Source organism: Streptomyces sp. NPDC012888, assembly GCF_042900645.1.
Classification (GTDB): domain Bacteria; phylum Actinomycetota; class Actinomycetes; order Streptomycetales; family Streptomycetaceae; genus Streptomyces.
Genome location: NZ_JBIBBM010000006.1, coordinates 112,030 through 223,809 on the forward strand (window position 1 = coordinate 112,030; position 111,780 = coordinate 223,809).

Here is a 111,780-nt window from a genome sequence, read left to right on the forward strand (position 1 = left end):
TCGGCCTCGCCTTCCAGCTGGCCGACGACGTCCTCGACGTCGCCTCCGACAGCCACGAGTCGGGCAAGACCCCGGGCACCGACCTGCGCGAGGGCATCCCGACGCTGCCGGTGCTGCGGCTGCGCGAGATGGCGGCCCGCGACGGGGATCCCGCGGACCTCGACCTCGTCCGCCTGCTCGACAGCGACCTGACGGACGACGCCAGGCACGCGGAGGCCCTCGCCCGGCTGCGCGTGCACCCGGCCCTGGAGCAGGCGCGGCGGGACACCGTCCGGTACGCGGAGGAGGCGCGGGCCACGCTGGCCCCGCTGCCGGAGTGCTTCGCGAAGTCGGCGCTGCAGGAGCTCTGCGACGCGGTGGTCCACCGGGCCGGCTAGCCGACCGGCCGACAGGCTGACAGGCCGACTGGACGGACTGGACGGACCGACCCGGACCGAACGGACCGAACGGGCCCTTCCGACCCCTACGGGATGGGGGAGGAAGGGCCTTTCCGTGTCATCCCACGGTCGTACGCGGAGTTGGCTCCCGGGACTGACGCGCGCGACGGGCCCGGTTTGGTCAGATGGGTGCATCAACCCCCACCGGATCGGGTGAGCGCGGCGACACGGGGGCGCCGCCGTGGACACAGAGGGCAGGCACTGAGATGGCACCGAACACCAAGACTTCCCGCAAGGCAGCCCGGTACGCCGTACCGGTGGCCGTGCTCGGCGTGGTCGGCGCGACCGTCGCGCTGGTACCGGCCTTCGCCAACGCGGGTGGTCCGGATCTGCCGAAGGTGACGGCACAGGAGCTGGTCGAGAAGATCGCCGCCTCGGACGTGGAGCAGCTCTCCGGCACCGCCAAGATCAGCACGGACCTGGGGCTGCCCAAGCTGGCGAGCGGCCTGCTGGGCGGCGGCGGCATGTCGGGCGGCTCCGCCGACCCCGAGGACAAGCTGGCCCAGCTGGCGGCCGGCACGCACACGGTGAAGGTCGCGGCCGACGGCCCGGACCGCCAGAAGCTGACCTTCCTGGACGGCAAGGACGAGTACAGCCTCGTCCACAACGGCAAGGACGTGTGGGGCTACGACTCCAAGTCCGGCGAGGTCTTCCACGAGACGACAGAGGAGGCCGGCCCGGCCGCCAAGGACCGCAAGACCGCGGACCGGCTGCCGGCCACGCCCAAGCAGCTGGCCGAGGAGGCCCTGGCGGCCGCCGGGACGACCACCGAGGTCAGCGTGGGCGGCACCGCGCAGGTCGCCGGCCGGGACGCCTACCAACTGGTCCTCAAGCCCAAGCAGTCCGGCTCCACCGTCGGTTCGGTGCAGATCGCGGTCGACGCGAAGAACGGCGTGCCGCTGCGCTTCCAGCTGCTGTCCGGCCAGGGCGGCAAGCCGATCGTCGAAGCCGGCTTCACCCAGGTCGACTTCGGCAAGCCCGCTGCCGGCACCTTCGACTTCACCCCGCCCAAGGGCGCCAAGGTGACCGAGGGCGGCCGGGACCACGGCAAGGACGCCGGCAAGGGCGACGAGGGCTTCAAGGGCCTGGAGGCCATCCCCGGCCTGGAGGGGCTGACCGGCGGGGCGAACGGCGGCGAGGTGAAGGTCCTCGGCGAGGGCTGGGCCTCGGTCGCCCGCATCGACTCCGGCGCCGGCCTGAAGGAGCTGGAGAACGACAAGAACGCGCCGAAGGAGGCCAAGCAGTTCCTGGACTCCCTCGGCGACAAGGTCAGCGGCTCCTTCGGTGAGGGCCGGGTGTTCTTCACGCGCCTGGTCAACGCCCTGGTCACCGACGACGGCAAGGTGTACGTCGGTGCCGTGACCAGGGACCAGCTGGTCAGGACGGCCGGCGCCGACAAGTAGGCGGAGCGGACGCGCCGATGACCGGGGTGGCCGGGGACCTGTGTCCCCGGCCACCCTTTCGCCGTTCCCGTTCTGCGTACAGCGCCCCCGCTGTACGGTGAACGACATGTCGAGACACGTCACCATCCGCCTGGACGAAGAGTTCCACGAACGCCTCAAGGCGCGCGCGGCGGCGCTGGGTACGACGGTCACCGCGATGATCACCGAGGTCACCGAGCGCGAACTGGACGAGGACCGGCAGGACTTCCTCTCCGGTATCGAGGAGTTCGCCGTGCACTGGGGCTACTTCCAGGAGCGGTTCGGCAATTGAAGATCACCATGGAGTGGGCCTGGACGGCGCTGGCCCACCATCTGCCCTCCGACCCGGCGGTGTGGGACCCCTCCGGGGTGGCCGCCGCCGTCGCCCGGCACCAGAACGACCTGGTGCTGGTCCCGGAGCAGCCGGCCCCCGACACCGCCTGGCGCGCCGCCGCCTTCCTGCACACCCTCGCGGTGTGCCCGGCGCTCGAGTCCCCGATGAACGAGTTCTACGCGGCCGCGGCCACCCGCTCGTACCTGCGTGTGGCCGGGGCCAGGCAACTGCCGTCGCCGGAGGTGCTGGGCGATCTGGTGGAGGCCGCGAAGAAGGGCCGTGCGGACGTCGCCGCGGTCGCCGAGGAACTCCGCGCCCAGATCCAGGAGCCGCCGCCGGTGCTGCACGGCGACGGCTCCGACGAGGGCGGGACCGGGATCAGAAGGTGATCTTCCAGCTGTTGATGTAGCCGACGTCCTGCGCGGCCGTGTCCTTCACCTGGAGCTTCCAGGTGCCGTTGGCCACCTCGGAGGAGGCGTTGACGGTGTAGGACTGGACGAGGTTGTCGGCGCTGCCACCGCTGCGGTTGTGCAGGTTGTAGACCGTGCCGTCGGGCGCGACCAGGTCGACCACCAGGTCACCGCGGTAGGTGTGGACGATGTTCACGTCCACCTTGGTGGTGGCCGGCGCGTTGCCCGGGACCCCCGAGGCGGTGATCGGCGAGGTCACCGCGGCACCCGGGGAGTCGGGGATGGTCACGTCCGTGGTGTTCTCGAACGACGGGCCCGGCGGGACCGGGGTGGCCGCGCCCAGGTTCCAGACCGCGTAGGCGATGGCGTCGCTGTTGCGGTCCAGTGCGGTGTCGTTGATGTTCGCCGTGGTGTCGCAGGAGGAGTGGTAGCAGCGGTCGAAGGCCTGCCCGGCCGTACCGCCCCACTTCTGCGCCTGGGCCGAGGTCTTGGTGCGGCTGGCCCCGGTGAACAGACCGCCGACCGGGATGCCCACGTTCTTGAAGGAGGCGTGGTCGGAGCGGCCGTCGCCCTCGGTCTCGATCTCGGTCGGGACGCCGATCCCGGTGAAGTAGTCCTTGAAGGTCTGCTCGATCGCCGGGTCGTCGTCGTAGACGAAGTAGCCCGGGTTCGGCGAGCCGATCATGTCGAAGTTCAGGTACCCGGAGATCTTCGACCGCTCCGCGGCGGGCAGGTTGTTCACGTAGTGCTTCGACCCGACCAGGCCCAGCTCCTCCGCACCCCACCAGCCGAAACGCAGGTGCTTGGTGGGCTGCAGCTGCGCCCTGGAGACGGCGAGAGCGGTCTCCAGGACGGCCGCCGAACCGGAGCCGTTGTCGTTGATGCCGGGGCCCGAGCTGACACCGTCCAGGTGCGAGCCGGCCATCAGGACCGAGTTCGGGCCGCCGCCGGGCCAGTCCGCGATCAGGTTGTAGCCGGTCGAACCGTTGTACGTGAACGTCTGCAGGGTGGTGGTGTACCCGGCCGCGTCCAGCTTCGCCTTCACGTAGTCGATCGAGGCCTTGTAGCCGGCCCGGCCGTGGGCGCGGTTGCCCCCGTTGTTGGTGGCGATGGTCTGCAGCTGGGTGAGGTGCGCCTTGACGTTGGCGACCGGGATGTCCGGCGGTGTGGGGGCGGCGGCCGCGGCCGTGGGCGCGGCGAGCGCGGAGGGGGCGGTGGCGGCGATCAGGCCACCGACGGCGAGGGCGGCGACAGCCGCGAGACGCCGGGGAACGGACAGGCTCATGTGGGGGCTCCGGGATTCCGAACGGGGATGGAACGGAACGTGCGGGGATAGAGCGCTTGTGCGAGCCCGATGTTCAGCGAGAGTATGACTATCCGTCAAGAGCGCAATCCGGTCAGGGTTGTTCGCTCAACGGACGATCGCCCGTACGTGTGGTACGTACGGGCGATCGTGGGACAGAAGGGGCGGCGGCCGGCGCCCGCCGCGCGGGGCGTTACGCCGGCTCGCGCTCCGGAGCCGCGGCGCGGGCGGCGGTGCCACCGCCGGAGCCGGAGCCGGAGCCGGCGCGGGCGCCGGGGGCGGCCGGGACGGCCAGGGCGCGGGTCCGCCGGGCGGTCCGCAGGGCGTCCCACGTGAGCAGGGTCAGGGCCACCCACACCAGACCGAAGCCGGCCCACCGCTCGGCCGGCATGGCCTCGTGGAAGTAGAGGACGCCCAGCGAGAACTGGAACACGGGGGCGAGGTACTGGAGCAGGCCCAGGGTGGACAGCGGCACCCGGATCGCGGCGGCGCCGAAGCAGACCAGGGGCAGCGCGGTGACCAGGCCGGTGGCCGCGAGCAGGGCCGCGTGCCCGGCGCCCTGGTTGCCGAAGGGCAGCTCGCCCTGGCCGGACAGCCACAGCAGGTAGGCGAGGGCGGGCAGGAACTGGACGGCCGTCTCGGCGGCCAGCGACTCCACCCCGCCCATGTTGATCTTCTTCTTGATCAGCCCGTAGACGGCGAAGGAGAACGCCAGGACGAGCGAGATCCACGGCGGGCGTCCGTACCCGAAGGCGAGCACCAGCACGGCGGCGGCGCCGATGCCGACCGCGGCCCACTGGACCGGCCGCAGCCGCTCACCCAGCAGCAGCACCCCGAAGCCGATCGTGACCAGCGGGTTGATGAAGTAGCCCAGGCTCGCCTCGACCACGTGGCCGGCGTTGACGGCCCAGATGTACACGCCCCAGTTGACCGTGATCACCGTGGCCGCGAGCGCCGTGAGGGCGAGCTTGCGCGGCTGCCGCAGCAGCTCCCGTATCCAGCCCCAGCGGCGCATCGCCACCAGGAGCAGGGCCACCACCGCCAGGGACCACACCATCCGGTGGGCCAGGATCTCCAGGGCCTGGGACGGCTTCAGCAGCGGCCAGAACAGGGGCACCAGCCCCCACATGCCGTACGCGCCGAACCCGAAGAGCAGACCCGCGCGCTGTTCGTTCCCTGCCTTCACGCGGCCTCCCTGACGATTTCCAGCCAACCTCTCGACGGTAGCGCCGCGGCCGCCGGATGTCATGCCCAATAAATGGTGACAGTCATGACACTACAGAGGGGCGGGGGCGACGCGAAGGGCCCGGAGCCAGAAGCTCCGGGCCCTTCGCGCGACCGTGCGGCCCGCGATCAGCCGACCACGGTCCAGGTGTCGTTGCCGGCCAGCAGCCGGCCCAGGTCGCCCTTGCCGTTCCGCTCGACCGCGGTGTCCAGCTGGTCGGCCATCTGCGTGTCGTACACCGGCCGCTCCACGCTGCGGAAGACGCCGATCGGCGTGCGGTGCAGGGTGTCCGGGTCGGCCAGCCGGGAGAGCGCGAACGCGGTGGTCGGCGAGGCGCTGTGCGCGTCGTGCACCAGGATCCGCGACTCGTTCTCCCCGGTGACCTCGACGACCTCGAGGTCGCCGGTGGCCGGGTCCCGGACCACGCCCTTGTGGCCGTCGGCGCCGAACCGGATCGGCTGCCCCTGCTCCAGCCGGATCACGGCCTCCTGGGCCTGCGCGTTGTCCTTGAGCACCTCGAACGCGCCGTCGTTGAAGATGTTGCAGTTCTGGTAGATCTCCACCAGCGCCGTACCGTCGTGGTCGGCCGCCGCGCGGAGCACCTCGGTGAGGTGCTTGCGGTCGGAGTCGACGGTGCGGGCGACGAACGAGGCCTCGGCGCCGATCGCCAGCGACACCGGGTTGAAGGGCGAGTCCAGCGAACCCATCGGCGTGGACTTGGTGATCTTGCCGACCTCGGAGGTCGGCGAGTACTGGCCCTTGGTCAGACCGTAGATCCGGTTGTTGAACAGCAGGATCTTGAGGTTGACGTTCCGCCGCAGCGCGTGGATCAGGTGGTTGCCGCCGATGGACAGCGCGTCGCCGTCACCGGTGACCACCCAGACGCTCAGGTCGCGGCGCGAGGAGGCCAGGCCGGTGGCGATGGCCGGGGCGCGGCCGTGGATGGAGTGCATCCCGTACGTGTTCATGTAGTACGGGAACCGGGAGGAGCAGCCGATGCCGGAGACGAAGACGATGTTCTCCTTGGCCAGCCCCAGCTCGGGCATGAAGCCCTGCACCGCGGCCAGCACGGCGTAGTCGCCGCACCCGGGGCACCAGCGGACCTCCTGGTCCGACTTGAAGTCCTTCATGGACTGCCTGGCCTCGGCCTTGGGGACCAGGGACAGCAGGGTCTCAGCCATGGATGGCCTCCTTGAGGGCCGTGGCGAGCTGCTCCGCCTTGAACGGCATTCCGTTGACCTGGTTGTACGACTGGGCGTCGACCAGGTACTTCGCCCGGACCAGGGTGGCCAGCTGGCCGAGGTTCATCTCCGGGACCACGACCTTGTCGTACCGCTTCAGCACCTCTCCCAGATTGGCCGGGAAGGGGTTGAGGTGACGCAGGTGGGCCTGCGCGATCGGCACGCCGGCGACGCGCAGCCGGCGGACCGCCGCCGTGATCGGCCCGTAGGTGGAGCCCCAGCCCAGGACGAGCGTGCGGGCCCCGTCCGGGTCGTCGACGTCCACGTCCGGGACGGCGATCCCGTCGATCTTGGCCTGGCGGGTGCGGACCATGAAGTCGTGGTTGGCCGGGTCGTACGAGATGTTGCCCGTGCCGTCCTGCTTCTCGATGCCGCCGATCCGGTGTTCCAGGCCCGGGGTGCCGGGGACCGCCCAGGGGCGCGCCAGGGTCTGCGGGTCGCGCTTGTACGGCCAGAAGACCTCGGTGCCGTCCGACAGCTCGTGGTTGGGGCCGGAGGCGAACCGGACCCGCAGGTCGGGCAGGTCGTCGACGTCCGGGATCCGCCAGGGCTCGGAGCCGTTGGCCAGGTAGCCGTCGGAGAGCAGGAAGACCGGGGTCCGGTACGTCAGCGCGATCCGGGCGGCGTCCAGTACCGCGTCGAAGCAGTCCGCCGGGGTCCGCGGGGCCACGACCGGGACCGGGGCCTCGCCGTTGCGCCCGTACATGGCCTGCAGCAGGTCGGCCTGCTCGGTCTTGGTGGGCAGGCCGGTGGACGGGCCGCCGCGCTGGATGTCGACGATCAGCAGCGGCAGCTCCAGGGAGACCGCGAGGCCGATGGTCTCCGACTTCAGGGCCACGCCGGGGCCCGAGGTGGTGGTCACCGCCAGGGAACCTCCGAAGGCGGCGCCCAGGGCGGCCCCGATGCCGGCGATCTCGTCCTCGGCCTGGAAGGTCCGCACGCCGAAGTTCTTGTGCTTCGACAGCTCGTGCAGGATGTCCGAGGCCGGGGTGATCGGGTACGAGCCCAGGTAGAGCGGCAGGTCGGCCTGCTGGGCGGCGGCGATGAGGCCGTACGAGAGGGCGAGGTTCCCGGAGATGTTGCGGTAGGTGCCGGTCGGGAACGCCCGGGTGGCCGGGGCCACCTCGTAGGAGACGGCGAAGTCCTCGGTGGTCTCGCCGAAGTTCCAGCCCGCGCGGAAGGCGGCCACGTTCGCCTCGGCGATCTCCGGCTTCTTGGCGAACTTCTGCCGCAGGAAGTTCTCGGTGCCCTCGGTGGGCCGGTGGTACATCCAGGAGAGCAGGCCCAGCGCGAACATGTTCTTGCTGCGCTCGGCCTCCTTCCGGGTGAGCCCGAACTCCTTCAGCGCCTCGACGGTGAGCGTGGTCAGCGGGACGGGGTGGACGTTGTAGGCGTCCAGGGAGCCGTCCTCCAGCGGGGAGCTCTCGTACCCGACCTTGGCCATGGGGCGCTTGGTGAACTCGTCGGTGTTGACGATGATCTCCGCGCCGCGCGGGACGTCGCCGATGTTGGCCTTGAGGGCCGCCGGGTTCATCGCCACCAGGACGTTCGGGGCGTCGCCCGGGGTCAGGATGTCGTGGTCGGCGAAGTGCAGCTGGAACGAGGACACGCCCGGGAGGGTCCCGGCGGGCGCCCGGATCTCGGCCGGGAAGTTCGGCAGCGTGGAGAGGTCGTTCCCGAAGGAGGCCGTCTCCGAGGTGAAGCGGTCACCGGTGAGCTGCATGCCGTCACCGGAGTCACCCGCGAAGCGGATGATCACACGGTCCAGACGGCGGATCTCCTTCGCGCCGGGGGGTGCGGACGTCCGCTGGCCACCGACTACAGCCCCATCGGCCCCGTCGGCCTGATCGGCTGGGCTACTGACCTGGCTGGTCACTGAACTGGACCTCCTTCGAGGCGGCGTTCCCAAGGCCAACCCTACGTCCGTGAGGGTGTCCTTCCTCGGGCCGCTCATATTCTGGACGGCCTTGTGAGACGGCCGATGCACTTGCTCGCTTGCCGTTACCTGACAGAGTGTCAGTCGATCAGGAGTTGAGATAGGTGAGGACCGCCAGCACCCTGCGGTGATCCCCGTCACTCGGCGACAGGCCGAGCTTCATGAAGATGTTGCTGACGTGCTTCTCCACCGCGCCGTCGCTGACCACCAGCTGCCTGGCGACCGCCGAATTCGTCCGGCCCTCCGCCATCAGCCCCAGGACCTCCCGCTCGCGCGGGGTCAGCCCGGCCAGTACGTCCTGCTTGCGGCTGCGCCCCAGCAGCTGGGCGACGACCTCGGGGTCCAGGGCGGTACCGCCCCGGGCCACCCGCACCACGGCCTCCGTGAACTCGCGGACCTCGGCCACCCGGTCCTTCAGCAGGTAGCCCACGCCCGTGCTGGATCCGGCCAGCAGTTCGGTGGCGTACTGCTCCTCCACGTACTGCGACAGCACCAGCACGCCTATGCCCGGGTGCGCCCGGCGCAGCTGCACGGCCGCCCGCACCCCCTCGTCGGTGTGCGTCGGCGGCATCCGCACGTCGGCCACCACCACGTCGGGCAGGGCCCCCTCCGAGGCCAGGTCCGAGACCGTCTTGAGCAGGGCCTCCCCGTCGCCCACACCGGCCACGACCTCATGACCCCGGTCGGTCAGCAGCCGGGTCAGGCCCTCCCGCAGCAGCACCGAATCCTCGGCGATGACCACCCTCACCCTGTCGTCCACGACTCACGCGCTCCTGCGTCCACTCGTACTGCGCACTTCGCAGTGCCTGGCAAGCCAAGCATCCCAGCCTCGTGCGGGGATCCAGGCGAGCCCGAGCCAACGAGTACGGGACGGGGCGCGGCACCCGGGTGTACGGGAGGGCGGTCTCAGCGCGCGGACGGCGCACGGTCGCGCCACGGCAGCTCGGCGGTCACGGTCGTCCCGCCGCCGGCGGGGGAGTCCACGACCAGGACGCCGTCCACGGCGTCGAGCCGCGCGCCGAGCCCGGCCAGACCACCGCCGACGACGGCCACCGCCCCGCCGCGGCCGTCGTCGGCGACCTGGAGCATCAGCCGGCCGCCGGACTTCCACACGTCCACCGTGACGGACCCGGCCCCCGCATGCCTGCCGGCGTTCCGCAGCAGCTCGCAGACCGTGGAGTACGCGAGCCCCTCGATCGCGGCGGCCGGCCGCGCGGGGAGCTCCACCGAGACCCGCACCGGGACCGGGCAGCCGGCGGCCACCGCGGACAGCGCCGCGTCCAGGCCGCGGTCGGTCAGTACCGCGGGGTGGACGCCCCGGGCCAGGTCCCGCAGCTCGCGCAGCGCGGTCTTCACCTCGCCGTGCGCCTCCTCCACCATGCGGGCCGCGGCCCGCGGGTCCTGGGCCAGCTTCTCCTTGGCCAGGCCCAGGTCCAGGGCCACCGCGGCCAGCCGGGCCTGGGCGCCCTCGTGCAGGTCGCGCTCGATCCGCCGCAGGTCGGCGGCCGCCGCGTCGGCCGCCACCCCGCGGCCGGCCTCCAGCTCCGTGACCCGCGCGGCCAGCGGGGACGGGCCGAGCAGCCCCCGGACGAGCAGTCCGTCCACCGCGGTCAGGCCCCGGAAGACCCAGGGAGCCGTGAGGGTGACGGCCAGGCCCAGCAGCGCGGCACCGGCGACCCCCAGCGGGCCCTGGAAGTGGAAGCTGTGGTCGCCGTTCTGGAACAGCTGGAGGCCCGGCTGGTCGGTGAAGGCGGGGAACACCCAGAACCAGAGGGGGTACAGCAGCAACCCCCACCCCAGCGGCCAGAGCACCAGCGCCACCGTGGACCCGAACACCGCCCACGGGAAGTGCACGAGCGAGTACAGCAGGTGCCGCCAGGCGCTGCCGCTCCTGAGGAGGGCGGCGGTGAGGGCGAGCACCCCGGGCCGGGCCGGCCGGAGCGGCTCCGGGGAGCCGGCGTCCAGCCCGAGCAGCGCGCGGGCGCGGGCCCGCTCCAGGACGCCGATGCCCCGGCACATGGCGAGCACCGCGGCAAGGACCGGGACGCCGACGAAGGTCACCAGCAGGCCGGCGCCGAGGCTCGCACCGGTGACGGCCAGCACGAAGTACACCGTGCCGAGCGGCAGGCCGAGCACGAGGTAGCCGAACTCGCGCCAGGCCCGCCCCGAGACGGGTGCGGTCAGCGCCCGCGGCCCCCGCAGCCCCCGCGCCGCCCCCGTCGTGCGCGGCGCGTGCCGCCGTTCCACCGTGCCGCCGTAGCCCATGCCCCGCCTCCCGCGCCGTCCAAGTCCGTACCCCTCAACCCTCGCGATCCGCGGCTCCCGGGACCATCCGGCGGGTCGGCGTCCTCGCCGGGGGGTTAACCCCACCCCCGGCGACGCGCGGGCCGGCCGGGGCGGGCCATGGCAGAGCCGGGCCGCGCGTGCGAGCCCGAGCTGGGGGGGCACCTCCCGGCGGTAGCTGGGGGACGCTTGAGCGGGCGCCCCCGGCGGAGCCGCGCCTGCGCGGCCAGTGCTCCGCCCGGGCACACGGAGCTCCACCCGTACCGCGCCTCAATCGCCGGGCCGGGGCCGCCTCAGCGCGGCGCGGGCGCCCGGTCGCGCCACGGCAGCTCCGCCGTGACCGTCGTCCCGCCGCCCTCCGGGGAGTCCACCAGGAACACCCCGTCGACCGCGCCGAGCCGTTCCGCCAGCCCGGCCAGCCCGCCGCCGGGGGTGTCGTCCGCCCCGCCGCGGCCGTCGTCCGAGACCCGGACCAGCAGCCGGGGACCGGACCGCCACACCTCCACGGACGCGCCGCGCGCCCCGGAGTGCTTGCTGACGTTCTGGAGCAGCTCGGACACCGTGAAGTACGCGATCCCCTCGATCGCCTCCGCCGGCCGGGCCGGCAGGTCCACCGACACCTTCACCGGCACCGTGCACCGCGCGGCCACCGAGGACAGCGCCGCGTCCAGCCCGCGGTCCGTCAGCACCGCCGGGTGGATCCCCCTCGCCAGGTCCCGCAGCTCCTGGAGCGCCAGCTTCACCTCGCCGTGCGCCTCGTCGACCATGGCCGCGGCCGCGTCCGGGTCCTCCAGCAGCTTCTCCTTGGCCAGCCCCAGCCCCATCGCCAGCGCGACCAGCCGGGCCTGGGCGCCGTCGTGCAGGTCCCGTTCGATCCGCCGCAGGTCGGCCGCCGCGGTGTCCACGACCACGCCCCGGCCCGTCTCGAGCTCCGCGATCCGGCGCTCGAGATCGTCCGAGGGCGACAGCAGCCCGCGCACCATGGCCCGGTCCACGTTGGCCAGCCCCCGCACCACGTACGGCAGCACCGGCCACAGCACGAACAGCCCGACCAGCACCACCGTGAAGGTCAGGACGCCCCACGGCAGCCGCACCAGCTCGTACAGCACGGCCCGCCAGGCCACCGGGTCCTTGATGCCGTTCCACAGCCAGGGGAAGAAGCCGCCCGACCGCCCCGGGCCGGGCAGCGGCGTCGGCTCCTCCACGCGGGTGCCCAGCAGCAGCCGGGCCCGGCCGCGCTCGATCCGCCCCAGCTGGCGGGAGAGGAAGAGCCCGCACACGAGCAACGGAAGTCCGATCGCGGTCACGGACAGACCACCGGCCGTGCCAATCATGAATACCGTGTAAACAAATCCGATAATCGAAGCAGGGAGATTCGCCAAAAGGTGGGCGATCTCCTTCCAGGTGTCCCCACTGAAAGCAGGACGGACTGGAGCCGGCCGGTCGTTCTCCGGCACCCCCGGGGTGAAGCTCTGCGCGGTCATGTGCCCCAGCCTGCCAACCCCGGCCGCGGGCCTGCCATGGGGTGCCCCCGTCTCACGGATCGGGGGGTAACCCCACCCTTTGTGAGGCAGGCCCTAGACTCCCGTCCGTAACGGAACCCCGACAGTGGCAAGAGGAGCGAGGAACGGACGTGCCCGACCCATCGGTTTCGACCGCGGCATCGACCGTAACCGTGCTCGCGGCGGACTACTTCCGCGGATATTCGGTCGTCGGTCTGCTCGCCCTGCTCGGCGTGCTCTTCGTGGCCGTGGCCTTCGGTGCGAGCCGGCTCCTGCGGCCCGACGTCCCCACCGCGGAGAAACTGCTCACGTACGAGTGCGGGGTGGACCCCGTCGGCGAGGGCTGGGCGCACACCCAGGTCCGCTACTACGTGTACTCCTTCCTCTACGTCATCTTCGCCGTCGACTCGATCTTCCTCTTCCCGTGGGCCACGGTGTTCGCCGCCGACGGCTACGGCGCCGTGACCCTGGTCGAGATGTTCGTCTTCCTCGGCTTCCTGGCCGTCGGCCTGCTCTACGCGTACAAGAAGGGCGTCCTCACATGGACGTGACACCCCAGGCCCCGGCGCCCCAGCCGCTGCCGGAGCCCAAGCGCCTCGGAGTCCTCTCCCGGCTCGCCCCCGAGCCGATGAAGGTGGTCCTGAACTGGGGCCGCCGTTACAGCCTGTGGGTCTTCAACTTCGGCCTCGCCTGCTGCGCGATCGAGTTCATCGCCGCGTCCATGGCCCGGCACGACTTCATCCGGCTCGGAGTGATCCCGTTCGCGCCCGGCCCGCGCCAGGCCGACCTGATGATCGTCTCCGGCACCGTCACGGACAAGATGGCCCCGGCGGTCAAGCGGCTCTACGAGCAGATGCCGGAGCCGAAGTACGTCATCTCCTTCGGCGCCTGCTCCAACTGCGGCGGCCCCTACTGGGACTCCTACTCCGTCACCAAGGGCGTCGACCAGATCATCCCGGTCGACGTCTACGTGCCCGGCTGCCCGCCCCGGCCGGAGGCCCTGCTCCAGGGCATCCTCAAGCTCCAGGAGAAGATCGCCCGGGAGTCGCTCGCAAGCCGCTACTCCCGTGCCGCCGCACCGAGCGCCGCCCAGCTGACCAGCGGCCTGGTCCAGCCGCCCGCCACGGGGGAGGCCCGGCAGTGAACGCGTACGACTCCCTCCCCGACGGCGTGACCCAGATCTTCGGCGAGGAAGCCGTCGCCGACCTCTCCTACGACGTCCTCACCGTCGACGTGCCGGTCGGTTCCTGGATCCCCGCGCTGGAGACCGCCCGGGACAAGCTGGGCTGCACCTACTTCGACTGGCTGAGCGCCGTCGACGAGCCCGGCACCGGCTTCCGGGTGTGCGCGCACGTGGTCGCCCTGGAGGGCCACCGCGTGCGCCGCCTGCTGCTGCGCACCACCGTCCCGCACGCCGCCCCCAGCCTCCCGTCGGCGGTCACCGTCTACGCGGGCGCCTCCTGGCACGAGCGGGAGACCCACGAGATGTTCGGCGTGGTCTTCACCGACCACCCGCACCTGGTCCCGCTGCTCCTGCCGGAGAACTTCGAGGGCCACCCGCTGCGCAAGGACTTCGTCCTCGCCGCCCGGGTCGCCAAGGCCTGGCCGGGCGCGAAGGAGCCGGGCGAGGGCCACGACGCCGGCGGACCGAAGCGGCGCACCATGCTGCCCCCGGGCGTGCCCGACCCCAACGACTGGGGCCCGCTCAAGGGACAGCTCCCGCCGGCCCCCGCCCGCCCCGCCCGCACCCCGCGGGCCGCGGGCGACCGTCCGGCCCGCACCCCGCGCGAGGGCGCCCCGGCCCGCCGCACCCGCACGGTCGCGGAAGGCTCCGCCAGCCAGACCCCCGAGCCCCTCACCGCCGAGGGCACCCCGCCCGAGGGCACCCCGACCGGGGGTGCCCCGGCCGCCGGCCCCGCCCGCCCGGCCCGCCGTACCCGCACGGCCGCGGAGGGCTCCGCCAGCCAGACCGCCGAGCCCGCCCCGGCGGAGGGCACCCCGACCGGGGGTGCCCCGGCCGCCGGGCCCGCCCGCCCGGCCCGCCGCACCCGCACGGCCGCGGAGGGCTCCGCCAGCCAGACCGCCGAGCCCGCCCCGGCGGAGGGCGCCCCGGCCGCCGGCCCCGCCCGCCCGGCCCGCCGTACCCGCACGGCCGCGGAGGGCTCCGCCAGCCAGACCGGCGGTGCAGCCCAGGCCGGCCAGACGCCCCCGGCCGACACGGCCAGGCCCCAGCAGGCCCGCCGCAGCACCGACGCGCCCTGGCACAACCCGAAGCCCGCCTTCGGGGAACCCCCGCCAGCCGAACCGCGCCGGCCGGCACCGGCTCAGACGGAGCCCGCCCAGGCCGAGCCCACTCAAGCCGAACCGCAGGCCGAGCCAGCCAAGGCGGAGCCCACCCCGGCCGACACCGACACCGACACCGACAACGGAGGCGACGCGTGAACGACGTACTCGACGTCGCGCTGAGGCTCATCCTCGTCTTCGCGGTCTTCCTCGTGCTCCCCCTCGTCGTCGGCCAGACGGAGCACAAGGTCATGGCCCACATGCAGGGCCGCCTCGGCCCCATGTACGCCGGCGGCTTCCACGGCTGGGCCCAGCTCGTCGCGGACGGCGTGAAGTTCGCGCAGAAGGAAGACGTCGTCCCGGCCAACGCCGACCGGCGGATCTTCCAGCTCGCGCCCGCCGTCGCCCTGCTCCCCTACCTCCTCGTCCTGGTCGCCATCCCGATCGGCCCCGGCGAGGGCGCGGTCGGCCAGGTCATCGACGCCGGCCTGTTCTTCGTGCTCGCCGTCATGGGCGTCGGAGTCCTCGGCAGCCTCATGGCCGGCTGGGCCTCCGCCAACAAGTTCTCCCTCCTCGGAGGCCTGCGCACCGCCGCCCAGCTGCTCGCCTACGAGCTGCCGATGCTGCTGGCCGCGGCCTCCGTCGCCATGGCCGCCGGCACCGTCTCCCTCCCCGGCATCGTCGGGGCCTTCGAGTGGTGGTGGCTGCCCTGGCAGATCGTCGGCGCCCTCGTGTTCTTCACCGCGGGCCTCGCCGAGCTCCAGCGACCCCCCTTCGACATGCCCGTCGCCGACTCCGAGATCATCTTCGGCGCGTACACCGAGTACACCGGGCTCCGCTTCGCCCTGTTCCTGCTCGCCGAGTACGCCGGCATCGTCGTCCTCTGCGCCCTGACCACCGTCCTGTTCCTGGGCGGCTGGCACGGCCCGTTCGGCGCCGACGGCCTCGGCTGGGTCTGGACCCTGCTGAAGACCACCGTCCTCGCCTTCGTCGTGATCTGGCTCCGCGTCAGCTACCCGCGGCTGCGCGAGGACCAGCTCCAGAAGCTCGCCTGGACGACCCTCATCCCGCTCGCGCTCGCCCAGATCGCGCTCACCGGCATCGTGAAGGTGGCGATCCAGTAATGCCCATCCCCGGATCCGGCCTGGCCAAGGGCCTGGCCGTCACCCTGCGCACGATGACGAAGCGCTCGCACACCGCGCAGTACCCCGAGGTGCAGCCCGAACTCCCGCCCCGCACCCGCGGTGTCATCGGCCTGTTCGAGGAGAACTGCACGGTCTGCATGCTGTGCGCCCGCGAGTGCCCCGACTGGTGCATCTACATCGACTCCCACAAGGAGACGATCCCCGCCGCCACCCCCGGCGGCCGCGAGCGCAGCCGCAACGTCCTCGACCGTTTCGCCATCGACTTCTCCCTCTGCATGTACTGCGGTATCTGCATCGAGGTGTGCCCCTTCGACGCCCTGTTCTGGTCGCCTGAGTTCGAGTACGCGGAGACGGACATCCGCGACCTCACCCACGAGCGCGACAAGCTGCGCGAGTGGATGTGGACCGTGCCCGCCCCGCCCGCACTCGACCCCGCCGCCGAGGAGCCCAAGGAACTCGCCGCCGCCCGCAAGGCCGCGGAGAAGGCCGAGGCCGCCGCCGCGGCAGCGGCCGCCGCTCCCAGCGAGCCCGACGCTCCCGCCGACCCCGCCGGCCCCGACGCGCCGGCCGGAGGTGCCGCATGACGCACACCGCCGTCCTCGCCGCCGCCCAGGGCAACGGCTTCCTCTCCCCGACCGGCGTCGAGATCGCCTTCCTCCTGGTCGGCATCGCCACCTTCGGCGCGGCCCTGGTCACCGTCACCACCAGGCAGCTGGTGCACGCCGCCCTCTGGCTGGTGGTGACCCTGGGCGGGATCGCCGTCGAGTACCTCCTGCTCACCGCCGAGTTCATCGCCTGGGTCCAGGTGCTGATCTACCTCGGTTCCGTGGTGGTCCTCCTCCTCTTCGGTCTCATGCTCACGAAGGCACCCATCGGCCGCTCCCCGGACGCCGACTCCGGGAACCGCTGGGTCGCCCTCACGGTCGCCGTCGCCTCCGCGGCCACCCTCGTCTGGGTGGTCGTCGACGCCTTCCGCACCACCTGGATCGACCTCGACGGGCCCGTCCAGGGCTCCACCGAGGTGTCCGGGCAGATCCTCTTCCAGCACTGGGTGCTGCCCTTCGAGGCGCTCTCCGTCCTCCTGCTGGCCGCTCTGATCGGAGCCATCGTGCTGTCCCGCAAGAACGGCACCGCCACCGGCGAAGACACCGCGAAGGGGAACCGTTGATGCACCTCGCCTACCCGGCCGTGCTCGCGGCGCTCCTCTTCTGCACGGGCCTGTACGGGGTACTGGCCCGCCGCAACGCCATCCTCGTCCTGATGTCCGTCGAGCTGATGCTCAACGCCGTCAACCTCAACCTGGTGGCCTTCGACGTCTGGCTGCGCGACACCCTGCACGCCGGCCAGGCCCTCACCCTCTTCACCATCGCCATCGCCGCCGCCGAGATCGGCATCGGTCTGGCCATCGTGCTGATGGTGTACCGCAACCGCGGCACCTCCGACGTCGACCGGCTGCGCGACACCGCCGAGGGCAACGAGCCCGCCCCGACCGCCGAGCCCGCCCCCACCGAGGTCGCCGCGTGACCACCACGACCCTCGCCGTCCTCGTCCCCCTGCTGCCCTTCCTGGGAGCCGTGGCCGGGCTGCTGCTCGGCCGTACCGCGCCCGGATTCGTCCGGCCGCTCGCCGTCCTCCCCGTGCTGGCCGCCGCCGTGCTGGCCGTCCTCGTCGCCGTCCGCCAGGGCGGGGGCGAGCCGATCGACTCCGCGACGGAGCTGACCCCGACCGGCTCCGTGCCGATCGAGCTCGCCTTCCATCTGGACGGCTTCGCCGTGCTCGTGGCCGTCCTGGTCGGGGTCGTCGCCACCTGTGTCCAGCTCTACTCGACGGCCTACCTGCGCGAGGACCCGCGCTACCCGTCGTACGCCGCTCTGGTCTCACTGTTCACCTCCGCCATGCTGCTCGTCGTCTACTCCGGCGACCTGATGGTGCTGCTGGTCGGCTGGGAGATCATGGGCATCTGCTCGTACTTCCTCGTCGGCCACTACTGGGAGACCGAAGCGGCCCGCTCCGCCTCCCTGAAGGCCTTCCTGGTCACCAAGCTCGGCGACGTCCCCTTCCTCATCGGCCTGTTCGCGCTCGCCGCCGACGCCGGCTCGTTCCGGATCACCCGGATCCTCGACACCGTCGCCGCCGGCGGGCTCGACCACCCGACGCTGATCGCGCTGCTGCTGCTGGCCGGTGTCGCCGGCAAGTCCGCACAGTTCCCGCTGCACACCTGGCTTCCGGACGCCATGGCGGGCCCCACCCCGGTCTCCGCGCTGATCCACGCCGCGACGATGGTCGCCGCCGGTGTCTACTTCATCGCCCGCCTCCTCCCGGTCTTCGCGGCCTCCCGGGCCGCACTGGTGGTCATGGCCGCCATGGCGGCCGTCACGATGGTCGGTTCGGCGCTCGCCGCCCTCGCCCAGGACGACATCAAGCGCGTGCTCGCGTACTCCACGGTCGGCCAGCTGGGCTACATGACCGGCGCGCTCGCCGTCGGCGACCGCGGGGCCGCCGTCTTCCACCTCCTGTCCCACGGCGCCTTCAAGGCGCTCCTCTTCCTCGGCGCCGGCGTGATCATCCACGCCGCCGGGACCAACTCCCTGGCCGCCATGGCCCGGATGGACGGCCTGGCCAAGCGGATCCCGGACGCCTTCTGGACCATGACCATCGGGCTCCTCGCGCTCGCCGCCATCCCGCCCTTCGCCGGCTTCTTCTCCAAGGAAGCCGTCCTGGTGGCCGCCGAGCACACCGCAGTCGGCGACTCGGACTTCGCCCCGGCCTCCGCCGGCTGGCTGGTACTCGTCTCCGGCGTGCTCACCGCCCTGCTCACCGCCGCCTACGCCACCCGGCTCTGGCTCATGGCCTTCCGCGGCCGCGGGGCGGCCGCCCCCGACCACGGCAAGGAGCCGCTCGCCATGACCGGCGTGCTGTGGCTGCTCGCCGTCCCCTCGGTCGCCTTCGGCCTCGCCGCCGGACCGCTCGCCGACTGGTTCGACGGCCACGAGCTGTCCCCGACGCTGACCACCTCCGTGCTGGGCACCGGCGCGGCCGTCATCGGCGCCATGCTCAGCTACGCCCTCTGGCAGCGCGCCTCGTCCCGTCCCGTGCCCGCGACCGGCGTCCCCGCCGCCGCTGCCGCGGCCGAGTCCGCCGCCGAGACCCCCGAGGTGGACGAGGTCACCCACGACCACCCGGCCGTCCCGGCCGGACCCGCCCCGGACCCCGGCAAGGCCCTCCTCGGTCCGCTGTACCCGCACGCCGCCGTGGGCTTCCACCTCGACGCCGTCTACGACGCGCTGTTCGTACGCCCCGTACGGGCCGCCGCCGGCCTGGTCCGCTTCCTGGACCGGGAGGTCGTCGACACCTACGTCCGCGGTGCGGGCAGCGGCGCCAAACTGCTCGGCACCCTGGTCCGCCGGGCCCAGACCGGCAACGTGCAGAGCTACCTGAGCGCCCTGCTCGCCGGTGCCGTGGTCCTGGCGATCGCCACCGCCGTCCTCGCCAACGTCAACGCCGGATCGTGAGCCGTGAGTCAGCCGTGATTGATATCAGCGCATCCGTGATGCAGTTCCTTCTGGCGTTCATCGTGGCCGCACCGCTCCTCGGCGCGCTCGCGGCGCTCCTGCCGGCTCCGCCCGGACTCAAGGGCCGCGGCCCCGAACAGGCGGTGCTCCGCCACGGCGTGACCCTCACCGGAGTCGTCCTCGCCGCGGCGATCGCCCTCACCCTGGGCTTCGACCACGACAACCCGTCCCGCTTCCAGGCGACGACGGACATCAGCTGGATCCCGGCGCTGGACGTCCGGATCCACCTCGGTGTCGACGGCATCTCGCTCCCCCTCCTCCTGATGACCGCGCTGCTGTTCTTCCTCTGCGCGCTCTACAGCTACTTCAAGCTCCCCGCGGGCCCCTCCCCGAAGGCCTTCGTGGCGCTGCTCCTGGTCCTGGAGTCCGGCACGCTCGCCACCTTCGCGGTCCTCGACCTGCTCCTGTTCTTCCTCGCCTTCGAGATGGTCCTCATCCCGATGTACTTCCTCATCGCCCGCTGGGGCGGTGACCAGCGGCGCGCCGCCGCCTGGAAGTTCATCCTCTACACGCTGCTCGGCTCCGTGGTCATGCTGCTCGGCCTCCTCCTCATCGGTGTGACGGCGGGCACATTCGACATGGTGGCACTCGCCACTGACAACGGCCGCGGACTCACCCACACCACCCAGCTCCTGGCGGTCCTCGCCATCGGCACCGGCCTCGCCGTGAAGACCCCGATGTGGCCGCTGCACAGCTGGCTGCCCGACGCCCACACCGCCGCCCCCACCGTGGGCTCGGTGCTCCTGGCCGGCGTCCTGCTGAAGATGGGCACCTACGGGTTCGTACGGATCCTGCTCCCCGTCACCCCCGACGGGATGCACACCTTCGCGCCCTACCTGGCCGCCTTCGCCGCCGTCGGCATCGTCTACGGGTCCCTCGCCTGCCTCGCCCTGGCCCGCAAGGGGGCGCGCGGCGACCTCAAGCGCCTCATCGCGTACTCCTCCGTCGGCCACATGGGGTTCGTCCTGCTCGGCATCGCCACCATGACCCCCACCGGCGTCAACGGCGCGCTGTTCGCGAACATCGCCCACGGTCTGATCACCGGCCTGCTCTTCTTCCTCGTCGGCGCCCTGAAGGACCGCTACGGCAGCACCGACCTCGACACCCTCGCGGGAGCCACCGGCGCGGCCCTCTACGGCCGCGCCCCCCGCTTCGGCGCCCTCCTCGCGTTCGCCGCCGTGGCCTCCCTCGGCCTGCCCGGCCTGGCCGGCTTCTGGGGCGAGATGCTCGCGCTGTTCGGCGCCTTCGAGCCCGCGGAGGGCCTGTCCCGGCCCGCCTTCCTCACCTTCATGGCGATCGGCGCGTTCGGCACCCTGCTGACCGCCGCCTACCTGCTGATCGTCGTCCGCAGGGTGTGCATGGGCGATCCGCAGGCCCGGTCCGCGGGCCCCGCCCCGGCCGTACTCGCCGACGTCCGCGGCTACGAGTTCGCGGCCTGGACCCCGCTCGTCGCCCTCACCGTCCTCGCCGGCCTCTGGCCCGCGGTCCTCCTCGGCCTGACCGACCCGGCCGTCCAGAAGCTCCTCGCAGGAGGCAAAGCATGACGGCCCTGACGGCCCTGTCCGCCGCTCCCGCCGCCCCCGCCGCGAGCCTCGTCCAGAGCGTCGACTGGCTCGCCCTCGCCCCCGCGGTGATCCCCGCCGCGGTCGCCCTGGTCGTCCTCGTCGCCGACCTCTTCACCGGCGAGAAGCACAAGACCGCCCTCGGCTGGGTGTCGGTGGCCGGTCTGGCGGCCGCCACGGCCACCCTGCTGCCGCTGCGCGGCGACGACCGCTCCACCTTCTGCCTCACCGCCGACCCGGTCACCTGCAGCTACACCGCCGACCGGTTCACCCTCGTCATCCAGTTCATGGTGCTCGCCGGTGCCCTGGTCACCGCCCTGCTGTCGGTCACCGCCGTCCGCGACACCCGGCTGCCCGCCGGCGAGTACTGGTTCCTGCTGCTGTCCTCGGCCGCCGGTGCCGCCCTGCTGCCCGCCTCGCGGGACCTGGCCACCCTCATCGTCGCGCTCGAAGTGGCCTCGCTCCCCGCGTTCGCCCTGGTCGGACTGCGCCGCGGCGACCGCATGTCCTCCGAGGCCGCGCTCAAGTTCTTCCTCTCCTCGGTCACCGCGACCGCCGTCTCCCTGCTCGGCGTGAGCTTCGTCTACGCCGCCACCGGCACCCTGCACCTCACCCGGGTCGCCGACCGCCTGGAGGACGTCCCCGCCCAGCTCGACACCCTCGCCATGGCCGGGGTCGCGCTCACCCTCGTCGGCTTCGCCTTCAAGACGGCCGCCGTCCCCTTCCACTTCTGGGTACCGGACACCTACGTCGGGGCCCCGCTGCCCATCGCCGGCTACCTGTCGGTCATCGGCAAGGCCGTCGGTTTCACCGGCCTGATCCTCGTCACCGTGATCGCCTTCCCGGCGTACTCCGACATCTGGGGCCCCGCCCTCGCCGTCCTCGCCGCGCTGACCATGACCCTCGGCAACGCAGCCGCTCTGCGCCAGTCCCCGGACCGCCCGCACAGCGCCGTACGGCTGCTCGCCTGGTCCTCCGTGGGCCAGGCCGGCTACCTGCTGGTGCCCGTCGCCGCGGCCGCGTACTCCGACCGGGACCAGATCGGCTCCACCGTCGCGTACGCCCTGATGTACGCCGCGGTGAACCTGGGCGCCTTCTCGGTCGCCGCGCTGGTTGCCCGCACCAGCCCGCTGAACCGGATCAGCGACTACCGGGGCCTGTACGCGCGCCGCCCGGCCGCCGCCCTGTCCCTGGCCTTCTTCCTGCTCTGCCTGGCCGGACTGCCGCCGGGCATCATCGGCCTCTTCGCCAAGGTCACCGTCTTCGAGTCCGCGGTCGACGCGGGCCTGGGCTGGCTGGCCGTGGTCATGGCGGTCAACGTGGTCATCGCCCTGTACTACTACCTCCAGTGGACGGCGATCCTCTTCCGCGCCCCGGAGACGGCCCCGGAAGCAGCCCCCGAGGCAGCCGGCGGGGAAGCGGCCCGGCAGGCCCCGGCCCGTACCCCGTTCCCCGTCACCGCGGCGATCGCCCTCACCGGCGTGGTCGCGGTCGTCCTCTCCGGCGCCCCCCAGATGGTCCTGCGGTACGCGGCCACCAGCCTGTTCCCGCACTGAGCCTCACCCGTACGGAGCAACGCCCGGGCGGCGCCCGGCCCGGGCGTGCGGCCCGGCCCGCGGGAACCCGGCGGCCCCGCCTGGCGTTGACCAGGCAGGGAGGGTCCACTGGACCGTAGCCCCGCACACCCGCGACGGGGCCCCTGCCGCACCACTTGGAGGGCGTACCGTGCACCGCCGGCACAACGGGCTGAAGACCGCCGTACTCCTCGGCGGTCTGTCCGCACTCATCATCGTCATCGGCAGCTTCTTCGGGCGTACCGGCCTGATCGTCGCGCTGTTCGTCGCGCTGGGCACCAACGCGTACGCGTACTGGAACAGCGACAAGCTGGCTCTACGCGCGATGCGCGCCCGTCCCGTCAGCGAGTTCGAGGCACCGGAGCTCTACCGCATGGTGCGCGAGCTCTCCACCTCCGCGCGCCAGCCCATGCCCCGCCTGTACATCTCCCCGACCGAGGCGCCCAACGCGTTCGCGACCGGCCGCAACCCGCGCAACGCCGCCGTCTGCTGCACCGAGGGCATCCTGCGGATCCTCGACGAGCGCGAACTGCGCGGGGTCATCGGCCACGAGCTGAGCCACGTCTACAACCGCGACATCCTGATCTCCTCGGTGGCCGGAGCACTGGCCTCCGTGATCATGTTCCTGGTCAACTTCGCCTGGCTGATCCCGGTCGGCCGGTCCGACGACGACGAGGGCCCCGGCCTCCTCGGCATGCTGCTGATCATGATCCTGGGGCCGCTGGCCGCGTCCGTCATCCAGCTGGCCATCAGCCGCTCCCGCGAGTACGAGGCGGACGCCTCCGGGGCCCAGCTCACCGGCGACCCGCTGGCCCTCGCCAGCGCGCTGCGCAAGCTGGACGCCGGCACCAAGCAGCTCCCGCTGCCGCCCGAGCCCCGCCTGGAGACGGCGAGCCACATGATGATCGCCAACCCCTTCCGGCCGGGCCAGGGACTCTCGAAGATGTTCTCCACCCACCCGCCCATGGCCGAGCGGATCGCCCGGCTCGAACAGATGGCAGGCCACCGACCGTGAAGACCCTCCTGAACCTCATCTGGCTCGTACTCAGCGGATTCTGGCTCTTCCTGGGCTACTGCCTGGCGGGCCTGATCCTCTGCGTCACCATCATCGGGATCCCCTTCGGCATAGCCTCCTTCCGCATAGCCCTCTACGCGCTCTGGCCCTTCGGCTACACCACGGTCGAACGCCGCGACGCCGGAGCCCCGTCCTGCGTGGGCAACGTCCTGTGGCTGGTCCTCGCGGGCTGGTGGCTGGCCCTCGGCCACATCGTCACCGGCATCGCCCTGTGCGTCACCATCATCGGAATCCCGTTCGGCATCGCGAACTTCAAGATGATCCCGATCTCGCTGCTCCCGCTCGGCCGCGAAATCGTGCCCACCGACGCGCCGTTCGCCGCACGCTGACGGCGGGCGGGCCGCACCGCCCACGCGGGGCGACGGGGGTTTTCCACAGGGCCGGCGCGCTGCCGGCGAGATGGTCCACCATGAACACGTGAACGAGAACGCGAAGTTGCCGCAGCAAGCCCACACGCCGGCCCGGGCCCGGGCCCACCGTCAGGGGCTCATACCCCAGGCCTGAGCCGCCCCACGACCACGTACGCCAGCACCCCGGCCGCCAGCACCGCCGCGCCCGCCACCACCGAGGCGGCCGGCAGCGCACACGCGACCACCACACAGCCGGCCAGCCCCACCACTGCCACGGCCCGCCCCTTGACAGCTGAATCGAGAGTCCACGCCGAAGCGTTCGCGATCGCGTAGTACACCAGCACGCCGAAGGACGAGAAACCGATCGCGCCCCGCAGGTCCGCGGTGGCGGCCAGCACCGCCACCACCGCACCCACCGCGAGCTCCGCGTGGTGCGGCACCCGATGGCGGGGGTGCACGGCCGCCAGCGTCCTCGGCAGATGCCCGTCCCGCGCCATCGCCAGGGCCGTCCGGGAGACCCCCAGGACCAGCGACAGCAGGGCGCCCAGGGCGGCCAGCGCCGCGCCCGCCCGTACCACCGGGGCGAGCCCGGGCACGCCGGCGGCGCGCACGGCGTCGGCCAGGGGGGCCGCCGACGCCGCCAGCCCGTCCGCGCCCAGCACCGACAGCACGGCCACTGCCACCACCGCGTACACCACCAGCACGATCCCCAGCGCCACCGGCACCGCCCGCGGGATCGTCCGTTCCGGATCCCGCACCTCCTCGCCCAGGGTGGTGATCCGGGCGTAGCCGGCGAACGCGAAGAACAGCAGTCCGGCGGCCTGCAGCAGTCCGCCGGCGCCGGCACCGCCGCCGTCCGACCACAACCGGTCCGCCTCGGCCGCCCCGGAGCCCAGGCACACCACCACGACCCCGGCCAGCACGGCCAGCACCACGGCCACGATCACACGGGCGATCCGGGCCGACTTCTGCACGCCCCCGTAGTTCGCGGCGGTCAGCGCCACCACCGCCGCCACCGCGACCGCGTGCGCCTGACCCGGCCACAGGTAGGCGCCCACGGTCAGCGCCATCGCCGCACAGGACGCGGTCTTGCCCACCACGAAGGCCCAGCCCGCCAGATAGCCCCAGAACGGGCCCAGCCGTTCCCGGCCGTACACGTAGGTGCCGCCGGAGGAGGGATAGCGCGCGGCCAACCGCGCCGAGGAGTGCGCGTTGCAGTACGCCACCACCGCCGCCACCCCCAGCGCCGCCAGCAGACCGGCGCCCGAACCCACCGCTGCCGCCGCCGGCCCGAACGCGGCGAACACCCCCGCGCCGACCATGGCACCCACCCCGACGACCACAGCGTCGGACACACCAAGACCACGCCTCAGCTCACGCTCCACGGAGCGGACACTAGCCGGGCCAGGTGACGACGCCCCGGCCGGGTGCGCGCGCGGCGCGCTGCCTCTCCCTGCCCTCCAGGACCACGCCGACGGCAGGATGCGGCTCTGCCGGAGCTCTCGACGGCAGGCCGGAGGAATGAGGGCGGGGCGGCCGGATTCGAACCGGCGTCCTCCTCCATGCTGTGTAGGCGCACTACCTCTGTGCTACGACCCCGCTTGCGGTGATCATAGGAAGCCCGCCCGCCGCGGTGCCAGGGCTTTTCCCGGCGCCACAGGACACAACGCGGGCAGCCGTCGAGGCGGACCTCGGCGACGTGCCCCCGTTGCGCCCTGCCGAGCGCGCCGGGACCTGACTACCGGTAGTTCACGAACTGGATGGCGAAGTCCAGGTCCTTGCCCTTGAGGAGCTGCTGCACGGCCTGGAGGTCGTCGCGGCTCTTGGAGCTGACCCGCAGCTCGTCGCCCTGCACCTGCGGCTTGACGCCCTTGGGGCCCTCATCGCGGATGATCTTCGCGACCTTCTTGGCGTTCTCCTGGGAGATGCCCTCCTGGATGGTGGCGAAGATCTTGTACTCCTTGCCGGACAGCTGCGGCTCACCGGCGTCCAGTGCCTTCAGCGAGATCCCGCGCTTCACCAGCTTGGTCTCGAAGACGTCGAGGACGGCCTTGACCCGCTCCTCGGAGTTCGCCTCCATCAGGATCTTCTCGCCGGACCAGGCGATCGTGGCGCCGGTCCCCTTGAAGTCGTACCGCTGGGAGAGCTCCTTGGCGGCCTGGTTGAGGGCGTTGTCGACCTCCTGCCGCTCGACCTTCGAGACGATGTCGAAACTGGAGTCGGCCATGTGCTGTGGCTCCTTGATGTCGGCTGCGATGTGCTCTTGGAGAGCGGACCGGACGTCCCCGACCCGCTCGGCAAAGCCTAGCCACCGCGCCGTCCTCAGGCGCTGATCAATCCGGTGGCGAAGCACCCCCGAGCATCGGGTATCGTTTACGTCGTTGCCAGGGAGCACCGCCGAAAAGCGGCCTCCGGGGCGACATCCCATGGCGGTGTGCCCGAGTGGCCAATGGGAGCGGACTGTAAATCCGTCGGCTTAGCCTACCCAGGTTCGAATCCTGGCGCCGCCACACTGGAAGAACGGCCCCTGATCTGCGGAAACGCGATTAGGGGCCGTTCTGCTTGGTGTGCCGGCCCGGTCTGCCGCGACGAGTCACGCGCGAGTGCCGCGCGAGTCGGGGTCCGGCCGTGGGCCGTCGGAGTGGGGGGCCGCATCGTCGGGCCGGACGTGTCGTTGTCCGTGCGTGAAATGGACTACAGAGGCACGTGGCAAGGTCGGCGGCGGGGTGCTCGCCGCCCTGATCGTGGCCGGGGTGCCGGCGCTGGTGGGCGCCGCCCTGGAGCACGACACCGGTGAGCCGTACGTCGAGACCCGGCTCTACTTCGGGGCCCAGCGGGACGGGGGCGGCACGGTCGGCAAGGCCGAGTTCATGCGCTTCCTCGACCGCGAGGTGACCCCCGGCTTCCCGGAGGGGCTCACCCTCCAGGAGGGCTACGGCCAGTGGCGCGGGGCGGACGGCAAAGTGGTCCGCGAGGCCTCGTACGAGCTGATCCTGCTGTACCCGGAGAAGGAATCCGACGCGCGCGACGTACGCATCGAACGCATCCGGCGCGCCTACCAGGACCAGTTCCTGCAGGACTCGGTCGGACGCTCCGACGACGACGTGCAGGTGGACTTCTGACAGGCGCATCGTGAAGTCCGGCCCGGGCAAGACTAGTTGCCCGCGACGTCCTTGACCGCGACGTCCACCGGGACCGTGCCCGAGACCAGCTCCAGGGTGAGGCCGGCCGTGGCCGGGGTCTCCAGCAGCTCGGCCAGCACCGCCGCCACGTCCTCGCGCGGCACCGGCCCCCGCCCGGTGGAGGCCTCCAGCCGCACCCGGCCGGTGCCGGGCTCGTCCGTCAGGGCGCCCGGCCGCAGGACCGTCCACTCCAGCCCCAGCCGGGTCCGCAGGTGGTCGTCCGCCTCGCCCTTGGCGCGCAGGTAGGCGTCGAAGACCTCGTCGCCGGTGTGACGGGCGTCCGCGCCCATCGAAGACACCATCAGGAACCGCCGCACCCGAGCCCGTTCGGCCGCATCGGCGAACAGCACGGCCGCACCCCGGTCCACCGTGTCCTTGCGGGCCGCGCCGCTGCCAGGTCCGGCTCCCGCCGCGAACACCGCCGCGTCCGCGCCCTGGAGGACCGCCGCGACCCCTTCCACCGAGGCCGACTCCAGGTCGCACAGCACCGGTTCGGCCCCGGCCTCCCTCAGGTCGTCACCCTGGGTCCGGTCCCGGATGATGCCCGCGACCTCGTAGCCGCGCGTCGAGAGCAGCCGCTCCAGCCGCAGCGCGATCCGACCGTGTCCACCCGCGATGACGATCCGCATGCCCCGACCGTACGACGAGACGCGCGGCCGCGCCCGGGAAGACTCAGGGCCCTGGCTCCATACGGCCCTGCCGGGGCAGGTCCAGGGCCACCGCCACCGCCGAGTCGCAGTACTCCCGCACCGCGCTGGTCCGCGCCACCACCCGCCCGCGGTGGATCACGATCCGGCTGTAGGCCAGCGACAGCACCCCGGCGATCGCCTCCCCGCGCACGGCGAGCAGCTCCGCCGGGAACCCGGCCTCCACCTTGATCTCCGGCAGGCCCATCGCCGACCGGGCCGCCGCGCTGACCGCGTCGTAGGCCTCGGCGGGCCGCAGCCCGCTCTGCGAGGCGAGCAGGTACGCCGCCTCCAGCGGGTCCCCGCGGCCCACCGGGTTGCCGGCGTCCCGCAGCGCGCCGCTGCCCGCCGCCACCCGCACCCCCGCGGCGCGCAGCAGCCGGACCGGGGCGGTGCGCAGGCCCCGGCGTTCCAGGGCCGCGCAGTCGCCCTGCGGCAGGCAGGTCACCTGCACCCCGGCCGCCGCCAGCCGGTCGGCGGCCCGGGTGGCGACGTCCAGGGGGAGGCGGGACAGCCCTCCGCACGGCCCGATGGTGACGCCGGGGCGCAGGCCGCCGGCCATCGCCGCCAGCCGGGCGAGCCGGGCGGGGTCGTCGCCGTCGGTGTGCAGGTCCACCGGGCAGCCGTGCTCGGCCGCGAGCTCCAGCACGGCCTCGGTGAAACCGGTGGGGTCGGGGTCGAGGTCGGGGCAGCCGCCGACCACGGAGGCGCCCATCTTGACGGCGTCCCGGAGCATGGCCAGCCCGTCGGCCCCGGCCGCGCCGGTCAGCAGCCGGGGCACGGCCACGGCGGTGAGGTCGGCCAGCCCGCGCAGCGAGCGGCGGGCCTGGAGCACCGCCTCGATCGGGGCCAGCCCGTGCACGTCGCCGATCCGGACGTGCGAGCGGACGGCGGTCGCGCCGTGGCCGAGCTGGAGCAGGGCCGCTTCGGTGGCCCGGCGCTGCACCTCGTCGGCGGTGTAGGAGACCGGCCCCGGGGCCTCGGCGGTCAGCGCGGTGTCGCCGTGGGCGTGCGGTTCGGCGGGTGCGGGCAGCAGGAGGTAGCCGCTGAGGTCGATCCGGGAGGGGGCCGGGGACGGCAGGCTGCCGGCGGTGCCCACGGCCTGGATCCGGCCTCCGCTGAGCCGGACGTCCACGGTCCGGCCGTCGGTGAGCCGGGCCCCGGCGAGGAGCAGAGCCTGGGACTCGGCGGCCGATCCGTGCGCGGCGCCGTGGCCGTGTGGGTGGCTGTCGGGCATGGCGCTCCTGCGGTGGCTCGGGCGGTCCTGGGTGCGGCCACCGGCCGGGGAACCGCCCGTGCCACGGCCAAGATCACCCAGCGTGCTCAGAGCCTAGGGCGCGAGCCTGCCAGCTTCACGGAAGAGGGCAATAGTCGTACCGGTGTGGCCCCGTGGTCGGCGGCCGAGGCCGGGCCCGGGGCGGGCCCGGGGCGGGTCCGGCGCGTGCACGGCTCGCGCCCCTGGAGGCCCCGCGATAACGGATTTGGGCGATCGGCGGGAGGCCGTGTAATGTCTTCCCTGCTCGCCCCAATAGCTCAGTCGGTAGAGCGTCTCCATGGTAAGGAGAAGGTCTACGGTTCGATTCCGTATTGGGGCTCTGGTGTGAGAGGCTCCCCGCCCTCGGGTGGGGAGTGGATCACATCAAAGCGGCGTAGCTCAGTCGGTAGAGCAAGCGGCTCATAATCGCTGTGTCACCGGTTCAAGTCCGGTCGCCGCTACACACAGTAGCCGATTGTGGGGTCGGTCTCCCGGTCGGCTACTCTTTATGCGTTCATCCGTCCATCCGTCCGTCAAGGAGCACTCACGTGGCTGCCACCGACGTCCGCCCGAAGATCACGCTGGCCTGCGTGGAGTGCAAGGAGCGGAACTACATCACCAAGAAGAACCGGCGCAACAACCCGGACCGTCTTGAGATGAAGAAGCACTGCCCGCGCTGCAACTCGCACACCGCGCACCGCGAGACCCGCTAGTCACTAGCGCGGTCCCGCACCAAGGCAACGTCATGAGGTCGTCCCCTTTCCGGGGGGCGGCCTCGTGTCGTTTCCGCCGAATCGCACGCCTTCCCAGCGTTCCCAGCGTTCCCCGCGTCGTTGCCGACGTTCTCAACTGGAGGTAGTGAGCCATGGCGCTCGACCAGTCCTTCGTGGGGCGGACCTATCCGCCCACCGACCCGTACGAGGTCGGGCGGGAGAAGATCCGTGAATTCGCCGAAGCCGTCGGCGACGCCAACCCCGCGTACACGGACCCCGACGCCGCCAAGGCCCTCGGCCACCTCGACGTGATCGCCCCGCCGACCTTCGTGTTCGCCATCACCTTCAAGGCCGCCGGCCAGGTCATCGCGGACCCGCAGCTGGGCCTGGACTACAGCCGCGTCGTCCACGGCGACCAGAAGTTCGCCTACTCGCGCCCGGTCCGCGCCGGCGACCGGCTGTCCGTCACCTCCACCATCGAGGCGATCAAGTCCCTCGCGGGCAACGACATCCTCGACATCCGTGGCGAAGTGCACGACGAGACCGGTGAGCACGTGGTGACGGCGTGGACGAAGCTCGTCGCCCGCGCCGCCGAGGAGGCCTGAGATGACCGCACAGATCCGTTTCGCGGACGTCGAGGTCGGCACCGAGCTGCCGGCCCAGTCCTTCCCCGTGACGCGCGCCACCCTCGTCCAGTACGCCGGCGCCTCCGGGGACTTCAACCCGATCCACTGGAACGAGCGGTTCGCCAAGGAGGTCGGGCTGCCGGACGTCATCGCACACGGCATGTTCACCATGGCCGAGGCCGTCCGCGTGGTCACCGACTGGGCCGGCGACCCCGGCGCGGTCGTCGAGTACGGCGTCCGCTTCACCAAGCCGGTCGTGGTCCCGAACGACGACCAGGGCGCGCTCATCGAGGTCAGCGCCAAGGTCGCGGCCCTGCTCGACGACAACCGGGTGCGCGTCGACCTGACGGCGACCAGCGCCGGACAGAAGGTCCTCGGCATGTCCCGGGCCGTCGTGCAGCTCGCCTGACGACCCGCGACGACCCGCGACGACCCGCGGTCCGTGGCCCCACCGGGATGCCGGGGCCACGGACCGTACTCTTGTCCACGTGCAGGAACTCCACGACGCCCCCCTCGCCCCGCTGACCACCTTCCGTCTCGGCGGCCCGGCCACCCGCCTGGTCACCGCGACCACCGACGCCGAGGTCGTCGCCGCCGTCCGCGCCGCGGACGAGTCCGGCACCCCCCTCCTCGTCATCGGAGGCGGCAGCAACCTGGTCATCGGCGACCGCGGCTTCGACGGCACCGCCCTGCGCATCGCCACCACCGGCTTCACCCTCGACGGCGGCACCCTGGAGCTCGCCGCCGGCGAGAACTGGAGCGACGCCGTCGCCCGCACCGTCGAAGCGGGCCTCGCCGGCATCGAATGCCTCGCCGGAATCCCCGGCTCCGCCGGCGCCACCCCCATCCAGAACGTCGGCGCGTACGGCCAGGAGGTCTCCAGCACCATCACCGAGGTCGTGGCCTACGACCGCCACCTCGGCGAAACGGTCACCCTCACCAACGCCGAGTGCGCCTTCTCCTACCGCCACAGCACCTTCAAGGACCAGCCCGACCGGTACGTCGTCCTCCGCGTCCGCTTCGCCCTCGAGGACGCCGGCGGCCTCTCCGCACCCATCCGGTACGCCGAGACCGCCCGGGCCCTCGGCGTCGGCCCCGGCGACCGCGTCCCCGCCGCCAAGGCCCGCGAGACCGTCCTGGCCCTCCGCGCCGGCAAGGGCATGGTCCTCGACCCCGCCGACCACGACACCTGGTCCGCCGGCTCCTTCTTCACCAACCCGATCCTGACCGACGAGGACTACGCCGCCTTCCTCGCCCGCGTCCAGGAACGCCTCGGCGCCGACACCGTCCCGCCCGCCTACCCCGCCGGCGACGGCCGTACGAAGACCAGCGCGGCCTGGCTGATCGACAAGGCCGGCTTCACCAAGGGCTACGGCACCGGCCCCGCCAGGATCTCCACCAAGCACACCCTCGCCCTCACCAACCGCGGCGCCGCCACCACCGAGGACCTGGTCGCCCTGGCCCGCGAGGTCGTCGCGGGCGTCCACGCCGCCTTCGGCGTCACCCTCGTCAACGAGCCCGTGACGGTCGGCGTCACCATCTGAGGGACCCCCGACGGATGCACTGCCCCCTGCACGGGGCCGGTACGGACCCCACCCGTCTGGTGGGACGCTCGATCAGCAGAATCGTCGCGTCCTGGCACGTCCACGACGGCGAACGCTCCGAGGCCCCCCTCGACGTCTGGCTCATCGACAGCGAGGGCGACTCCACCCGGATCAGCACCGGCTCCGACTGGTGCCTGATCGTCGAGTGCGCCGACCCCCACCAGCCGTACGACATGGGGGAGTGGGGCCGCATCGAGGTCGGCGAGGACCTCGGCGAGCACCCCTTCCTGCGCCACCTCGGCGACACCGTCGCCACGGTCGCCGAATTCGCCGACCCGCTCACCGGCCGCACCCTCCTGGAGGTCGGCTTCACCGACGGCGACCGGGTACGGGCCGACTGCTGGGAGGGCGACCTGCGGCTCACCCGCTGAGCCAGTGGTCGATCCCGGTCAGCAGCTTCGCCTGCACCTCCTCCGGCGCGGCCGAACCCCGCACCGACTGCCGGGCCAGCTCCGCCAGCTCCGCGTCCGTGAACCCGTGGTACCTGCGGGCGATCTCGTACTGGTCCGCCAGCCGCGCCCCGAACAGCAGCGGGTCGTCCGCGCCCAGCGCCATCGGCACCCCCGCCTCGAACAGGGTCCGCAGCGGCACGTCCTCCGGCCGCTCGTAGACCCCCAGCGCCACGTTGGACGCCGGGCACACCTCGCAGGTCACCTGCCGGTCGGCGAGCCGCTCGAGCAGCCGCGGGTCCTCGGCCGCCCGCACCCCGTGCCCGATCCGGGACGCGTGCAGGTCGTCCAGGCAGTCCCGGACGGAGGACGGGCCGGTCAGCTCGCCGCCGTGCGGAGCGGCCAGCAGACCGCCCTCACGGGCGATGGCGAAGGCCCGGTCGAAGTCACGGGCCATACCGCGGCGCTCGTCGTTGGAGAGCCCGAACCCGACGATCCCGCGGCCGGCGTACCGCACCGCCAGCCGGGCCAGGGTGCGGGCGTCCAGGGGGTGCTTCATCCGGTTGGCGGCGATCAGGACCCGGATCCCGAGGCCGGTGTCCCGGGAAGCGGAATCCACCGCGTCGAGGATCACCTCGACCGCCGGGATCAGACCGCCCAGGTGGGGCGCGTAGGAGGTGGGGTCGACCTGGATCTCCAGCCAGCCGCCGCCGTCCCGGACATCCTCCTCCGCGGCCTCGCGGACCAGCCTCCGGATGTCGTCCGGCTCCCGCAGACAGGACCGCGCCGCGTCGTACAGCCGCTGGAAGCGGAACCACCCGCGCTCGTCGGTGGCGCGGAGCTTCGGCGGTTCGACGCCGGTCAGCGCGTCGGGCAGGCGCACGCCGTACTTGTCGGCGAGCTCCAGCAGGGTCGACGGCCGCATCGACCCGGTGAAGTGCAGGTGCAGGTGGGCTTTCGGCAGAAGCGTGAGATCGCGTACGTGCTCCATCCGGTGATCCTGCCGCATCCTCACCCGTTCGGCAGCCCGATTCCCTGAACGGGAGCTTGCCCGAACACGAATTCCAGACCCCCCGGACGGCGCCGCCGCACAACGCCGAAGCGGCGCCACCCCGCCGGGGTGGCGCCGCTTCGCGGGAACACCGTTACGCCTTGGCCTCGGCCAGCAGCTTCTGGATCCGGGAGACGCCCTCCACCAGGTCCTCGTCGCCCAGGGCGTACGAGAGGCGCAGGTAGCCCGGGGTGCCGAAGGCCTCACCCGGGACGACGGCCACCTCGGCCTCGTCCAGGATCAGCGAGGCGAGCTCCGCGGAGCTCTGCGGGCGCTTGCCACGGATCTCCTTGCCCAGCAGGCCCTTGACCGACGGGTACGCGTAGAACGCGCCCTCGGGGGTCGGGCAGACCACGCCGTCGATCTCGTTGAGCATCCGCACCATGGTCTGGCGGCGGCGGTCGAAGGCCTTCCGCATCTCCGCGACCGCGTCCAGGTCACCCGAGACCGCCGCGATGGCGGCCACCTGGGCCACGTTGGACACGTTGGACGTGGCGTGCGACTGCAGGTTGGTCGCGGCCTTGATCACGTCCTGCGGGCCGATGACCCACCCGACGCGCCAGCCGGTCATGGCGTACGTCTTGGCCACGCCGTTGACGATGACGCACTTGTCGGCGAGCGCCGGCACCAGCACCGGCAGCGAGGTGAACTTCGCGTCGCCGTAGACCAGGTGCTCGTAGATCTCGTCGGTCAGCACCCACAGGCCGTGCTCGGCGGCCCACTCGCCGATCGCCTTCGCGTCCTCCTCGCTGTAGACCGCGCCCGTCGGGTTGGACGGGGAGACGAACAGGACGACCTTGGTGCGCTCGGTGCGCGCGGCCTCCAGCTGCTCGACGGACACCCGGTAGCCCGTGGTCTCGTCGGCCACGACCTCGACCGGGACGCCGCCCGCGAGGCGGATCGACTCCGGGTAGGTGGTCCAGTACGGGGCCGGGACGATGACCTCGTCACCCGGGTCCAGGATCGCCGCGAAGGCGTTGTAGATCGCCTGCTTGCCGCCGTTGGTCACCAGCACCTGCGACGGGTCGACGCGGTAACCGGAGTCGCGCAGCGTCTTCTCGGCGATGGCCTTCTTCAGCTCCGGCAGGCCGCCGGCCGGCGTGTAGCGGTGGAACTTCGGGTCGCGGCAGGCCTCGACCGCCGCCTCGACGATGTAGCCGGGCGTCGGGAAGTCGGGCTCGCCGGCACCGAAGCCGATGACCGGGCGTCCGGCGGCCTTGAGGGCCTTGGCCTTGGCGTCCACGGCGAGGGTGGCGGACTCGGAGATGGCGCCGATACGGGCGGAGACGCGGCGCTCGGAGGAAGGCGTTGCAGAGGTCATGCGGCCCATCGTCCCAGACACAAAACCGGCCCCGCACGCGGTTCCAGGGACCGGACGCGGCGGGGCCGGAAAGCGTCCGGATCAATGCTGTTCGACGTCACGCCTCGGAACACGTACACTCACCTGTCGTTGGACCTCACCAGCCGCCCGGAACGCGTGCACACCCTGCACCCGCTCGGATGCGGTAGGTTGGGGGACGCAAAGGGTCGTAGCTCAATTGGTAGAGCACTGGTCTCCAAAACCAGCGGTTGGGGGTTCGAGTCCCTCCGGCCCTGCTCCACACTCCCTCGCCGGATGTGTGCGCAGGTACGTACTTCGATGCACCGCCGTGCGGCTCAACCGGGCGCGGCACGGCCATGACCCGGATTCAGGTGAGAGACGTGACGGACGCCCTGGGCTCCATCGACATGCCTGATGCCGAGGATGAGACCCGCGAGAAGAAGGCCCGTAAGGGCGGCAAGCGCGGAAAGAAGGGCCCCCTCGGCCGCCTCGCGCTTTTCTACCGCCAGGTCGTGGCGGAGCTCCGCAAGGTCGTGTGGCCGACTCGCAGCCAGCTGACGACGTACACCACCGTGGTGATTGTCTTCGTGCTCATCATGATCGGTCTGGTGACCGTGATTGACTATGGGTTCCAGGAAGCCATCAAGTTCGTCTTCGGCTGATCCCCGCGGAGGGCGGCGCCTTGATGGGTGCCGCCCGTTTTCGCATGTTCCGCCCATTTTTGTATCCAGGAAGAAGCCGCACCCGTGTCTGACCCGAACCTGAACGCGAGCAACGACTCCGTCGAGTCCGTCGAGGACCAGCTCGACATCGTCGAGGCGGCGGATGCTGTGGACCCCGACGAGGTCGAGGCCGCCGACATCGAGGCCGGCGAGCCCGCCGAGGAAGCCGCCCTGCACGTCGAGGACGAGGCGGACGTGGACGCCGACGCCGACGCCGACGATGTCGACGCCGATGAGGACGTCGACGCCGACGCCGACGACGAGGACGCCGACGAGGCGGAGGAGACCGAGGCCCCCGAGGCCGAGGCCCCCGAGGCCGAGGCCGCCGAGGAAGCCCCCGAGGAGCCGGCCGAGCCGGCCGAGCCGGTCGACCCGGTCGAGGCCCTGCGCGAGGAGCTCCGCCTCCTCCCCGGCGAGTGGTACGTGATCCACACCTACGCGGGCTACGAGAAGCGCGTGAAGGCCAACCTGGAGCAGCGCGCCGTCTCGCTCAACGTCGAGGAGTTCATCTACCAGGCCGAAGTGCCCGAGGAAGAGATCGTCCAGATCAAGAACGGCGAGCGGAAGAACGTCCGGCAGAACAAGCTGCCCGGCTACGTGCTCGTCCGGATGGACCTGACGAACGAGTCCTGGGGCGTCGTCCGCAACACCCCCGGTGTCACCGGCTTCGTCGGCAACGCGTACGACCCGTACCCGCTGACCCTCGACGAGATCGTCAAGATGCTCGCCCCCGAGGCCAAGGAGAAGGCCGCCAAGGCCGCCGCGGAGGAGGCCGGCCTGCCCGCCCCCGCCGTCAAGCGCGAGATCCAGGTGCTGGACTTCGAGGTCGGCGACTCGGTCACCGTCACCGACGGCCCGTTCGCGACGCTGCAGGCGACCATCAACGAGATCAACCCGGACTCGAAGAAGGTCAAGGGCCTCGTCGAGATCTTCGGCCGCGAGACCCCGGTCGAGCTCAGCTTCGACCAGATCCAGAAGAACTGATCTTCTGGCCCACAGCTCTCCGAACAGGTCGGACCGCCCCACTGGGGGCGGTCTGACCTGCTCGGTTTTAAGCCCCGCACCCATACCCGCTATCGTGGTGCGGTATGCCTCCATCCGGATGACCGGCTGGAGGCTGGAAAACTCTCACTAGGACCCGGAGAGAGCAATGCCTCCCAAGAAGAAGAAGGTCACGGGGCTTATCAAGCTCCAGATCAATGCCGGTGCGGCCAACCCGGCCCCGCCGGTCGGCCCCGCGCTGGGTCAGCACGGCGTCAACATCATGGAGTTCTGCAAGGCCTACAACGCCGCGACCGAGTCGCAGCGTGGCATGGTCGTGCCGGTGGAGATCACGGTCTACGAGGACCGTTCCTTCACCTTCGTCACCAAGACTCCGCCGGCCGCCAAGCTGATCCTCAAGGCCGCGGGTGTGGACAAGGGCTCCGGCGAGCCCCACAAGACCAAGGTCGCCAAGCTGACGCGCGACCAGGTCCGGGACATCGCCACCACCAAGATGCCCGACCTGAACGCCAACGACCTCGACGCCGCCGAGAAGATCATCGCCGGCACCGCCCGCTCCATGGGCATCACCGTCGAGGGCTGAGTTCAGCCCCCCAGCAGTACCAGTGGTAGGGCCAAGCGCTGGCCCGCACCACGACTCCACACCTGAAGCAGAGAACAACAGGAGCAGAAGTGAAGCGCAGCAAGACTCTCCGCGCTGCGGACGCCAAGATCGACCGGGAGAAGCTGTACGCCCCGCTCGAGGCCGTCCGTCTCGCCAAGGAGACCTCGTCCGTCAAGTTCGACGCGACCGTCGAGGTTGCCTTCCGCCTGGGTGTCGACCCGCGCAAGGCCGACCAGATGGTCCGTGGCACCGTGAACCTCCCGCACGGCACCGGTAAGACCGCCCGGGTCCTGGTCTTCGCGACCGGTGACCGTGCTGCGGCCGCGGAAGCCGCCGGCGCCGACATCGTCGGCAACGACGAGCTGATCGACGAGATCGCCAAGGGCAACCGCCTGAACGAGTTCGACGCGGTTGTCGCCACCCCGGACCTCATGGGCAAGGTCGGCCGCCTCGGCCGCGTGCTCGGTCCGCGTGGTCTGATGCCGAACCCGAAGACCGGCACCGTGACGATGGACGTGGCCAAGGCCGTCACCGACATCAAGGGCGGCAAGATCGAGTTCCGCGTCGACAAGCACTCGAACCTGCACTTCATCATCGGCAAGGTCTCCTTCTCCGATGAGCAGCTGGTCGAGAACTACGGCGCGGCCCTGGAGGAGATCCTCCGTCTGAAGCCGTCCGCCGCGAAGGGCCGCTACCTGAAGAAGGCCGCCCTGGCCACCACCATGGGCCCCGGCATCCAGCTGGACCCGAACCGCACCCGCAACCTCCTCGTCGAGGAGGACCCGGCCGCGGTCTGAGCCCCAACGGCTCGCTGAGTGGCACGTACGGGCCCCGCAGCTCCCTCCGGGAGGTGCGGGGCCCGCTGCATTCCCGGCCGGCCCCCGCGGGCCCCCTGGGCCGTTCCGGCGGGATTTGCTTTCGCGGAGGGCCCTCACGTACAGTTCCACAGAAGCCAAAGACCGCTGGTCGTTGCCGTGCCCGCAAGGGGCGGTGGCCGAAGGATCCGCTGAAAGCGGGCGACCCGCGCAGGTGACTGTGGAAAGTTCCCGGGATTCCCTTCCCGGTAGAGCTACGCCCCGTGCGCCTGCGCCGGGGCGCTTTGTTTTGTTCGGCCCCTTCTGAGCGGTCCTCATCACCCGGAAGGAGGCTGACGCATTATGCCGACGCCCAACAAGGCTGCATCGGTGGCCGAGCTCACGGACGCGTTCCAGAGCTCCAACGCCGCCGTGCTGACCGAGTACCGGGGTCTCACCGTGGCGCAGCTCAAGACGCTGCGCCGTTCCCTCGGTGAGAACGCCCAGTACGCCGTGGTGAAGAACACGCTGACCAAGATTGCGGCCAACGAGGCTGGGATCACCGCGCTCGACGACCACTTCAACGGTCCGACGGCGGTCGCCTTCGTCACCGGTGACCCGGTGGAGTCGGCGAAGGCTCTGCGTGACTTCGCCAAGGAGAACCCGAACCTGATCATCAAGGCCGGTGTCCTTGATGGTAAGGCTCTCTCCGCTGACGACATCAAGAAGCTTGCGGACCTCGAGTCCCGCGAGGTTCTGCTCAGCAAGCTGGCCGGCGCGCTCAAGGGCAAGCAGTCTCAGGCTGCCTCGCTCTTCCAGGCGCTGCCGACGAAGCTCGTCCGCACCGTGGACGCGCTGCGCGCCAAGCAGGCCGAGCAGGGCGGTGCCGAGTAATTCGGCTCGCGCATTGATCCGCGCCACCTAGTGCGCGGGTCGTAGCGGGCCGTTACGCCCGCCTTTCGATACATCTCGGCACCAGCCGAATTAGTGGAAGGATCGCCCATCATGGCGAAGCTGTCTCAGGACGACCTGCTGGCCCAGTTCGAGGAGATGACCCTCATCGAGCTCGCCGAGTTCGTGAAGGCCTTCGAGGAGAAGTTCGACGTCACCGCTGCCGCGGCCGCCCCGGTCGTCGTCGCCGGTGGTGCCGCCGGCGGTGCCGCCGAGGCCGTCGAGGAGAAGGACGAGTTCGACGTCATCCTCACCGGCGCCGGCGACAAGAAGATCCAGGTCATCAAGGTCGTGCGTGAGCTGACCTCCCTGGGCCTGAAGGAGGCCAAGGACCTCGTCGACGGCACCCCGAAGCCGGTCCTCGAGAAGGTCAACAAGGAGGCCGCTGACAAGGCCGCCGAGGCCCTCAAGGCTGCCGGTGCGGCCGTCGAGGTCAAGTAACACCTCCGAGGCCGCCTGACGGCCTCTGACGAAGGGCGATCACCCACAAGGGTGGTCGCCCTTCGGCGCACCCGAAGTGCCTGACTTGCCCTGTCGTCGTTGAGGAGTATGGTGATCTTCGTTGCCCTGCCGCCGGGCGCGGTGATGATCCGCACGGAGCAGGGGGCCTTGACGAACGGCACGCGGCGCGCAATTCTCAGACCCGTCGTGAGGTCAGCCAGGTCGATCCGGATCCCGAGGCATGGATCGACTACGAAGAGGGCATTATCGGTACGCGCTCTGTGCACGAGGGCCGCAGCGTTGAACAACAAAGGGAAGGGCCTGTTGCCGGACTCGAAAGACCCGGTCTGGACATCAGTGAGCCAAGTGGCTACACTGACCCTTTGCGCTGCCTGTTAGCTGCCCCCTGCCCGTCGCCAGGGGCATGCCCACGCTCGAGCACACCTGACAAACACTTCTGACCTGGCCTTTCGTCCAGTGGGAAAGTGTCCGTCTTCTGTGTCGGCTGGGACCGGTACGCGCGTAGTGAGTCCGAGCCCTCGGAAGGACCCCCTCTTGGCCGCCTCGCGCAACGCCTCGACCAATACGAACAACGGCGCCAGCACCGCCCCGCTGCGCATCTCCTTTGCAAAGATCAAGGAGCCCCTCGAGGTTCCGAACCTCCTGGCGCTGCAGACCGAGAGCTTTGACTGGCTGCTCGGCAATGCCGCCTGGAAGTCTCGCGTCGAGTCGGCGCTGGAGAGTGGACAGGACGTCCCCACGAAGTCAGGTCTGGAGGAGATCTTCGAGGAGATCTCCCCGATCGAGGACTTCTCCGGGTCGATGTCGCTGACCTTCCGCGACCACCGGTTCGAGCCGGCGAAGAACTCCGTCGACGAGTGCAAGGAGCGCGACTTCACGTACGCGGCCCCGCTCTTCGTCACGGCCGAGTTCACCAACAACGAGACCGGTGAGATCAAGTCCCAGACGGTCTTCATGGGCGACTTCCCGCTCATGACCAACAAGGGCACCTTCGTGATCAACGGCACCGAGCGTGTCGTGGTGTCCCAGCTGGTTCGTTCGCCCGGTGTCTACTTCGACTCCTCCATCGACAAGACGTCCGACAAGGACATCTTCTCCGCCAAGATCATCCCGTCCCGGGGTGCCTGGCTGGAGATGGAGGTCGACAAGCGCGACATGGTCGGCGTGCGCATCGACCGCAAGCGCAAGCAGTCCGTCACCGTCCTCCTGAAGGCGCTCGGCTGGACCACCGAGCAGATCCTCGAGGAGTTCGGCGAGTACGAGTCCATGCGCGCCACCCTGGAGAAGGACCACACCCAGGGCCAGGACGACGCGCTGCTCGACATCTACCGCAAGCTGCGTCCGGGCGAGCCGCCGACCCGCGAGGCCGCGCAGACGCTGCTCGAGAACCTCTACTTCAACCCGAAGCGCTACGACCTCGCCAAGGTCGGCCGCTACAAGGTCAACAAGAAGCTCGGTGCGGACGAGCCGCTGGACGCCGGCGTGCTCACCACCGACGACATCATCGCCACGATCAAGTACCTGGTGAAGCTCCACGCGGGCGAGACCGAGACGATCGGCGAGAACGGCAACGAGATCGTCGTCGAGACCGACGACATCGACCACTTCGGCAACCGTCGTCTGCGCAACGTCGGCGAGCTCATCCAGAACCAGGTCCGCACGGGTCTGGCCCGCATGGAGCGCGTCGTCCGCGAGCGGATGACCACCCAGGACGTCGAGGCGATCACGCCGCAGACCCTGATCAACATCCGGCCGGTCGTCGCCTCCATCAAGGAGTTCTTCGGCACCAGCCAGCTGTCGCAGTTCATGGACCAGAACAACCCGCTGTCGGGTCTGACCCACAAGCGGCGTCTCTCCGCGCTCGGCCCCGGTGGTCTGAGCCGTGAGCGGGCGGGCTTCGAGGTCCGTGACGTCCACCCGTCGCACTACGGCCGCATGTGCCCGATCGAGACCCCCGAAGGCCCGAACATCGGTCTGATCGGCTCGCTCGCGTCCTACGGCCGCGTGAACGCGTTCGGCTTCGTCGAGACCCCGTACCGCAAGGTCGTCGACGGCCAGGTCACCGACGAGGTCGACTACGTCACCGCCGACGAGGAAGACCGCTTCGTCATCGCCCAGGCCAACGCCAAGCTGACGGACGACCTGCGCTTCGCGGAGCCCCGCGTCCTGGTCCGCCGCCGCGGCGGCGAGGTCGACTACGTGCAGCCGTCCGACGTGGACTACATGGACGTCTCGCCGCGCCAGATGGTGTCGGTCGCGACCGCCATGATCCCGTTCCTCGAGCACGACGACGCCAACCGTGCCCTCATGGGCGCGAACATGATGCGCCAGGCCGTTCCGCTCATCAAGGCGGAGGCCCCGCTCGTCGGCACCGGCATGGAGTACCGCTGCGCCGTCGACGCCGGCGACTCCATCAAGGCGGAGAAGGACGGTGTCGTCCAGGAGGTCTCGGCCGACTACATCACCGTCGCCAACGACGACGGCACGTACACCACGTACCGCGTCGCCAAGTTCTCCCGCTCGAACCAGGGCACCTCGGTCAACCAGAAGGTCATCGTCAACGAGGGTGACCGGATCATCGAGGGCCAGGTCCTCGCCGACGGTCCGGCGACCGAAGAGGGCGAGATGGCCCTCGGCAAGAACCTGCTCGTGGCGTTCATGCCGTGGGAGGGCCACAACTACGAGGACGCGATCATCCTGTCGCAGCGCCTCGTGCAGGACGACGTCCTCTCCTCGATCCACATCGAGGAGCACGAGGTCGACGCCCGTGACACCAAGCTGGGCCCCGAGGAGATCACCCGGGACATCCCGAACGTCTCCGAGGAGGTCCTCGCCGACCTCGACGAGCGCGGCATCATCCGCATCGGCGCGGACGTCGTCGCCGGCGACATCCTGGTCGGCAAGGTCACTCCGAAGGGTGAGACCGAGCTGACCCCCGAGGAGCGCCTGCTCCGCGCGATCTTCGGTGAGAAGGCCCGCGAGGTCCGTGACACCTCCCTGAAGGTGCCGCACGGTGAGATCGGCAAGGTCATCGGCGTCCGCGTCTTCGACCGCGAGGAGGGGGACGAGCTTCCCCCGGGCGTGAACCAGCTGGTCCGCGTCTACGTCGCCCAGAAGCGCAAGATCACCGACGGTGACAAGCTCGCCGGCCGCCACGGCAACAAGGGTGTCATCTCCAAGATCCTCCCGATCGAGGACATGCCCTTCCTCGAGGACGGCACCCCGGTCGACATCATCCTCAACCCGCTCGGCGTCCCGTCCCGAATGAACCCGGGACAGGTCCTGGAGATCCACCTCGGCTGGCTCGCCAGCCGCGGCTGGGACGTCTCCGGCCTCGCGGACGACTGGGCCCAGCGTCTGCAGGCCATCGGCGCCGACCAGGTCGCCCCCGGCACCAACGTCGCCACCCCGGTGTTCGACGGCGCCCGTGAGGACGAGCTCGCCGGCCTCCTGCAGCACACCATCCCGAACCGCGACGGCGAGCGCATGGTGCTCCCGTCCGGCAAGGCGCGCCTGTTCGACGGCCGCTCCGGCGAGCCGTTCCCGGACCCGATCTCGGTCGGGTACATGTACATCCTCAAGCTCCACCACCTGGTCGACGACAAGCTCCACGCCCGTTCGACCGGTCCGTACTCGATGATCACGCAGCAGCCGCTGGGTGGTAAGGCGCAGTTCGGTGGTCAGCGCTTCGGTGAGATGGAGGTGTGGGCGCTCGAGGCTTACGGCGCCGCGTACGCCCTCCAGGAGCTGCTGACCATCAAGTCCGACGACGTCACCGGCCGAGTGAAGGTCTACGAGGCCATCGTCAAGGGCGAGAACATCCCCGAGCCGGGCATTCCCGAGTCCTTCAAGGTGCTCATCAAGGAAATGCAGTCGCTCTGCCTCAACGTGGAGGTGCTGTCCTCGGACGGCATGTCCATCGAGATGCGCGACACCGACGAGGACGTCTTCCGCGCGGCGGAGGAGCTCGGTATCGACCTGTCCCGGCGCGAGCCGAGCAGCGTCGAAGAGGTCTGACGGGCCCGGCGGGGGCTCCACAAGAGCCCCCGCCGTCCCCGGGACCGTTTCAGACCACTGATCAAGAGACACGACCCCGAAAGAGGGATTGACGCACAGTGCTCGACGTCAACTTCTTCGACGAGCTGCGGATCGGCCTTGCCACCGCGGACGACATCCGTACCTGGTCGCACGGCGAGGTAAAGAAGCCGGAGACCATCAACTACCGCACCCTCAAGCCCGAGAAGGACGGACTCTTCTGCGAGAAGATCTTCGGTCCGACCCGGGACTGGGAGTGCTACTGCGGCAAGTACAAGCGTGTCCGCTTCAAGGGCATCATCTGTGAGCGGTGTGGCGTCGAGGTCACCCGCGCCAAGGTGCGCCGTGAGCGGATGGGCCACATCGAGCTCGCCGCTCCCGTTACCCACATCTGGTACTTCAAGGGCGTCCCGTCGCGCCTGGGCTACCTGCTGGACCTCGCGCCGAAGGACCTCGAGAAGGTCATCTACTTCGCCGCGTACATGATCACGTTCGTCGACGACGAGCGCCGTCAGCGCGACCTGCCGTCGCTGGAGGCCCACGTCTCCGTCGAGCGCCAGCAGATCGAGAACCGCCGCGACGCCGACCTCGAGGCCCGCGCCAAGAAGCTCGAGACCGACCTGGCCGAGCTCGAGGCCGAGGGCGCCAAGGCCGACGTGCGCCGCAAGGTCCGCGAGGGCGCCGAGCGCGAGATGAAGCAGCTCCGCGACCGCTCCCAGCGCGAGATCGACCGCCTGGACGAGGTCTGGAACCGCTTCAAGAACCTCAAGGTCCAGGACCTCGAGGGCGACGAGCTCCTCTACCGCGAGCTGCGTGACCGCTTCGGCACGTACTTCGACGGCTCGATGGGTGCCGCGGCGCTGCAGAAGCGCCTCGAGTCCTTCGACCTGGAGGAGGAGGCCGAGCGCCTCCGCGAGATCATCCGTACTGGCAAGGGCCAGAAGAAGACCCGTGCGCTCAAGCGCCTCAAGGTCGTCTCCGCGTTCCTGCAGACCAGCAACAGCCCCAAGGGCATGGTCCTGGACTGCGTCCCGGTCATCCCGCCGGACCTGCGTCCGATGGTGCAGCTGGACGGTGGCCGCTTCGCGACCTCCGACCTGAACGACCTGTACCGCCGTGTGATCAACCGCAACAACCGTCTGAAGCGTCTGCTCGACCTCGGTGCCCCCGAGATCATCGTGAACAACGAGAAGCGGATGCTCCAGGAGGCGGTCGACGCCCTCTTCGACAACGGCCGTCGTGGTCGCCCGGTCACGGGCCCCGGCAACCGTCCGCTGAAGTCCCTCAGCGACATGCTGAAGGGCAAGCAGGGTCGTTTCCGTCAGAACCTGCTCGGCAAGCGTGTCGACTACTCGGCGCGTTCCGTCATCGTCGTCGGCCCGCAGCTGAAGCTGCACCAGTGCGGTCTGCCGAAGGCCATGGCGCTGGAGCTCTTCAAGCCGTTCGTGATGAAGCGCCTGGTCGACCTGAACCACGCGCAGAACATCAAGTCGGCCAAGCGCATGGTCGAGCGCGGCCGCACCGTCGTGTACGACGTCCTCGAAGAGGTCATCGCCGAGCACCCGGTGCTGCTGAACCGTGCGCCCACGCTGCACCGCCTCGGCATCCAGGCCTTCGAGCCGCAGCTGGTCGAGGGCAAGGCCATCCAGATCCACCCGCTCGTCTGCACCGCCTTCAACGCGGACTTCGACGGTGACCAGATGGCCGTGCACCTGCCGCTGTCCGCGGAGGCGCAGGCCGAGGCCCGCATCCTGATGCTGTCCTCGAACAACATCCTCAAGCCGGCCGACGGCCGCCCGGTGACGATGCCGACGCAGGACATGGTCCTGGGTCTGTTCTTCCTCACCACCGACGGCGAGCTGCGTGACGTCAAGGGCGAGGGCCGTTCCTTCGGCTCCACCGCCGAGGCGATCATGGCCTTCGATGCCGGCGAGCTCTCGCTGCAGTCCGCGGTCGACATCCGCTTCCCGGTGGGCACCATCCCGCCGCGCGGCTGGGTCCCCCCGGTCGCCGAGGAGGGCGAGCAGGAGTTCCAGCCGGGTGACAGCTTCCGTCTGAAGACCACGCTGGGTCGTGCGCTGTTCAACGAGCTGCTGCCGGAGGACTACCCGTTCGTCGACTACTCGGTGGGCAAGAAGCAGCTCTCCGAGATCGTCAACGACCTGGCCGAGCGCTACCCCAAGGTCATCGTGGCGGCGACGCTCGACAACCTGAAGGCGGCCGGCTTCCACTGGGCGACCCGTTCCGGCGTCACCGTGGCCATCTCCGACGTCGTCGTTCCCGAGGCGAAGAAGGAGATCGTCGCGGGCTACGAGGCGCAGGACGAGAAGGTCCAGAAGCAGTACGAGCGCGGTCTGATCACCAAGGACGAGCGCACGCAGGAGCTCATCGCGATCTGGACCAAGGCGACCAACGAGGTCGCCGAGGCGATGAACGCGAACTTCCCCAAGACCAACCCCATCTTCATGATGGTTGACTCGGGTGCCCGAGGAAACATGATGCAGATGCGGCAGATCGCCGGTATGCGTGGTCTGGTGTCGAACGCGAAGAACGAGACCATCCCGCGTCCGATCAAGGCCTCGTTCCGTGAGGGCCTGTCCGTGCTGGAGTACTTCATCTCCACCCACGGTGCCCGTAAGGGTCTGGCCGACACCGCCCTGCGTACCGCCGACTCGGGTTACCTCACCCGTCGTCTGGTGGACGTCTCGCAGGACGTCATCATCCGCGAGGAGGACTGCGGCACCGAGCGCGGTCTGAAGCTGAAGATCGCCGTCCGCGGCGAGGACGGCGTCCTGCGGAAGGCCGACGACGTCGAGACCTCCGTGTACGCCCGCATGCTGGCCGAGGACGTCGTCATCGACGGCAAGGTCATCGCGCCGGCCAACGTGGACCTCGGTGACGTCCTCATCGACGCCCTGGTCGCCAACGGCGTGGAGGAGGTCAAGACCCGCTCGGTCCTGACCTGTGAGTCCGCGGTCGGTACCTGTGCCTTCTGCTACGGCCGCTCGCTGGCCACCGGCAAGCTGGTCGACATCGGTGAGGCGGTCGGCATCATCGCCGCCCAGTCCATCGGTGAGCCCGGCACCCAGCTGACGATGCGTACCTTCCACACCGGTGGTGTGGCCGGTGACGACATCACCCAGGGTCTGCCGCGTGTCGTCGAGCTCTTCGAGGCCCGTACCCCGAAGGGTGTCGCCCCGATCTCCGAGGCCGCCGGCCGCGTGCGGATCGAGGAGACCGAGAAGACGAAGAAGATCGTCATCACGCCGGACGACGGCTCCGACGAGACCGCGTACCCGATCTCCAAGCGTGCGCGCCTGGAGGTCGGCGAGGGCGACCACGTCGAGGTGGGCCAGAAGCTCACCGCGGGTGCCACCAACCCGCACGACGTGCTGCGCATCCTCGGCCAGCGCGCCGTCCAGGTCCACCTGGTCGGCGAAGTCCAGAAGGTGTACAACTCGCAGGGCGTGTCGATCCACGACAAGCACATCGAGATCATCATCCGGCAGATGCTCCGCCGCGTGACGATCATCGAGTCCGGCGACGCCGAGCTGCTCCCGGGCGAGCTCGTCGAGCGGTCGAAGTTCGAGACCGAGAACCGTCGTGTGGTCACCGAGGGCGGTCACCCCGCCTCCGGCCGTCCGCAGCTGATGGGTATCACCAAGGCCTCGCTCGCGACGGAGTCCTGGCTGTCGGCCGCCTCCTTCCAGGAGACGACCCGAGTCCTGACGGACGCGGCGATCAACGCCAAGTCCGACAGCCTCATCGGCCTCAAGGAGAACGTCATCATCGGTAAGCTCATCCCGGCCGGTACGGGTCTGTCCCGCTACCGCAACATCCGGGTGGAGCCCACCGAGGAGGCGAAGGCCGCGATGTACTCGGCCGTCGGCTACGACGACATCGACTACTCGCCCTTCGGCACCGGCTCCGGCCAGGCGGTCCCGCTGGAGGACTACGACTACGGCCCGTACAACGGCTAAGGGTCGGCAGGAAGCCCCCGCACGCTCCGTGAAGGAGCCTGCGGGGGCTTCCTCGTGTTTCACGATCGCCCGAGCCGGTGGAGCCGGGTCCGTGCATCCGGCATCGGGGCCAGTAACCGCCGAAGTGCGCCGGCCCTGCCGTCACGGTCTTCCCTTCTTCTGTTTCGCTTCTCGTTCCTCCGGAGCTTCTCGCGGTCGTCGGAGCGGCCGTCGTTGCTGGACTGCGCCTGAAGGAGGTCGCCGAGGGCCGGGCCGAACCCCAGGGCGACTGCACGGCGGTCGGCCCGGAATTCCGAACGCCTGGCCGCTGCCGCCACCAGAAGGGGCAGCGGCACCAGGAGCAATGGCAGGCCGTACGTCAGGTGCGCCAGCCGGTACGTTCCCCAGAGCGATACGGCGAACAGCAGCAGGGCCGCCGGTACGGAGAGCCGCTTCGCGGCCCTGAGAGCCGACCCGGCCAGTCGGCGGACGCAACGCCATGCCAGCCGTCCGGGGAGGGCGTACCACCAGCCCAGCAGGATGGCCCAGGTATGTCCTGCGGTGTGGTGGCTGAGCTGCCGGGCGAGGACCGCCGCCAGCTGTGAGGTCGGCAACGTGTCCAGAGCCCGGCGGGTGACGACCACCAGATGTGTGCCGACGGCTGCCGCGTCCAAGCGCTCGCTGTCCTCGATCCACAGCCGGTAGCGACCCGGTTCGACCCCTGCGCGGGCCGTGACCTCACGCCAGACTGGGACCAGCACGGCCAGTTCTCCTGGGGTCGGGTGGTGTAGCCGTAGCAGGTAGCGGGCGACCAGGTCTTCGGTCCGCCGGTGGAAGGCGAGAAGCCCGGCCGCCAGCCACAGCCCGGCAGGCACGGCGTACGGCAGGCCGGTCTCGTCGAGCAGCAGGCGGTACGGCACCAGGACGAGGCCGAGCCCAAGTGCCACGGAAGGCAGCTGGAGGAGCAGGAGTCCGACGGTGGTGAGGTCGGCGCTCCGCTGGCGCGCCGTGTAGTGGACGCGCGTGCCCGGGGCATGCCGGTAGACCAGGTCGTCCGCAGGACCGACGGGGTCGGGTACCGGGAGGGGTGACGGTGCCATCGGCTCACCCGTTCTCCGGCGCCGAAGGCCGCCGGCCATAGCCCGGTGGAGGCTTCCACAAAGGCTCCTCCGTGGCCGGCCCGCTCGAGTCCTCCGAGGCACTTCCGGGCAGCGGCTGGGCGAGGACCTTGTTGAGGGCCTGGATGGCGTGCTGCCGGGGCTCGGCGAGCTCGTGGTTCTCGGCGGTCTCCGTATCGAACAGCTTGGTGACCAGCTCCAGCTGCTTCTGCACCAGCTGGACCTGGTCCTGCCGCATCCCTTGGACGACGGTCTCCACCTTGTCCGGGTGCTGGCTGAGGTACCAGGCGAGGGCGCGGAGCGTGCCCTGCCCCAAAAAGGCCTCGTAAAGCTTTACGTTCTCCGCCTGCAGGCGCAGCAGCGCCGACCTGCGGCTGTCCCTGGCTTCGTCCGTTTGCTCACCCCGGTATTCGGTGAGGACTTGCTCGTCGGCAGTGTGGTGGATTTGCTGGAGCCGGAGCTGGTGTCGGATCTCCTCCTCGTTGCGGCGCAATCGCAGGGTCCACGTGCAGGTCAGACCGGCATCCGTGCCGGGAGGCAGCCAGTCGGCCGCGGCGGCCCGCACCCGCGCCTCCGCCAAAGCGCTGTCCGTGATGGGGAACGCGCGGGTGCCGGTGCGCGCCTGCTTCTCGAGTTCGTCGATCAGCAGACGCGGAACGTCCCGGCACCCGCTGCGGATGAACCAGACCGGATCGCGCACCTGCCAGCGGAAGTCCACCGTCGCCTGGAACTCCAGGGCGTCGTTCTTGCTGGGCAGCCGCAACTCGGCTCGGACGGGGTGGACGCCGGTGTCGATTTCGTAGACGGCGGTGTAGCGAGTCGTAGCCCTGGGACGGTGGGGCGGTTGGAAGACTTCGTAATCGTGGTCCTTCGTCGCGTAGACCAGGCAGTGGTCGAACCGGGTCAGCCGCCTCCGGCGCACGTCCACGAAGGAGAGCTGGCGGACGCTGATCACAGGATCGATCAGCTCCGTGTGGCGGTCGGCAGGCTGTAACCAGTCGAAGGTCCGAGACGACATGTATGCGTCTCCTTCCGGATCAAGGGCGGGCAATGGCGGAGAGCAGCCGGCTCGCGACAGCTGGGCGGTCACCGCCGTCGTCACCGCGAACGGTCTGGAGCAGGAACGCAATGCGGTGGTGATCGGTAGAGGTCTCCACGAGGGCACCCAGCAGGGCGGCGAGGGCCCATTCGGCGGCTTCATCGGCGTCGGCGGCCAGCACCCAGGAACTCAGGACGCCGAGTGCCGCTTCGCTGAAGGACCGGTCGCCCAGGGCACGGCGCCACAGCAATGGGATCCCCCGGGCCGGCGGTGTGCCAGCAGGGGCTGTGGCGTACCAGCGCAGAACCAAGGGCTGCCCCGTGGCGTCGTCGGAATGTCGGCAGGCCCCGAGGAAGCCCAACAGGGACAGCCGGAATGCGGATCTGTGGTCGTCGAGGGTGCGGAGGATCTCCGCCATCACGCGGTCGCCTGCGTCTTCGCTCAGCAGGAGCAGTTCCACGGACTGGGCCAGCTCGCCCTCCACCTCCTGATCGGTAGCCGAGTCGTCACGCACCTGCCTGGCGCGCACCCGCAAGGCGAACAGGGCTTTCTCGGGTCGCTCGCTCCCCAGCAGGCCCTGGGCCCGGATGCCCACCCAGCTGCGGCGGGCGTCTTCGTCCGAGGTCCAGTCGTCCACGACCCGGAAGATGTTCGGCGCTCCGGAAGCGTGGGCCAGTGACAGCGCGCTGACCGCTCCGACCCTCCTGCGGGCGTCTTTGGCCAGCGCCCACGGCTCGATGACCAGCGCCATCGCCGACGGCAGGTCGGTCGCAGCCAGCGCCGCGACCGTGGCCGCCGCCCGGGTGCGGACGAAGGGGCGCCGGTCCTCCACCAATCGCCCAAGCCACGCCACCAGTGCCGGTCGCGCGGATGGGTGTCCCGTCCAGACCTCCCGGATCACCACCGGCGCGGTCCTCGGATCCACGAACTTCGCCTTCACCTGGAGGACGGGTCCCCACTCGGTGGGCTCCTCCTCCGGATAGGGGTGTGCACGGGCGAGGCGGAGCCGCTTGCCGATGTGGGTGCCGAAGACCGGTACGGCGTCCGGAACGCGGGCGTTGGCCGTCCGCTGCAGTTCGCTGAACAATCGATCGCTCAGTTCCGCGGTGAGGGCGTACGGCCCCGAGTCGAAGACGGCGAGGGCGATGAGGAACGCCTTTTCACGGAGGTGCAGCGTGTCCTCGTCCGTCTCGAACCACTCCTGAACCTGGTGTACGAGCGCGTCGAGGGAGGCGCGGCGGATGTCCGCTTCCGGATCGCCCCGGATATGGCGGGCCACTGCGGTCGCGTGCGCGATCACCTCACGCGGTTGGTGCCCTCGGGGCAGGAACTCGATGACCTCGGGGAGGTCCATCGCGCGGGCTGCCGTCTCCGGCCCGAGGTCGCGTTCCAGGAAGGAGCGCAGGAGAACTTCGGAATGGGGCGGCTCCCAGAGGGCGGTGCGAACGTCGTCCTCTACCCAGGGGCGGAGCCCCGTGGTGATGACCAGGTGGCCGCCCTGGGCGTGGAGGTGGTCTCGGAGCGCCAGTACGTGGGTTTCGCGCAGGGGTGCGTCGGAGGAAACGGCCAGGTCGCAGATGATGTAGCCCGATCCACGCGCGCCGTTCAGCGCGGGCACCAGCGAATCGGGCGGCGTCTCGCGGTCCACCGCGTTGACGGGTCGGGCGCCGAGCGCGTGCAGCAGCATCAGGGCCGCGGTCCGTCGCCCGCTGAAAGGGGCACCGGTGAGGATCAGGACGCGGTCCTCGCGGAGCCGTTCCCTAAGTGCCGAGAATCCGGGGCCCGTGGTGACGAAGCGCTCGGCGAGGGCGTCCAGTTCGGCGGCCGCGATCTCACCCGAGGCGTGCGTCGGGCCGCGGGACCCGAACTGGTAGATGACGTCGCCCATGATGCGGTCGGCTACCACACCGTGGTTGATGCCGTCGAAGCGGAGTGAGCGGTGCCGGTGCCGGTGCAAGTCGCGCTGTGTGTCCCACGCGGTCTGGGCCTTGGGGGAGTCCTCCGGTGGGCTCTCCTCTCCCTTTTCACCGTCCTTGGCCGGGTCGCGGTCCTCGGCGGCCGGCTGGCCGGGCTGGTTCGCCGGGCTCCGTTCCTCGGCTGTTGGCCGGGCGGTACCGGTCGTCACCGGCTCTCACCGCCGTGGAAGGACACACCCCCGTTGATCGTCCCGCCCTGGACCACCGGTCCGTTGATCGTCTGGGCGACAACGCCGTTGTTGGTGCCGCGGAAGTCGAACGTGGCCGGAGGAGCGGACACCGGTTCAGGTGCCGCCGTCTTCGGTGGCGGGACGGATCCGGAAGGTGTCGTCAGGACGGGTGGGGCCCCGTGCAGCCAGGCCTTCAAAGCTCCGTTCTTGCTGGCCACCGTGATTTCGTGAAAGGCATCCACAGGAATCCCCGGGTGGTCGTGGCGCACGATGCCTGCATGTACGGACTCCGACACGCACAGTGCGATGTCCTCCGTGCGCTCTCGCAGGGCGGCCCGCAACGCGTCGGCGTCCAGCAGCCGGCATGCGTGGTTGAGGTCCGAGCCGACCCACCCGTCCACCGCGTCGACCGTGACGAAGCCCGTCGCCACCACGGCGCGCAGCCGGATCTGGGCGGATCGGGATGCCATCCGATTCACCGCGCGGAGCTGTGTTGGGGCGTCAGTGAGCATGGCTCGGAGCAGCGAGGTCAGGGGCACGTTCGCGTCGATCATCACCAGTACGCCGTCGCCGCGGTCCGCACGAGCATGCAGGGTCTGATCGATGCCTGCCTTCTCGAGGACGCGTTCCACGACGTCGTACAGCATGCGGCGCAGGTAGGCCTGCTCGACGTCGTCGCGATCGCTGAACTTCTCGATGTCGAGTAGGAGCAGGCTGCGGTTGAGTGGATCGGTCATGTCTGCCTCTCGCCGGTGGGGTTGGCGTGCTGGAGACAGCCTGCGGGCGGGCAGCGGTGCGCCGTGAGGGCGGATGACGCACTCGGAGTGTGACGGTGTGCACGGAACGCTCAGCGGATCGTGGCGCAGATCCGGTGCAGGACGTCCGGGCGATTGATCACGAGCCGGCAGCGTCCCGTTGTGACGACTCCCCGGTCGCGAAACTCCTTCAGCTGGCGCTGCACCATCTCGCGGGAGGCGCTGACAGCACCCGCCAGCTCCTGCTTGGTGAGCCGCACCGTTATCTCCACCCCGGCATCGGCCGGACGGCCATGGGTGCGAGCCAGGTCGAGCAGCAGGGTGGCGAGCCGTTCTCGGACGCCCATGGCGGCGAACAGCAGCTGGCGGCGGTCGGCCGCGCGGACCCGGTCGGCGCCCAGCCCTATCAGCGTGAGGGCGACGGCCGGGGAACGGGCGAGGAAGGAAGTGAACCCCAGGTGGTCGATGGCCACCGCACGGACGGGCTCGAGAGCGGTGACGGTGGCCGATCGAGGCTGCCCGGTGACTGCGGCCGACTCGCCGACTACGTCACCGGGGCCACGGAGGGCGAGGAGGGCCTGGTATCCGTTGGGCGCGGTGCTGGTGACCTTGGTCCAGCCGGTCAGGATGAGCAACACGTGAGTGGTGGGCTCGTCCTGCTGCATTAACGGAGCCCGGGCGGCGAACTTCAGCTCGCGCCCGAGCCCGCGTAACGCCGAGGCGTCCGCGGCCTCCAGGCGTGCCAGGAACGGCACCCGATCGCCGAGTCCGCCGTCACCAGGGAGAAACGCGGAATCCATGGCAATGCCCCCCGATCATCCGGGTGGTCAATGTACTGATTCGAGGGCTTTCTCGGGTGTGGTTCCGGCAGGAACGGTCCCGCCGGCCCGCAGGCGGCGGCGGGAGGTGAAGGTGACCGTGAGGAGGGCGATGAGGGCCAGTGCCGCTGCGGCGAGGCCCGGGACGAGGCCCCTGGGGGTGAAGGTGCAGGAGAGCTTCGTGGTGTCCGCGGGGAGGTCGACGGCGAGGAGGCCGTGGAACGGCTTCAGCGGGGCCGAGCACTGCCAGCCGGGGACGGCGGTCGTGGCGAGCACCACGGTGCCGCGGGTGCCCTGGGGGAGGGTGGCTTCCAGGGAGTGGCCGCCGACGGTCACCCCGGTGGCTCCGGTGGTGGTCAGGGCGGCCACCGCCGACCGTACGGCGCCGGGCTTGAGGCAGCCGACCGGGTGCTCGGGGGCCTCGCCCCGGCTCCTGGTGCGGACGGTGAGGTCCAGGCGGCCGTCGGCGGGGACGGGGCCCAGGCGGAGGACGCCGGTCTGCCTGTCCTCCAGGCGGTGGTCGGTGCCGCCGGCCGTGAGGACGCCGTTCAGCGCGGGGGAGTACCAGTAGGCCTCGGAGCCGGGGGCGCACCGGGCGGCGTACCGCTGTTCCGTGGCGGTGCCGGAGCGGGTGGTCGGCGGGACCTGGTAGACCGTGCTGCCCAGCACGGTCTCCTGGTTCGCCCAGACGCTGCCGGCCGAGTTCGGCGAGGTGTACGCGCCGTCCCGGACGGTCACCAGCGGCGGGGCCGGGAACCTCGTGCCCTTCCAGGCGTTCTTCTCGCCCGGGACCGGGGAGACCCGGGCGCCGACCGAGAAGATGGCGTCGAGGACGGGGTTGTCGGCGCCGAAGACGGTCCGGCCGTCGTTCTTGTAGCCGTAGCCGAGCGGTTCGAGTGCCCGGAACGTCACCTCGGGCAGGTAGCTGCTGTAGTACTGCGGGCCCTCCGCGCGGAGGGCGAGGGCGTCGTTGTACGCGGTCTGCGGCCGGCCGGAATCGGTCCGGTATGCGGGCCAGCCGTCCACACCGCGGACGGCCTCGAAGTGGTTCGTGATGGACCGGTTCGAGGTCGCGGCCGGTTTGGCCCAGCGCTCGCGGGCCCGCTTCTCGTCGGCGTTGTACGCGGACAGGGCGGACTCGGCGAGGACCACGCCGGCCATCAGCACCGCCGCCACCGGCACCAGCGCCCGCCGCCGGCCGCCCAGGTGCAGCAGGAACAGTGCGAGCAGGGAGAGCGCGCCGCCACCGAGGACCGCGTACCAGGTCTCGACGGAGAAGTCGTCGGTGTTCCGGAGCAGGAAGGTGGCCACCACGAGCAGCCCGGCCGTGAGCGCCAGGTGCAGCGGCCGGGGCCGGGCGGCCAGCGCCATCCAGGCCAGGACCACCAGCATCCCGCTGAAGACGAAGGCCTCGCGGTACGGGTTGCCGTTCGGCACCGCCAGGCCGTGCCAGACGTACTGGGTGGGCGGGAACTGGAACGAGGCGGCGACCAGCACCACGGCCAGGCCCCACACCAGGCGCGTCCTCCTGGCGATGCCCGTGTTGAGGAGGAAGGACCCGGCCAGGATCAGCCCCAGCGAGGCGACGTAGAGCCGGGGCCGGCCGCCCCACAGGTGGGTGGCGGGCAGCATCCCGGTCAGGAAGACGTCCAGCCGCTGCGGGACGAACTCGGCGACCTCGGTGGGCTGGGCGGCACCACTGGAGAGGAAGGCGGGCAGCAGCAGCGGCAGGGTCAGGGTGATGCCGGTGGCGGCCGCGGTGGCGGCCCGGCCCAGGGCGCGGAGCCTCTGGGCGCCGGTCATGTCCCGAGTGATGAGACGGATGACCAGAATGACGCTGACGGCCATCGTCGCCATCATCGCCGTGTAGAAGTTGCCCAGCCAGGCGAGGGCCACCAGCCCGGCCGCGGCCGGCCAGCGCCGCTGCTCCAGGCACCACTCGACCGCGATGCCCAGCATCGGCAGGGCCACCAGGCCCCACAGCCACATCGGGATGTACGAGGCGTCGCTGAGCGCCCAGCCGCACAGCCCGTACGCCGCGCCCAGCACCCCGCGCTGCCACCACGGCCCCGGCACCAGCCGGCCCAGGTACACGGCCATCAGCGCGGCCGCGAACCCCATGGTCAGCGGCGTGATCAGGAAGACCGCGAGGTCCACGTGGGCCCGGGGGACCAGCACCGCCAGCCAGGAGAACGGATTGCCGAGGTAGGTGTAGTAGTCGGACAGGAACTGCTGTCCGAATCCGCCCCGCCAGGTGAACAGCAGGTCGCCCGCGGCCTCGCCGTGCACCAGGTCCCACAGCGCCCGGTGGAAGGGCACGTACTGGTTGGCCTGGTCGTTGATGGCACGCCCGGTGTTCCCGAAGGGGAAGCTGCCGCGCGCCACCCAGGCCGAGCAGAACGCTGCCGAGGTGATCGCGAAGGCGAGCAGGGGGGCGTACGGCCGCTTGGTCCGGCTCGCCAATGCAGTACTCCCTGATGATCGCTATAATGGCCTGTTCGGTAGTTTATGCGGCCGTTCGGCGGGCAGACCGGGCGGTTCGGGGGTCCGGGGCATTTGTTTTGACCGGAGTCAGTGCGGTAGGTACGCTCAGACCTTGTGCCTGGGGTGTGCCTGGGGTCCCGTGCGTGTCGATCAACCGCATGCGAGCCGAAGCAGCCACCGCGATCCGCGTACGTTTTCCGCTTCTGCGGAGGTCTGCCGGATCCGACACACCCGACCGCGTGGGTCGGAGAAGTTCCAGGTTAGTTTCACCAACGGCACACAGAAACCGGAGAAGTAGTGCCTACGATCCAGCAGCTGGTCCGTAAGGGCCGGCAGGACAAGGTCGAGAAGACGAAGACGCCCGCGCTTGAGGCTTCGCCCCAGCGTCGTGGCGTCTGCACGCGTGTGTTCACGACCACCCCGAAGAAGCCGAACTCGGCGCTCCGTAAGGTCGCGCGTGTGCGTCTGACCTCCGGCATCGAGGTCACCGCTTACATTCCGGGTGAGGGACACAACCTGCAGGAGCACTCCATCGTGCTCGTGCGTGGTGGCCGTGTGAAGGACCTGCCGGGTGTTCGTTACAAGATCATCCGCGGTGCGCTTGACACCCAGGCTGTCAAGAACCGCAAGCAGGCCCGCAGCCGCTACGGCGCCAAGAAGGAGAAGTAAGAATGCCTCGTAAGGGCCCCGCCCCGAAGCGCCCGGTCATCATCGACCCGGTCTACAGCTCTCCTCTGGTCACCTCGCTGATCAACAAGATCCTCCTGGACGGCAAGCGCTCCACCGCCGAGCGCATCGTCTACGGCGCCATGGAAGGCCTCCGCGAGAAGACCGGCAACGACCCGGTCATCACGCTGAAGCGCGCGCTGGAGAACGTCAAGCCGTCCCTCGAGGTCAAGTCCCGCCGTGTCGGTGGCGCGACCTACCAGGTTCCGGTCGAGGTCAAGCCGGGTCGCCAGTCGACCCTCGCGCTGCGCTGGCTCGTGGGTTACTCCCGCGCCCGCCGCGAGAAGACCATGACCGAGCGCCTCATGAACGAGCTCCTCGACGCCTCGAACGGCCTCGGTGCGGCCGTCAAGAAGCGTGAGGACACGCACAAGATGGCCGAGTCCAACAAGGCCTTCGCGCACTACCGCTGGTAGTCGCAGTCCACATCGAGACCGAGAGAAGACTGAAGCCTTATGGCTACCACTTCGCTTGACCTGGCCAAGGTGCGCAACATCGGCATCATGGCCCACATCGACGCGGGCAAGACGACCACCACCGAGCGCATCCTGTTCTACACCGGTGTCTCTTACAAGATCGGTGAGGTCCACGACGGCGCTGCCACGATGGACTGGATGGAGCAGGAGCAGGAGCGCGGCATCACCATCACGTCCGCCGCGACGACCTGCCACTGGCCGCTCGAGGACGTCGACCACACCATCAACATCATCGACACCCCGGGTCACGTGGACTTCACGGTCGAGGTGGAGCGTTCGCTCCGCGTCCTCGACGGTGCCGTCACCGTGTTCGACGGCGTCGCCGGTGTGGAGCCGCAGTCCGAGACGGTGTGGCGTCAGGCCGACCGTTACGGCGTCCCGCGCATCTGCTTCGTCAACAAGCTCGACCGCACCGGTGCCGAGTTCATGCGCTGCGTCGACATGATCAAGGACCGCCTCGGCGCGGTCCCGATCGTCATGCAGCTGCCGATCGGCGCCGAGGCCGACTTCAAGGGTGTCGTCGACCTCGTCACCATGAAGGCGTTCGTCTGGTCCGCCGAGGCGACCAAGGGCGAGATGTACGACATCGTCGACATCCCGGCCACGCACACCGAGCTCGCCGAGGAATGGCGCGGCAAGCTGGTCGAGACCGTCGCCGAGAACGACGACGAGATCATGGAGCTGTACCTGGGCGGCGAGGAGCCGACCGTGGAGCAGCTGCACGCGGCCGTCCGTCGCATCATCCTCAGCTCCGGCAAGGGTGGCGGCTCGACCGTCACCGCGGTGTTCTGTGGCACGGCGTTCAAGAACAAGGGTGTTCAGCCCCTGCTCGACGCCGTCGTCCGCTACCTGCCGTCGCCCCTGGACATCGAGGCCATCGAGGGCCACGACGTCAAGGACGCCGAGGTCGTCGTGAAGCGCAAGCCGTCCGACGAGGAGCCCCTCGCGGCGCTGGCGTTCAAGATCATGAGCGACCCGCACCTCGGCAAGCTCACCTTCGTCCGGGTCTACTCGGGCCGCCTGGAGGCCGGCACCTCGGTGCTGAACTCCGTCAAGGGCAAGAAGGAGCGCATCGGCAAGATCTACCGCATGCACGCGAACAAGCGTGAGGAGATCGACGCCGTGGGCGCCGGCGACATCGTCGCCGTCATGGGCCTGAAGCAGACCACCACCGGTGAGACGCTGTGCGACGAGAAGCAGCCGGTCATCCTGGAGTCCATGGACTTCCCGGCCCCGGTCATCCAGGTCGCCATCGAGCCCAAGTCCAAGGGTGACCAGGAGAAGCTGGGTGTCGCCATCCAGCGTCTCGCGGAGGAGGACCCCTCCTTCCACGTTCACTCGGACGAGGAGACGGGCCAGACCATCCTCGGCGGTATGGGCGAGCTGCACCTCGAGGTGCTGGTCGACCGTATGAAGCGCGAGTTCAAGGTCGAGGCCAACGTCGGCAAGCCGCAGGTCGCGTACCGCGAGACGATCCGCAAGGCCGTCGAGCGCATCGACTTCACCCACAAGAAGCAGACCGGTGGTACCGGTCAGTTCGCCAAGGTGCAGATCGCGATCGAGCCGATCACGGACGCCGATGGTCCGGCGTACGAGTTCGTGAACAAGGTCACCGGTGGCCGCATCCCGAAGGAGTACATCCCTTCGGTCGACGCGGGTGCGCAGGAGGCCATGCAGTTCGGCATCCTGGCCGGCTACGAGATGACGGGCGTCCGCGTCACGCTTCTCGACGGTGGCTACCACGAGGTCGACTCCTCCGAGCTCGCCTTCAAGATCGCCGGTTCGCAGGCGTTCAAGGAGGGTGCGCGCAAGGCCAGCCCCGTGCTGCTCGAGCCGATGATGGCCGTCGAGGTCACCACGCCCGAGGACTACATGGGTGAGGTCATCGGCGACATCAACTCCCGCCGTGGCCAGATCCAGGCCATGGAGGAGCGTCACGGCGCTCGCGTCGTGAAGGGCCTCGTGCCGCTTTCGGAGATGTTCGGCTACGTCGGCGACCTCCGCAGCAAGACCTCGGGTCGCGCAAGCTACTCGATGCAGTTCGACTCCTACGCCGAGGTTCCCCGGAACGTCGCCGAGGAGATCATCGCGAAGGCCAAGGGCGAGTAACTCTCCCGAGTACACGCTTTAGGCTTGTCACCGGAACCTCTGGGGCAACGGGCGCAACAGCACCTGTTGCCCCGGGGGGCCGGCATTCCAGCAAAGATCACCTGGCGCCGATGAGTAAGGCGTACAGAACCACTCCACAGGAGGACCCCAGTGGCGAAGGCGAAGTTCGAGCGGACTAAGCCGCACGTCAACATCGGCACCATCGGTCACATCGACCACGGTAAGACGACCCTCACGGCCGCCATTACCAAGGTGCTGCACGACGCGTACCCGGACCTGAACGAGGCCTCGGCCTTCGACCAGATCGACAAGGCTCCTGAGGAGCGCCAGCGCGGTATCACCATCTCCATCGCGCACGTCGAGTACCAGACCGAGGCGCGTCACTACGCCCACGTCGACTGCCCCGGTCACGCGGACTACATCAAGAACATGATCACCGGTGCCGCGCAGATGGACGGCGCGATCCTCGTGGTCGCCGCCACCGACGGCCCGATGCCGCAGACCAAGGAGCACGTGCTCCTGGCCCGCCAGGTCGGCGTCCCCTCCATCGTTGTCGCCCTGAACAAGGCCGACATGGTGGACGACGAGGAGATCCTGGAGCTCGTCGAGCTCGAGGTCCGTGAGCTCCTGTCCGAGTACGACTTCCCGGGCGACGACGTCCCGGTCGTCCAGGTCTCGGCGCTCAAGGCCCTCGAGGGTGACAAGGAGTGGGGCGAGAAGCTCCTCGGCCTCATGTCGGCCGTGGATGACTTCATCCCGACCCCTCCGCGTGACACCGACAAGCCCTTCCTGATGCCGGTCGAGGACGTCTTCACGATCACCGGTCGCGGTACGGTCGTCACCGGCCGTATCGAGCGTGGTGTCCTGAAGGTCAACGAGACCGTCGACATCATCGGTATCAAGGAAGAGAAGACCACCACCACGGTCACCGGTATCGAGATGTTCCGCAAGCTGCTCGACGAGGGCCAGGCCGGTGAGAACGTCGGTCTGCTCCTCCGTGGCATCAAGCGCGAGGACGTCGAGCGCGGCCAGGTCATCATCAAGCCCGGTTCGGTCACCCCGCACACCGAGTTCGAGGCCCAGGCCTACATCCTGTCGAAGGACGAGGGTGGCCGTCACACCCCGTTCTTCAACAACTACCGCCCGCAGTTCTACTTCCGTACCACGGACGTGACCGGCGTCGTGACCCTCCCCGAGGGCACCGAGATGGTCATGCCGGGCGACAACACCGAGATGACGGTCGCGCTGATCCAGCCGGTCGCCATGGAGGAGGGCCTGAAGTTCGCCATCCGTGAGGGTGGCCGGACCGTCGGCGCCGGCCAGGTCACCAAGATCACGAAGTAATTCGTGTTCTGACCTGGTAGCTCGCTCCGCCGAGCACCATGTTTGACCGAAGGGCCCCGGGACTTCCGTCCCGGGGCCCTTCGCGTTCGCCGGCCGCCGGCGGAGGCGGCCGGTCAGCCCGGACGCGCGGCCGGCTCCGATCCCCCGCTTCGCGGCCCGGACGCGCCCATGAGGCGGATGACCGGGCCGTCGTCGGTGTCGGCTACGGAGCCGTCGTCCTGGCGCCGGAACGCGGCGGCCACTGCCGGGTGGCGGAGATGGCCGGTGGTGGCGGGCGCCGGGGCCGCGGGGCGGTACTCCGTCGGGGGTGGGGCGGTTTGACGCGTACGCGCTGGGGGGTATTCTCTTGGGCCCCGATTGGCGCATTACGGGTCTCGTATGGCAGACTGTCGGGGTTGCTCGGTTGAGTGCCGATGCTGCGCGCCTCCCGCCGGGAGGACCGGAAGCGAGTCCCACAGTACTCGTCGCCTTCACCTGCCCCCCGGGGCAGCAATGGGGCGGACGTACGGGAATCTTCCGGGAAGCGTGGGCGGGGCCCTCACCAGGCACTCGGTGGGTGTTCCTCCCCCGAAGCGCGGTCCGGAAAGGATCGCAGACCCTCAAGGCAGGGAATTTCCGTATGGGAATTTTCTGTGGCGGGACTGCGACACGCCCGACCGCGTGGGTCGGAGAGAAGCGGCGTGGAAGCGCAGCGCACCGAGTACCAGAGCGTTTCACTAGACAAAGGACTACTGAGTAGCCATGGCGGGACAGAAGATCCGCATCCGGCTCAAGGCCTACGACCACGAGGTCATCGACTCCTCGGCGAAGAAGATCGTCGAGACGGTGACCCGCACTGGTGCGTCGGTCGCGGGCCCGGTGCCGCTGCCCACTGAGAAGAACGTGTACTGCGTCATCAAGTCGCCGCACAAGTACAAGGACTCGCGCGAGCACTTCGAGATGCGCACGCACAAGCGCCTGATCGACATCCTCGACCCGACGCCCAAGACCGTTGACTCGCTGATGCGCCTGGACCTTCCGGCCGGCGTTGACATCGAGATCAAGCTCTGAGAGGCACGGAGAAGATGGCAAAGCAGATCAAGGGCGTCCTGGGCGAGAAGCTCGGCATGACCCAGGTCTGGGACGAGAACAACCGTGTCGTCCCGGTCACCGTGGTCAAGGCCGGGCCCTGTGTTGTCACCCAGGTCCGTACCAACGACGTCGACGGCTACGAGTCGGTCCAGATCGCCTTCGGCGAGATCGACCCGCGCAAGGTGAACAAGCCCCTCAAGGGCCACTTCGCCAAGGCCGACGTGACCCCGCGCCGCCACCTGGTGGAGATCCGGACCTCCGACGCTGCCGAGTACACGCTCGGCCAGGAGATCACCGCCGCTGTGTTCGAGTCCGGCGTCAAGGTTGACGTCACGGGCAAGAGCAAGGGCAAGGGCTTCGCCGGTGTCATGAAGCGCCACAACTTCCGTGGTCTGGGTGCCGGTCACGGTACGCAGCGCAAGCACCGCTCTCCCGGTTCCATCGGTGGCTGCGCCACCCCGGGCCGTGTGTTCAAGGGCCTCCGCATGGCTGGCCGCATGGGCAACGAGCGGGTCACCACCCAGAACCTGACCGTTCACGCCGTTGACGCGGAGAAGGGCCTGCTGCTCATCAAGGGCGCGGTTCCTGGTCCGAACGGCGGCCTCGTCCTGGTCCGCACTGCGGCCAAGGGGGCCTGAGGACTATGAGCACCATTGACATTCTGTCGCCCGCAGGCGACAAGACCGGGACCGTCGAGCTTCCGGCCGAGATCTTCGACGCCAAGGTCAGCGTTCCGCTGATCCACCAGGTCGTCGTCGCGCAGCTTGCGGCTGCCCGCCAGGGCACCCACAAGACCAAGACGCGTGGCGAGGTCCGCGGTGGTGGCAAGAAGCCGTACCGCCAGAAGGGCACCGGCCGCGCCCGCCAGGGTTCGACCCGTGCGCCGCAGTTCGCCGGCGGTGGCGTCGTGCACGGCCCCGTGCCGCGTGACTACTCGCAGCGGACCCCGAAGAAGATGAAGGCCGCCGCCCTGCGTGGCGCCCTCACCGACCGGGCCCGTCACTCCCGTATCCACGTCGTCTCCGGCGTGGTCGAGGGTGCCGCTTCCACCAAGGCCGCCAAGACGCTGTTCGGCAAGATCTCGGAGCGCAAGAACCTGCTCCTGGTCGTCGACCGTGCCGACGAGGCCGCGTGGCTGTCCGCCCGCAACCTGCCCCAGGTGCACATCCTGGAGCCGGGCCAGCTGAACACGTACGACGTGCTCGTTTCGGACGACGTGGTCTTCACCCAGGCCGCTTTCGAGTCCTTCGTGTCTGGCCCCAAGGCCGCTGAGACCGAAGGGAACGAGGGCTGATGTCTGAGGCCACGATCACCAGCAAGACCTTCACGGACCCGCGCGACATCCTTGTCCGCCCGGTTGTCTCCGAGAAGAGCTACGCGCTGCTGGACGAGAACAAGTACACGTTCATCGTTCTGCCCGGCGCCAACAAGACCCAGATCAAGCAGGCCGTCGAGGCGGTCTTCTCGGTCAAGGTCACCGGGGTCAACACGATCAACCGGCAGGGTAAGCGCAAGCGCACCAAGACCGGTTTCGGCAAGCGCGCCGACACGAAGCGCGCCATCGTGACCCTCGCTGAGGGCGACCGTATCGACATCTTCGGCCAGGCCTCCTAACGGAGCGCCCTGGTCCGAATATCGGACGAGGACTGAGAAATGGGTATCCGCAAGTACAAGCCGACGACTCCGGGCCGTCGTGGCTCCAGCGTCGCCGACTTTGTCGAGATCACGCGGTCCACGCCGGAGAAGTCGCTGGTCCGCCCGCTGCACAGCAAGGGCGGCCGTAACAACGCCGGTCGTGTGACCGTTCGCCACCAGGGTGGCGGACACAAGCGCGCCTACCGCGTGATCGACTTCCGTCGTCACGACAAGGACGGCGTGCCGGCCAAGGTCGCGCACATCGAGTACGACCCCAACCGCACCGCTCGCATCGCCCTCCTGCACTACGCGGACGGCGAGAAGCGCTACATCATCGCTCCGCGCGGCCTGAACCAGGGCGACCGGATCGAGAACGGCCCGACGGCCGACATCAAGCCCGGTAACAACCTGGCGCTCCGCAACATCCCGGTCGGTACCACGATCCACGCGATCGAGCTCCGTCCCGGTGGCGGTGCCAAGTTCGCCCGTTCCGCGGGTGCCTCCGTGCAGCTGCTGGCGAAGGAAGGTGCCATGGCGCACCTCCGTATGCCGTCCGGTGAGATCCGCCTGGTCGACGTGCGCTGCCGCGCCACCGTCGGCGAGGTCGGCAACGCCGAGCAGTCGAACATCAACTGGGGCAAGGCCGGCCGCATGCGCTGGAAGGGCGTCCGCCCGACCGTCCGCGGTGTCGCGATGAACCCGGTTGACCACCCGCACGGTGGTGGTGAGGGCAAGACCTCCGGTGGTCGCCACCCGGTCTCCCCGTGGGGTCAGAAGGAGGGTCGTACTCGTTCGCCGAAGAAGGCTTCGAACAAGTACATCGTCCGCCGCCGCAAGACGAACAAGAAGCGCTAGGAGCGGGTTTAGATGCCGCGCAGTCTCAAGAAGGGGCCCTTCGTCGACGACCACCTCGTAAAGAAGGTGGACGCCCAGAACGAAGCCGGCACCAAGAACGTCATCAAGACCTGGTCCCGTCGCTCGATGATCATTCCCAGCATGCTGGGTCACACCATCGCGGTGCACAACGGCAAGACCCATGTCCCGGTGTTCGTCACCGAGTCCATGGTCGGCCACAAGCTCGGCGAGTTCTCGCCGACTCGCACCTTCCGCGGCCACGTCAAGGACGACCGGAAGTCGAAGCGCCGCTAATCGCGGGGTGGGAACGACTATGACTTACACCGAAGGGACAACCATGGAAGCCAGGGCCCAGGCGCGGTACATCCGCGTCACGCCCATGAAGGCCCGCCGTGTGGTGGACCTCATCCGTGGCATGGACGCCACGGAGGCCCAGGCGGTCCTGCGTTTCGCCCCGCAGGCCGCGTCTGTGCCGGTCGGCAAGGTGCTTGACAGCGCCATTGCCAACGCCGCGCACAACTACAACCACACGGATGCCTCCTCGCTCTTCATCAGCGAGGCGTTCGTTGACGAGGGTCCGACCCTGAAGCGGTTCCGTCCGCGTGCTCAGGGCCGTGCCTACCGGATCCGCAAGCGGACCTCCCACATCACCGTGGTCGTCAGCAGCAAGGAAGGAACCCGGTAATGGGCCAGAAGGTAAACCCGCACGGGTTCCGGCTCGGTATCACCACGGACTTCAAGTCCCGCTGGTACGCCGACAAGCTGTACAAGGACTACGTCAAGGAAGACGTCGCCATCCGTCGGATGATGACGTCCGGCATGGAGCGCGCCGGCATCTCGAAGGTTGAGATCGAGCGCACCCGTGACCGTGTCCGCGTGGACATCCACACCGCCCGTCCGGGCATCGTCATCGGCCGCCGTGGCGCCGAGGCCGACCGCATCCGCGGCGACCTCGAGAAGCTCACCGGCAAGCAGGTCCAGCTGAACATCCTCGAGGTCAAGAACCCCGAGGTCGACGCTCAGCTCGTGGCCCAGGCCGTTGCCGAGCAGCTGTCCTCCCGCGTCTCCTTCCGTCGGGCCATGCGCAAGAGCATGCAGTCCGCCATGAAGGCCGGCGCCAAGGGCATCAAGATCCAGTGTGGCGGCCGTCTCGGCGGCGCCGAGATGTCCCGCTCGGAGTTCTACCGCGAGGGTCGTGTGCCGCTGCACACGCTGCGCGCGAACGTCGAGTACGGCTTCTTCGAGGCCAAGACCACCTTCGGCCGCATCGGCGTGAAGGTCTGGATCTACAAGGGCGACGTCAAGAACATCGCCGAGGTCCGCGCCGAGAACGCTGCGGCCCGTGCGGGTAACCGCCCGGCCCGTGGTGGCGCTGACCGCCCCGCCGGCCGTGGTGGCCGCGGTGGCGAGCGTGGCGGCCGTGGCGGCCGCAAGCCGCAGCAGGCTGCTGCTGCCGAGGCCCCCAAGGCCGAGGCCGCTGCCGCCGCTCCGGCTGAGAGCACCGGAACGGAGGCCTGACCGACATGCTGATCCCTCGTAGGGTCAAGCACCGCAAGCAGCACCACCCCAAGCGCCGCGGCATGGCCAAGGGTGGCACTGAGGTGGCATTCGGCGAGTACGGCATCCAGGCGCTGACCCCGGCGTACGTGACCAACCGCCAGATCGAGTCCGCTCGTATCGCCATGACCCGCCACATCAAGCGTGGCGGCAAGGTCTGGATCAACATCTACCCGGACCGCCCGCTCACGAAGAAGCCGGCCGAGACCCGCATGGGTTCCGGTAAGGGTTCCCCGGAGTGGTGGATCGCGAACGTGCACCCGGGTCGGGTCATGTTCGAGCTGTCCTACCCGAACGAGAAGATTGCGCGTGAGGCTCTGACTCGTGCGGCCCACAAGCTGCCGATGAAGTGCCGGATCGTCAAGCGCGAGGCAGGTGAGTCGTGATGGCGGCCGGTACCAAGGCGTCGGAGCTGCGCGAGCTGGGCAACGAGGAGCTCGTTGCCAAGCTGCGTGAGGCCAAGGAAGAACTGTTCAAGCTCCGCTTCCAGGCGGCGACCGGACAGCTCGAGAACAACGGCCGGCTCAAGGCCGTCCGCAAGGACATCGCCCGGATCTACACCCTGATGCACGAGCGCGAGCTCGGCATCGAAACGGTGGAGAACGCCTGATGAGCGAGAAGAACGTGACTGAGAAGACCGAGCGCGGATTCCGCAAGACCCGTGAGGGTCTCGTCGTCAGCGACAAGATGGACAAGACCGTCGTCGTCGCCGTCGAGGACCGTGTCAAGCACGCGCTGTACGGCAAGGTCATCCGCCGTACGAACAAGCTCAAGGCCCACGACGAGCAGAACGCCGCCGGTGTCGGCGACCGCGTCCTCCTGATGGAGACCCGGCCGCTGTCCGCCACCAAGCGGTGGCGCGTCGTCGAGATCCTCGAGAAGGCCAAGTAATCCGTCGAGTTCTCCCGTAAAGGGACCGACTCGGCATTCGTTCCGCCAGGCTCGGTCGGGGCGCCCTGAGAGGGGTGTCCCGGCCGGGAACCGGCAGACAAACAGGAGATAGACGTGATCCAGCAGGAGTCGCGACTTCGTGTCGCCGACAACACTGGTGCGAAGGAGATCCTTTGCATCCGTGTGCTCGGTGGCTCGGGTCGCCGCTACGCGGGCATCGGTGACGTCATCGTCGCCACCGTCAAGGACGCGATCCCCGGTGGCAACGTGAAGAAGGGTGACGTCGTCAAGGCGGTCATCGTTCGCACCGTCAAGGAGCGCCGCCGCCAGGACGGCTCGTACATCCGCTTCGACGAGAACGCCGCCGTCATTCTGAAGAACGACGGCGACCCTCGCGGCACCCGTATCTTCGGCCCGGTGGGCCGTGAGCTGCGCGAGAAGAAGTTCATGAAGATCATCTCGCTCGCGCCGGAGGTGCTGTAAGCATGAAGATCAAGAAGGGCGACCTGGTACAGGTCATCACCGGTAAGGACAAGGGCAAGCAGGGCAAGGTCATCCAGGCCCTCCCCGCCGAGAACCGTGTCCTGGTCGAGGGTGTCAACCGGGTCAAGAAGCACACCAAGGCTGGTCCGAACCAGGCCGGCGGCATCGTGATCACCGAGGCCCCCGTCCACGTTTCGAACGTCCAGCTGGTCGTGGAGAAGGACGGCAAGAAGGTCGTCACCCGCGTCGGTTACCGCTTCGACGACGAGGGCAACAAGATCCGCGTTGCCAAGCGCACGGGTGAGGACATCTGATGGCTACCACTCCGCGTCTGAAGACGAAGTACCGCGAGGAGATCGCGGGCAAGCTGCGTGACGAGTTCAAGTACGAGAACGTCATGCAGGTCCCGGGCCTCGTGAAGATCGTGGTCAACATGGGTGTGGGCGACGCCGCCCGCGACTCCAAGCTGATCGACGGCGCGATTCGCGACCTCACCACGATCACCGGTCAGAAGCCGGCCGTCACCAAGGCCCGCAAGTCCATCGCGCAGTTCAAGCTGCGCGAGGGTCAGCCGATCGGTGCGCACGTCACCCTCCGTGGCGACCGCATGTGGGAGTTCCTGGACCGCACCCTGTCGCTCGCGCTGCCGCGCATCCGCGACTTCCGCGGCCTGTCCCCGAAGCAGTTCGACGGCCGTGGCAACTACACCTTCGGTCTCACGGAGCAGGTCATGTTCCACGAGATCGACCAGGACAAGATCGACCGCGTCCGGGGTATGGACATCACCGTGGTGACCACGGCGACCAACGACGCTGAGGGCCGTGCGCTCCTTCGTCACCTCGGCTTCCCGTTCAAGGAGGCGTAAGCGAGATGGCGAAGAAGGCTCTTATTGCCAAGGCTGCTCGTAAGCCCAAGTTCGGTGTGCGTGCGTACACCCGCTGCCAGCGCTGCGGCCGCCCGCACTCCGTGTACCGCAAGTTCGGCCTCTGCCGCGTGTGCCTTCGTGAGATGGCTCACCGTGGCGAGCTGCCGGGCGTGACCAAGAGCTCCTGGTAATCCACTAGTTGGATTGCCGGTAACTCTCGGTAAGCATCTGGGTCGGCGGAGGCCCACCCCCCATGCCGTAGGCTAGTGGGGTTGGGCGTCCGCCGCCCGCACGACTTACTACGCCGTAGGTCCCCGCGCCGCACCCGTCCCGCCCATGTGTGGGGAGAGGGATGGCGCATACAGGAAACCCCGGCGAGAGAGGCCGAAGGCCACTTCATGACCATGACTGACCCCATCGCAGACATGCTCACGCGTCTGCGTAACGCTAACTCGGCGTACCACGACCAGGTCGTGATGCCGCACAGCAAGATCAAGTCGCACATCGCGGAAATCCTCAAGCAGGAGGGTTTCATCACCGGCTGGAAGGTCGAGGACGCCGAGGTCGGCAAGAACCTCGTCCTCGAGCTGAAGTTCGGCCCGAACCGCGAGCGCTCGATCGCCGGCATCAAGCGCATCTCGAAGCCGGGTCTGCGCGTGTACGCGAAGTCCACCAACCTGCCGAAGGTCCTCGGCGGCCTGGGCGTGGCGATCATCTCCACGTCCCACGGTCTCCTGACCGGCCAGCAGGCGCAGAAGAAGGGCGTGGGTGGGGAAGTCCTCGCCTACGTCTGGTAGTCGGGAACGGAGGAAAAGCTATGTCTCGTATCGGCAAGCTCCCCATCCCGGTTCCCGCCGGCGTGGACGTCACCATCGATGGCCGCACGGTCACCGTCAAGGGCTCCAAGGGCTCCCTGACGCACACCGTCGCCGCCCCCATCGAGATCGTTAAGGGCGAGGACGGCGTTCTGAACGTCACCCGTCCGAACGACGAGCGTCAGAACAAGGCCCTCCACGGCCTGTCCCGCACGCTGGTGGCCAACATGATCACCGGTGTGACCCAGGGATACACCAAGGCGCTCGAGATCAGCGGTGTCGGTTACCGCGTGGCCGCGAAGGGCTCCGACCTGGAGTTCCAGCTCGGCTACAGCCACCCGATCCTGGTGGAGGCGCCCGAGGGCATCTCCTTCAAGGTCGAGTCGCCGACCAAGTTCTCGGTCGAGGGCATCGACAAGCAGAAGGTCGGCGAGGTCGCCGCCAACATCCGCAAGCTGCGGAAGCCCGACCCGTACAAGGCCAAGGGCGTCAAGTACGCGGGCGAGGTCATCCGCCGCAAGGTCGGAAAGGCTGGTAAGTAAAGCCATGGCATACGGTGTGAAGATCGCCAAGGGCGACGCTTACAAGCGGGCTGCCAAGGCCCGCCGCCACATCCGCATCCGCAAGAGCATCTCCGGTACGGCCGAGCGTCCGCGCCTGGTCGTCAACCGGAGCAACCGCGGCATCACCGCCCAGGTGATCGACGACATCAAGGGTCACACCCTGGCGTCGGCGTCCCACCTGGACGCGTCGGTCCGCGGTGGCGAGGGTGACAAGTCCGCGCAGGCCAAGCAGGTCGGTGCCCTGGTCGCTGAGCGCGCCAAGGCCGCCGGCGTCGAGGCCGTCGTGTTCGACCGTGGTGGCAACAGGTACGCCGGGCGCATTGCCGCTCTGGCTGACGCCGCCCGCGAAGCCGGGCTGAAGTTCTAAGCCCCGGTTCCGGGACTAACGGACGTAACAGAGAGAGGTAATCCAATGGCTGGACCCCAGCGCCGCGGAAGCGGTGCCGGTGGCGGCGAGCGGCGGGACCGGAAGGGTCGCGACGGTGGCGCTGCTGCCGCCGAGAAGACCGCGTACGTTGAGCGCGTAGTCGCGATCAACCGCGTCGCCAAGGTTGTCAAGGGTGGTCGTCGTTTCTCCTTCACCGCGCTGGTCGTGGTGGGTGACGGTGACGGCACCGTGGGTGTCGGTTACGGCAAGGCCAAGGAGGTGCCGGCCGCCATCGCCAAGGGTGTTGAGGAGGCCAAGAAGCACTTCTTCAAGGTCCCCCGTATCCAGGGCACCATCCCGCACCCGATCCAGGGTGAGAAGGCTGCGGGCGTCGTCCTGCTGAAGCCTGCTTCCCCCGGTACCGGTGTTATCGCCGGTGGCCCGGTGCGCGCCGTCCTGGAGTGCGCCGGCGTTCACGACATCCTGTCGAAGTCGCTCGGCTCCGACAACGCGATCAACATCGTGCACGCGACCGTGGAGGCCCTGAAGGGCCTGCAGCGTCCCGAGGAGATCGCGGCTCGCCGTGGTCTGCCGCTCGAGGACGTCGCCCCCGCGGCTCTGCTTCGTGCGCGTGCTGGGGCGGGTGCGTAATGGCTCGCCTCAAGATCACGCAGACGAAGTCGTACATCGGCAGCAAGCAGAACCACCGCGACACCCTGCGTTCGCTCGGGCTCAAGCGCCTGAACGACGTGGTCGTCAAGGAGGACCGCCCCGAGTTCCGCGGAATGGTGCACACCGTCCGCCACCTCGTGACGGTTGAGGAGGTCGACTGATCATGGCGGAGAACAACCCGCTCAAGATCCACAACCTCCGTCCCGCCCCGGGCGCCAAGACCGCCAAGACCCGTGTGGGTCGTGGTGAGGCGTCGAAGGGTAAGACGGCCGGTCGTGGTACCAAGGGCACCAAGGCCCGCTACCAGGTTCCGGAGCGCTTCGAGGGTGGGCAGATGCCCCTCCACATGCGCCTCCCGAAGCTGAAGGGCTTCAAGAACCCGTTCCGCACCGAGTTCCAGGTCGTGAACCTGGACAAGCTGGCCGCCCTGTACCCGCAGGGTGGCGAGGTCACCGTGGCCGACCTGGTCGCCAAGGGTGCCGTGCGCAAGAACCAGCTCGTCAAGGTCCTGGGCCAGGGCGAGATCTCCGTGGCGCTGCAGGTTTCGGTTGACGCCGTCTCCGCTTCCGCCAAGGAGAAGATTGCCGCCGCCGGCGGCACGGTCACCGAGCTCGTCTGAGACGAGTCCTGTGGCTCATAACGAGTGAAACCGACCGGGGATGCCTCACAAATGGGGCATCCCCGGTTGGTCGTTCCACGGGGGGCGCAGACGCCGCTAAGCTGGCCTGCACCTTTGCTTTGTCGTACACCTCGAATCCTTAGACCGTCACCTCTGACGCAGTAGCGCGGGGGTCGCAGGAGGCACCGTGCTCACCGCGTTCGCCCGGGCGTTCAAGACGCCCGACCTGCGCAAGAAGCTGCTCTTCACGCTCGGCATCATCGTGCTGTTCCGGCTCGGGTCCCACATCCCGGTACCCGGCGTGAGCTACAAGAACGTCCAGTTCTGCGTGGACCAGGCGCAGGCCGGCTCGAACGGCGGCCTCTTCGGCCTGGTCAACATGTTCAGCGGTGGCGCGCTGTTGCAGATCACGATCTTCGCGCTCGGCATCATGCCGTACATCACGGCGAGCATCATCCTGCAGCTGCTGACCGTGGTCATCCCGAAGCTGGAGAACCTCAAGAAGGAGGGCCAGTCCGGGACCGCGAAGATCACGCAGTACACGCGCTACCTGACCATCGCGCTGGCCATCCTCCAGGGCACCGGCCTCGTCGCCACCGCCCGCAGCGGAGCCCTGTTCCAGGGCTGCCAGGTCGCCAGCCAGATCGTTCCGGACCGCTCGATCTTCACCACGGTCGTCATGGTCATCACCATGACCGCCGGTACCGCCGTCGTCATGTGGCTCGGTGAGCTGATCACCGACCGCGGCATCGGCAACGGCATGTCCATCCTCATGTTCATCTCGATCGCCGCCGGCTTCATCGGCGCCCTGTGGCAGATCAAGCTCCAGGGCAAGATCGCTGACGGCTGGGTCGAGTTCGGCGTGGTGATCCTCGTCGGCCTCGCGATGGTGGCCCTCGTGGTCTTCGTCGAGCAGGCCCAGCGCCGCATCCCCGTCCAGTACGCGAAGCGCATGATCGGGCGCCGCGCCTACGGCGGTACCTCGACCTACATCCCGCTCAAGGTCAACCAGGCGGGTGTGATTCCGGTCATCTTCGCGTCGTCGCTGCTCTACATCCCGGCTCTGGTCGTTCAGTTCAGCGGGTCCACGGCTCCTTGGGCCGCCTGGGTCCAGCGCCACCTGGCGGACACGAACGCCCCGTTCCACATCTCGATGTACTTCCTCCTGATCGTCTTCTTCGCGTTCTTCTACGTGGCGATTTCGTTCAACCCGGAGGAAGTCGCGGACAACATGAAGAAGTATGGTGGCTTCATCCCGGGCATCCGGGCCGGTCGACCTACTGCCGAGTACCTGAGCTACGTGCTCAACCGGATCACCTGGCCGGGGTCGCTGTACCTGGGTCTCATCGCTCTTGTGCCGACGATGGCGTTGGCCGGCTTCGGAGCGAACCAGAACTTCCCGTTCGGCGGGACGAGCATCCTCATCATCGTGGGTGTGGGTCTGGAAACCGTGAAGCAGATCGAGAGCCAGCTCCAGCAGCGCAATTACGAAGGGTTCCTCCGCTGATGCGAATCGTCCTCGTCGGACCTCCCGGTGCGGGCAAGGGCACGCAGGCCGCGTACCTCGCCAAGAACCTGTCGATCCCGCACATCTCCACGGGTGACCTCTTCCGCGCCAACATCAGCCAGGGCACGGACCTCGGCAAGCGGGCCAAGGCCTTCATGGACGCCGGCGACCTCGTCCCCGACGAGATCACCATCGGCATGGCCAAGGACCGCATGGAGCAGCCGGACGCCGCGAACGGCTTCCTGCTCGACGGCTTCCCGCGCAACGTCTCGCAGGCCGAGGCGCTGGACGCCATGCTCAACAGCGAGGGCATGAAGCTCGACGCCGTCCTCGACCTGGAGGTCGAGGAGGAAGAGGTGGTCAAGCGGATCGCCGGCCGCCGCATCTGCCGCAACGACTCCGCGCACGTCTTCCACGTGACCTATGCCCCGGCGAAGGCCGAGGGCGTGTGCGACCACTGCGGCGGCGAGCTGTACCAGCGCGGTGACGACTCCGAGGCCACGGTGCGCAACCGGCTGGAGGTCTACCACACGCAGACCGAGCCGATCATCGACTACTACAAGGCCCAGGGCCTTCTGGTCACGATCTCGGCTCTCGGCAAGGTGGACGAGGTCACCCAGCGCGCGATGGAAGCGCTGAACAAGTAACACGCAGTAGCCCTGTACGGCCGCGGTGTCCGGTGGACGCCGCGGCCGTACTGTTGAGAACGTCCGATTCACCGGTGGAAGGCACAGTTCGCAATGGTCCAGCTGAAGACTCCCGAGCAGATCGCGAAGATGCGGGAGGCCGGCCTGGTGGTCGCCGCGATCCACGCGGCCACCCGGGAGGCCGCCGTTCCGGGGGCCACCACGCGGGACCTGGACATGGTCGCCCGCAAGGTGATCGCCGACCACGGCGCCAAGTCGAACTTCCTCGGCTACGGCGGGTTCCCCGCGACCATCTGCACCTCGGTGAACGAGGTCGTCGTCCACGGCATCCCGGACGACAAGACCGTCCTGAAGGACGGGGACGTCATCTCGATCGACGCGGGCGCGATCGTCGACGGCTGGCACGGCGACGCCGCGTACACGGCGTTCGTGGGTACCGGACACGCCCCCGAGCTGGTGGAGCTGTCCCGGGTGACCGAGGAGTCCATGTGGGCGGGCATCGCCGCCATGAAGCTCGGCAACCGGCTGGTGGACATCTCGAAGGCGATCGAGTCGTACATCAAGCGGCAGCCGCGGCCGGCCACCGGTGACCACAGCCTCGGCAAGTTCGGGATCATCGAGGACTACGGCGGCCACGGCATCGGCAGCGAGATGCACATGGACCCGCACCTGCTGAACTACGTCTCCCGCAAGCGGGGCAAGGGCATCAAGCTGGTCCCGGGCGTCTGCCTGGCGATCGAGCCGATGGTCTCCCTCGGCACGGCGAAGACCGAGGTCCTGGCCGACGACTGGACGGTCATCACCACGGACGGCACCTGGTCCTCCCACTGGGAGCACTCGGTCGCCCTGACGGAGGACGGCCCCATCGTCCTGACCAGCCCGGACTGCGGGAAGGCCAAGCTCGCGGAGTACGGCGTCACCACCGCTCCGGACCCCCTAGCCTGAACCCGCACCACCCCGAGTAATGATCTAGAGTGATGGGCAAACTTTCCGGATTCGTCTTTCTGGGTGCCCTGACGTAGACTGACTCGTCGGCTTACGTGCATCCGCATGCCTGCGGGTCGCACACGGCTGATCAAGGTAGCCGATCCTGAAAGGCGAAGCGTGGCCAAGAAGCAAGGTGCCATCGAGATTGAGGGCACCGTGATCGAGTCCCTCCCGAACGCGATGTTCAAGGTGGAACTCCAGAACGGTCACAAGGTCCTCGCGCACATCAGCGGAAAGATGCGGATGCACTACATCCGTATCCTCCCGGATGACCGGGTCGTCGTGGAGCTCTCTCCCTACGACCTGACGCGTGGCCGGATCGTCTACCGATACAAGTAGATCTTGCCCCCGCACTCGCGCTCCGCGCGGGTGGTGGCACTGACCCGGAGAACCTTAAGAACATGAAGGTCAAGCCGAGCGTCAAGAAGATCTGCGACAAGTGCAAGGTGATCCGCCGTCACGGCCGGGTCATGGTCATCTGCGACAACCTGCGCCACAAGCAGCGCCAGGGCTGACGCACGCCGACCGACCTGCACTTCGCAGTTCTTCGCGCGACGCAACAAAACGTACATACGCAGAGCCCGCCCAGCCCTTCCGAGGGCCGGCGGCACCTCCGGCGGGGGCCGGGGACCCGGTTCGTACCTCGTACGGCGGCCGGGAGCGGCTCTGTGGAAGACCCCCGAACACACAGGAGCCATTGAATGGCACGCGTTTCCGGTGTCGACATCCCGCGCGAAAAGCGTGTGGAGATCGCACTCACCTACGTCTTCGGTATCGGGCGCACCCGGTCCAAGGAGATCCTCGCCTCCACCGGCGTGAACCCGAACACCCGCGTTCGTGACCTGGCCGAAGAGGACCTCGTCAAGATCCGCGAGTACGTGGACGCCAACCTCCGCACCGAGGGTGACCTCCGCCGCGAGATCCAGGGCGACATCCGTCGCAAGATCGAGATCCAGTGCTACCAGGGCATCCGCCACCGCCGCGGCCTGCCGGTGCACGGTCAGCGCACCAGCACGAACGCCCGTACCCGCAAGGGTCCGCGTCGCGCCATCGCCGGCAAGAAGAAGCCGGGCAAGAAGTAGTCCTGTTCAGCGGTCTTGCGCTGTAGGACCGACCACCTCCCGTAGGAGTAAGAGATGCCCCCCAAGGGTCGTCAGGGCGCTGCCAAGAAGGTGCGCCGCAAGGAAAAGAAGAACGTCGCTCACGGCCACGCGCACATCAAGAGCACGTTCAACAACACGATCGTCTCGATCACGGACCCGTCCGGCAACGTGATCTCCTGGGCCTCCGCCGGCCACGTCGGCTTCAAGGGCTCGCGCAAGTCCACCCCCTTCGCCGCGCAGATGGCCGCCGAGTCGGCCGCCCGCCGCGCGCAGGAGCACGGCATGCGCAAGGTCGACGTCTTCGTCAAGGGTCCCGGCTCCGGCCGTGAGACCGCGATCCGCTCCCTCCAGGCCACCGGCCTCGAGGTCGGCTCGATCCAGGACGTCACCCCCACCCCGCACAACGGCTGCCGCCCGCCGAAGCGCCGCCGCGTCTGACGCAGCGGACGCACCCGTGCGTTCTTGAGTGTCCGGGCGGTACGCCCCCTCCGGGGGTCGTGCCGCCCGTACCCTTGTCACTAGTCGGACGTCAAATAGTGGGCGTCCACGACTGAAGGAAAAAGACATGCTTATCGCTCAGCGTCCTTCGCTGACCGAAGAGGTCGTCGACGAGTACCGCTCGCGGTTCGTGATCGAGCCGCTGGAGCCGGGCTTCGGCTACACCCTCGGCAACTCCCTGCGCCGTACGCTCCTCTCCTCGATCCCGGGTGCCGCCGTCACGAGCATCCGCATCGACGGCGTCCTGCACGAGTTCACCACCGTGCCGGGCGTCAAGGAGGACGTCACCGACCTCATCCTCAACATCAAGCAGCTGGTCGTCTCCTCGGAGCACGACGAGCCGGTCGTGATGTACCTGCGCAAGCAGGGCCCCGGCCTGGTGACCGCCGCCGACATCGCCCCGCCGGCCGGTGTCGAGGTGCACAACCCGGACCTCGTCCTCGCCACGCTCAACGGCAAGGGCAAGCTGGAGATGGAGCTGACCGTCGAGCGCGGTCGCGGCTACGTCTCCGCCGTCCAGAACAAGCAGCTGGGCCAGGAGATCGGCCGCATCCCGGTCGACTCCATCTACAGCCCGGTGCTCAAGGTCACCTACAAGGTCGAGGCGACCCGTGTCGAGCAGCGCACCGACTTCGACAAGCTGATCGTCGACGTCGAGACCAAGCAGGCCATGCGCCCGCGCGACGCCATGGCGTCCGCCGGCAAGACCCTGGTCGAGCTGTTCGGTCTGGCCCGCGAGCTCAACATCGACGCCGAGGGCATCGACATGGGCCCGTCCCCGACGGACGCCGCCCTGGCCGCCGACCTGGCACTGCCGATCGAGGAGCTGGAGCTCACCGTCCGCTCCTACAACTGCCTCAAGCGCGAGGGCATCCACTCCGTGGGTGAGCTCGTCGCCCGTTCCGAGGCCGACCTGCTCGACATCCGCAACTTCGGTGCGAAGTCGATCGACGAGGTCAAGGCGAAGCTGGCCGGCATGGGCCTGGCCCTCAAGGACAGCCCGCCCGGATTCGACCCGACCGCCGCCGCCGACGCCTTCGGCGCCGACGACGACGCGGACGCGGGTTTCGTGGAGACCGAGCAGTACTGAGCTGACTGCCGTTCTTCGACTGCGGGCCGGTCCTGGCCGGCCGCGCGGTTCCCCGCGCCCCTGACCGGGGCGCGGGTCTCCGACGGGCGACCGCCCGCTCGGATACTGACTCCGGTACCTGACACGGCCGGGGCAGACACCTAGGAGAGAACCATGCCGCGTCCCACCAAGGGCGCCCGCTTCGGCGGCTCCGCCGCGCACGAGAAGCTGCTCCTCGCGAACCTCGCGAAGTCGCTCTTCGAGCACGGCCGCATCACCACGACCGAGGCCAAGGCCCGCCGCCTGCGTCCGGTCGCCGAGCGCCTGATCACCAAGGCGAAGAAGGGCGACATCCACAACCGTCGCCTGGTGCTGCAGACGATCACGGACAAGAGCATCGTGCACACGCTCTTCACCGAGATCGCCCCGCGCTACTCCGAGCGCCCGGGTGGCTACACCCGCATCACCAAGATCGGCAACCGTCGTGGCGACAACGCCCCGATGGCCGTGATCGAGCTGGTCGAGGGCGAGATCGCCAAGAAGGCGACCGTCGCCGAGGCCGAGGCCGCCACCAAGCGCGCCGTCAAGGAGGCCGACGAGGCCGCCGAGGCGAAGGCCACCGAGACCGAGGCCGCCGAGGCCCCGGCCGAGGAGACCAAGGAAGCCTGACGGCCTCCTCCCCGCTGCTGCGGGGATGATCCCGCGGCCTGATCCGGTTCCCGGATCGCCTTCGGCCGTGAGGCTTGGAACGGGTCCGTCCCTTCGGGGGCGGGCCCGTTCCGCACGTTTGAGAGGATGTGGCACGTGAGTGACGAGGTGGAGCCCGGTTACGTCCGGGTGCGGCTGGACCTGTCGTACGACGGCAAGGGCTTCTCCGGCTGGGCGAAGCAGACCGCGCGGCGGACCGTCCAGGGCGAGCTGGAGTCCGCCCTGCAGACCGTGATGCGGCTGCCCGACCCGGTCGAGCTCACCGTGGCCGGGCGGACCGACGCGGGCGTCCACGCCCGCGGGCAGGTGGCCCACCTCGACCTGCCCGCGGCGGTCTGGGCGGACCACCGGGACGTGCTGATGCGCCGCCTCGCCGGGCGGCTGCCGCACGACGTGCGGGTGTGGCGGGTCGCCGAGGCCCCGTCCGGCTTCAACGCCCGGTTCTCGGCGATCTGGCGCCGGTACGCCTACCGGGTCGGCGACCACAGGGGCGGCGTCGACCCGCTGCTCCGCGGACACGTGCTGTGGCACGACTGGCCGCTGGACGTGGACGCCATGAACGAGGCCGCCAAGGCGCTGCTCGGCGAGCACGACTTCGCCGCCTACTGCAAGAAGCGCGAGGGCGCCACCACCATCCGCACCCTCCAGCAGCTGAGCTGGGAACGGGATGCCGAAGGGATCGTCACGGCCACCGTCCGGGCCGACGCGTTCTGCCACAACATGGTGCGGTCGCTGGTGGGCGCGCTGCTGCACGTCGGCGACGGGCACCGGCCGGTGGACTGGCCGGGCAAGGTGCTGGCCGCCGGCGTCCGGGACTCCGCGGTGCACGTCGTACGGCCGCACGGGCTGACCCTGGAGGAGGTCGGCTACCCGGCCGACGAGCTGCTCGCGGAACGCAGCCGTCAGGCGCGCAACGTCCGCACCCTGCCGGGTGCCGGCTGCTGCTAAAGGGTTTGGGCGAGTCCCCGGCGGGGCTGTTGAATGCCTGCCATGGGACATCTCGAAGCCGGCCATCTGGAGTACTACCTTCCGGACGGGCGGGTGCTGCTCTCCGACGCCTCCTTCCGGGTGGGGGAGGGGTCGGTGGTCGCCCTCGTCGGCGCCAACGGCGCCGGCAAGACCACCCTGCTGCGGCTGCTCAGCGGTGAGCTGGCGCCGCACGGAGGCTCCGTCACGGTCAGCGGCGGCCTCGGGGTCATGCCCCAGTTCGTCGGCTCGGTACGGGACGAGCGGACCGTGCGCGACCTGCTGGTCTCCGTCTCCCAACCCCGGATCCGGGCGGCCGCCGAGGCCGTGGACCGGGCCGAGCACCTGATCATGACGGTGGACGACGAGGCCGCGCAGATGGCGTACGCGCAGGCGCTGAGCGACTGGGCCGACGTACAGGGGTACGAGGCCGAGACCATGTGGGACGTCTGCACCACCGCCGCGCTGGGCGTGCCGTACGACAAGGCGCAGTTCCGCGAGGTGCGCACGCTCTCCGGGGGCGAGCAGAAGCGGCTGGTGCTGGAGGCGCTGCTGCGCGGCCCGGACGAGTGCCTGCTGCTGGACGAGCCGGACAACTACCTCGACGTCCCCGGGAAGCGCTGGCTGGAGGACCAGCTGCGCGCCACCCGGAAGACGGTGCTGTTCATCAGCCACGACCGGGAGCTGCTGTCCCGGGCCGCGCAGAAGATCGTGAGCGTGGAGCCGGGGCCCGACGGCTCGGACGTCTGGGTGCACGGCGGCGGCTTCGACACCTTCCACGAGGCCCGCAAGGAGCGGTTCGCCCGCTTCGAGGAGCTGAAGAAGCGGTGGGAGGAGAAGCACGCCCAGCTGAAGAAGCTGGTGGTCACCCTGCGGCAGGCCGCGGCGGTCAGCCACGAGATGGCCTCCCGGTACGCGGCCGCGCAGACCCGGCTGCGGAAGTTCGAGGAGGCCGGCCCGCCGCCCGAGCCGCCGCGGGAGCAGGACATCCGGATGCGGCTGCGCGGCGGCCGTACCGGCGTACGCGCGCTGACCTGCGAGAAGCTTGAGCTGACCGGTCTGATGAAGCCGTTCGACCTGGAGGTCTTCTACGGGGAGCGGGTCGCGGTGCTCGGCTCGAACGGCTCGGGCAAGTCGCACTTCCTGCGGCTCCTGGCGGGGGAGGACGTGGCCCACACGGGCGCGTTCCGGCTCGGCGCGAGGGTGGTTCCCGGCCATTTCGCGCAGACCCACGCCCACCCGGAGCTGTTCGGCCGCACGCTGGTCGACATCCTGTGGACCGAGCACGCGAAGGACCGCGGCGGGGCGATGTCGGTGCTGCGCCGCTACGAGCTGGAGCGCCAGGGCGACCAGCCCTTCGAGCGGCTGTCGGGCGGCCAGCAGGCCCGCTTCCAGATCCTGCTGCTGGAGCTGGCGGGCACCACGGCGCTGCTGCTGGACGAGCCGACCGACAACCTCGACCTGGAGTCCGCGGAGGCCCTCCAGGACGGCCTGGAGTCCTACGACGGCACGGTGCTGTGCGTGACGCACGACCGCTGGTTCGCCCGCAGCTTCGACCGCTACCTGGTGTTCGGGTCGGACGGGGTGGTGCGGGAGACTTCGGAACCGGTGTGGGACGAGCGTCGCGTGCAGCGTGAGCGGTAGAGCGGCGGAGCGGTAGGAGGCGCGGTGGTGGGGCTGGACGTGGCCGGGCGGGGGCACGCCCTCCTGGGGTGGCTGCTCCGGCCCGCCTCGCGCGGGTGGCGTGCGGTGTCGCTGGCCGTGGTGCTCGGGATCTGCGTGTCCACGAGCCTGCGGGAGAACTGGGGCAGCGACAACGCCTTCGTGGTCGGGGCCGCGGACACGCTGCTGGCGGGCGGTTCGCCGTACGAGGACAAGCGGTTCCTGTACCTGCCGAGCGCGGTGCTGGTCGCCGTGCCGCAGGCGCTGCTGCCCACCGGGGTGCTGCGCTGGGTGCTGCCGGTCGGGATGTCGGCGCTGCTGGTGTTCGGGTGGTGGTGCGCGCTGCGGCTGTTCTCCGTCCCGCGCGGCTCCCGCTTCGCCTGGGTCGGGTTCGCGGCGCTGGCCATCGGCTTCAAGCCGTACGTCAACCTGGTGCTGATCGGGAACTGGACCGCGGTGTCGGCGGCCGCGCTGCCGGCCGCCCTGCTGCTGGCCCACCGCCGGCGCTGGGCGGCGGCCGGGGTGGTCGTCGGGCTGGCGATCGCCGCGAAGCCGATGCTGGTTCCGGTCGGGCTGCTGTTCCTGCTGGCCCGGCAGTGGCGGGGCCTGGCGGCGGCGGTGCTGGTTCCGGCGGCGATGTCCCTGGTGGGGGCGCTGCTGATGCCGAGCCCGTCGCTGTTCTTCACCAAGACCCTGCCGTTCCTGCTCCAGGGCCAGGACGCGTACGCGCTGCCCTGGGACGCCTCGCCCATCGCGGTGCTGCCGCGCCTGTCGGTGCCCGCTCCGGTGGCGGTGGCGGTGGCCGGGGCGCTCGCCGCGGCGGGCCTGTGGGCGGCCCGGCGGCGCTGGCTGCGCCCCGACGACGGCGACGGGGCGCTGCGGCTGGTGGAGACGGCCTGCATGGTGATGCTCGCCGCGTTCCTGGTGTCCCGGCCGTCCTTCGACCACTACCTGCTGGTGGTGCTGCCGCTGCTGCTCGCGTCGCTGGTCCGGCCGGCTTCCGCCTCGCGTTCGCCCTGGTTCTGGGCGGCCGTGGTGCCGCAGGTGATCGGCATGCCGTGGAACTGGTTCTTCGTCTCCGAACGGCGGGCGTTCAAGGACTGCTTCACGCTGTGCGTCCTCGCGGTGACGCTGATGCGGGGGTGCGCGGTCCGCGGTCGGGGTAGTCTGGGGGACGAACGAACGGCAGGTGCCGTGTGCGCGCCGGGGTCCGCCGGAGAGTCCGCCCAGGCGGGATCCCGACCGGCGTTTTGACCCGTACGGGGCAGCGCAGGTATTCTGCTGGTTCGTTATGCGTATTGGCTTGTTCATTCTCACGTGAAAGGGCCCTTACGCCGGTCCACCGGGCCGATGACCAGCGGTACACACGGGTTGCGTCCCCGTAGTGCACCAGGGCTGTCGTGATCGTCCGTGGTGACCTTTGTCAGGACCCATCACTGAAGAAGCGAAGGCTACGAACCGTGCGTACGTACAGCCCCAAGCCCGGCGACATCTCGCGCCAGTGGCTCGTCATCGACGCCCAGGACGTTGTCCTGGGCCGTCTGGCGACCCAGGCCGCTGCCCTCCTCCGGGGCAAGCACAAGCCGACCTATGCTCCGCACATGGACATGGGCGACTTCGTCATCATCGTCAACGCCGACAAGGTCCACCTGTCCGGCAACAAGGCGTCCCAGAAGATGGCGTACCGCCACTCCGGCTACCCGGGTGGTCTGCGTTCCGTGCGCTACGACGACCTGCTCCGTGACAACCCGGAGAAGGCTGTGGAGAAGGCCGTCAAGGGCATGCTCCCCAAGAACTCCCTGGGCCGTCAGATGCTCTCGAAGCTGAAGGTCTACTCGGGCGACCAGCACCCGCACGCTGCCCAGCAGCCGGTGCCGTTCGAGATCACCCAGGTCGCGCAGTAATCCCGGCCACCCCCTAAGACACAGAGAATTCTGAGGAGAATCGTGGCCGAGACCACCTTCGAAGCCCCCGTCGAGGGCGACGAGACCTACGACGCTGTGACCACCTTCGAGTCCGAGGCGCCGGAGGGTGACTACACCTCCGAGTCCCTGGCCTCCCGCTTCGGCGACCCGCAGCCGGCCGCCGGCCTGGGCCGTCGCAAGAACGCCATCGCCCGCGTCCGGATCGTCCCGGGCACCGGCAAGTGGAAGATCAACGGTCGCACCCTTGAGGACTACTTCCCCAACAAGGTGCACCAGCAGGAAGTCAACGAGCCGTTCAAGGTCCTCGAGCTCGACGGCCGCTACGACGTCATCGCCCGCATCGCGGGTGGCGGCGTCTCCGGCCAGGCCGGCGCCCTGCGCCTCGGCGTGGCCCGCGCCCTGAACGAGGCGGACGTGGACAACAACCGCGGCCCGCTGAAGAAGGCCGGCTTCCTCTCGCGTGACGACCGTGCGGTCGAGCGCAAGAAGGCCGGTCTCAAGAAGGCCCGCAAGGCTCCGCAGTACAGCAAGCGTTAATCTCGCCTGCTCACTGCACGAATCCGCCCCGGCGGCACGCTCTGTGCTGCCGGGGCGGTTCGTTTACCGCCCCCCGCGGCATACCTGTCACACGCGGTTACGTACAAAGAAGTACCCAGCGCGAACTCGGAGGACAAAAGTGGGACGACTCTTCGGCACGGACGGTGTACGCGGTGTCGCCAACGCGGATCTGACGGCTGAGCTGGCGCTCGGCCTCTCCGTGGCGGCCGCCCATGTGCTCGCTGAGGCGGGCACCTTCGAGGGTCACCGGCCGACGGCCGTGGTCGGCCGCGACCCCCGCGCCTCGGGCGAGTTCCTGGAGGCCGCGGTCGTCGCCGGTCTCGCGAGCGCGGGCGTGGACGTCCTGCGCGTCGGTGTGCTGCCCACCCCGGCGGTGGCGTATCTCACCGGTGCGCTGGGTGCCGACCTCGGCGTGATGCTCTCCGCCAGCCACAACGCCATGCCCGACAACGGCATCAAGTTCTTCGCCCGCGGCGGGCACAAGCTCGCGGACGAGCTGGAGGACAGGATCGAGGGCGTCTACGAGGAGCACCGCACCGGCGCCCCGTGGCAGCGTCCGACCGGGGCGGGCGTCGGCCGGGTCACCGACTACGACGAGGGCTTCGACAAGTACATCGCCCACCTCATCGCCGTGCTGCCGAACCGCCTCGACGGTCTGCGGATCGTCCTGGACGAGGCGCACGGCGCGGCCGCCCGCGTCTCCCCGGAGGCCTTCGCCCGGGCCGGCGCCGAGGTGATCACCATCGGTGCCGAGCCGGACGGCCTCAACATCAACGAGGACTGCGGCTCCACCCACCTGGACCTCCTCAAGCGGGCCGTGGTCGAGCACGGCGCGGACTTCGGCATCGCCCACGACGGCGACGCCGACCGCTGCCTGGCCGTGGACGGCGCGGGCGAGGAGATCGACGGCGACCAGATCCTCGCCGTTCTGGCCCTGGCCATGCGCGAGGCCGGCCAGCTGCGGAAGAACACCGTCGTCGCCACCGTCATGTCCAACCTCGGCTTCAAGCTGGCGATGGAGGCGGAGGGCATCGAGCTCGTCCAGACCGGTGTCGGCGACCGCTACGTGCTGGAGTCGATGAAGGAGAACGGCTACGCGCTGGGCGGCGAGCAGTCCGGCCACGTGATCATCCTCGACCACGCGACCACCGGCGACGGCACCCTGACCGGCCTGATGCTGGCCGCCCGGGTCGCCGCCACCGGCCGCTCGCTGGCCGAGCTGGCCGGCGTGATGCGGCGGCTGCCGCAGGTGCTGGTCAACGTGCCGGACGTGGACAAGTCCCGGGTCGCCACCTCCGGCGAGCTGGCCGCGGCCGTGGCCGAGGCGGAGCGCGAGCTGGGCACCACCGGGCGGGTGCTGCTGCGCCCGTCGGGTACGGAGCCGCTCGTACGGGTGATGGTCGAGGCCGCCGACCTGGAGCAGGCGCGTTCGGTGGCCGGGCGCCTCGCCGACGCGGTCAAGTCCGCGCTGGGCTGACCCGCGGGGGCCGGCCGACCGGCGGAGCGGCACCGGCGGGGCCGACCGGCTCCGCCGGTGCCGCCCCGCCGGGCCCGGCGCCGCCTCGCTTCAGCGCCGGGGCAGGACCCGCTTCCAGCGGCCCCGCTGGGTGCTCCACAGCAGCTTCCAGCCGTACAGGGTCAGCACCCCGGCGAGCATGATCCCGCCGAGGTTGAGCAGCAGCTGCTCGGCCGAGCCCCACATCTGCCCGAGTTCGCCGTAGCTGAGTGCCACGGCCGCGTTCGCGGCGGCCGGGACGGTGGTCACCGAGATGGCGACACCGACCAGCGCGCCGGCCCGCGCCGAGGTCAGCGACAGCATGCCGGCCGTTCCGGCGAGCACGGCCACCACGAACGAGAACGGGTCCGGCTGCCAGATGAAGCCGGTGTTCGGTCGCGGATCGTCGAGCTGGGCCCGGTCGAACAGGCCCACGGCGTCCATCACCACGCTGAACACGGTGGTGGCGGCGATCGCCGCGGCGAAACCGATCAGCAGGGCCGCCAACGAGCGCGCCGCCAGCCTGGGCGCCCGCTGCACCACGGCGGTGCACACCCCGGCGAGCGGCCCGAACTCCGGGCCGACCGCCATCGCGCCGACGATCAGGACGGCGTTGTCGAGCACCACACCGCAGGCCGCGATCATCGTGGCGAGGATCATGAACGCGGCGTAGGTGATGGTGAGGGTGGACTCCTCGTGGGTGGACTCGGCCAGCTGCTCCCAGATCACCGCGTCGGCCGGCTCGCCGGGCGCCTCCTCCTCGGCCTCCTCGGCGCGCCTCGACAGCGAGAGGCCGATGCTCTCGACCGCGATCGAGCCGTCCTCGTCGATGCCCAGCTGCCGGAGCTCGTGCAGCAGCTCGTCACCGGCCTCCCGGGCGACGTCGCACAGCACCAGGTCGCCCCGTGGCTCGCGGGCGGCGCCCGGGAGCACGACCAGGTGGGTGGTGCCGACCGTGGACTCGATGGCGGACACCACGGCGTCCGTCCGGTCTGCCGGAGTGATCAACCTCAGATGCAGCATGCCCAGACCCTAAGCCGGACGGGCGGCCGGGGCCGGACGATGTGTCGCTAGAGCTTGCGCAGGCTCAGCCGCTGCACCTTGTGGTCCGGTCCCTTGCGGACGACCAGGTTGGCGCGGCCCCGGGTCGGGGCGACGTTCTCCAGCAGGTTGGGCCGGTTCACCGTGCGCCACATGGTCTGCGCGTACTCCAGGGCCTCCTCCTCGGAGACCTGCGTGTACTTGCGGAAGTAGGAGTGCGGGTTCTGGAAGGCGGTCTCGCGCAGCTTGCGGAACCGGTTGAGGTACCAGCGCTCGATGTCCTCGGCGCGCGCGTCCACGTACACGCTGAAGTCGAAGTAGTCGGCGAGACCGACCCTGGTCCGGCCGTCCTTGCCGGGCAGGGCCGGCTGCAGGACGTTCAGCCCCTCGACGATGAGGATGTCGGGGCGGCGTACGACGAGCCGCTCGTCCGGCACGATGTCGTAGATCAGGTGCGAGTACACCGGGGCGGTGACCTCGTCCTTGCCGGCCTTGATGTCCGCGACGAAACGGGTCAGCGCGCGCCGGTCGTACGACTCCGGGAAGCCCTTGCGGGACAGCAGGCCGCGCTCCCGCAGGACCTCCAGCGGGTAGAGGAAGCCGTCGGTGGTGACCCGCTCCACCCGGGGGTGTTCGGGCCAGCGGGCCAGCAGGGCCTGGAGCAGGCGGGCCACGGTGGACTTGCCGACCGCGACGGAGCCGGCCACGCCTATGACGAAGGGGGTGCCGGCCTGCGCGCCGTGGCCGTTGCGGCCGGCGTCGCCCAGGAAGGTGTTCAGCGCACCGCGCAGGTTGCTGGTGGCGCCGACGTAGAGGTTCAGCAGGCGGGAGAGCGGCAGGTAGACGTCCCGGACCTCGTCGAGGTCGATGACGTCGCCGAGCCCCCGCAGCCGCTCCACCTCGTCGGCGGTCAGCGGTAGCGGGGTCCGCTCGCGCAGGGCGCTCCACTCGGCGCGGCTGAGGTCTACGTACGGCGAGACGTCCGCGGTGCGGGGCCGGCTGCCGGGTGCGCTTCGTGGCGGCGAAGTGATCACACCGCCATTGTCGGCGTTCCGGCGCGGTTGTGGGTGGTGGGGTCGGTCACGTGCGCCGCGAATGGTTGTACCGATCTTGGTTTCGATTGGGCTGTGCCGGTGTACCAGCCGCGTCACGATCGACGGAAGTGCCGGAGGGCCGGGGCTGCCCGCCCGTAGATTTGATCACCTCCGGATCCCGCGCGGTCCCCTGTGGACGTTCCCAGGGAGCGCGGCCGGTCTTTTCCGCTCACATCTCTTCGGGGGGATCCACCGTGCGCAACACCCTTGTCCGCCGCTCCGTCATGTCCGCGTCCGCCGTCTCCCTGGCGCTCCTCGTCACCGCCTGCGGTGGCTCCGGGGACGCCGGGAAGGACGCGCCCAAGGGCGACGCCAAGGCCTCCGCCTCGGCTCCGGCCGCGTCCGACGCCAAGGGCAAGACGGACGCCGAGCTGGCGCCGCTGCTGGTGACCACGACCGAGCTGGCCGATCACAAGTTCGAGGAGGTCACCGCGGAGGAGGTCAAGACCGGGTCCGAGGCCACCAGCGACAAGGCGGACTGCAAGCCGCTGGTCCAGGCGCAGTACTTCGGCAAGGTCGGCACGGCCACCGGGGCCGCCCGCACCAAGCTCACCGCCGTGCCGAAGAGCCCGGGCGCCGACGCCTCCCCGGAGGAGAAGGCCAAGGCGGCGATGGGCGCGCTCGGCTCCACCGTCACCGGCATCACCCTCACCTCCTACGACGGTGACGGCGCCGCGGAGGCGTTCGCCTCGGTCAAGAAGGCGGGCACCGCCTGCGCGGCCGGCTACACCGCGACCGCCGCCGGTACGCCCGTGAAGATCGGCAGCGTCGCCGCCGGGCCCTCGGTCACCGCCGGCGACGAGGCCGCCGCGTACACCGTGATGATGGGCGAGGGCGACGAGAAGATCACCACCCACGTGGTCGCCGTCCGCAAGGGCAACACCCTCGCCACCTTCTCCTCGATCAGCCTGACCGGCACGGCCGAGCAGCCCAAGGTCGTCATCGAGGCGCAGGCCAAGAAGCTCGGCTGACCACCGGCCTGATCCGGCGTCAACCCCGCTCCCGCACATTCGCCGGAGCGGGGTTCTCGTCCCGTTCCGCTACCCGGCAGGACGCCACCGCGGGCGTACGCTGCCGCCTATGTGCGGAATCGTGGGTTACGTGGGAGCGCAGTCGGCGCTCGATGTGGTCATCGCCGGACTGAAGCGGCTGGAGTACCGCGGCTACGACTCGGCCGGGGTGGCGGTGCTCGCCGACGGGGGACTGGCGGCCGCCAAGAAGGCCGGGAAGCTGGTCAACCTGGAGAAGGAGCTCGTCAGCCGGCCGCTGCCGGCCGGTTCCACGGGCATCGGGCACACCCGGTGGGCCACCCACGGCGGGCCCACCGACGTCAACGCCCACCCGCACCTCGACAACTCGGGGAGGGTGGCCGTCGTCCACAACGGCATCATCGAGAACTTCGCCGCCCTGCGCGAGGAGCTGGCCGGGCGCGGGCACCGCCTGGAGTCCGAGACCGACACCGAGGTCGTCGCCCACCTGCTGGCGGAGTCGTTCTCCTCGACGCAGGACCTGGCGGAGTCCATGCGGCAGGTGTGCCGGCGGCTGGCCGGCGCGTTCACGCTGGTCGCGGTGCACGCCGACGACCCGGACACGGTGGTCGGCGCCCGCCGGAACTCCCCGCTGGTGGTGGGCGTCGGCGAGGGCGAGAACTTCCTCGCCTCCGACGTGGCCGCGTTCATCGCCCACACCCGGTCCGCGATCGAGCTGGGTCAGGACCAGGTCGTCGAACTCCGCCGCGACGGAGTGGTGGTCACCAACTTCGACGGCACGCCCGCCGAGGTCCGCGCGTACCACGTGGACTGGGACGCCTCCGCGGCCGAGAAGGGCGGCTACGACTACTTCATGCTCAAGGAGATCGCCGAGCAGCCGAAGGCCGTCGCCGACACCCTCCTGGGCCGGATCGACGGGAGCGGGTCGCTGACCCTGGACGAGGTCCGCATCCCCGCCTCCGTGCTGCGCGAGGTCGACAAGGTCGTGATCGTCGCGTGCGGCACCGCCTACCACGCGGGCCTGATCGCGAAGCTGGCGATCGAGCACTGGACCCGGATCCCCTGCGAGACGGAACTGGCCAGCGAGTTCCGCTACCGGGACCCGATCCTCGACCAGCGCACCCTGGTCGTGGCCATCTCGCAGTCCGGCGAGACCATGGACACCCTGATGGCGCTCCGGCACGCCCGCGAGCAGGGCGCGAAGGTGCTGGCCATCTGCAACACGAACGGCTCCACCATCCCCCGGGAGTCCGACGCGGTGCTGTACACGCACGCCGGGCCCGAGGTGGCGGTCGCCTCGACCAAGGCCTTCCTCACCCAGCTGGTGGCCTGCTACCTGGTGGCCCTCTACCTCGGCCAGGTGCGGGGCACCAAGTGGGGCGACGAGGTGCGGGCCGTCGTGCGGGAGCTGTCGGACATCGCGCGGGCCGTGGACGAGGTGCTCGCGACGATGGAGCCGGTGCGGGCGCTGGCCCGGTCCCTGTCGGAGAAGAACACCGTGCTGTTCCTCGGCCGGCACGTGGGCTACCCGGTGGCGCTGGAGGGCGCGCTCAAGCTGAAGGAGCTGGCGTACATGCACGCCGAGGGCTTCGCGGCGGGCGAGCTGAAGCACGGGCCGATCGCGCTGGTCGAGGAGGACCTGCCGGTGGTGGTCGTGGTGCCCTCGCCGCGCGGCCGGTCCGTGCTCCACGACAAGATCGTGTCGAACATCCAGGAGATCCGGGCGCGCGGGGCGCGGACGATCGTCATCGCGGAGGAGGGCGACGAGGCGGTCGTGCCGTACGCCGACCACCTGATCCGCATCCCGGCCACGCCGACGCTGCTCCAGCCCCTGGTGGCGACGGTGCCGCTGCAGGTGTTCGCCTGCGAACTGGCCACCGCCCGCGGCAACGAGGTGGACCAGCCGCGTAACCTCGCCAAGTCCGTGACGGTGGAGTGAGAACGAGGAGTGGCGGCTTGTGATTATCGGCGTGGGCATCGACGTTGCCGAGATCGACCGGTTCGAGGCCGCGCTGGAGCGCACGCCCGGCATGGCGCAACGGCTGTTCGTCGACGCGGAGCTGACGCTGCCCAGCGGTGAACGGCGCGGAATCGCCTCCCTCGCGGCACGGTTCGCCGCGAAGGAGGCCCTCGCCAAGGCGCTGGGCGCTCCGCCCGGCCTGCTGTGGACCGACGCGGAGGTGTACGTCGAGGACAGCGGCCAGCCGAGGCTGCGGGTGTCCGGCTCGGTCGCGCGCAAGGCCGAGGAACTGGGCGTCGCCTCCTGGCACATCTCGCTCAGCCATGACGCCGGGGTGGCGTCGGCGGTGGTGATCGCGGAAGGCTGAGCCCATGCGAACCGCTTACCGCGTGGACGAGGTGCGCGCCGCCGAGCGCGAACTGATGGCCGGGCTGCCGGACGGCGCCCTGATGCTGCGGGCCGCGGCCGGGCTGGCCGCCGAGTGCGCCCGGCTGCTGGGCCGGGTCTCCGGATCGAGGGTGGTCCTGCTGGTGGGCCCGGGCGACAACGGAGGCGACGCGCTGTACGCCGGGGCCCGGCTGGCCCGGCGCGGCGCCCGGGTACGGGCCGTCCCGATGGACCCCGGCCGGGTCCACCCCGGCGGGCTGGCCGCGCTGCTGCGGGCCGGCGGCCGGGTCGAGGACCGGGTGCCCGGCCGGGCGGACCTGGTGCTGGACGGGCTGCTCGGCATCGGCGGCCGGGGCGGACTGCGGCCGGGCGCGGCGGCGCTGGTGGACCGGATCCCGGCCGGGGCGCGGGTGGTCGCGGTGGACCTGCCGAGCGGGGTGGATGCCGACACCGGGGAGGTGCCCGGCGCGGCCGTCACCGCGGACCTCACCGTCACCTTCGGCGCGTACAAGCCGGGGCTGCTGGTCGACCCGGGGGCGTCGCGGGCGGGCGAGGTGCGGCTGGTGGACATCGGGTTGGGCCCGGTGCTGCCGCCCCGGCCCGCGCTGGAGTCCTTCGACGACGCGGACGTGCGGGCGCTGCTGCCCGCGCCCACGGCGGCCAGCGACAAGTACCGCCGGGGTGTGGTGGGGCTGGTGGCCGGCTCGGCGCAGTACCCGGGCGCGGCCGTACTGGCCGTGGCCGGCGCGCTGCGGGGCGGCGCGGGGGCGGTCCGGTACGTCGGGCCGGCCGCGGAGGCCGTACTGGCCCGGTACCCCGAGGTGCTGATCGGCGCGGGCCGGGTGCAGGCGTGGGTGCTGGGGCCCGGGCTGGGCGCGGAACCGGCCCGGCTCCCGGAGGGGGACGTACCGCTGCTGGTCGACGCGGACGGGCTGCGCGGCCTGTCCCCGGAAGTGGTGCGGGCCCGGACCGCCGGGACGCTGCTGACCCCGCACGCCGGGGAGGCGGCGGCGCTGCTCGGGGTGGCGCGGGAGGCGGTGGAGTCGCGGCGGCTGTGGGCGGTGCGTGAGCTGAGCCGGCGGTACGGGGCGACGGTGCTGCTGAAGGGTGCGACCACGCTGGTCGCGGCGCCGGACCGGGACGGGGTGCGGGTGAACCCGACGGGGTCGCCATGGCTGGCGACGGCGGGCAGCGGGGACGTGCTGTCGGGGCTGGCGGGCTCGCTGCTGGCGGCGGGGCTGGACGCGCCGGACGCGGCGGCGGTCGCCGCGTACCTGCACGGCCGGGCCGGGCGCCTCGCGGCGCGCGGTGCCCCCGTCACGGCGCACGAGGTGGCCCTGGCCCTCCCGGAAGCCTGGCGCTCCCTCACCCCGTCCTGAGCGCCCCCGCCCCGGCGGCCGCGCCCGCCCGGCCACGTGGGGCGCTGCCCCACGCCCTGCGCCTCAATCGCCGGCGGGGCTGGAGTGGTCTGGCCGGGGCGTTGGCGGCGCGGCCGGGTTCCGGCGGGGATTTCCAGCCCGAGCGGCGTTTGAGCGGGCCCGGCGGGGGCTCCGCCCGGGCTCGTGGGGCGCTGCCCCACACCCCGCGCCTCAATCGCCGGCGAGGCTGGATGTGCCGGCCGGGCTGGATGGCCCGGCGGGGGCGTTGCCCGGGCGGCCCGGTTCCGGCGGGGCCTACCAAGCCCGAGCGGCGTTTGAGCGGGTCCGGCGGGGGCTCCGCCCGGCCACGTGGGGCGCTGCCCCACACCCCGCGCCTCAATCGCCGGCGGGGCTGGATGTGCCGGCGGGGCTGGAATGGCCTGGCCCAGGCGTTGGCCGCGCGGCCGGGCTCCGGCGGCGCGCCCCCAGCCCGAGCGGCGTTTGAGCGGGTCCGGCGGGGCTCCGCCCGGGCTCGTGGGGCGCTGCCCCACGCCCCGCGCCTCAATCGCCGGCGAGGCTGGATGTGCCGGCCGGGCTGGATGGCCCGGCGGGGGCGTTGCCCGGGCGGGCCGGTTCCGGCGGGGCCTACCAAGCCCGAGCGGCGTTTGAGCGGGTCCGGCGGGGGCTCCGCCCGGGCTCGTGGGGCGCTGCCCCACGCCCCGCGCCTCAATCGCCGGCGGGGCTGGATTGGTCTGGCCCGGGCGTTGGCGCCGCGGCCGGGTTCCGGCGGGCTGGAGTGGCCCAGCCCAGCGTTGGCCGCGCGGGCGGGTCCCGGCCGGGCTGATGGCCGGGCGGCACTGGTGGGGCCCGGCTCGGACGGCCCGGTGGGGGTGCGGCGCGCCCGGGGTGTGTGGGCCGGTGGGGGAGGGGCGGGGGTCTGAGAGACTGGGCGCGATGAACGAGACACCGCCGCGCGTACACGCCGAGATCGATCTGGACGCCGTCCGCGGGAACGTGCGCGCGTTGCGCGAGCGAGCGCCCCGCGCCGAGCTGATGGCCGTCGTCAAGGCGGACGCCTACGGGCACGGAGCGGTGCCGTGCGCCCGGGCGGCCCTCCAGGCCGGTGCGACCTGGCTCGGCACGGCCACCCCCCAGGAGGCCCTGGAGCTGCGCGCGGCCGGTCTCGAAGGCCGGATCATGTGCTGGCTGTGGACTCCCGGCGGGCCCTGGCGGGAGGCCGTCGAGGCCGACGTCGACGTGGCCGTGAGCGGCATGTGGGCCCTGGAGGAGGCGCGGGCGGCCGCCCGCGCCGCCGGCCGGACCGCGCGGATCCAGCTGAAGGCCGACACCGGCCTCGGCCGCAACGGCTGCCAGCCCGCCGACTGGGCCGGCCTCGTCCAGGCGGCCGTCGCCGCCCAGGCGGAGGGCAGCGTCCGCGTGACCGGCCTGTGGTCGCACTTCGCCTGCGCCGACGAGCCCGGCCACCCCTCCGTCCAGCGGCAGCTCGACGCCTTCCGGGAGATGGTCGAGTACGCCGAGAAGGAGGGGGTCGAGCCCGAGGTCCGGCACATCGCCAACTCGCCCGCCACCCTGACCCTCCCCGAGAGCCACTTCGACCTCGTCAGGACCGGCCTGGCCGTCTACGGCGTCTCCCCGGCCCCCGAGCTCGGCACCTCCGCCCAGCTGGGCCTGACCCCCGCCATGACCCTCAAGGCCTCCGTCGCCCTGGTCAAGGACGTCCCGGCGGGACACGGCGTCAGTTACGGGCACCACTACGTCACCTCCGCGCCGACCACCCTCGCGCTGATCCCCGCCGGCTACGCCGACGGCATCCCGCGCCACGCCTCCGGCCGCGGCCCGGTGCTCGTGGGCGGGAAGGTGCGGACCGCCGCCGGCCGGGTGGCCATGGACCAGTTCGTCGTGGACCTGGACGCCGACACCGGGGTCCGCACCGGTGACGAGGCCGTGCTCTTCGGCCCCGGACGGCACGGCGAACCCACCGCCGAGGACTGGGCACGGGCGGCGGACACCATCGCGTATGAGATCGTCACCCGGATCGGGGGACGGGTGCCCCGCGTGTACCTGGGCAGCTGAGTTGGAGGGCGCGTGAGCGAGAACTGGCGCAAGGCCGGCTGGGCGGGTGCCGCGATCGGCGTGCTGGCGGCGGGCGCGGCGGCCGGCGTGGCCGTCGAACGGCTCACCGTGGGCCGCGGCATGCGCCAGAAGGCCCGCCTGGCCCTGGACGCGGCCGGCCCGTACGGCTCGCTCCGCGGCACCCCCGGCACCGCCCTCGCCGAGGACGGCACCCGGCTGTACTACGAGGTCGACGAGCTGCCCGAGGACGGCACCCGGCCCGGCCCGCTGCGCCGCAGGTCCGCCCGCGGGGTGACCGTCGTCTTCTGCCACGGCTACTGCCTGAGCCAGGACTCCTGGCACTTCCAGCGCGCCGCGCTGCGCGGTGTGGTGCGCGGCGTGTACTGGGACCAGCGCAGCCACGGCGGGTCCGAGCGCGCGCCGGGCCAGGGCGACGCGGTGCCGGTCTCCATCGACGTCCTCGGCCGCGACCTGAAGGCGGTGCTGGACGCGGCGGCCCCGGACGGCCCGGTGGTGCTCGTCGGGCACTCCATGGGCGGTATGACGATCATGGCGCTGGCCGAGCAGTTCCCCGAGCTCGTCCGGGACCGGGTGACCGGCGTCGCGCTGATCGGCACCTCCAGCGGCCGCCTCGACGAGGTCACGTACGGGCTGCCCGCCGCCGGCATGTCCGCGGTGCGGCGGGTGCTGCCGGGCGTGCTGCGCGCCCTCGGCTCGCAGGCCGAGCTGGTGGAGCGGGGGCGCCGGGCCACCGCCGACCTGTTCGCGGGCATGATCAAGCGCTACTCGTTCGGCTCACGGGAGGTGGACCCCGGCGTCGTCCGGTTCGCCGAGCGGCTGATCGAGGCCACGCCGATCGACGTGGTCGCCGCGTTCTACCCGGCGTTCTCCGCGCACGACAAGACCCGGGCGCTGGCGGAGCTGGCCGGAATCCCGGTGACCGTGGCCGCCGGCGACAAGGACATGATCACCCCGCCCGAGCACAGCGAGGCCATCGCGGCCGAACTCCCGCAGGCCGAGCTGGTCGTCCTGGAGAGCACCGGCCACCTGCTGATGCTGGAGCGGCCGGAGGAGGTCACCGGGCTGCTCGCCGATCTGCTGGCGCGCGCCGGGGCGGTGCCGGCAGCCACTACCGTTGGCTCCTATGGAAGCAGTGCACAGCCAGGCCGGTGAGGCCGTCGTCTCCGTCACCGTCGATTCCCCCGAGCGCATGCAGGACCTGGGCCGCCGCGTCGCGGCCCTGCTCGGCCCGGGCGACCTCGTACTGCTGACCGGCGAGCTCGGCGCGGGCAAGACCACGCTGACCCGCGGGCTGGGCGAGGGCCTGGGCGTGCGCGGGGCGGTCACCTCGCCGACCTTCGTGATCGCGCGGGTGCACCCCTCGCTGGTGGGCGGGCCGGCGCTGGTCCACGTGGACGCGTACCGCCTCGGCGGCGGGCTGGACGAGATGGAGGACCTGGACCTCGACGTGTCGCTGCCCGAGTCGGTGGTCGTGGTCGAGTGGGGCGACGGCAAGGTGGAGGACCTGTCGGACGACCGGCTGCACGTGGTGATCGCCCGGGCGGTGGGTCACGAGGAGGTGCTCGACGACGTCCGCGAGGTCACCGTGCGGGGCATCGGCTCGCGCTGGGACGCGGACGCCCTCGAGCGGCTGGTGGAGCCGGCTTGAGCCGGCCTGGAGGGACCCCCCGTCGAGTGCCGCCGGGCGGGCCCGTTTCCCGACGACTCGTCGGCAACATATTGCGCCGTCGGCGGCGCCCGTGATGACATGGTACCGAGAGCTGGTTAGGTCTACCTAACTACGGTGTACCCGGGCCCAGGAGGCAGCCATGTCGGCAGCAGAGCGCGAGCGGGGCGACCTTCCGGCCCCGGCGGCGGCCGTGGAGGAGACCGCCGGGGCGGTCCCCCAGGCCCCCACGGCCCCGCCGGTCCCGCCGGTCCGTCCTGTCCGGCCGGTCACGGCCGTTCCGCCGGCGCCCTCCGCCCTGTCCATGCAGGCGCTGCTCGCCTCCTGCGCCGCCGCGAGCGCGGTCTCCACGCCGCCGCCCGCGCGGCCGTCGGACCCCGGCGCGGGTCCGGGTACGGAAAAGGCCGCCCCGGCGTCCGAGGCGGCCTGACTGCGGCCTGACGCCGCATCACCCTCACCCGTTCGGGTGGAACGCGGCCTGGAACAGGGCCTGTGCGCGGCTTGTACGCGGCTCGTGACGCGGCCCGCGGTCCGCTCAGGGGACGACCACGACCTTCGACTGGATGGTGGCGAAGCCCCACATCGCGTCGCCGTCGGCGCGCGTCATGCGGATGCCGCCGGTCTTCTTCAACGGGTCGGGCTGCGGCAGCTGACCGTCCACCCGGGCGCTGAAACCGATCACCACGCCGTCCGTGCTGGTGAACCGCACCACGTGCTCGACCGGCTTCCCGTCCGAACCGGTCACCGACCCCGACCGCGAGGTCACCGAGTACGTGCCGGGCTTCGGGTGCACGGTGCTCGGCACCACCGCGAACGTCTTCGGCGCCGCACCGGGCGCGGTCTCCAGCAGCCAGACCCGCTTCTGCCCGACGGAGTAGACGACCCGCCTGCCCTCGCCCGAGTCGAGCGGCACCTGCGGGGGCTTCGAGGGGTCCTGGGGGGTGGCGGCCCGGCCCGGAGCGCCCGGCGCGGGCTGCTGCGACCGTACGGCGGCCGGCTTCGCGGGCGCGGTCGCCGACGCCTGGTAGGCGAGGAAGCCGACCACGGCGACGGCCGCCGCCGTGAGCCCGGCCACGATTCCCGAGCTGCTGCGTCCCACCTTGCGCCACCTTCCCCGGTGCTTCCCCGAAATACCTGGGTCGAAGGTAGCAGCCGGTACCCGGCGGACCGGGCCGCGACGGGCGCGGGCGGCCCCGCGGCCGCGGAGTCGTAGGCTGTTCGCGTGCTCTTGCTCGCTGTAGATACCGCCACGCCCGCCGTCACCGTCGCCCTGCACGACGGCGAGTCCGTCCTCGCCGAGACCAGCCAGGTGGACGCCCGCCGGCACGGGGAACTGCTGCTCCCCGCCGTCGACGCGGTGCTCTCCGAGGCCGGCCGGGCACTCGACGCCGTGACCGGCATCGTCGTCGGCGTCGGCCCCGGCCCCTACACCGGGCTGCGGGTCGGCCTGGCCACCGCCGCCGCCTTCTCCTCCGCGCTCGGCGGGGTGCCCGTGCACGGCCTGTGCACCCTCGACGGGATCGCGTACGCGGCCGGGGCCGCCGGTGTCGAGGGTCCCTTCGTGGTCGCCACCGACGCGCGCCGCAAGGAGGTCTACTGGGCCCGGTACGAGGACCCCCGCACCCGCGTCGGCGACCCCGCCGTGGACCGCCCCGCCGAGATCGCCGACCAGGTCGCGGGCCTGCCCGCGGTCGGCGCCGGTGCCCTGCTGTACCCCGAGGTCTTCGCCGGCGCGACGGGACCCGAGCACCAGTCCGCCGCCGCCCTGGCCGCCCTCGCCGCCGAGCGCCTGAGGGCCGGCGGGGAAGAGGCCTTCCTCCCGCCGGTCCCGCTCTACCTCCGCCGCCCGGACGCCCAGGTGCCCAAGAACTACAAGGTGGTCACCCCCAAGTGACCTCCCTGCTGCGCGAGATGCGCTGGTGGGACATCGAGCCCGTGCTGGAACTGGAGCACGAGCTGTTCCCCGAGGACGCCTGGTCGGCCGGCATGTTCTGGTCCGAACTCGCCCACGCGCGCGGCCCGCACGCCACCCGCCACTACGTGGTGGCCGAGGAGCCGGGGACCGGGCGGCTCGTCGGTTACGCCGGGCTGGCCGCCGCCGGCGACCTGGCCGACGTACAGACCATCGCGGCCGCCCGCGACCAGTGGGGGACCGGCCTCGGTGCCCGGCTGCTCACCGACCTGCTGCGCGCCGCCACCGCGTTCGAATGCGCCGAGGTGCTGCTGGAGGTGCGGGTGGACAACACCCGGGCCCAGAAGCTCTACGAGCGCTTCGGTTTCGAGCCGATCGGCTTCCGGCGCGGCTACTACCAGCCCGGCAACGTCGACGCGCTCGTGATGCGCCTCAGTGATCCTGCAAGCTCCGTACCCGTGCGAAGTGAGAACCATGGCTGACGAACCCCTCGTCCTCGGCATCGAGACCTCCTGCGACGAGACCGGCGTCGGCATCGTCCGCGGCACCACCCTGCTCGCGGACGCGGTCGCGTCGAGCGTCGACGAGCACGCGCGCTTCGGCGGTGTCGTCCCCGAGGTCGCCTCCCGCGCCCACCTGGAAGCGATGGTCCCGACCATCGAACGGGCCCTGAAGGAAGCCGGGGTGAGCGCCCGGGACCTCGACGGCATCGCCGTGACCGCCGGCCCCGGCCTCGCCGGCGCCCTGCTGGTGGGCACCTCGGCGGCCAAGGCGTACGCCTACGCCCTGGGCAAGCCGCTGTACGGGGTGAACCACCTGGCCTCGCACATCTGCGTGGACCAGCTGGAGCACGGCAAGCTGCCCGAGCCGACCATGGCCCTGCTGGTGTCCGGCGGGCACTCCTCGCTGCTGCTGGCCCCGGACATCACCAGCGACGTACGGCCGCTCGGCGCGACCATCGACGACGCGGCCGGCGAGGCCTTCGACAAGATCGCCCGGGTGCTGGACCTCGGCTTCCCCGGCGGGCCGGTGATCGACCGCCTGGCCAAGGAGGGCGACCCGGGCGCCATCCACTTCCCGCGCGGGCTGACCGGGCCCCGCGACCCGGCGTACGACTTCTCCTTCTCCGGGCTGAAGACGGCCGTGGCCCGGTGGATCGAGGCCAAGCGCAACGCCGGCGAGGAGGTGCCGGTGCGGGACGTGGCGGCCTCCTTCCAGGAGGCGGTCGTGGACGTGCTCACCCGCAAGGCCATCCGCGCCTGCAAGGACGAGGGCGTCGACCACCTGATGATCGGCGGTGGCGTGGCCGCCAACTCCCGGCTCCGGGCGCTGGCGCAGGAGCGCTGCGACGACGCCGGGATCGTGCTGCGGGTGCCCCGGCCCAAGCTGTGCACCGACAACGGCGCGATGGTCGCGGCCCTCGGCGCGGAGATGGTGGCCCGGAACCGCCCGGCCTCGGACTGGGACCTGTCGGCGGACTCCTCGCTGCCGGTGACCGACCCGCACGTGCCGGGCACGGCGCACGGCCACGCGCACGGGCACGGGCACGCGCACGGCCATGGAAGCGACCACGACCACGTGCACGAGCTCAGCAAGGACAACCTGTACTCGTGAGCCTGACCGTCGCGTTGATGTGGGAGGCCCGCGCCACCGCCGGCCGCGGGAACGAGCTGCTGGAGTGGGCCCGCGCGCAGGTGCTGGCCCGCGAGCCGCTGCGCCGCGAGCTGCTGCGCGCCCCCCAGGACCGGGTGCTGGTCATCACCTGGTGGGAGGCCGAGGAGCTGACCGCGGAGCTGCCCGAACTGCCCGAACCCGCCGCCGACCTGATCACCCGGGCGGTGCACCGCTGGCGCTTCGAGTCCGTGTCCTAAGGGGAGGGTGTCGGGCGTGCCCGCCGACATGACGCCGGGTCGGGGGAGCAGGGGGCTCGTGCGGGCCTGCCCCGATATGGTCATGCGCATGCCTCGCAGTGATCTTCCTTTTCCGCCTCCGCCCGCGTACCTGCGCGCCCGGCCGGACGGGGAGACCCCGCACGAGGACCGGGAGCGGGCCCTGGCCGAGCTGGCCCGGGCCGGCATCGGGCCCGGCCGGCTGCTGCTCCTGTGGGCGCTCGCGGCGGTGTTCGCCCTGGGGTGGTCCTTCGTGGGCATGGCCCGGCTGTCCTTCGACGAGGGCGACCGGCTGGGCGTGCTGATCGGGGTGGCCTTCGGGGTCCTCGGCCTGGGTGTGCTGGTCCCCGCCGGCTTCTGGCTGGTCTGGGGGGTGCGGCGGGACCGCGAGGTGCGCCGGCTGCTGGACGCCTGGGCCCGGTCCGGGCCGCGCCCGGCGGACCCGGCCCTGGTGGCCCGGCTGCGCGCGCCGGGCCGCTGCCTGCTCTGGCTGCTCAGCTCCCTCGCCCTGTGCGCCGTCGGGGTCTGGACGGCCTCGGGGTTCGCCGCCGCGGCGGGCCCGGGCCTCGTCACCTACGACCGGGCCGCCTACTGCGCGGGCCTCGGCACCATCTGGTGGGTCACCGGGGTGCTGGGTGCCGCGCGGGCCGCCGCCCACCACCGGTGGGCGCGGAGTGCCCTGACCCGTTCCGCCGCGCCCGCTACGGCCGCGCCGGACCACCGATCAGCATCGACGGGGCACCCGCCACCCGGGTCAGGATGACGGTCGCCGCGTTCCGGCCCTGCGGCTTGACCTTCCGGCGGAGCTCCTCCGGCTCGATGGCGGAGCCGCGCTTCTTCACCGTCAGGACGCCCACCTCGCGCTCCCGCAGCAGTGCCTTCAGCTTCTTGAGGTTGAACGGCAGCACGTCGGTGATCTCGTACGCGGTCGCGTACGGGGTCGGGACCAGTTCGTCGGCGGTCACGTAGGCGATCGTCGGGTCGATCAGCCGGCCGCCGACCGCCGCCGCGACCTCGGCGACCAGGTGGGCGCGGATGACGGCGCCGTCGGGTTCGTACAGGTACCGGCCCACCGGGCCCGGCTCCGGGTCGGGCAGCGGTCGTTCGGGGTGGAGGGTGTGCGGGCCGGGCAGCAGGGTGGCCCGGACGGTGCCGGGGGCGGTGCCGAACCAGAGCACGGCCTCCTTCACGTCCCCGCCGTCGGAGATCCACTCGGCCTCCGCCGAGGCGGGCACCGCCTCGTGCGGGATGCCCGGGGCGATCTTGATCGCGGCGTGCCGGGCCGTACCGGCGGCCGCCACGGCCCAGGACAGCGGCGGCGAGTACGCCTCCGGGTCGAAGGTGCGGCCGCGGCCCCCGCGCCGGGCCGGGTCCAGGAACACCGCGTCGAACCCGGAGGTGTCGACCTCCGTCACGTCGGCCTCGCGCACCTCGATCAGCTCCGCCAGGCCCAGCGCCGCGGCGTTGGCCCGCGCCACGGCCGCGGTCAGCGGGTCGCGGTCCACCGCCAGCACCCGGATCCCGGCCCGGGCCAGGGCGATGGCGTCGCCGCCGATGCCGCAGCAGAGGTCGGCCAGGCTGCGCACGCCGAGGCCGGCCACGCGCCCGGCGCGGTACGCCGCCACGCTCGCCCGGGTGGCCATCTCGACCCCGCCGGGCGTGAAGTACATCCGGTGCGCGTCCGCGGCCCCGAACTTGGCCACCGCACGCTGCCGCAGCCGGGCCTGGCCGAGGGCGGCCGAGACCAGTTCCGCGGGGTGCTCGCGGCGCAGCCGGGTGGCCACGGCGATCTCCCGGGCCGGGTCGTAGTCGCGCAGCGAGTCGAGGAGGGCGCTGCCCTCGGGGGTCAGCAGGGCGGCGAAGTCGTGCGGGTTCACCGGCTCATTGTCCGCCAGCGCGGGGCGGTGTCCGCCAGCCGGTGGAAGGTGCGGCGCGGTGGCGGTGTCGTCCGGAGTGTCGGGCTCCCGGCCTGACAATATGCGCTGCTATGCAGCTAGTAGGAAAAAAGGAACAAAACACTCGCCGGGTAGCCGGTGCGCGCGGTCGGTCCGGGGTGGCGCTGGCCGCGCTGCTCCTCGCCGCCCTGGGCACCGCCTGCTCGTCCGAGGCGGAGAAGCCGCCCACCAAGGGCGAGAAGCCCAAGGCCGGAGCCGCGGCCGGCGCCGCCGGAGCGGTCGACCAGGCGACACGGCTCAAGCAGAAGCAGGCCGCGCGGATCGCCGCCGCCAAGAAGTGGGGACTGCTCAAGACCCCGCTCACGGCCCCCGCCGCGCCCAAGGAGAAGCCGGAGATCGAGACCCGCGAGGGCTTCGAGGTCGACGACCACGAGGGCCTGCCGCCGGTGTTCACGACCATCCCGACCGAGGAGAACGTCGTCTTCCTCACCGTCGACGACGGAGCGGAGAAGGACCCCGAGTTCATCCGCATGATGAAGGAACTCGACATCCCCTACACCGCGTTCCTCAGCGACTACCTCGTACGGGACGACTACCCCTACTTCAAGCGGATGCAGGAGGCGGGCGTCACCCTCAACAACCACAGCCTCAACCACCGCTACATGCCCGCGCTCTCCTACGAGAAGCAGCGCCAGGAGATCTGCGGCATGCAGGACACCATCCAGAAGCAGTTCGGCAAGCGGCCGACCGTCTTCCGCCCGCCCTACGGCAACTACAACGAGGACACCCTGCGCGCCGCCAAGTCCTGCGGCATCAAACACGTCCCGCTGTGGAACGCGGAGGCCTTCCCCAACCGTCTGGACTATCGGGAGTGGGACAGGGACCTGCATCCCGGAGACATCATCCTCACGCACTTCAGGGGGCGCGAGGACTGGAAGGGCACCATGCCTGACATGATCCGTCAGGTCATGAAGACCGTCACCGAGAAGGGCTACGCCGTGGCCCGCCTGGAGGACTACCTGTGAAGCGAGCGCGCCGGCCGTCGGCCCGAGGGAACCGGGCGACCGGACTGATCGCGGCCGGCGCGCTGACGCTCCTCCTCGCCGGCTGCGGGGAGAGCGTGGACCCGATCGAACGGCTGGGCCGCAAGACCACCGACCAGGTGCAGGGCGGCGGCGGGGCCGGTGCCTCCGCCGGCCCCTCGCCCTCCAAGGCCGCGGACCCCTCCCTCGCGTACAAGCACTGGGGCCTGTCCCGGCCCTTGGAGTTCGCGCCCCGGCCGGCGCAGAAGCCGGCGCTGCCGAAGGCCGCGCCCGGGCGGGTGCCGGTGGTGGACCGAATACCCGTGCCGGCCGGCGAGAAGATCGTCTTCGTGACCTTCGACGACGGCAGGGAGAAGGACCCGCGGTTCCTCCGGCAGACGGCCGACCTGAAACTGCCGATCACCATGTTCCTGACGGACAGCGTCGCGTCGAGCGGCTACGACCACTTCCAGCAGCTGCGGGACCAGGGCAACGGCAGCACGATCAACAACCACACGCTGAACCACCCCAACCTGCAGAAGCTGTCGTACGCGGCGCAGAAGGCCCAGATATGCGGCCAGCAGGACAAGCTCGCCCAGCGCTTCGGGCAGCGCCCCCGCCTCTTCCGCCCCCCGTACGGCTCCTACAACGACGACACCCTCCGGGCCGCGAAGGAGTGCGGGGTCGAGGCGCTCGTCACCTGGCGGGTGTCCATGCAGATCCGCGACCTCCAGTACGCCGAGGGCTCCGCCCTCCGGCCCGGTGACATCATCCTGGCCCACTTCCGCGGTCCGGCCGAGCTCAAGGGCTCGACGGAGACCCAGATGACCACGCGCATGCTCCAGAAGATCCAGGAACAGGGCTACCGGATAGGCCGCCTGGAGGACTACCTGTGAGCGCGCCCGGCCCGTCACCCCACCGCCACCAGCCCTCCGGGGTCACGGGACTCCGCCGCCGCCCGGGAGTCCGCCTCGCGCTGGCGCTCGGCGCTGTCGCTGATCCGCAGCAACAGGGCGATCATGATCCAGTTGGCGAGCAGTGAGGACCCGCCGCTGGCCAGGAACGGGATGGCCTTGCCGGTCAGCGGGATCAGGCCGGTCACCCCGCCGGTGACGATGAAGACCTGGAGGGCCAGGCCCGACGCCAGGCCGACCGCCAGCAGCTTGCCGAACGGGTCCCGCGAGCCCAGGGCCATCCGCAGGCCCCGCTGGACCAGCAGCCCGTACAGCAGCAGGACCGCCATCAGGCCCGCCAGGCCGAGCTCCTCGCCGACCGTGGTGAGGATGAAGTCGCTGCGCCCGGCGAAGGCGATGAGCTCGGGGTGTCCCTGGCCGAGGCCGGTGCCGGAGATCCCGCCGGTGCCGAAGCTGAACAGGGCCTGAGCGGACTGGTCGGAGATCAGGCCCTTGGGCCGCTGGTCCTCCGGCAGGAAGATCGCCATCGGGTCGAGCCAGGCCTGTACGCGGTTCTTGACGTGCGCCTCGGTCGAGCCGACCACGAAGGCGCCGGCGGCCGCCATCAGCAGGCCGGTGACGATCCAGCTGGTGCGTTCGGTGGCGACGTACAGCATCACCACGAAGACGCCGAAGAAGATCAGCGAGGTGCCCAGGTCCCGTTCGAAGACGAGGACCAGCAGGGACACGATCCACACGGTGATGATCGGGCCGAGCTGACGCATCGGCGGCAGCTGCACGCCGAGGAACCGGCGCCCCGCCAGCGCCAGGGTGTCGCGGTGGACCACCAGGTAGCCGGCGAAGAACACCGCGATCATGATCTTCACGAACTCGCCCGGCTGGAGCGACAGGCCGCCGATGACGATCCACCGCTTCGCGCCGTACTTGTCGGCGCCGAAGAACGCCGGGGCGATCAGCAGGACCAGCGCCACGGCCATGGTGATGTAGATGAAGCGCTGGAGGTAGCGGTGGTCGCGCAGCAGGGCCACGACGGCCACGCAGGCCGCCACGCCGATGACGCTCCACATCAGCTGCCCCGGCGCGACCGGGGCCGAGCCGTACCGGTCGATGTAGCCCTGGTCGAGGCGGTGCAGCAGGACCAGCCCGATCCCGGTGAGCAGCATGGCCAGCGGCAGGACCAGCGGATCGGCGTACGCGGCGAACCGGCGGACACCGAGGTGGGCCACCAGGGCCAGCAGGGTCATGCTGATCGCGAATCCGGCCAGGTCCGGCGGAGGTTCACCGTGCATCGCCAGGCCCGCGTTGGCGTGGCCGAAGACCGTGATGCCGACGACGAGGACGAGGAGCAGCGCTTCGGTTCGGCGGCGGGAGCCGGCCACCGTACGGGGCGTCAGCCCGCGCACGGGCTCGTGCCGCCGTCGAAGGGGGCCTTCGGTCCGGTCTGCTCGCGAATGCGGCGCTTTATCTTCATATCAACTACGACGTCGATGTCCCCGCCGAGGTTCCTGGGACCGGCGGACCGGCGGACCGGCGGGCCCGCCGCGGGAACCGCGGCGGGGCCCTTCCCCGTGACCGGCCGGGTCAGTCGTGGAAGATCACCGAGCGGAAGGTGAGCTGCGTGGAGCCCTCCTCGTCCGCCTCGATGTCGGTGTAGGGGCCGGTGCAGTCGGGCGCGGCGAAGACCGTGGCGGTCTCGTCGGTGCCGTTGACGGCGCTGTGCGCCGGCGGCACCTCGGACGGGTCGTTCGCCTCGTCCAGGGTGATGCACACCTCGCTCGGCGGGTCGCTCAGCTGCCCGCTCTGCATGGCCCGGTCCTCGGAGCGGTACTCGTAGGTGAAGGTGCCCTCGGCCGCGCCGGCCGAGGTGGGGAGCGCCAGGACGAGCAGGGCGGCGCCGGCGGCGGCACCGAGGGTGTGGCGGATGCGCATGGAGGGCTTCCTCACGGTGTGGGGGTGGGGACTTGCGGCCACTGGGTTCCCTCCGCGCCGGGCGGTCATGTCCCCGCCGGGAGCACGGTCAGCCGGACGGCCGCCGAAGAATCGTTCCTCCGCCCGCCATCCGGCCCTGCCCCCGGGAACCGGTGCCCGTGGCGCGCCGTGCGTACCGGGGCCGTCGGTGGGGCATGCTCGCTTCCGGCGTCGTCGGGAACCGCCCGGAGGGCGTGATTCCGCAACGCCCACCGGGTCGAATTGGCACTCCGCTTGACCGAGTGCTAATCGCCGGAATAGTCTCGGCCCTGGCACTCGCCCCCGGTGAGTGCCAACACAGCGACGGGCAGGTCCGGCACCCGCGACGACGGATCCACCTGGTCGCCACCTCAGACAGTTAACCCCGTGAGATCTCCGAAGGGGGAGGTCGGATCGTGACGACCGCCAGCTCCAAGGTTGCCATCAAGCCGCTTGAGGACCGCATCGTGGTCCAGCCGCTCGACGCCGAGCAGACCACGGCCTCCGGCCTGGTCATCCCGGACACCGCGAAGGAGAAGCCCCAGGAGGGCGTCGTCCTCGCCGTGGGCCCGGGCCGCTTCGAGGACGGCCAGCGTCTGCCGCTCGACGTGAGCGTCGGCGACATCGTGCTGTACAGCAAGTACGGCGGCACCGAGGTGAAGTACAGCGGCGAGGAGTACCTCGTCCTCTCGGCTCGCGACGTGCTCGCGATCATCGAGAAGTAATTCACCCAGCAGAAATGCTTCGAGCTGCGCCCCTGGTCACCCCGCTGAAGCCGGGCGGCGAGGGGCGCGGTTCGTTTGAAACCCAGATTTTTCGAGAGGGCTGAACCGCTCCCATGGCGAAGATCCTGAAGTTCGACGAGGACGCCCGTCGCGCCCTCGAGCGCGGCGTCAACAAGCTTGCCGACACGGTCAAGGTGACGATCGGCCCCAAGGGCCGCAACGTCGTCATCGACAAGAAGTTCGGCGCCCCCACCATCACCAACGACGGTGTCACCATCGCGCGCGAGGTCGAGCTCGACGACCCGTACGAGAACCTGGGCGCCCAGCTCGTGAAGGAGGTGGCGACCAAGACCAACGACATCGCTGGTGACGGCACCACCACCGCGACCGTCCTGGCTCAGGCCCTGGTCCGCGAGGGTCTGCGCAACGTCGCCGCCGGTGCTTCCCCGGCCGCCCTGAAGAAGGGCATCGACGCCGCGGTCAAGGCCGTCTCCGACGACCTCCTCGCCACCGCCCGCCCGATCGAGGACAAGACCGACATCGCCGCCGTGGCCGCGCTCTCCGCGCAGGACCAGCAGGTCGGCGAGCTCATCGCCGAGGCGATGGACAAGGTCGGCAAGGACGGTGTCATCACCGTCGAGGAGTCGAACACCTTCGGTCTGGAGCTGGAGTTCACCGAGGGCATGGCCTTCGACAAGGGCTACCTCTCGCCGTACTTCGTCACCGACCAGGAGCGGATGGAGGCCGTCCTCGAGGACCCCTACATCCTGATCCACCAGGGCAAGGTCTCCTCCATCCAGGACCTGCTGCCGCTGCTGGAGAAGGTCATCCAGGCGGGTGGCTCCAAGCCGCTGCTGATCATCGCCGAGGACGTCGAGGGCGAGGCCCTCTCCACCCTCGTCGTCAACAAGATCCGCGGCACCTTCAACGCGGTGGCGGTCAAGGCCCCCGGCTTCGGTGACCGCCGCAAGGCGATGCTCCAGGACATGGCCACCCTCACCGGTGCCACCGTCATCGCCGAGGAGGTCGGCCTCAAGCTCGACCAGGCCGGTCTGGACGTGCTGGGCAGCGCCCGCCGCGTGACCGTCACCAAGGACGACACCACGATCGTGGACGGCGCCGGCTCCTCCGAGGACGTCCTCGGCCGCGTCAACCAGATCAAGGCCGAGATCGAGGCCACGGACTCCGACTGGGACCGCGAGAAGCTGCAGGAGCGCCTCGCGAAGCTGGCCGGCGGCGTGTGCGTGATCAAGGTCGGCGCCGCCACCGAGGTGGAGCTGAAGGAGAAGAAGCACCGTCTGGAGGACGCCATCTCCGCGACCCGCGCCGCGGTCGAGGAGGGCATCGTCTCCGGTGGTGGCTCCGCTCTGGTCCACGCCGCCAAGGTGCTCGCCGACAACCTCGGCAAGGAGGGCGACGAGGCCACCGGTGTCGCGGTCGTCCGCCGCGCCGTCGTCGAGCCGCTGCGCTGGATCGCCGAGAACGCCGGCCTCGAGGGCTACGTCATCACCTCGAAGGTGGCGGAGCTGGAGAAGGGCAACGGCTTCAACGCCGCGACCGGCGAGTACGGCGACCTGGTCAAGGCCGGCGTCATCGACCCGGTGAAGGTCACCCGCTCCGCCCTGGAGAACGCCGCCTCCATCGCCTCGCTGCTGCTCACGACCGAGACCCTGGTCGTCGAGAAGCCGGCCGAGGAGGAGGACAACGGTCACGGTCACGGCCACGGTCACGGCCACAGCCACTGATCGGCCACTGAACGCGCCACAGCGTGCGAAGGCCCCGTTCCGCGTGATGCGGAGCGGGGCCTTCCCCGTGCCGGACCCCCTGGGTCCTAGGTCGCGTACGGAGTGCCGGACGCGCCCATCTGGCGCTGCAGGTCGGCGACGTTGTAGCTCCACCAGGCCTCGGTGATCTCGCCGTTGACGCACCGGAACGTGGTGCTCCCGGTCATCTCGTAGGTCTTTCCCGTGGGTGCCGCTCCCATGAACTCACCCTTGTGGGTACCGCGCCACTTCCACACCGTGGTGACGAACTCTCCCTCGGCCAGCTGGGCCATCGGCTCGAACGTCATGTCGAAGGCGCCGCGCCACCGTTCCATGTCGGCGCGCATCGCGTCCCGGCCGATGACGGTGGACTCCTCCTTGCCCGCGTCGTGGTCGATGCAGTTCGTCGCGAAACACTCCTCGATGACGCCCATGTTGCCGTGCATGAGGGCGTCCTCGAACACCCGGTTGGCCAGGTGCTTGTTGAGCTGTTCGTCCCGCACCACGTCGAGGTTGGTGAACTTGGGCATGCCGTCGCAGAGCGACACCATCTCCTGGAACATCCTGTCCGTCTCCGGGAGCTGGGAGTTCCGCATGGCCTCTTCGTACGAGGGGAACTCGACGACGTCGACGAAGTGTTCCTCGTCGTCGCGGTCCTTGCCGATCAGGCTGTGCGTGACCGTCCGCCGACCCTGGCTCTGGGCCACGTAGCGGTCCAGGAGGTCCGACAGGTCGTCGTACCTGCGCGTCTTGTAATCGATAATCTGTACGAATGTCATGGCGTCTCCCGGGCGAGATAGGACATGACCATTTTATTCCGGTACGCCCCTTTCGCTTGTCGCTACTGCGGGCCGTACTTCCGCCCGGTCCGCGAGGAGATCCCGCCCAGCAGCCCGCGCGGCACCAGCTTGGCCACGCCCATCAGCGCCTTGTACCGGGGGTCCGGGACCGACAGCGTCTTGCCGCGCGCCAGGTCCGCGAGGGCCTCGGCCACCAGCTTGTCCGCGTCCAGCCACATCCAGTTGGGGATGTTGTCGGTGCCCATGCCGGCCCGCTGGTGGAACTCCGTCCGCACGAACCCCGGGCACAGCGCCATCAGCCGGACCCCCGAGTCGGCCAGGTCCCGGGCCGCGCCCTGGGTGAACTGCACGACCCAGGCCTTGCTCGCCCCGTACGTACCCCGCGGTAGGAACGCCGCCACCGAGGCCACGTTGACCACCCCGCCGCGCCCGCGCGAGCGCATCGACCCGGTCGCCGCCGCGGTCAGCCGCAGCACCGCCTCGACGTGGACCTTGAGCATGGTCAGCTCGTCCGTCATCGGGACCTCGAGGAAACGGCCCTTGTTGCCGAAGCCCGCGTTGTTGACCAGCAGGTCCACCGGGTGCCTGGCATCCGCCAGCCGGGCCTCCACCGCGCCGATGCCCTCCTCGGTGGACAGGTCGGCGCGGAGCACCTCGGCCTCGATGCCGTGCCGGTCGTGGAGTTCGGTGGCCTGCTCGCCCAGCCGCTCGGTGTCGCGGGCGACCAGGACCAGGTTGTGCCCCTGGGCCGCGAGCCGCCGTGCGAAGGCGGCACCGATGCCCGCCGTGGAACCTGTGATCAGCGCAGTCGTCATACGGGCAACCTAGCCGCCCGGAGCGTCGGTTCCGTTCAGTTCCGCACGTCCGCGGTCACGGTCGCCCCGAGCCGCTCCGCGTACGCCCGCGCCGCCTCCCGCGCCTCCGGCTCCAGGGCCTCGCCCGCCGCCAGCGTGCGGGGCAGCAGCTCCCGCTCGGTGGTGAGCGCCCGGAACAGCATCGCGACCGTCACGTCGTGGTCCGGCCGGTGCAGCACCTCGACCGGGTCTCCGGCGCGTACGTACCCCTCCTGCACCACCCGCAGGTACGCGCCCGGCAGCACCGCCCGCGTGAAGGTCCTGACCCAGCCCCGCTCGTCCAGATGGCCCTGGAAGGTGCGGCAGGGGATTCGGGCCGAGGCCACTTCCAGCACCACGTCCGCGCCGACCCGCCAACGCTCTCCGATGAGCGCCCCGTTGACGTCGATGCCGGAGGTGGTGAGGTTCTCGCCGAAGACGCCGCCGGGCAGCTCGCGGCCCAGTTCCAGCTCCCACCACTCGAGGTCCTCGCGCGCGTACGCGTAGACGGCCTGGTGGTCACCGCCGTGGTGGCGCCTGCTGCACACGTCGTCGCCTTCGAGGCCGGAGCCGCCGACGCCCTTGGGGCCCGGGGCGAAGACCCGGACCGGGCCCTCCACCGGGCGCTTGGCGATGCCGGTGAGCCCGCCTTCCGTGTCGGTGTACGCGACGGAGGCCGCCTTGCCCAGGTTCACGGAAATGAGGTGCATGTGCGCCAAGCTAGCGGACGTGTGCCCAAAGCCGCGAGGGGATTGTTCGCACTCCGGTCAAAGTTCGTCTTATGCTTCAGGAGTGATCGAGGCACGTCATCTCCGGGTCCTGCGCGCGGTCGCTGGCACCGGCTCCTTCTCCGCCGCAGCCCGCGAACTGGGCTGCACCCAGCCCGCCGTCTCCCAGCAGATGAAGGCCCTGGAACACTCGGCGGGCACCCCGCTGCTGGTGCGGACCGGCCGCGAGATGCGGCTCACCCAGGCCGGCGAAGCCCTGGTCCGGCACGCCGCGGGGATCCTGGCCGGGCTGACCGCCGCCGAGGAGGAGGTCGCCGCCATCGCCGGACTGCGGGCCGGCCGGGTCCGCCTGGTCTCCTTCCCCAGCGGCAGCTCCACCCTGGTGCCGACCGCCCTGGCCGCGATGCGCGCCGGGCACCCGGGGACCCGCATCTCGCTGGTGGAGGCGGAGCCGCCGCGCTCGGTGGAGATGCTGCGCGAGGGCGACTGCGACGTGGCCCTGGCCTTCCGGTACGCCGGCACCCCGGACGTCGGCGAGTGGCAGGACCTGGTCGTGCGGCCGCTGCTCACCGACCGGCTCGTCGGCCTGGTGCCGGAGGGCCACCGGCTGGCCGGTGCGGAGCGGGTCGAAATGGCGGACCTCGCCGAGGAGCCGTGGATCGCGGGCTGCCCGCGCTGCCGCCGCCACCTGGTCGAGGTCTGCGAAGGCGCCGGGTTCACCCCGCGGATCGACTTCGCCACCGACGACTACCCGGCCGTGGTGGGTCTGGTCGGCGCGGGCTTGGGCGTGGCGGTGCTGCCGGAGCTGGCCGTGGAGTCCGTACGCACGAAGGGCGCGCGCACGGTGGCGGTGGAGCCGGCGGTGGAGCGCGAGGTGGTCGCGCTGACCCTGCCCGACCTGGCGCGGGTCCCGGCGGTGGCGGCGACCCTCGCCGAACTGGAGCGGGCCGCCGGCCGTTAGGGGCCGGCGGCCGTTAGGGGCCGGCGGCCGGGGGGCGTCCTCCCGGTCCCGGATTCGAAGAAACGTTCCTTCAGGTGTCCGTGCCTGCCCCCGGGGGTGGCGGCGCTCAGTGTGGCGGTGTGGGGCCGCCGGTCACGCTGCTGGCGGGGATGAGGCGGTGCCGGGCCCGTCCCATCAGTTCCTCGCGCTCGTCTTCGGTGAGGCCGCCCCACACCCCGTAGGGCTCACGGACGGCCAGCGCGTGCGCGGCGCATTCCGCGCGCACCGGGCATCGCATGCAGACCTCTTTAGCCGAGGCCTCGCGCGCGCTCCGGGCCGCACCCCGCTCGCCCTCCGGGTGGAAGAAGAGTGAGCTGTCGACCCCGCGGCAGGCTGCCAGCAACTGCCAGTCCCAGAGGTCGGCGTTCGGTCCGGGGAGGCGGGAGAAATCTGCCATTGCTAGTCCTCTTGGTGCCGGTACTGAGACGGATACGGTCCAAGTCTCCACACCTACTGTCGTAGTAGATGTAAATATGACTCACTCGGAATCTAGCCTCAGACACATGCGAAACGGAAGGAAAGCCGCCAAATAGGGCATACCTCCAGATGGAGGACGGATGGCTTGTCGCTCCAACGCCGTGTTCGCTTCCTCACGTAGAGTGCCGAAGGTGTCCGTCCGACCCGTAACTCTTTCGAGTGACCATCGTTGAGAGTGCGAAGGCGGTTGAACGAAGAAGTTCCCGGACAGGTGTCCGAGGGCATCGACCGCACAGGTGACGATACGTACCAGCCTGGAGGCTCAAGGTGACGCGCATCAGCAGCTGCGGAGGGCGGTCATGACGTCCGTTCTCGTCTGCGACGACTCCCCGCTTGCCCGAGAGGCGCTCCGTCGCGCGGTGGCCACCGTGCCCGGCGTCGAGCGTGTGACGACGGCTGCCAACGGCGAGGAAGTCCTCCGCCGCTGGGGTGCCGACCGCTCCGACCTGATCCTGATGGATGTACGGATGCCCGGCCTCGGCGGTGTCGAGACCGTCCGCCGGCTGCTCTCGGCCGACCCGGGCGCCCGCATCATCATGCTCACGGTCGCCGAGGACCTGGACGGCGTGGCCCTCGCGGTCGCCGCCGGCGCCCGTGGCTACCTGCACAAGGACGCCTCGCGCGCCGAGCTGCGGGCCACGGTCACCCAGGCGCTCGCCGACCCGACCTGGCGACTGGCCCCCCGCCGGCTCCGCTCCGCCGAGATGGGCGCCGCCCCCACCCTGACCGCCCGCGAGATCCAGGTGCTGGAGGGGATGAGTCACGGCCGCTCCAACGCGGAGATCGGCCGCGAGCTCTTCCTCTCCGAGGACACCGTCAAGACCCACGCGCGCCGGCTCTTCAAGAAGCTCGGCGCCTCGGACCGCGCGCACGCGGTGGCGCTCGGCTTCCGCTGGGGCCTGGTCCGCTGACCGCCGGCCCCCGGGCGACCGGTTCCCCGTCCGCCTCCGGCGGACGGGGCGGCACGCCCGGTGTTCGGCCCGGGATTGGCGGGGCACAATCCGGGGGACGTGTCGCTTCGGACGTGATGCCGCATCCTTGAGGTGTGCCGCATCCTTGGAGATGTGGAGTCCTCGGGACTATTCGGCCGAGCGGGAGGGGAGGGCGCAGGGAATGACGTCAGGCGCGCCCGCTCATAACGCTTCGGTGCACAACACCGACCACGGTGCCGCGAATGCTCCGGCGCCGAGGCACCATGGATTGATGCGCGACGACGAGGCCAAGGGGTCTGCTGCGGCCACGGCCCCGGCCGGTGCCCCCGCGGGAGGCGGCGCCGGAGCCGTCGGTGGGCTCGTCCGCCGCGCGGTGGAGGGCGACGAGCAGGCCACCCACGACCTGCTCGCCCACGTACACCCGCTGGCCCTGCGCTACTGCCGTACCCGGCTGTCCAGGCTGCCCGGCGACGCCCGCCACTTCGTCGAGGACCTGGCGCAGGAAGTCTGCGTCGCCGTGCTGATGGCCCTCCCGCGCTACCGCGACACCGGCCGCCCCTTCGAGGCCTTCGTCTTCGCCATCGCCGCGCACAAGGTCGCCGACCTCCAGCGGGCGGCCATGCGCCACCCGGGGAGCACGGCCGTCCCCTCCGACGAGATGCCCGAGCGGCCGGACGACTCGCTGGGCCCCGAGGAGCGGGCGCTGCTGAGCAGCGACGCCGAGTGGGCGAAGAAACTGCTGGCCAACCTGCCCGAGAACCAGCGCGAGCTGCTGGTGCTGCGGGTCGCGG

The 111,780-nt window shown here is 70.6% G+C and carries 119 protein-coding genes and 5 tRNA genes (2 of these 124 cut by a window edge); 94 read left to right on the forward strand and 30 right to left on the reverse strand.

Features of this window, described 5'->3' with window-relative positions; all coding sequences use genetic code 11:
- From ACFY61_RS12750 to ACFY61_RS12765, 4 genes are all read left to right on the forward strand, one after another.
- Positions 1–377 carry the 3' portion of a polyprenyl synthetase family protein gene (locus tag ACFY61_RS12750; RefSeq protein WP_389470682.1) on the forward strand. 634 nt of this gene lie to the left of the window's left edge, so the window shows 377 of its 1,011 coding nt (coding positions 635–1,011); its start codon lies beyond the left edge, outside the window; it ends in the stop codon at positions 375–377.
- Between the two features lie 266 nt (positions 378–643).
- Positions 644–1,840: an outer membrane lipoprotein carrier protein LolA gene (locus ACFY61_RS12755; RefSeq protein ID WP_389470685.1), complete on the forward strand. Its 1,197-nt coding sequence runs from the start codon at positions 644–646 to the stop codon at positions 1,838–1,840.
- 106 nt (positions 1,841–1,946) lie between these two features.
- Positions 1,947–2,150: a plasmid partition protein ParG gene (locus tag ACFY61_RS12760; protein WP_389470688.1), complete on the forward strand. Its 204-nt coding sequence runs from the start codon at positions 1,947–1,949 to the stop codon at positions 2,148–2,150.
- Complete coding sequence (locus ACFY61_RS12765; protein ID WP_389470691.1) at positions 2,147–2,581, forward strand: hypothetical protein; 435 nt, start codon at positions 2,147–2,149, stop codon at positions 2,579–2,581. The genes ACFY61_RS12760 and ACFY61_RS12765 overlap by 4 nt, the downstream gene beginning before the upstream one ends.
- Here the strand turns inward: ACFY61_RS12765 and ACFY61_RS12770 are convergent.
- From ACFY61_RS12770 to ACFY61_RS12800, 7 genes are all read right to left on the reverse strand, one after another.
- The gene (locus ACFY61_RS12770; RefSeq protein ID WP_389470693.1) at positions 2,571–3,887 is read right to left on the reverse strand and encodes a M28 family metallopeptidase; all 1,317 of its coding nucleotides are present in this window, start codon (positions 3,885–3,887) and stop codon (positions 2,571–2,573) included. The genes ACFY61_RS12765 and ACFY61_RS12770 overlap by 11 nt on opposite strands.
- 211 nt (positions 3,888–4,098) lie before the next feature.
- Positions 4,099–5,091 carry an EamA family transporter RarD gene (gene rarD / locus ACFY61_RS12775; RefSeq protein WP_389470696.1) on the reverse strand — a complete coding sequence of 331 codons (993 nt, stop codon included), beginning with the start codon at positions 5,089–5,091 and terminating at the stop codon, positions 4,099–4,101.
- 167 nt (positions 5,092–5,258) lie between these two features.
- Positions 5,259–6,311, reverse strand: a complete 1,053-nt coding sequence (locus ACFY61_RS12780) for a 2-oxoacid:ferredoxin oxidoreductase subunit beta (RefSeq protein ID WP_389470698.1) — start codon at positions 6,309–6,311, stop codon at positions 5,259–5,261.
- Positions 6,304–8,247 (reverse strand): 2-oxoacid:acceptor oxidoreductase subunit alpha, encoded by a 1,944-nt coding sequence (locus ACFY61_RS12785; protein ID WP_389470700.1) that lies wholly within the window; start codon positions 8,245–8,247, stop codon positions 6,304–6,306. The genes ACFY61_RS12780 and ACFY61_RS12785 overlap by 8 nt, the downstream gene beginning before the upstream one ends.
- A 148-nt stretch (positions 8,248–8,395) precedes the next feature.
- A complete protein-coding gene (locus tag ACFY61_RS12790; RefSeq protein ID WP_389470702.1) occupies positions 8,396–9,067 on the reverse strand; it encodes a LuxR C-terminal-related transcriptional regulator in 672 nt (223 codons plus the stop codon).
- 146 nt (positions 9,068–9,213) lie between these two features.
- Positions 9,214–10,572, reverse strand: coding sequence for a sensor histidine kinase (locus ACFY61_RS12795; RefSeq protein WP_389470704.1), 1,359 nt, complete (start codon positions 10,570–10,572; stop codon positions 9,214–9,216).
- A 311-nt stretch (positions 10,573–10,883) separates the two neighbouring features.
- A complete protein-coding gene (locus ACFY61_RS12800; protein WP_389470706.1) occupies positions 10,884–12,074 on the reverse strand; it encodes a sensor histidine kinase in 1,191 nt (396 codons plus the stop codon).
- Between the two features lie 149 nt (positions 12,075–12,223).
- Here ACFY61_RS12800 and ACFY61_RS12805 point away from each other — a divergent pair, with 149 nt between their 5' ends.
- The 12 genes from ACFY61_RS12805 to ACFY61_RS12860 all read left to right on the forward strand — a co-directional run bounded on the left by ACFY61_RS12805 (position 12,224) and on the right by ACFY61_RS12860 (position 23,632).
- A complete protein-coding gene (locus ACFY61_RS12805; protein WP_389470707.1) occupies positions 12,224–12,643 on the forward strand; it encodes an NADH-quinone oxidoreductase subunit A in 420 nt (139 codons plus the stop codon).
- Positions 12,634–13,236, forward strand: a complete 603-nt coding sequence (locus ACFY61_RS12810; RefSeq protein WP_389470709.1) for an NADH-quinone oxidoreductase subunit B — start codon at positions 12,634–12,636, stop codon at positions 13,234–13,236. Before ACFY61_RS12805 ends, ACFY61_RS12810 begins: the two co-directional genes overlap by 10 nt.
- Positions 13,233–14,534, forward strand: a complete 1,302-nt coding sequence (locus tag ACFY61_RS12815; protein ID WP_389470711.1) for an NADH-quinone oxidoreductase subunit C — start codon at positions 13,233–13,235, stop codon at positions 14,532–14,534. Before ACFY61_RS12810 ends, ACFY61_RS12815 begins: the two co-directional genes overlap by 4 nt.
- On the forward strand, positions 14,531–15,499 hold the full coding sequence (locus ACFY61_RS12820) for an NADH-quinone oxidoreductase subunit H (protein ID WP_389470714.1): 969 nt from the start codon (positions 14,531–14,533) through the stop codon (positions 15,497–15,499). The genes ACFY61_RS12815 and ACFY61_RS12820 overlap by 4 nt, the downstream gene beginning before the upstream one ends.
- On the forward strand, positions 15,499–16,104 hold the full coding sequence (locus ACFY61_RS12825) for a NuoI/complex I 23 kDa subunit family protein (RefSeq protein ID WP_389470717.1): 606 nt from the start codon (positions 15,499–15,501) through the stop codon (positions 16,102–16,104). Before ACFY61_RS12820 ends, ACFY61_RS12825 begins: the two co-directional genes overlap by 1 nt.
- Complete coding sequence (locus ACFY61_RS12830) at positions 16,101–16,688, forward strand: NADH-quinone oxidoreductase subunit J (RefSeq protein ID WP_389470719.1); 588 nt, start codon at positions 16,101–16,103, stop codon at positions 16,686–16,688. The genes ACFY61_RS12825 and ACFY61_RS12830 overlap by 4 nt, the downstream gene beginning before the upstream one ends.
- A complete protein-coding gene (nuoK, locus tag ACFY61_RS12835; protein WP_389470722.1) occupies positions 16,688–17,044 on the forward strand; it encodes an NADH-quinone oxidoreductase subunit NuoK in 357 nt (118 codons plus the stop codon). The genes ACFY61_RS12830 and nuoK overlap by 1 nt, the downstream gene beginning before the upstream one ends.
- Entirely contained in the window at positions 17,041–19,032 is a 1,992-nt protein-coding gene (locus tag ACFY61_RS12840; RefSeq protein ID WP_389470725.1) for an NADH-quinone oxidoreductase subunit L, read from the forward strand. The genes nuoK and ACFY61_RS12840 overlap by 4 nt, the downstream gene beginning before the upstream one ends.
- Positions 19,033–19,070: 38 nt before the next feature.
- Positions 19,071–20,636 (forward strand): NuoM family protein, encoded by a 1,566-nt coding sequence (locus ACFY61_RS12845; protein ID WP_389471279.1) that lies wholly within the window; start codon positions 19,071–19,073, stop codon positions 20,634–20,636.
- On the forward strand, positions 20,633–22,210 hold the full coding sequence (locus tag ACFY61_RS12850) for an NADH-quinone oxidoreductase subunit N (RefSeq protein ID WP_389470726.1): 1,578 nt from the start codon (positions 20,633–20,635) through the stop codon (positions 22,208–22,210). Before ACFY61_RS12845 ends, ACFY61_RS12850 begins: the two co-directional genes overlap by 4 nt.
- 169 nt (positions 22,211–22,379) lie before the next feature.
- Positions 22,380–23,243 (forward strand): zinc metalloprotease HtpX, encoded by an 864-nt coding sequence (gene htpX / locus ACFY61_RS12855; protein ID WP_389470729.1) that lies wholly within the window; start codon positions 22,380–22,382, stop codon positions 23,241–23,243.
- Complete coding sequence (locus tag ACFY61_RS12860) at positions 23,240–23,632, forward strand: YccF domain-containing protein (RefSeq protein WP_389470731.1); 393 nt, start codon at positions 23,240–23,242, stop codon at positions 23,630–23,632. Before htpX ends, ACFY61_RS12860 begins: the two co-directional genes overlap by 4 nt.
- Positions 23,633–23,790: 158 nt before the next feature.
- Here the strand turns inward: ACFY61_RS12860 and ACFY61_RS12865 are convergent, their stop codons facing one another.
- The 3 genes from ACFY61_RS12865 to ACFY61_RS12875 form a co-directional block, all read right to left on the reverse strand.
- Positions 23,791–25,038: an APC family permease gene (locus tag ACFY61_RS12865; RefSeq protein WP_389470733.1), complete on the reverse strand. Its 1,248-nt coding sequence runs from the start codon at positions 25,036–25,038 to the stop codon at positions 23,791–23,793.
- A 141-nt stretch (positions 25,039–25,179) separates the two neighbouring features.
- Positions 25,180–25,254: transfer RNA gene (locus tag ACFY61_RS12870), tRNA-Ala, on the reverse strand.
- 137 nt (positions 25,255–25,391) lie between these two features.
- Positions 25,392–25,880 carry a YajQ family cyclic di-GMP-binding protein gene (locus ACFY61_RS12875; protein ID WP_389470735.1) on the reverse strand — a complete coding sequence of 163 codons (489 nt, stop codon included), beginning with the start codon at positions 25,878–25,880 and terminating at the stop codon, positions 25,392–25,394.
- 201 nt (positions 25,881–26,081) lie between these two features.
- On the opposite strand from ACFY61_RS12875, the gene ACFY61_RS12880 reads away from it, so the two are divergent.
- Together ACFY61_RS12880 and ACFY61_RS12885 are read left to right on the forward strand one after the other, a co-directional pair.
- Positions 26,082–26,163: transfer RNA gene (locus tag ACFY61_RS12880), tRNA-Tyr, on the forward strand.
- 174 nt (positions 26,164–26,337) lie between these two features.
- The gene (locus ACFY61_RS12885; protein WP_389470738.1) at positions 26,338–26,775 is read left to right on the forward strand and encodes a DUF3574 domain-containing protein; all 438 of its coding nucleotides are present in this window, start codon (positions 26,338–26,340) and stop codon (positions 26,773–26,775) included.
- 32 nt (positions 26,776–26,807) lie between these two features.
- On the opposite strand, the gene ACFY61_RS12890 is transcribed toward ACFY61_RS12885, so the two are convergent.
- Together ACFY61_RS12890 and ACFY61_RS12895 are read right to left on the reverse strand one after the other, a co-directional pair.
- On the reverse strand, positions 26,808–27,464 hold the full coding sequence (locus tag ACFY61_RS12890; RefSeq protein WP_389470740.1) for an SDR family oxidoreductase: 657 nt from the start codon (positions 27,462–27,464) through the stop codon (positions 26,808–26,810).
- 43 nt (positions 27,465–27,507) lie between these two features.
- The gene (locus tag ACFY61_RS12895; RefSeq protein WP_389470742.1) at positions 27,508–28,758 is read right to left on the reverse strand and encodes an amidohydrolase family protein; all 1,251 of its coding nucleotides are present in this window, start codon (positions 28,756–28,758) and stop codon (positions 27,508–27,510) included.
- 285 nt (positions 28,759–29,043) lie between these two features.
- On the opposite strand from ACFY61_RS12895, the gene ACFY61_RS12900 reads away from it, so the two are divergent.
- The 7 genes from ACFY61_RS12900 (at position 29,044) to ACFY61_RS12930 (ending at position 32,090) form a co-directional block, all read left to right on the forward strand.
- Positions 29,044–29,116, forward strand: a tRNA-Thr gene (locus ACFY61_RS12900).
- A 48-nt stretch (positions 29,117–29,164) separates the two neighbouring features.
- A tRNA-Met gene (locus tag ACFY61_RS12905) sits at positions 29,165–29,237 on the forward strand.
- 87 nt (positions 29,238–29,324) lie between these two features.
- Positions 29,325–29,489 (forward strand): 50S ribosomal protein L33, encoded by a 165-nt coding sequence (rpmG, locus tag ACFY61_RS12910; RefSeq protein ID WP_003956487.1) that lies wholly within the window; start codon positions 29,325–29,327, stop codon positions 29,487–29,489.
- A 152-nt stretch (positions 29,490–29,641) separates the two neighbouring features.
- Positions 29,642–30,094, forward strand: a complete 453-nt coding sequence (locus ACFY61_RS12915) for a MaoC family dehydratase N-terminal domain-containing protein (RefSeq protein ID WP_389470745.1) — start codon at positions 29,642–29,644, stop codon at positions 30,092–30,094.
- Position 30,095: 1 nt separating this feature from the next.
- Complete coding sequence (locus tag ACFY61_RS12920) at positions 30,096–30,524, forward strand: MaoC family dehydratase (RefSeq protein ID WP_389470748.1); 429 nt, start codon at positions 30,096–30,098, stop codon at positions 30,522–30,524.
- Between the two features lie 79 nt (positions 30,525–30,603).
- Positions 30,604–31,659, forward strand: coding sequence for a UDP-N-acetylmuramate dehydrogenase (locus ACFY61_RS12925; protein ID WP_389470751.1), 1,056 nt, complete (start codon positions 30,604–30,606; stop codon positions 31,657–31,659).
- A gap of 14 nt (positions 31,660–31,673) precedes the next feature.
- The gene (locus ACFY61_RS12930) at positions 31,674–32,090 is read left to right on the forward strand and encodes a hypothetical protein (protein ID WP_389470754.1); all 417 of its coding nucleotides are present in this window, start codon (positions 31,674–31,676) and stop codon (positions 32,088–32,090) included.
- Here ACFY61_RS12930 and ACFY61_RS12935 read toward each other — a convergent pair.
- Both ACFY61_RS12935 and ACFY61_RS12940 read right to left on the reverse strand, forming a co-directional pair.
- A complete protein-coding gene (locus tag ACFY61_RS12935; protein WP_389470756.1) occupies positions 32,080–33,099 on the reverse strand; it encodes an adenosine deaminase in 1,020 nt (339 codons plus the stop codon). The two genes, ACFY61_RS12930 and ACFY61_RS12935, sit on opposite strands and share 11 nt — an antisense overlap.
- Positions 33,100–33,253: 154 nt before the next feature.
- Entirely contained in the window at positions 33,254–34,480 is a 1,227-nt protein-coding gene (locus ACFY61_RS12940) for a pyridoxal phosphate-dependent aminotransferase (RefSeq protein WP_389470758.1), read from the reverse strand.
- A 202-nt stretch (positions 34,481–34,682) separates the two neighbouring features.
- Between ACFY61_RS12940 and ACFY61_RS12945 the strand changes: the two genes are divergently transcribed.
- The 9 genes from ACFY61_RS12945 to ACFY61_RS12985 all read left to right on the forward strand — a co-directional run bounded on the left by ACFY61_RS12945 (position 34,683) and on the right by ACFY61_RS12985 (position 47,030).
- Positions 34,683–34,755 (forward strand) — tRNA-Trp (locus ACFY61_RS12945).
- Between the two features lie 105 nt (positions 34,756–34,860).
- Entirely contained in the window at positions 34,861–35,142 is a 282-nt protein-coding gene (secE, locus tag ACFY61_RS12950) for a preprotein translocase subunit SecE (protein WP_150212225.1), read from the forward strand.
- 84 nt (positions 35,143–35,226) lie between these two features.
- Positions 35,227–36,186: a transcription termination/antitermination protein NusG gene (nusG, locus tag ACFY61_RS12955; protein WP_389470760.1), complete on the forward strand. Its 960-nt coding sequence runs from the start codon at positions 35,227–35,229 to the stop codon at positions 36,184–36,186.
- Positions 36,187–36,352: 166 nt separating this feature from the next.
- Positions 36,353–36,787 carry a 50S ribosomal protein L11 gene (rplK, locus tag ACFY61_RS12960; RefSeq protein ID WP_389470763.1) on the forward strand — a complete coding sequence of 145 codons (435 nt, stop codon included), beginning with the start codon at positions 36,353–36,355 and terminating at the stop codon, positions 36,785–36,787.
- An 89-nt stretch (positions 36,788–36,876) separates the two neighbouring features.
- Positions 36,877–37,605, forward strand: coding sequence for a 50S ribosomal protein L1 (rplA, locus tag ACFY61_RS12965; protein ID WP_389470766.1), 729 nt, complete (start codon positions 36,877–36,879; stop codon positions 37,603–37,605).
- A 360-nt stretch (positions 37,606–37,965) separates the two neighbouring features.
- Entirely contained in the window at positions 37,966–38,496 is a 531-nt protein-coding gene (gene rplJ, locus ACFY61_RS12970) for a 50S ribosomal protein L10 (RefSeq protein ID WP_389470769.1), read from the forward strand.
- Between the two features lie 111 nt (positions 38,497–38,607).
- A complete protein-coding gene (gene rplL / locus ACFY61_RS12975; protein ID WP_389470770.1) occupies positions 38,608–38,994 on the forward strand; it encodes a 50S ribosomal protein L7/L12 in 387 nt (128 codons plus the stop codon).
- A 555-nt stretch (positions 38,995–39,549) separates the two neighbouring features.
- Positions 39,550–43,032, forward strand: coding sequence for a DNA-directed RNA polymerase subunit beta (gene rpoB / locus ACFY61_RS12980; RefSeq protein ID WP_389470773.1), 3,483 nt, complete (start codon positions 39,550–39,552; stop codon positions 43,030–43,032).
- Positions 43,033–43,130: 98 nt separating this feature from the next.
- Positions 43,131–47,030 (forward strand): DNA-directed RNA polymerase subunit beta', encoded by a 3,900-nt coding sequence (locus ACFY61_RS12985; RefSeq protein ID WP_389470775.1) that lies wholly within the window; start codon positions 43,131–43,133, stop codon positions 47,028–47,030.
- Between the two features lie 59 nt (positions 47,031–47,089).
- Here the strand turns inward: ACFY61_RS12985 and ACFY61_RS12990 are convergent, their stop codons facing one another.
- The 6 genes from ACFY61_RS12990 to ACFY61_RS13015 form a co-directional block, all read right to left on the reverse strand.
- On the reverse strand, positions 47,090–48,109 hold the full coding sequence (locus tag ACFY61_RS12990; RefSeq protein WP_389470776.1) for a M48 family metalloprotease: 1,020 nt from the start codon (positions 48,107–48,109) through the stop codon (positions 47,090–47,092).
- A 4-nt stretch (positions 48,110–48,113) separates the two neighbouring features.
- Positions 48,114–49,145, reverse strand: coding sequence for a hypothetical protein (locus tag ACFY61_RS12995; protein WP_389470778.1), 1,032 nt, complete (start codon positions 49,143–49,145; stop codon positions 48,114–48,116).
- 19 nt (positions 49,146–49,164) lie between these two features.
- A complete protein-coding gene (locus ACFY61_RS13000; RefSeq protein ID WP_389470780.1) occupies positions 49,165–51,291 on the reverse strand; it encodes a hypothetical protein in 2,127 nt (708 codons plus the stop codon).
- On the reverse strand, positions 51,288–52,049 hold the full coding sequence (locus ACFY61_RS13005; protein ID WP_389470783.1) for a hypothetical protein: 762 nt from the start codon (positions 52,047–52,049) through the stop codon (positions 51,288–51,290). The genes ACFY61_RS13000 and ACFY61_RS13005 overlap by 4 nt, the downstream gene beginning before the upstream one ends.
- 110 nt (positions 52,050–52,159) lie before the next feature.
- Positions 52,160–52,867, reverse strand: a complete 708-nt coding sequence (locus ACFY61_RS13010) for a Crp/Fnr family transcriptional regulator (RefSeq protein ID WP_389470786.1) — start codon at positions 52,865–52,867, stop codon at positions 52,160–52,162.
- A 27-nt stretch (positions 52,868–52,894) separates the two neighbouring features.
- Positions 52,895–55,348, reverse strand: coding sequence for a YfhO family protein (locus tag ACFY61_RS13015; RefSeq protein WP_389470788.1), 2,454 nt, complete (start codon positions 55,346–55,348; stop codon positions 52,895–52,897).
- Between the two features lie 318 nt (positions 55,349–55,666).
- Here ACFY61_RS13015 and rpsL point away from each other — a divergent pair, with 318 nt between their 5' ends.
- From rpsL to glmM, 40 genes are all read left to right on the forward strand, one after another.
- The gene (rpsL, locus tag ACFY61_RS13020) at positions 55,667–56,038 is read left to right on the forward strand and encodes a 30S ribosomal protein S12 (RefSeq protein ID WP_007265893.1); all 372 of its coding nucleotides are present in this window, start codon (positions 55,667–55,669) and stop codon (positions 56,036–56,038) included.
- 2 nt (positions 56,039–56,040) lie between these two features.
- Positions 56,041–56,511: a 30S ribosomal protein S7 gene (rpsG, locus tag ACFY61_RS13025; protein ID WP_053731192.1), complete on the forward strand. Its 471-nt coding sequence runs from the start codon at positions 56,041–56,043 to the stop codon at positions 56,509–56,511.
- Between the two features lie 39 nt (positions 56,512–56,550).
- Positions 56,551–58,680, forward strand: coding sequence for an elongation factor G (gene fusA, locus ACFY61_RS13030; RefSeq protein WP_389470791.1), 2,130 nt, complete (start codon positions 56,551–56,553; stop codon positions 58,678–58,680).
- Between the two features lie 150 nt (positions 58,681–58,830).
- Complete coding sequence (gene tuf / locus ACFY61_RS13035) at positions 58,831–60,024, forward strand: elongation factor Tu (RefSeq protein WP_150209233.1); 1,194 nt, start codon at positions 58,831–58,833, stop codon at positions 60,022–60,024.
- 741 nt (positions 60,025–60,765) lie between these two features.
- Entirely contained in the window at positions 60,766–61,074 is a 309-nt protein-coding gene (gene rpsJ, locus ACFY61_RS13040) for a 30S ribosomal protein S10 (protein WP_003948644.1), read from the forward strand.
- A gap of 14 nt (positions 61,075–61,088) precedes the next feature.
- Positions 61,089–61,733, forward strand: coding sequence for a 50S ribosomal protein L3 (gene rplC / locus ACFY61_RS13045; protein WP_389470795.1), 645 nt, complete (start codon positions 61,089–61,091; stop codon positions 61,731–61,733).
- A 5-nt stretch (positions 61,734–61,738) separates the two neighbouring features.
- Positions 61,739–62,389, forward strand: coding sequence for a 50S ribosomal protein L4 (rplD, locus tag ACFY61_RS13050; RefSeq protein WP_389470798.1), 651 nt, complete (start codon positions 61,739–61,741; stop codon positions 62,387–62,389).
- On the forward strand, positions 62,389–62,709 hold the full coding sequence (gene rplW / locus ACFY61_RS13055) for a 50S ribosomal protein L23 (RefSeq protein ID WP_389470801.1): 321 nt from the start codon (positions 62,389–62,391) through the stop codon (positions 62,707–62,709). Before rplD ends, rplW begins: the two co-directional genes overlap by 1 nt.
- Before the next feature lie 39 nt (positions 62,710–62,748).
- Positions 62,749–63,585 carry a 50S ribosomal protein L2 gene (gene rplB / locus ACFY61_RS13060; protein ID WP_125642230.1) on the forward strand — a complete coding sequence of 279 codons (837 nt, stop codon included), beginning with the start codon at positions 62,749–62,751 and terminating at the stop codon, positions 63,583–63,585.
- Positions 63,586–63,597: 12 nt separating this feature from the next.
- Entirely contained in the window at positions 63,598–63,879 is a 282-nt protein-coding gene (rpsS, locus tag ACFY61_RS13065) for a 30S ribosomal protein S19 (protein ID WP_007265903.1), read from the forward strand.
- 43 nt (positions 63,880–63,922) lie between these two features.
- Positions 63,923–64,270 carry a 50S ribosomal protein L22 gene (rplV, locus tag ACFY61_RS13070; protein ID WP_030201575.1) on the forward strand — a complete coding sequence of 116 codons (348 nt, stop codon included), beginning with the start codon at positions 63,923–63,925 and terminating at the stop codon, positions 64,268–64,270.
- Entirely contained in the window at positions 64,270–65,103 is an 834-nt protein-coding gene (gene rpsC / locus ACFY61_RS13075; protein ID WP_352193896.1) for a 30S ribosomal protein S3, read from the forward strand. Before rplV ends, rpsC begins: the two co-directional genes overlap by 1 nt.
- A gap of 5 nt (positions 65,104–65,108) precedes the next feature.
- Positions 65,109–65,528 carry a 50S ribosomal protein L16 gene (gene rplP / locus ACFY61_RS13080; protein ID WP_352193895.1) on the forward strand — a complete coding sequence of 140 codons (420 nt, stop codon included), beginning with the start codon at positions 65,109–65,111 and terminating at the stop codon, positions 65,526–65,528.
- Entirely contained in the window at positions 65,528–65,752 is a 225-nt protein-coding gene (gene rpmC, locus ACFY61_RS13085) for a 50S ribosomal protein L29 (protein ID WP_125540842.1), read from the forward strand. Before rplP ends, rpmC begins: the two co-directional genes overlap by 1 nt.
- On the forward strand, positions 65,752–66,033 hold the full coding sequence (gene rpsQ / locus ACFY61_RS13090) for a 30S ribosomal protein S17 (RefSeq protein WP_109281737.1): 282 nt from the start codon (positions 65,752–65,754) through the stop codon (positions 66,031–66,033). The genes rpmC and rpsQ overlap by 1 nt, the downstream gene beginning before the upstream one ends.
- 114 nt (positions 66,034–66,147) lie before the next feature.
- On the forward strand, positions 66,148–66,516 hold the full coding sequence (gene rplN / locus ACFY61_RS13095) for a 50S ribosomal protein L14 (RefSeq protein ID WP_003956455.1): 369 nt from the start codon (positions 66,148–66,150) through the stop codon (positions 66,514–66,516).
- 2 nt (positions 66,517–66,518) lie between these two features.
- On the forward strand, positions 66,519–66,830 hold the full coding sequence (gene rplX / locus ACFY61_RS13100) for a 50S ribosomal protein L24 (protein WP_030201562.1): 312 nt from the start codon (positions 66,519–66,521) through the stop codon (positions 66,828–66,830).
- Positions 66,830–67,381 (forward strand): 50S ribosomal protein L5, encoded by a 552-nt coding sequence (gene rplE, locus ACFY61_RS13105; RefSeq protein WP_389470806.1) that lies wholly within the window; start codon positions 66,830–66,832, stop codon positions 67,379–67,381. Before rplX ends, rplE begins: the two co-directional genes overlap by 1 nt.
- A 5-nt stretch (positions 67,382–67,386) precedes the next feature.
- Positions 67,387–67,572 carry a type Z 30S ribosomal protein S14 gene (locus ACFY61_RS13110; protein ID WP_003956452.1) on the forward strand — a complete coding sequence of 62 codons (186 nt, stop codon included), beginning with the start codon at positions 67,387–67,389 and terminating at the stop codon, positions 67,570–67,572.
- Between the two features lie 207 nt (positions 67,573–67,779).
- On the forward strand, positions 67,780–68,178 hold the full coding sequence (gene rpsH / locus ACFY61_RS13115) for a 30S ribosomal protein S8 (RefSeq protein ID WP_079429302.1): 399 nt from the start codon (positions 67,780–67,782) through the stop codon (positions 68,176–68,178).
- Positions 68,179–68,198: 20 nt separating this feature from the next.
- A complete protein-coding gene (gene rplF / locus ACFY61_RS13120) occupies positions 68,199–68,738 on the forward strand; it encodes a 50S ribosomal protein L6 (protein WP_389470808.1) in 540 nt (179 codons plus the stop codon).
- 4 nt (positions 68,739–68,742) lie between these two features.
- Complete coding sequence (gene rplR, locus ACFY61_RS13125) at positions 68,743–69,126, forward strand: 50S ribosomal protein L18 (RefSeq protein WP_389470811.1); 384 nt, start codon at positions 68,743–68,745, stop codon at positions 69,124–69,126.
- A 45-nt stretch (positions 69,127–69,171) separates the two neighbouring features.
- Positions 69,172–69,777, forward strand: coding sequence for a 30S ribosomal protein S5 (gene rpsE, locus ACFY61_RS13130; protein WP_030201551.1), 606 nt, complete (start codon positions 69,172–69,174; stop codon positions 69,775–69,777).
- On the forward strand, positions 69,777–69,959 hold the full coding sequence (gene rpmD, locus ACFY61_RS13135) for a 50S ribosomal protein L30 (protein WP_005313525.1): 183 nt from the start codon (positions 69,777–69,779) through the stop codon (positions 69,957–69,959). Before rpsE ends, rpmD begins: the two co-directional genes overlap by 1 nt.
- A gap of 2 nt (positions 69,960–69,961) precedes the next feature.
- A complete protein-coding gene (gene rplO / locus ACFY61_RS13140) occupies positions 69,962–70,417 on the forward strand; it encodes a 50S ribosomal protein L15 (RefSeq protein ID WP_030201548.1) in 456 nt (151 codons plus the stop codon).
- A gap of 187 nt (positions 70,418–70,604) precedes the next feature.
- A complete protein-coding gene (gene secY / locus ACFY61_RS13145; RefSeq protein WP_389470814.1) occupies positions 70,605–71,924 on the forward strand; it encodes a preprotein translocase subunit SecY in 1,320 nt (439 codons plus the stop codon).
- The gene (locus ACFY61_RS13150; protein ID WP_389470816.1) at positions 71,924–72,571 is read left to right on the forward strand and encodes an adenylate kinase; all 648 of its coding nucleotides are present in this window, start codon (positions 71,924–71,926) and stop codon (positions 72,569–72,571) included. The genes secY and ACFY61_RS13150 overlap by 1 nt, the downstream gene beginning before the upstream one ends.
- A gap of 93 nt (positions 72,572–72,664) precedes the next feature.
- The gene (gene map, locus ACFY61_RS13155) at positions 72,665–73,516 is read left to right on the forward strand and encodes a type I methionyl aminopeptidase (protein WP_389470818.1); all 852 of its coding nucleotides are present in this window, start codon (positions 72,665–72,667) and stop codon (positions 73,514–73,516) included.
- A 159-nt stretch (positions 73,517–73,675) separates the two neighbouring features.
- On the forward strand, positions 73,676–73,897 hold the full coding sequence (gene infA / locus ACFY61_RS13160; protein WP_003956442.1) for a translation initiation factor IF-1: 222 nt from the start codon (positions 73,676–73,678) through the stop codon (positions 73,895–73,897).
- A 62-nt stretch (positions 73,898–73,959) separates the two neighbouring features.
- Positions 73,960–74,073, forward strand: coding sequence for a 50S ribosomal protein L36 (gene rpmJ / locus ACFY61_RS13165; protein WP_003956441.1), 114 nt, complete (start codon positions 73,960–73,962; stop codon positions 74,071–74,073).
- Positions 74,074–74,259: 186 nt separating this feature from the next.
- The gene (gene rpsM, locus ACFY61_RS13170) at positions 74,260–74,640 is read left to right on the forward strand and encodes a 30S ribosomal protein S13 (protein WP_007265919.1); all 381 of its coding nucleotides are present in this window, start codon (positions 74,260–74,262) and stop codon (positions 74,638–74,640) included.
- 54 nt (positions 74,641–74,694) lie between these two features.
- On the forward strand, positions 74,695–75,099 hold the full coding sequence (rpsK, locus tag ACFY61_RS13175; protein WP_003956432.1) for a 30S ribosomal protein S11: 405 nt from the start codon (positions 74,695–74,697) through the stop codon (positions 75,097–75,099).
- Between the two features lie 127 nt (positions 75,100–75,226).
- The gene (locus ACFY61_RS13180; RefSeq protein WP_010473911.1) at positions 75,227–76,249 is read left to right on the forward strand and encodes a DNA-directed RNA polymerase subunit alpha; all 1,023 of its coding nucleotides are present in this window, start codon (positions 75,227–75,229) and stop codon (positions 76,247–76,249) included.
- 153 nt (positions 76,250–76,402) lie between these two features.
- The gene (gene rplQ, locus ACFY61_RS13185) at positions 76,403–76,897 is read left to right on the forward strand and encodes a 50S ribosomal protein L17 (protein WP_389470821.1); all 495 of its coding nucleotides are present in this window, start codon (positions 76,403–76,405) and stop codon (positions 76,895–76,897) included.
- Positions 76,898–77,032: 135 nt separating this feature from the next.
- Complete coding sequence (truA, locus tag ACFY61_RS13190) at positions 77,033–77,884, forward strand: tRNA pseudouridine(38-40) synthase TruA (protein WP_389470823.1); 852 nt, start codon at positions 77,033–77,035, stop codon at positions 77,882–77,884.
- Positions 77,885–77,917: 33 nt separating this feature from the next.
- The gene (locus tag ACFY61_RS13195) at positions 77,918–79,546 is read left to right on the forward strand and encodes an ABC-F family ATP-binding cassette domain-containing protein (protein WP_389470826.1); all 1,629 of its coding nucleotides are present in this window, start codon (positions 77,918–77,920) and stop codon (positions 79,544–79,546) included.
- 27 nt (positions 79,547–79,573) lie between these two features.
- Positions 79,574–80,818, forward strand: coding sequence for a glycosyltransferase family 87 protein (locus ACFY61_RS13200; protein WP_389470828.1), 1,245 nt, complete (start codon positions 79,574–79,576; stop codon positions 80,816–80,818).
- A 206-nt stretch (positions 80,819–81,024) separates the two neighbouring features.
- A complete protein-coding gene (rplM, locus tag ACFY61_RS13205) occupies positions 81,025–81,468 on the forward strand; it encodes a 50S ribosomal protein L13 (protein WP_389470831.1) in 444 nt (147 codons plus the stop codon).
- A 42-nt stretch (positions 81,469–81,510) separates the two neighbouring features.
- On the forward strand, positions 81,511–82,026 hold the full coding sequence (rpsI, locus tag ACFY61_RS13210; RefSeq protein WP_219670493.1) for a 30S ribosomal protein S9: 516 nt from the start codon (positions 81,511–81,513) through the stop codon (positions 82,024–82,026).
- Positions 82,027–82,165: 139 nt separating this feature from the next.
- The gene (glmM, locus tag ACFY61_RS13215; protein WP_389470834.1) at positions 82,166–83,524 is read left to right on the forward strand and encodes a phosphoglucosamine mutase; all 1,359 of its coding nucleotides are present in this window, start codon (positions 82,166–82,168) and stop codon (positions 83,522–83,524) included.
- A gap of 90 nt (positions 83,525–83,614) precedes the next feature.
- Here glmM and ACFY61_RS13220 read toward each other — a convergent pair whose 3' ends face one another.
- Both ACFY61_RS13220 and coaA read right to left on the reverse strand, forming a co-directional pair.
- Entirely contained in the window at positions 83,615–84,565 is a 951-nt protein-coding gene (locus ACFY61_RS13220) for a DUF389 domain-containing protein (RefSeq protein WP_389470836.1), read from the reverse strand.
- A 47-nt stretch (positions 84,566–84,612) separates the two neighbouring features.
- A complete protein-coding gene (gene coaA, locus ACFY61_RS13225; protein ID WP_389470838.1) occupies positions 84,613–85,617 on the reverse strand; it encodes a type I pantothenate kinase in 1,005 nt (334 codons plus the stop codon).
- A 254-nt stretch (positions 85,618–85,871) separates the two neighbouring features.
- Between coaA and ACFY61_RS13230 the strand changes: the two genes are divergently transcribed.
- From ACFY61_RS13230 to ACFY61_RS13265, 8 genes are all read left to right on the forward strand, one after another.
- Positions 85,872–86,648 (forward strand): hypothetical protein, encoded by a 777-nt coding sequence (locus ACFY61_RS13230; RefSeq protein WP_389470840.1) that lies wholly within the window; start codon positions 85,872–85,874, stop codon positions 86,646–86,648.
- A 109-nt stretch (positions 86,649–86,757) separates the two neighbouring features.
- Positions 86,758–88,605 (forward strand): glutamine--fructose-6-phosphate transaminase (isomerizing), encoded by a 1,848-nt coding sequence (gene glmS / locus ACFY61_RS13235; RefSeq protein ID WP_389470841.1) that lies wholly within the window; start codon positions 86,758–86,760, stop codon positions 88,603–88,605.
- A gap of 19 nt (positions 88,606–88,624) precedes the next feature.
- Complete coding sequence (locus ACFY61_RS13240) at positions 88,625–88,993, forward strand: holo-ACP synthase (RefSeq protein WP_389470844.1); 369 nt, start codon at positions 88,625–88,627, stop codon at positions 88,991–88,993.
- Positions 88,994–88,997: 4 nt separating this feature from the next.
- On the forward strand, positions 88,998–90,392 hold the full coding sequence (locus tag ACFY61_RS13245; RefSeq protein ID WP_389470847.1) for an NAD(P)H-hydrate dehydratase: 1,395 nt from the start codon (positions 88,998–89,000) through the stop codon (positions 90,390–90,392).
- Between the two features lie 933 nt (positions 90,393–91,325).
- Positions 91,326–92,465, forward strand: coding sequence for an alanine racemase (gene alr, locus ACFY61_RS13250; protein WP_389470849.1), 1,140 nt, complete (start codon positions 91,326–91,328; stop codon positions 92,463–92,465).
- 12 nt (positions 92,466–92,477) lie between these two features.
- Entirely contained in the window at positions 92,478–93,638 is a 1,161-nt protein-coding gene (locus tag ACFY61_RS13255; RefSeq protein ID WP_389470852.1) for an alpha/beta fold hydrolase, read from the forward strand.
- Positions 93,610–94,134, forward strand: coding sequence for a tRNA (adenosine(37)-N6)-threonylcarbamoyltransferase complex ATPase subunit type 1 TsaE (tsaE, locus tag ACFY61_RS13260; RefSeq protein ID WP_389470854.1), 525 nt, complete (start codon positions 93,610–93,612; stop codon positions 94,132–94,134). The genes ACFY61_RS13255 and tsaE overlap by 29 nt, the downstream gene beginning before the upstream one ends.
- A gap of 160 nt (positions 94,135–94,294) precedes the next feature.
- The gene (locus ACFY61_RS13265; protein WP_389470857.1) at positions 94,295–94,582 is read left to right on the forward strand and encodes a hypothetical protein; all 288 of its coding nucleotides are present in this window, start codon (positions 94,295–94,297) and stop codon (positions 94,580–94,582) included.
- 105 nt (positions 94,583–94,687) lie between these two features.
- On the opposite strand, the gene ACFY61_RS13270 is transcribed toward ACFY61_RS13265, so the two are convergent.
- A complete protein-coding gene (locus tag ACFY61_RS13270; protein ID WP_389470859.1) occupies positions 94,688–95,251 on the reverse strand; it encodes a hypothetical protein in 564 nt (187 codons plus the stop codon).
- A 123-nt stretch (positions 95,252–95,374) separates the two neighbouring features.
- Here ACFY61_RS13270 and tsaB point away from each other — a divergent pair, with 123 nt between their 5' ends.
- The 5 genes from tsaB to ACFY61_RS13295 all read left to right on the forward strand — a co-directional run bounded on the left by tsaB (position 95,375) and on the right by ACFY61_RS13295 (position 98,716).
- Positions 95,375–96,046: a tRNA (adenosine(37)-N6)-threonylcarbamoyltransferase complex dimerization subunit type 1 TsaB gene (tsaB, locus tag ACFY61_RS13275; protein ID WP_389470862.1), complete on the forward strand. Its 672-nt coding sequence runs from the start codon at positions 95,375–95,377 to the stop codon at positions 96,044–96,046.
- Positions 96,047–96,063: 17 nt separating this feature from the next.
- Positions 96,064–96,546: a ribosomal protein S18-alanine N-acetyltransferase gene (gene rimI / locus ACFY61_RS13280; protein ID WP_389471282.1), complete on the forward strand. Its 483-nt coding sequence runs from the start codon at positions 96,064–96,066 to the stop codon at positions 96,544–96,546.
- Positions 96,539–97,678, forward strand: coding sequence for a tRNA (adenosine(37)-N6)-threonylcarbamoyltransferase complex transferase subunit TsaD (gene tsaD / locus ACFY61_RS13285; protein WP_389470864.1), 1,140 nt, complete (start codon positions 96,539–96,541; stop codon positions 97,676–97,678). The genes rimI and tsaD overlap by 8 nt, the downstream gene beginning before the upstream one ends.
- 2 nt (positions 97,679–97,680) lie before the next feature.
- Positions 97,681–97,935: a hypothetical protein gene (locus ACFY61_RS13290; RefSeq protein WP_389471285.1), complete on the forward strand. Its 255-nt coding sequence runs from the start codon at positions 97,681–97,683 to the stop codon at positions 97,933–97,935.
- 88 nt (positions 97,936–98,023) lie between these two features.
- Positions 98,024–98,716, forward strand: coding sequence for a hypothetical protein (locus tag ACFY61_RS13295; RefSeq protein WP_389470866.1), 693 nt, complete (start codon positions 98,024–98,026; stop codon positions 98,714–98,716).
- Here the strand turns inward: ACFY61_RS13295 and ACFY61_RS13300 are convergent.
- Positions 98,655–99,848, reverse strand: a complete 1,194-nt coding sequence (locus tag ACFY61_RS13300; protein WP_389471287.1) for a methyltransferase domain-containing protein — start codon at positions 99,846–99,848, stop codon at positions 98,655–98,657. The two genes, ACFY61_RS13295 and ACFY61_RS13300, sit on opposite strands and share 62 nt — an antisense overlap.
- 158 nt (positions 99,849–100,006) lie before the next feature.
- Between ACFY61_RS13300 and ACFY61_RS13305 the strand changes: the two genes are divergently transcribed.
- Positions 100,007–100,873: a polysaccharide deacetylase family protein gene (locus ACFY61_RS13305; protein ID WP_389470869.1), complete on the forward strand. Its 867-nt coding sequence runs from the start codon at positions 100,007–100,009 to the stop codon at positions 100,871–100,873.
- On the forward strand, positions 100,870–101,766 hold the full coding sequence (locus tag ACFY61_RS13310) for a polysaccharide deacetylase family protein (RefSeq protein WP_389470872.1): 897 nt from the start codon (positions 100,870–100,872) through the stop codon (positions 101,764–101,766). The genes ACFY61_RS13305 and ACFY61_RS13310 overlap by 4 nt, the downstream gene beginning before the upstream one ends.
- Before the next feature lie 14 nt (positions 101,767–101,780).
- On the opposite strand, the gene ACFY61_RS13315 is transcribed toward ACFY61_RS13310, so the two are convergent.
- Together ACFY61_RS13315 and ACFY61_RS13320 are read right to left on the reverse strand one after the other, a co-directional pair.
- A complete protein-coding gene (locus ACFY61_RS13315) occupies positions 101,781–103,187 on the reverse strand; it encodes an FtsW/RodA/SpoVE family cell cycle protein (RefSeq protein WP_389470874.1) in 1,407 nt (468 codons plus the stop codon).
- A 178-nt stretch (positions 103,188–103,365) separates the two neighbouring features.
- Positions 103,366–103,713 carry a hypothetical protein gene (locus ACFY61_RS13320; protein WP_389470876.1) on the reverse strand — a complete coding sequence of 116 codons (348 nt, stop codon included), beginning with the start codon at positions 103,711–103,713 and terminating at the stop codon, positions 103,366–103,368.
- A 434-nt stretch (positions 103,714–104,147) separates the two neighbouring features.
- On the opposite strand from ACFY61_RS13320, the gene groES reads away from it, so the two are divergent.
- Both groES and groL read left to right on the forward strand, forming a co-directional pair.
- The gene (gene groES, locus ACFY61_RS13325) at positions 104,148–104,456 is read left to right on the forward strand and encodes a co-chaperone GroES (protein WP_179174625.1); all 309 of its coding nucleotides are present in this window, start codon (positions 104,148–104,150) and stop codon (positions 104,454–104,456) included.
- Between the two features lie 113 nt (positions 104,457–104,569).
- On the forward strand, positions 104,570–106,201 hold the full coding sequence (gene groL / locus ACFY61_RS13330; RefSeq protein ID WP_389470878.1) for a chaperonin GroEL: 1,632 nt from the start codon (positions 104,570–104,572) through the stop codon (positions 106,199–106,201).
- 86 nt (positions 106,202–106,287) lie between these two features.
- Here the strand turns inward: groL and ACFY61_RS13335 are convergent, their stop codons facing one another.
- The 3 genes from ACFY61_RS13335 to ACFY61_RS13345 all read right to left on the reverse strand — a co-directional run bounded on the left by ACFY61_RS13335 (position 106,288) and on the right by ACFY61_RS13345 (position 108,562).
- Entirely contained in the window at positions 106,288–106,998 is a 711-nt protein-coding gene (locus tag ACFY61_RS13335) for an ester cyclase (RefSeq protein ID WP_389470881.1), read from the reverse strand.
- 62 nt (positions 106,999–107,060) lie between these two features.
- Positions 107,061–107,834 carry an SDR family NAD(P)-dependent oxidoreductase gene (locus ACFY61_RS13340; protein WP_389470884.1) on the reverse strand — a complete coding sequence of 258 codons (774 nt, stop codon included), beginning with the start codon at positions 107,832–107,834 and terminating at the stop codon, positions 107,061–107,063.
- A 35-nt stretch (positions 107,835–107,869) separates the two neighbouring features.
- Positions 107,870–108,562, reverse strand: a complete 693-nt coding sequence (locus ACFY61_RS13345) for an MOSC domain-containing protein (RefSeq protein WP_389470886.1) — start codon at positions 108,560–108,562, stop codon at positions 107,870–107,872.
- An 82-nt stretch (positions 108,563–108,644) separates the two neighbouring features.
- Here ACFY61_RS13345 and ACFY61_RS13350 point away from each other — a divergent pair, with 82 nt between their 5' ends.
- The gene (locus ACFY61_RS13350; RefSeq protein ID WP_389470888.1) at positions 108,645–109,541 is read left to right on the forward strand and encodes a LysR family transcriptional regulator; all 897 of its coding nucleotides are present in this window, start codon (positions 108,645–108,647) and stop codon (positions 109,539–109,541) included.
- Between the two features lie 106 nt (positions 109,542–109,647).
- On the opposite strand, the gene ACFY61_RS13355 is transcribed toward ACFY61_RS13350, so the two are convergent.
- Entirely contained in the window at positions 109,648–109,977 is a 330-nt protein-coding gene (locus ACFY61_RS13355; protein ID WP_389470891.1) for a WhiB family transcriptional regulator, read from the reverse strand.
- A gap of 379 nt (positions 109,978–110,356) precedes the next feature.
- Here ACFY61_RS13355 and ACFY61_RS13360 point away from each other — a divergent pair, with 379 nt between their 5' ends.
- Positions 110,357–110,968: a response regulator transcription factor gene (locus ACFY61_RS13360; protein WP_003948568.1), complete on the forward strand. Its 612-nt coding sequence runs from the start codon at positions 110,357–110,359 to the stop codon at positions 110,966–110,968.
- 292 nt (positions 110,969–111,260) lie between these two features.
- Positions 111,261–111,780 carry the 5' portion of a sigma-70 family RNA polymerase sigma factor gene (locus tag ACFY61_RS13365; protein ID WP_389470892.1) on the forward strand. 110 nt of this gene lie beyond the right edge of the window, so only the first 520 of its 630 coding nucleotides appear in the window; it begins with the start codon at positions 111,261–111,263; its stop codon lies beyond the right edge, outside the window.

Bases quoted from the DNA above. Each gene is read 5' to 3' on its own strand.
- ACFY61_RS12755 (WP_389470685.1), top strand. From the start codon at position 644: ATGGCACCGAACACCAAGACTTCCCGCAAGGCAGCCCGGTACGCCGTA.
- ACFY61_RS12760 (WP_389470688.1), top strand. From the start codon at position 1,947: ATGTCGAGACACGTCACCATCCGCCTGGACGAAGAGTTCCACGAACGC.
- ACFY61_RS12770 (WP_389470693.1), bottom strand. From the start codon at position 3,887: ATGAGCCTGTCCGTTCCCCGGCGTCTCGCGGCTGTCGCCGCCCTCGCC.
- ACFY61_RS12780 (WP_389470698.1), bottom strand. From the start codon at position 6,311: ATGGCTGAGACCCTGCTGTCCCTGGTCCCCAAGGCCGAGGCCAGGCAG.
- ACFY61_RS12795 (WP_389470704.1), bottom strand. From the start codon at position 10,572: ATGGGCTACGGCGGCACGGTGGAACGGCGGCACGCGCCGCGCACGACG.
- ACFY61_RS12800 (WP_389470706.1), bottom strand. From the start codon at position 12,074: ATGACCGCGCAGAGCTTCACCCCGGGGGTGCCGGAGAACGACCGGCCG.
- ACFY61_RS12810 (WP_389470709.1), top strand. From the start codon at position 12,634: ATGGACGTGACACCCCAGGCCCCGGCGCCCCAGCCGCTGCCGGAGCCC.
- ACFY61_RS12825 (WP_389470717.1), top strand. From the start codon at position 15,499: ATGCCCATCCCCGGATCCGGCCTGGCCAAGGGCCTGGCCGTCACCCTG.
- ACFY61_RS12830 (WP_389470719.1), top strand. From the start codon at position 16,101: ATGACGCACACCGCCGTCCTCGCCGCCGCCCAGGGCAACGGCTTCCTC.
- nuoK (WP_389470722.1), top strand. From the start codon at position 16,688: ATGCACCTCGCCTACCCGGCCGTGCTCGCGGCGCTCCTCTTCTGCACG.
- ACFY61_RS12845 (WP_389471279.1), top strand. From the start codon at position 19,071: ATGCAGTTCCTTCTGGCGTTCATCGTGGCCGCACCGCTCCTCGGCGCG.
- ACFY61_RS12850 (WP_389470726.1), top strand. From the start codon at position 20,633: ATGACGGCCCTGACGGCCCTGTCCGCCGCTCCCGCCGCCCCCGCCGCG.
- ACFY61_RS12875 (WP_389470735.1), bottom strand. From the start codon at position 25,880: ATGGCCGACTCCAGTTTCGACATCGTCTCGAAGGTCGAGCGGCAGGAG.
- ACFY61_RS12890 (WP_389470740.1), bottom strand. From the start codon at position 27,464: ATGCGGATCGTCATCGCGGGTGGACACGGTCGGATCGCGCTGCGGCTG.
- ACFY61_RS12895 (WP_389470742.1), bottom strand. From the start codon at position 28,758: ATGCCCGACAGCCACCCACACGGCCACGGCGCCGCGCACGGATCGGCC.
- ACFY61_RS12915 (WP_389470745.1), top strand. From the start codon at position 29,642: ATGGCGCTCGACCAGTCCTTCGTGGGGCGGACCTATCCGCCCACCGAC.
- ACFY61_RS12920 (WP_389470748.1), top strand. From the start codon at position 30,096: ATGACCGCACAGATCCGTTTCGCGGACGTCGAGGTCGGCACCGAGCTG.
- ACFY61_RS12930 (WP_389470754.1), top strand. From the start codon at position 31,674: ATGCACTGCCCCCTGCACGGGGCCGGTACGGACCCCACCCGTCTGGTG.
- ACFY61_RS12935 (WP_389470756.1), bottom strand. From the start codon at position 33,099: ATGGAGCACGTACGCGATCTCACGCTTCTGCCGAAAGCCCACCTGCAC.
- ACFY61_RS12940 (WP_389470758.1), bottom strand. From the start codon at position 34,480: ATGACCTCTGCAACGCCTTCCTCCGAGCGCCGCGTCTCCGCCCGTATC.
- rplK (WP_389470763.1), top strand. From the start codon at position 36,353: ATGCCTCCCAAGAAGAAGAAGGTCACGGGGCTTATCAAGCTCCAGATC.
- rplJ (WP_389470769.1), top strand. From the start codon at position 37,966: ATGCCGACGCCCAACAAGGCTGCATCGGTGGCCGAGCTCACGGACGCG.
- rplL (WP_389470770.1), top strand. From the start codon at position 38,608: ATGGCGAAGCTGTCTCAGGACGACCTGCTGGCCCAGTTCGAGGAGATG.
- ACFY61_RS12990 (WP_389470776.1), bottom strand. From the start codon at position 48,109: ATGGCACCGTCACCCCTCCCGGTACCCGACCCCGTCGGTCCTGCGGAC.
- ACFY61_RS12995 (WP_389470778.1), bottom strand. From the start codon at position 49,145: ATGTCGTCTCGGACCTTCGACTGGTTACAGCCTGCCGACCGCCACACG.
- ACFY61_RS13005 (WP_389470783.1), bottom strand. From the start codon at position 52,049: ATGACCGATCCACTCAACCGCAGCCTGCTCCTACTCGACATCGAGAAG.
- ACFY61_RS13010 (WP_389470786.1), bottom strand. From the start codon at position 52,867: ATGGATTCCGCGTTTCTCCCTGGTGACGGCGGACTCGGCGATCGGGTG.
- rpsG (WP_053731192.1), top strand. From the start codon at position 56,041: ATGCCTCGTAAGGGCCCCGCCCCGAAGCGCCCGGTCATCATCGACCCG.
- fusA (WP_389470791.1), top strand. From the start codon at position 56,551: ATGGCTACCACTTCGCTTGACCTGGCCAAGGTGCGCAACATCGGCATC.
- rpsJ (WP_003948644.1), top strand. From the start codon at position 60,766: ATGGCGGGACAGAAGATCCGCATCCGGCTCAAGGCCTACGACCACGAG.
- rplC (WP_389470795.1), top strand. From the start codon at position 61,089: ATGGCAAAGCAGATCAAGGGCGTCCTGGGCGAGAAGCTCGGCATGACC.
- rplD (WP_389470798.1), top strand. From the start codon at position 61,739: ATGAGCACCATTGACATTCTGTCGCCCGCAGGCGACAAGACCGGGACC.
- rplW (WP_389470801.1), top strand. From the start codon at position 62,389: ATGTCTGAGGCCACGATCACCAGCAAGACCTTCACGGACCCGCGCGAC.
- rplB (WP_125642230.1), top strand. From the start codon at position 62,749: ATGGGTATCCGCAAGTACAAGCCGACGACTCCGGGCCGTCGTGGCTCC.
- rpsS (WP_007265903.1), top strand. From the start codon at position 63,598: ATGCCGCGCAGTCTCAAGAAGGGGCCCTTCGTCGACGACCACCTCGTA.
- rplV (WP_030201575.1), top strand. From the start codon at position 63,923: ATGGAAGCCAGGGCCCAGGCGCGGTACATCCGCGTCACGCCCATGAAG.
- rpsC (WP_352193896.1), top strand. From the start codon at position 64,270: ATGGGCCAGAAGGTAAACCCGCACGGGTTCCGGCTCGGTATCACCACG.
- rplP (WP_352193895.1), top strand. From the start codon at position 65,109: ATGCTGATCCCTCGTAGGGTCAAGCACCGCAAGCAGCACCACCCCAAG.
- rpmC (WP_125540842.1), top strand. From the start codon at position 65,528: ATGGCGGCCGGTACCAAGGCGTCGGAGCTGCGCGAGCTGGGCAACGAG.
- rpsQ (WP_109281737.1), top strand. From the start codon at position 65,752: ATGAGCGAGAAGAACGTGACTGAGAAGACCGAGCGCGGATTCCGCAAG.
- rplX (WP_030201562.1), top strand. From the start codon at position 66,519: ATGAAGATCAAGAAGGGCGACCTGGTACAGGTCATCACCGGTAAGGAC.
- rplE (WP_389470806.1), top strand. From the start codon at position 66,830: ATGGCTACCACTCCGCGTCTGAAGACGAAGTACCGCGAGGAGATCGCG.
- ACFY61_RS13110 (WP_003956452.1), top strand. From the start codon at position 67,387: ATGGCGAAGAAGGCTCTTATTGCCAAGGCTGCTCGTAAGCCCAAGTTC.
- rpsH (WP_079429302.1), top strand. From the start codon at position 67,780: ATGACCATGACTGACCCCATCGCAGACATGCTCACGCGTCTGCGTAAC.
- rplF (WP_389470808.1), top strand. From the start codon at position 68,199: ATGTCTCGTATCGGCAAGCTCCCCATCCCGGTTCCCGCCGGCGTGGAC.
- rplR (WP_389470811.1), top strand. From the start codon at position 68,743: ATGGCATACGGTGTGAAGATCGCCAAGGGCGACGCTTACAAGCGGGCT.
- rpsE (WP_030201551.1), top strand. From the start codon at position 69,172: ATGGCTGGACCCCAGCGCCGCGGAAGCGGTGCCGGTGGCGGCGAGCGG.
- rpmD (WP_005313525.1), top strand. From the start codon at position 69,777: ATGGCTCGCCTCAAGATCACGCAGACGAAGTCGTACATCGGCAGCAAG.
- rplO (WP_030201548.1), top strand. From the start codon at position 69,962: ATGGCGGAGAACAACCCGCTCAAGATCCACAACCTCCGTCCCGCCCCG.
- ACFY61_RS13150 (WP_389470816.1), top strand. From the start codon at position 71,924: ATGCGAATCGTCCTCGTCGGACCTCCCGGTGCGGGCAAGGGCACGCAG.
- map (WP_389470818.1), top strand. From the start codon at position 72,665: ATGGTCCAGCTGAAGACTCCCGAGCAGATCGCGAAGATGCGGGAGGCC.
- rpmJ (WP_003956441.1), top strand. From the start codon at position 73,960: ATGAAGGTCAAGCCGAGCGTCAAGAAGATCTGCGACAAGTGCAAGGTG.
- rpsM (WP_007265919.1), top strand. From the start codon at position 74,260: ATGGCACGCGTTTCCGGTGTCGACATCCCGCGCGAAAAGCGTGTGGAG.
- rpsK (WP_003956432.1), top strand. From the start codon at position 74,695: ATGCCCCCCAAGGGTCGTCAGGGCGCTGCCAAGAAGGTGCGCCGCAAG.
- ACFY61_RS13180 (WP_010473911.1), top strand. From the start codon at position 75,227: ATGCTTATCGCTCAGCGTCCTTCGCTGACCGAAGAGGTCGTCGACGAG.
- rplQ (WP_389470821.1), top strand. From the start codon at position 76,403: ATGCCGCGTCCCACCAAGGGCGCCCGCTTCGGCGGCTCCGCCGCGCAC.
- ACFY61_RS13195 (WP_389470826.1), top strand. From the start codon at position 77,918: ATGCCTGCCATGGGACATCTCGAAGCCGGCCATCTGGAGTACTACCTT.
- ACFY61_RS13220 (WP_389470836.1), bottom strand. From the start codon at position 84,565: ATGCTGCATCTGAGGTTGATCACTCCGGCAGACCGGACGGACGCCGTG.
- glmS (WP_389470841.1), top strand. From the start codon at position 86,758: ATGTGCGGAATCGTGGGTTACGTGGGAGCGCAGTCGGCGCTCGATGTG.
- ACFY61_RS13245 (WP_389470847.1), top strand. From the start codon at position 88,998: ATGCGAACCGCTTACCGCGTGGACGAGGTGCGCGCCGCCGAGCGCGAA.
- alr (WP_389470849.1), top strand. From the start codon at position 91,326: ATGAACGAGACACCGCCGCGCGTACACGCCGAGATCGATCTGGACGCC.
- tsaE (WP_389470854.1), top strand. From the start codon at position 93,610: ATGGAAGCAGTGCACAGCCAGGCCGGTGAGGCCGTCGTCTCCGTCACC.
- ACFY61_RS13265 (WP_389470857.1), top strand. From the start codon at position 94,295: ATGTCGGCAGCAGAGCGCGAGCGGGGCGACCTTCCGGCCCCGGCGGCG.
- rimI (WP_389471282.1), top strand. From the start codon at position 96,064: ATGCGCTGGTGGGACATCGAGCCCGTGCTGGAACTGGAGCACGAGCTG.
- tsaD (WP_389470864.1), top strand. From the start codon at position 96,539: ATGGCTGACGAACCCCTCGTCCTCGGCATCGAGACCTCCTGCGACGAG.
- ACFY61_RS13295 (WP_389470866.1), top strand. From the start codon at position 98,024: ATGCCTCGCAGTGATCTTCCTTTTCCGCCTCCGCCCGCGTACCTGCGC.
- ACFY61_RS13320 (WP_389470876.1), bottom strand. From the start codon at position 103,713: ATGCGCATCCGCCACACCCTCGGTGCCGCCGCCGGCGCCGCCCTGCTC.
- groL (WP_389470878.1), top strand. From the start codon at position 104,570: ATGGCGAAGATCCTGAAGTTCGACGAGGACGCCCGTCGCGCCCTCGAG.
- ACFY61_RS13335 (WP_389470881.1), bottom strand. From the start codon at position 106,998: ATGACATTCGTACAGATTATCGATTACAAGACGCGCAGGTACGACGAC.
- ACFY61_RS13340 (WP_389470884.1), bottom strand. From the start codon at position 107,834: ATGACGACTGCGCTGATCACAGGTTCCACGGCGGGCATCGGTGCCGCC.
- ACFY61_RS13345 (WP_389470886.1), bottom strand. From the start codon at position 108,562: ATGCACCTCATTTCCGTGAACCTGGGCAAGGCGGCCTCCGTCGCGTAC.
- ACFY61_RS13355 (WP_389470891.1), bottom strand. From the start codon at position 109,977: ATGGCAGATTTCTCCCGCCTCCCCGGACCGAACGCCGACCTCTGGGAC.
- ACFY61_RS13360 (WP_003948568.1), top strand. From the start codon at position 110,357: ATGACGTCCGTTCTCGTCTGCGACGACTCCCCGCTTGCCCGAGAGGCG.